Source organism: Noviherbaspirillum sp. (genome assembly GCF_036563305.1).
Classification (GTDB): Bacteria; Pseudomonadota; Gammaproteobacteria; order Burkholderiales; family Burkholderiaceae_D; genus Noviherbaspirillum.
Map to the genome: position 1 here is coordinate 1 of NZ_DATCMQ010000010.1, position 110,191 is coordinate 110,191.

General features: G+C 63.6%; 121 protein-coding genes, 2 tRNA genes and 3 pseudogenes (1 of these 126 cut by a window edge). 96 read left to right on the forward strand and 30 right to left on the reverse strand.

From position 1 onward, the window contains the following. From VIM12_RS07245 to VIM12_RS07415, 35 genes and pseudogenes are all read left to right on the forward strand, one after another. Positions 1-268, forward strand: a pseudogene (locus VIM12_RS07245) (elongation factor Tu); the annotation flags it as partial. A gap of 84 nt (positions 269-352) precedes the next feature. After that, positions 353-664 carry a 30S ribosomal protein S10 gene (gene rpsJ, locus VIM12_RS07250; RefSeq protein WP_220809802.1) on the forward strand — a complete coding sequence of 104 codons (312 nt, stop codon included), beginning with the start codon at positions 353-355 and terminating at the stop codon, positions 662-664. Between the two features lie 172 nt (positions 665-836). After that, positions 837-1,493 carry a 50S ribosomal protein L3 gene (gene rplC, locus VIM12_RS07255; RefSeq protein WP_331940947.1) on the forward strand — a complete coding sequence of 219 codons (657 nt, stop codon included), beginning with the start codon at positions 837-839 and terminating at the stop codon, positions 1,491-1,493. 3 nt (positions 1,494-1,496) lie between these two features. After that, positions 1,497-2,117: a 50S ribosomal protein L4 gene (gene rplD, locus VIM12_RS07260; RefSeq protein ID WP_331940948.1), complete on the forward strand. Its 621-nt coding sequence runs from the start codon at positions 1,497-1,499 to the stop codon at positions 2,115-2,117. Further along, positions 2,114-2,431 (forward strand): 50S ribosomal protein L23, encoded by a 318-nt coding sequence (rplW, locus tag VIM12_RS07265; protein ID WP_331940949.1) that lies wholly within the window; start codon positions 2,114-2,116, stop codon positions 2,429-2,431. Before rplD ends, rplW begins: the two co-directional genes overlap by 4 nt. Beyond that, a complete protein-coding gene (gene rplB, locus VIM12_RS07270; RefSeq protein WP_331940950.1) occupies positions 2,431-3,258 on the forward strand; it encodes a 50S ribosomal protein L2 in 828 nt (275 codons plus the stop codon). The genes rplW and rplB overlap by 1 nt, the downstream gene beginning before the upstream one ends. 10 nt (positions 3,259-3,268) lie before the next feature. Beyond that, positions 3,269-3,544 (forward strand): 30S ribosomal protein S19, encoded by a 276-nt coding sequence (rpsS, locus tag VIM12_RS07275; protein WP_331940951.1) that lies wholly within the window; start codon positions 3,269-3,271, stop codon positions 3,542-3,544. Positions 3,545-3,552: 8 nt separating this feature from the next. After that, the gene (gene rplV / locus VIM12_RS07280; RefSeq protein WP_331940952.1) at positions 3,553-3,882 is read left to right on the forward strand and encodes a 50S ribosomal protein L22; all 330 of its coding nucleotides are present in this window, start codon (positions 3,553-3,555) and stop codon (positions 3,880-3,882) included. Positions 3,883-3,891: 9 nt separating this feature from the next. Beyond that, positions 3,892-4,713 (forward strand): 30S ribosomal protein S3, encoded by an 822-nt coding sequence (gene rpsC, locus VIM12_RS07285; RefSeq protein ID WP_331940953.1) that lies wholly within the window; start codon positions 3,892-3,894, stop codon positions 4,711-4,713. Positions 4,714-4,715: 2 nt separating this feature from the next. Beyond that, complete coding sequence (gene rplP / locus VIM12_RS07290) at positions 4,716-5,135, forward strand: 50S ribosomal protein L16 (protein ID WP_331940954.1); 420 nt, start codon at positions 4,716-4,718, stop codon at positions 5,133-5,135. A 12-nt stretch (positions 5,136-5,147) separates the two neighbouring features. Beyond that, positions 5,148-5,339, forward strand: coding sequence for a 50S ribosomal protein L29 (rpmC, locus tag VIM12_RS07295; protein WP_331940955.1), 192 nt, complete (start codon positions 5,148-5,150; stop codon positions 5,337-5,339). Further along, positions 5,339-5,611 carry a 30S ribosomal protein S17 gene (rpsQ, locus tag VIM12_RS07300; RefSeq protein WP_331940956.1) on the forward strand — a complete coding sequence of 91 codons (273 nt, stop codon included), beginning with the start codon at positions 5,339-5,341 and terminating at the stop codon, positions 5,609-5,611. Before rpmC ends, rpsQ begins: the two co-directional genes overlap by 1 nt. Positions 5,612-5,863: 252 nt before the next feature. Then, positions 5,864-6,232 (forward strand): 50S ribosomal protein L14, encoded by a 369-nt coding sequence (gene rplN / locus VIM12_RS07305; RefSeq protein ID WP_220809813.1) that lies wholly within the window; start codon positions 5,864-5,866, stop codon positions 6,230-6,232. A 9-nt stretch (positions 6,233-6,241) separates the two neighbouring features. Continuing rightward, a complete protein-coding gene (gene rplX / locus VIM12_RS07310; protein WP_331940957.1) occupies positions 6,242-6,556 on the forward strand; it encodes a 50S ribosomal protein L24 in 315 nt (104 codons plus the stop codon). 5 nt (positions 6,557-6,561) lie between these two features. Continuing rightward, entirely contained in the window at positions 6,562-7,101 is a 540-nt protein-coding gene (rplE, locus tag VIM12_RS07315) for a 50S ribosomal protein L5 (RefSeq protein ID WP_331940958.1), read from the forward strand. 7 nt (positions 7,102-7,108) lie between these two features. Further along, entirely contained in the window at positions 7,109-7,414 is a 306-nt protein-coding gene (rpsN, locus tag VIM12_RS07320) for a 30S ribosomal protein S14 (protein ID WP_194724363.1), read from the forward strand. A gap of 14 nt (positions 7,415-7,428) precedes the next feature. Further along, positions 7,429-7,824: a 30S ribosomal protein S8 gene (gene rpsH, locus VIM12_RS07325; RefSeq protein ID WP_331940959.1), complete on the forward strand. Its 396-nt coding sequence runs from the start codon at positions 7,429-7,431 to the stop codon at positions 7,822-7,824. 10 nt (positions 7,825-7,834) lie between these two features. After that, positions 7,835-8,368: a 50S ribosomal protein L6 gene (gene rplF, locus VIM12_RS07330; RefSeq protein WP_331940960.1), complete on the forward strand. Its 534-nt coding sequence runs from the start codon at positions 7,835-7,837 to the stop codon at positions 8,366-8,368. A gap of 11 nt (positions 8,369-8,379) precedes the next feature. Then, a complete protein-coding gene (gene rplR, locus VIM12_RS07335) occupies positions 8,380-8,742 on the forward strand; it encodes a 50S ribosomal protein L18 (protein ID WP_331940961.1) in 363 nt (120 codons plus the stop codon). A 12-nt stretch (positions 8,743-8,754) separates the two neighbouring features. Continuing rightward, on the forward strand, positions 8,755-9,276 hold the full coding sequence (gene rpsE / locus VIM12_RS07340) for a 30S ribosomal protein S5 (protein WP_331940962.1): 522 nt from the start codon (positions 8,755-8,757) through the stop codon (positions 9,274-9,276). A gap of 10 nt (positions 9,277-9,286) precedes the next feature. Continuing rightward, a complete protein-coding gene (gene rpmD, locus VIM12_RS07345; protein ID WP_088710696.1) occupies positions 9,287-9,466 on the forward strand; it encodes a 50S ribosomal protein L30 in 180 nt (59 codons plus the stop codon). 27 nt (positions 9,467-9,493) lie between these two features. Further along, positions 9,494-9,925 carry a 50S ribosomal protein L15 gene (rplO, locus tag VIM12_RS07350; RefSeq protein WP_331940963.1) on the forward strand — a complete coding sequence of 144 codons (432 nt, stop codon included), beginning with the start codon at positions 9,494-9,496 and terminating at the stop codon, positions 9,923-9,925. Positions 9,926-9,950: 25 nt separating this feature from the next. Continuing rightward, on the forward strand, positions 9,951-11,282 hold the full coding sequence (gene secY / locus VIM12_RS07355) for a preprotein translocase subunit SecY (protein WP_331940964.1): 1,332 nt from the start codon (positions 9,951-9,953) through the stop codon (positions 11,280-11,282). Positions 11,283-11,315: 33 nt separating this feature from the next. After that, a complete protein-coding gene (infA, locus tag VIM12_RS07360) occupies positions 11,316-11,534 on the forward strand; it encodes a translation initiation factor IF-1 (protein WP_005663428.1) in 219 nt (72 codons plus the stop codon). Positions 11,535-11,566: 32 nt separating this feature from the next. Beyond that, positions 11,567-11,680 carry a 50S ribosomal protein L36 gene (gene rpmJ, locus VIM12_RS07365; protein WP_014004415.1) on the forward strand — a complete coding sequence of 38 codons (114 nt, stop codon included), beginning with the start codon at positions 11,567-11,569 and terminating at the stop codon, positions 11,678-11,680. Positions 11,681-11,707: 27 nt separating this feature from the next. Next, positions 11,708-12,073: a 30S ribosomal protein S13 gene (gene rpsM, locus VIM12_RS07370; RefSeq protein ID WP_331940965.1), complete on the forward strand. Its 366-nt coding sequence runs from the start codon at positions 11,708-11,710 to the stop codon at positions 12,071-12,073. A gap of 42 nt (positions 12,074-12,115) precedes the next feature. Continuing rightward, a complete protein-coding gene (gene rpsK / locus VIM12_RS07375) occupies positions 12,116-12,520 on the forward strand; it encodes a 30S ribosomal protein S11 (RefSeq protein ID WP_331940966.1) in 405 nt (134 codons plus the stop codon). 159 nt (positions 12,521-12,679) lie between these two features. Continuing rightward, a complete protein-coding gene (rpsD, locus tag VIM12_RS07380) occupies positions 12,680-13,303 on the forward strand; it encodes a 30S ribosomal protein S4 (protein ID WP_331940967.1) in 624 nt (207 codons plus the stop codon). Between the two features lie 102 nt (positions 13,304-13,405). Further along, complete coding sequence (locus VIM12_RS07385) at positions 13,406-14,383, forward strand: DNA-directed RNA polymerase subunit alpha (RefSeq protein WP_331940968.1); 978 nt, start codon at positions 13,406-13,408, stop codon at positions 14,381-14,383. A gap of 151 nt (positions 14,384-14,534) precedes the next feature. Further along, positions 14,535-14,930, forward strand: a complete 396-nt coding sequence (gene rplQ / locus VIM12_RS07390) for a 50S ribosomal protein L17 (protein WP_331940969.1) — start codon at positions 14,535-14,537, stop codon at positions 14,928-14,930. A 105-nt stretch (positions 14,931-15,035) separates the two neighbouring features. Then, the gene (locus tag VIM12_RS07395; protein WP_331940970.1) at positions 15,036-15,968 is read left to right on the forward strand and encodes an ATP-binding cassette domain-containing protein; all 933 of its coding nucleotides are present in this window, start codon (positions 15,036-15,038) and stop codon (positions 15,966-15,968) included. A 24-nt stretch (positions 15,969-15,992) separates the two neighbouring features. Continuing rightward, positions 15,993-16,778 carry an ABC transporter permease gene (locus VIM12_RS07400; RefSeq protein WP_331940971.1) on the forward strand — a complete coding sequence of 262 codons (786 nt, stop codon included), beginning with the start codon at positions 15,993-15,995 and terminating at the stop codon, positions 16,776-16,778. A 14-nt stretch (positions 16,779-16,792) separates the two neighbouring features. Then, on the forward strand, positions 16,793-17,125 hold the full coding sequence (gene cutA, locus VIM12_RS07405; protein WP_331940972.1) for a divalent-cation tolerance protein CutA: 333 nt from the start codon (positions 16,793-16,795) through the stop codon (positions 17,123-17,125). After that, a complete protein-coding gene (gene dsbD / locus VIM12_RS07410) occupies positions 17,118-18,863 on the forward strand; it encodes a protein-disulfide reductase DsbD (RefSeq protein ID WP_414691765.1) in 1,746 nt (581 codons plus the stop codon). The genes cutA and dsbD overlap by 8 nt, the downstream gene beginning before the upstream one ends. Positions 18,864-18,965: 102 nt before the next feature. After that, a complete protein-coding gene (locus VIM12_RS07415) occupies positions 18,966-19,604 on the forward strand; it encodes a peroxiredoxin (protein WP_331940974.1) in 639 nt (212 codons plus the stop codon). A gap of 97 nt (positions 19,605-19,701) precedes the next feature. Here VIM12_RS07415 and VIM12_RS07420 read toward each other — a convergent pair whose 3' ends face one another. The 4 genes from VIM12_RS07420 to yihA form a co-directional block, all read right to left on the reverse strand. Next, positions 19,702-20,796: a magnesium transporter CorA family protein gene (locus VIM12_RS07420; protein ID WP_331940975.1), complete on the reverse strand. Its 1,095-nt coding sequence runs from the start codon at positions 20,794-20,796 to the stop codon at positions 19,702-19,704. Next, a complete protein-coding gene (locus VIM12_RS07425; protein ID WP_414691763.1) occupies positions 20,774-22,030 on the reverse strand; it encodes a sterol desaturase family protein in 1,257 nt (418 codons plus the stop codon). Before VIM12_RS07425 ends, VIM12_RS07420 begins: the two co-directional genes overlap by 23 nt. Before the next feature lie 202 nt (positions 22,031-22,232). Beyond that, positions 22,233-23,246, reverse strand: a complete 1,014-nt coding sequence (gene hemB / locus VIM12_RS07430; protein ID WP_331940976.1) for a porphobilinogen synthase — start codon at positions 23,244-23,246, stop codon at positions 22,233-22,235. A 206-nt stretch (positions 23,247-23,452) separates the two neighbouring features. Continuing rightward, the gene (gene yihA, locus VIM12_RS07435; RefSeq protein ID WP_331940977.1) at positions 23,453-24,139 is read right to left on the reverse strand and encodes a ribosome biogenesis GTP-binding protein YihA/YsxC; all 687 of its coding nucleotides are present in this window, start codon (positions 24,137-24,139) and stop codon (positions 23,453-23,455) included. Between the two features lie 207 nt (positions 24,140-24,346). Here yihA and VIM12_RS07440 point away from each other — a divergent pair, with 207 nt between their 5' ends. The 5 genes and pseudogenes from VIM12_RS07440 to msrQ all read left to right on the forward strand — a co-directional run. Next, positions 24,347-25,006 carry a c-type cytochrome gene (locus tag VIM12_RS07440; protein ID WP_331940978.1) on the forward strand — a complete coding sequence of 220 codons (660 nt, stop codon included), beginning with the start codon at positions 24,347-24,349 and terminating at the stop codon, positions 25,004-25,006. 69 nt (positions 25,007-25,075) lie between these two features. After that, positions 25,076-27,184 carry a cytochrome c biogenesis protein ResB gene (locus tag VIM12_RS07445; protein ID WP_331940979.1) on the forward strand — a complete coding sequence of 703 codons (2,109 nt, stop codon included), beginning with the start codon at positions 25,076-25,078 and terminating at the stop codon, positions 27,182-27,184. 11 nt (positions 27,185-27,195) lie between these two features. Beyond that, positions 27,196-28,356 (forward strand): c-type cytochrome biogenesis protein CcsB, encoded by a 1,161-nt coding sequence (gene ccsB / locus VIM12_RS07450; RefSeq protein WP_331940980.1) that lies wholly within the window; start codon positions 27,196-27,198, stop codon positions 28,354-28,356. 92 nt (positions 28,357-28,448) lie between these two features. Further along, positions 28,449-29,426, forward strand: a complete 978-nt coding sequence (gene msrP, locus VIM12_RS07455) for a protein-methionine-sulfoxide reductase catalytic subunit MsrP (RefSeq protein ID WP_331940981.1) — start codon at positions 28,449-28,451, stop codon at positions 29,424-29,426. Next, a pseudogene (gene msrQ / locus VIM12_RS07460) lies at positions 29,416-30,102 on the forward strand (protein-methionine-sulfoxide reductase heme-binding subunit MsrQ); the annotation flags it as partial. The gene msrP and the pseudogene msrQ, both read left to right, overlap by 11 nt. A gap of 13 nt (positions 30,103-30,115) precedes the next feature. Here the strand turns inward: msrQ and lysA are convergent. Further along, entirely contained in the window at positions 30,116-31,399 is a 1,284-nt protein-coding gene (gene lysA / locus VIM12_RS07465; RefSeq protein ID WP_331940982.1) for a diaminopimelate decarboxylase, read from the reverse strand. A gap of 12 nt (positions 31,400-31,411) precedes the next feature. After that, positions 31,412-31,738 (reverse strand): LPS translocon maturation chaperone LptM, encoded by a 327-nt coding sequence (gene lptM, locus VIM12_RS21255; protein ID WP_349257575.1) that lies wholly within the window; start codon positions 31,736-31,738, stop codon positions 31,412-31,414. Here lptM and cyaY point away from each other — a divergent pair. After that, a complete protein-coding gene (cyaY, locus tag VIM12_RS07470) occupies positions 31,670-32,011 on the forward strand; it encodes an iron donor protein CyaY (RefSeq protein WP_331940983.1) in 342 nt (113 codons plus the stop codon). The two genes, lptM and cyaY, sit on opposite strands and share 69 nt — an antisense overlap. 40 nt (positions 32,012-32,051) lie before the next feature. On the opposite strand, the gene VIM12_RS07475 is transcribed toward cyaY, so the two are convergent. After that, on the reverse strand, positions 32,052-34,406 hold the full coding sequence (locus VIM12_RS07475) for a penicillin-binding protein 1A (protein ID WP_331940984.1): 2,355 nt from the start codon (positions 34,404-34,406) through the stop codon (positions 32,052-32,054). A gap of 312 nt (positions 34,407-34,718) precedes the next feature. On the opposite strand from VIM12_RS07475, the gene VIM12_RS07480 reads away from it, so the two are divergent. From VIM12_RS07480 to VIM12_RS07515, 8 genes and pseudogenes are all read left to right on the forward strand, one after another. Further along, positions 34,719-35,798: a pilus assembly protein PilM gene (locus tag VIM12_RS07480; protein WP_331940985.1), complete on the forward strand. Its 1,080-nt coding sequence runs from the start codon at positions 34,719-34,721 to the stop codon at positions 35,796-35,798. Then, positions 35,798-36,421 carry a PilN domain-containing protein gene (locus tag VIM12_RS07485; RefSeq protein WP_331940986.1) on the forward strand — a complete coding sequence of 208 codons (624 nt, stop codon included), beginning with the start codon at positions 35,798-35,800 and terminating at the stop codon, positions 36,419-36,421. The genes VIM12_RS07480 and VIM12_RS07485 overlap by 1 nt, the downstream gene beginning before the upstream one ends. A gap of 13 nt (positions 36,422-36,434) precedes the next feature. Continuing rightward, positions 36,435-37,106, forward strand: a complete 672-nt coding sequence (locus VIM12_RS07490; protein WP_331940987.1) for a type 4a pilus biogenesis protein PilO — start codon at positions 36,435-36,437, stop codon at positions 37,104-37,106. Continuing rightward, positions 37,103-37,645, forward strand: coding sequence for a pilus assembly protein PilP (locus VIM12_RS07495; RefSeq protein WP_331940988.1), 543 nt, complete (start codon positions 37,103-37,105; stop codon positions 37,643-37,645). The genes VIM12_RS07490 and VIM12_RS07495 overlap by 4 nt, the downstream gene beginning before the upstream one ends. Further along, a complete protein-coding gene (gene pilQ / locus VIM12_RS07500; protein ID WP_414691764.1) occupies positions 37,642-39,846 on the forward strand; it encodes a type IV pilus secretin PilQ in 2,205 nt (734 codons plus the stop codon). The genes VIM12_RS07495 and pilQ overlap by 4 nt, the downstream gene beginning before the upstream one ends. A gap of 35 nt (positions 39,847-39,881) precedes the next feature. After that, positions 39,882-40,394: pseudogene (aroK, locus tag VIM12_RS07505) on the forward strand (shikimate kinase AroK); the annotation flags it as partial. Between the two features lie 35 nt (positions 40,395-40,429). Continuing rightward, positions 40,430-41,524 carry a 3-dehydroquinate synthase gene (gene aroB, locus VIM12_RS07510; RefSeq protein WP_331940990.1) on the forward strand — a complete coding sequence of 365 codons (1,095 nt, stop codon included), beginning with the start codon at positions 40,430-40,432 and terminating at the stop codon, positions 41,522-41,524. Further along, on the forward strand, positions 41,524-42,660 hold the full coding sequence (locus tag VIM12_RS07515) for a deoxyguanosinetriphosphate triphosphohydrolase (protein ID WP_331940991.1): 1,137 nt from the start codon (positions 41,524-41,526) through the stop codon (positions 42,658-42,660). The genes aroB and VIM12_RS07515 overlap by 1 nt, the downstream gene beginning before the upstream one ends. 3 nt (positions 42,661-42,663) lie before the next feature. Here the strand turns inward: VIM12_RS07515 and VIM12_RS07520 are convergent, their stop codons facing one another. The 8 genes from VIM12_RS07520 to VIM12_RS07555 form a co-directional block, all read right to left on the reverse strand. Continuing rightward, the gene (locus VIM12_RS07520) at positions 42,664-43,755 is read right to left on the reverse strand and encodes an enoyl-CoA hydratase/isomerase family protein (RefSeq protein ID WP_331940992.1); all 1,092 of its coding nucleotides are present in this window, start codon (positions 43,753-43,755) and stop codon (positions 42,664-42,666) included. A 168-nt stretch (positions 43,756-43,923) separates the two neighbouring features. After that, complete coding sequence (gene hpf / locus VIM12_RS07525; RefSeq protein WP_331940993.1) at positions 43,924-44,271, reverse strand: ribosome hibernation-promoting factor, HPF/YfiA family; 348 nt, start codon at positions 44,269-44,271, stop codon at positions 43,924-43,926. Between the two features lie 93 nt (positions 44,272-44,364). Beyond that, positions 44,365-45,846, reverse strand: a complete 1,482-nt coding sequence (locus VIM12_RS07530) for an RNA polymerase factor sigma-54 (RefSeq protein WP_331940994.1) — start codon at positions 45,844-45,846, stop codon at positions 44,365-44,367. A gap of 17 nt (positions 45,847-45,863) precedes the next feature. Further along, positions 45,864-46,604: an LPS export ABC transporter ATP-binding protein gene (gene lptB / locus VIM12_RS07535; protein WP_331940995.1), complete on the reverse strand. Its 741-nt coding sequence runs from the start codon at positions 46,602-46,604 to the stop codon at positions 45,864-45,866. Between the two features lies 1 nt (position 46,605). Next, positions 46,606-47,154: a lipopolysaccharide transport periplasmic protein LptA gene (lptA, locus tag VIM12_RS07540; RefSeq protein ID WP_331940996.1), complete on the reverse strand. Its 549-nt coding sequence runs from the start codon at positions 47,152-47,154 to the stop codon at positions 46,606-46,608. A gap of 38 nt (positions 47,155-47,192) precedes the next feature. Further along, positions 47,193-47,783: an LPS export ABC transporter periplasmic protein LptC gene (lptC, locus tag VIM12_RS07545; protein ID WP_331940997.1), complete on the reverse strand. Its 591-nt coding sequence runs from the start codon at positions 47,781-47,783 to the stop codon at positions 47,193-47,195. Continuing rightward, a complete protein-coding gene (locus VIM12_RS07550) occupies positions 47,780-48,304 on the reverse strand; it encodes an HAD family hydrolase (RefSeq protein WP_331940998.1) in 525 nt (174 codons plus the stop codon). Before VIM12_RS07550 ends, lptC begins: the two co-directional genes overlap by 4 nt. Next, entirely contained in the window at positions 48,304-49,332 is a 1,029-nt protein-coding gene (locus VIM12_RS07555) for a KpsF/GutQ family sugar-phosphate isomerase (protein WP_331940999.1), read from the reverse strand. Before VIM12_RS07555 ends, VIM12_RS07550 begins: the two co-directional genes overlap by 1 nt. A 220-nt stretch (positions 49,333-49,552) precedes the next feature. Between VIM12_RS07555 and VIM12_RS07560 the strand changes: the two genes are divergently transcribed. Both VIM12_RS07560 and VIM12_RS07565 read left to right on the forward strand, forming a co-directional pair. Beyond that, positions 49,553-51,538, forward strand: coding sequence for a monovalent cation:proton antiporter-2 (CPA2) family protein (locus VIM12_RS07560; protein ID WP_331941000.1), 1,986 nt, complete (start codon positions 49,553-49,555; stop codon positions 51,536-51,538). 97 nt (positions 51,539-51,635) lie between these two features. Then, the gene (locus tag VIM12_RS07565; RefSeq protein WP_331941001.1) at positions 51,636-52,556 is read left to right on the forward strand and encodes an AEC family transporter; all 921 of its coding nucleotides are present in this window, start codon (positions 51,636-51,638) and stop codon (positions 52,554-52,556) included. 6 nt (positions 52,557-52,562) lie between these two features. On the opposite strand, the gene VIM12_RS07570 is transcribed toward VIM12_RS07565, so the two are convergent. Together VIM12_RS07570 and uvrA are read right to left on the reverse strand one after the other, a co-directional pair. Continuing rightward, positions 52,563-52,859: an acylphosphatase gene (locus VIM12_RS07570; protein WP_331941002.1), complete on the reverse strand. Its 297-nt coding sequence runs from the start codon at positions 52,857-52,859 to the stop codon at positions 52,563-52,565. Positions 52,860-52,875: 16 nt separating this feature from the next. Further along, positions 52,876-55,728, reverse strand: coding sequence for an excinuclease ABC subunit UvrA (uvrA, locus tag VIM12_RS07575; RefSeq protein ID WP_331941003.1), 2,853 nt, complete (start codon positions 55,726-55,728; stop codon positions 52,876-52,878). Between the two features lie 157 nt (positions 55,729-55,885). Between uvrA and VIM12_RS07580 the strand changes: the two genes are divergently transcribed. The 34 genes from VIM12_RS07580 (at position 55,886) to tatC (ending at position 87,794) form a co-directional block, all read left to right on the forward strand. Then, the gene (locus tag VIM12_RS07580; protein WP_414691766.1) at positions 55,886-57,079 is read left to right on the forward strand and encodes an MFS transporter; all 1,194 of its coding nucleotides are present in this window, start codon (positions 55,886-55,888) and stop codon (positions 57,077-57,079) included. A 53-nt stretch (positions 57,080-57,132) separates the two neighbouring features. Beyond that, positions 57,133-57,633, forward strand: a complete 501-nt coding sequence (gene ssb, locus VIM12_RS07585; RefSeq protein WP_331941005.1) for a single-stranded DNA-binding protein — start codon at positions 57,133-57,135, stop codon at positions 57,631-57,633. A gap of 273 nt (positions 57,634-57,906) precedes the next feature. Beyond that, on the forward strand, positions 57,907-59,562 hold the full coding sequence (locus tag VIM12_RS07590) for a putative bifunctional diguanylate cyclase/phosphodiesterase (RefSeq protein ID WP_414691767.1): 1,656 nt from the start codon (positions 57,907-57,909) through the stop codon (positions 59,560-59,562). Between the two features lie 11 nt (positions 59,563-59,573). Further along, the gene (locus VIM12_RS07595) at positions 59,574-61,079 is read left to right on the forward strand and encodes an HDOD domain-containing protein (RefSeq protein ID WP_331941006.1); all 1,506 of its coding nucleotides are present in this window, start codon (positions 59,574-59,576) and stop codon (positions 61,077-61,079) included. Between the two features lie 163 nt (positions 61,080-61,242). Next, positions 61,243-62,193: a diacylglycerol/lipid kinase family protein gene (locus tag VIM12_RS07600; RefSeq protein WP_331941007.1), complete on the forward strand. Its 951-nt coding sequence runs from the start codon at positions 61,243-61,245 to the stop codon at positions 62,191-62,193. Further along, the gene (locus VIM12_RS07605; RefSeq protein ID WP_331941008.1) at positions 62,190-63,002 is read left to right on the forward strand and encodes a metallophosphoesterase; all 813 of its coding nucleotides are present in this window, start codon (positions 62,190-62,192) and stop codon (positions 63,000-63,002) included. Before VIM12_RS07600 ends, VIM12_RS07605 begins: the two co-directional genes overlap by 4 nt. A gap of 128 nt (positions 63,003-63,130) precedes the next feature. Continuing rightward, complete coding sequence (locus tag VIM12_RS07610; RefSeq protein ID WP_331941009.1) at positions 63,131-63,676, forward strand: DUF2726 domain-containing protein; 546 nt, start codon at positions 63,131-63,133, stop codon at positions 63,674-63,676. A gap of 67 nt (positions 63,677-63,743) precedes the next feature. Then, entirely contained in the window at positions 63,744-64,472 is a 729-nt protein-coding gene (locus VIM12_RS07615) for a transposase (RefSeq protein WP_331941010.1), read from the forward strand. A 135-nt stretch (positions 64,473-64,607) separates the two neighbouring features. Continuing rightward, positions 64,608-69,287 carry a glutamate synthase-related protein gene (locus tag VIM12_RS07620; RefSeq protein WP_331941011.1) on the forward strand — a complete coding sequence of 1,560 codons (4,680 nt, stop codon included), beginning with the start codon at positions 64,608-64,610 and terminating at the stop codon, positions 69,285-69,287. A gap of 77 nt (positions 69,288-69,364) precedes the next feature. Next, the gene (locus VIM12_RS07625; protein ID WP_331941012.1) at positions 69,365-70,828 is read left to right on the forward strand and encodes a glutamate synthase subunit beta; all 1,464 of its coding nucleotides are present in this window, start codon (positions 69,365-69,367) and stop codon (positions 70,826-70,828) included. A gap of 163 nt (positions 70,829-70,991) precedes the next feature. Beyond that, entirely contained in the window at positions 70,992-71,795 is an 804-nt protein-coding gene (locus VIM12_RS07630) for an ABC transporter ATP-binding protein (protein WP_331941013.1), read from the forward strand. Beyond that, a complete protein-coding gene (gene mlaE / locus VIM12_RS07635; protein WP_331941014.1) occupies positions 71,792-72,571 on the forward strand; it encodes a lipid asymmetry maintenance ABC transporter permease subunit MlaE in 780 nt (259 codons plus the stop codon). Before VIM12_RS07630 ends, mlaE begins: the two co-directional genes overlap by 4 nt. 62 nt (positions 72,572-72,633) lie before the next feature. Continuing rightward, complete coding sequence (gene mlaD, locus VIM12_RS07640) at positions 72,634-73,107, forward strand: outer membrane lipid asymmetry maintenance protein MlaD (protein WP_331941015.1); 474 nt, start codon at positions 72,634-72,636, stop codon at positions 73,105-73,107. Then, positions 73,104-73,934, forward strand: coding sequence for a VacJ family lipoprotein (locus VIM12_RS07645; RefSeq protein ID WP_331941016.1), 831 nt, complete (start codon positions 73,104-73,106; stop codon positions 73,932-73,934). Before mlaD ends, VIM12_RS07645 begins: the two co-directional genes overlap by 4 nt. 44 nt (positions 73,935-73,978) lie before the next feature. Beyond that, positions 73,979-74,623: an ABC transporter substrate-binding protein gene (locus tag VIM12_RS07650; RefSeq protein WP_331941017.1), complete on the forward strand. Its 645-nt coding sequence runs from the start codon at positions 73,979-73,981 to the stop codon at positions 74,621-74,623. A gap of 4 nt (positions 74,624-74,627) precedes the next feature. Then, positions 74,628-74,936 (forward strand): STAS domain-containing protein, encoded by a 309-nt coding sequence (locus VIM12_RS07655; RefSeq protein ID WP_331941018.1) that lies wholly within the window; start codon positions 74,628-74,630, stop codon positions 74,934-74,936. A 131-nt stretch (positions 74,937-75,067) separates the two neighbouring features. Next, on the forward strand, positions 75,068-75,979 hold the full coding sequence (locus VIM12_RS07660; RefSeq protein WP_331941019.1) for an ABC transporter ATP-binding protein: 912 nt from the start codon (positions 75,068-75,070) through the stop codon (positions 75,977-75,979). Then, positions 75,976-76,731 (forward strand): ABC transporter permease, encoded by a 756-nt coding sequence (locus VIM12_RS07665; RefSeq protein ID WP_331941020.1) that lies wholly within the window; start codon positions 75,976-75,978, stop codon positions 76,729-76,731. Before VIM12_RS07660 ends, VIM12_RS07665 begins: the two co-directional genes overlap by 4 nt. Positions 76,732-76,741: 10 nt before the next feature. After that, the gene (locus VIM12_RS07670) at positions 76,742-76,981 is read left to right on the forward strand and encodes a BolA family protein (RefSeq protein WP_331941021.1); all 240 of its coding nucleotides are present in this window, start codon (positions 76,742-76,744) and stop codon (positions 76,979-76,981) included. Next, complete coding sequence (murA, locus tag VIM12_RS07675) at positions 76,981-78,234, forward strand: UDP-N-acetylglucosamine 1-carboxyvinyltransferase (RefSeq protein WP_331941022.1); 1,254 nt, start codon at positions 76,981-76,983, stop codon at positions 78,232-78,234. Before VIM12_RS07670 ends, murA begins: the two co-directional genes overlap by 1 nt. Then, positions 78,231-78,881: an ATP phosphoribosyltransferase gene (gene hisG / locus VIM12_RS07680; RefSeq protein ID WP_331941023.1), complete on the forward strand. Its 651-nt coding sequence runs from the start codon at positions 78,231-78,233 to the stop codon at positions 78,879-78,881. Before murA ends, hisG begins: the two co-directional genes overlap by 4 nt. A gap of 5 nt (positions 78,882-78,886) precedes the next feature. Further along, positions 78,887-80,200, forward strand: a complete 1,314-nt coding sequence (hisD, locus tag VIM12_RS07685) for a histidinol dehydrogenase (RefSeq protein WP_331941024.1) — start codon at positions 78,887-78,889, stop codon at positions 80,198-80,200. A 56-nt stretch (positions 80,201-80,256) separates the two neighbouring features. Continuing rightward, positions 80,257-81,027 (forward strand): site-specific DNA-methyltransferase, encoded by a 771-nt coding sequence (locus VIM12_RS07690; RefSeq protein WP_331941025.1) that lies wholly within the window; start codon positions 80,257-80,259, stop codon positions 81,025-81,027. Positions 81,028-81,034: 7 nt separating this feature from the next. After that, complete coding sequence (hisC, locus tag VIM12_RS07695) at positions 81,035-82,150, forward strand: histidinol-phosphate transaminase (RefSeq protein WP_331941026.1); 1,116 nt, start codon at positions 81,035-81,037, stop codon at positions 82,148-82,150. A gap of 2 nt (positions 82,151-82,152) precedes the next feature. Next, on the forward strand, positions 82,153-82,749 hold the full coding sequence (gene hisB, locus VIM12_RS07700) for an imidazoleglycerol-phosphate dehydratase HisB (RefSeq protein WP_331941027.1): 597 nt from the start codon (positions 82,153-82,155) through the stop codon (positions 82,747-82,749). A 34-nt stretch (positions 82,750-82,783) separates the two neighbouring features. Then, entirely contained in the window at positions 82,784-83,422 is a 639-nt protein-coding gene (gene hisH, locus VIM12_RS07705) for an imidazole glycerol phosphate synthase subunit HisH (protein ID WP_331941028.1), read from the forward strand. Positions 83,423-83,474: 52 nt separating this feature from the next. After that, a complete protein-coding gene (gene hisA / locus VIM12_RS07710; protein ID WP_331941030.1) occupies positions 83,475-84,266 on the forward strand; it encodes a 1-(5-phosphoribosyl)-5-[(5-phosphoribosylamino)methylideneamino]imidazole-4-carboxamide isomerase in 792 nt (263 codons plus the stop codon). Beyond that, positions 84,263-85,027 (forward strand): imidazole glycerol phosphate synthase subunit HisF, encoded by a 765-nt coding sequence (gene hisF, locus VIM12_RS07715; protein ID WP_331941031.1) that lies wholly within the window; start codon positions 84,263-84,265, stop codon positions 85,025-85,027. Before hisA ends, hisF begins: the two co-directional genes overlap by 4 nt. Next, positions 85,024-85,419, forward strand: coding sequence for a phosphoribosyl-AMP cyclohydrolase (gene hisI, locus VIM12_RS07720; RefSeq protein WP_331941032.1), 396 nt, complete (start codon positions 85,024-85,026; stop codon positions 85,417-85,419). Before hisF ends, hisI begins: the two co-directional genes overlap by 4 nt. A 46-nt stretch (positions 85,420-85,465) precedes the next feature. After that, positions 85,466-85,801: a phosphoribosyl-ATP diphosphatase gene (locus VIM12_RS07725; RefSeq protein ID WP_331941033.1), complete on the forward strand. Its 336-nt coding sequence runs from the start codon at positions 85,466-85,468 to the stop codon at positions 85,799-85,801. 44 nt (positions 85,802-85,845) lie between these two features. After that, positions 85,846-86,217: a histidine triad nucleotide-binding protein gene (locus VIM12_RS07730; RefSeq protein ID WP_331941034.1), complete on the forward strand. Its 372-nt coding sequence runs from the start codon at positions 85,846-85,848 to the stop codon at positions 86,215-86,217. A 62-nt stretch (positions 86,218-86,279) separates the two neighbouring features. Beyond that, on the forward strand, positions 86,280-86,483 hold the full coding sequence (tatA, locus tag VIM12_RS07735) for a Sec-independent protein translocase subunit TatA (protein WP_331941035.1): 204 nt from the start codon (positions 86,280-86,282) through the stop codon (positions 86,481-86,483). Positions 86,484-86,553: 70 nt separating this feature from the next. Then, positions 86,554-87,036 carry a Sec-independent protein translocase protein TatB gene (gene tatB, locus VIM12_RS07740; RefSeq protein ID WP_331941036.1) on the forward strand — a complete coding sequence of 161 codons (483 nt, stop codon included), beginning with the start codon at positions 86,554-86,556 and terminating at the stop codon, positions 87,034-87,036. Then, positions 87,036-87,794: a twin-arginine translocase subunit TatC gene (gene tatC / locus VIM12_RS07745; RefSeq protein WP_331941037.1), complete on the forward strand. Its 759-nt coding sequence runs from the start codon at positions 87,036-87,038 to the stop codon at positions 87,792-87,794. The genes tatB and tatC overlap by 1 nt, the downstream gene beginning before the upstream one ends. On the opposite strand, the gene VIM12_RS07750 is transcribed toward tatC, so the two are convergent. Next, the gene (locus tag VIM12_RS07750; RefSeq protein ID WP_331941038.1) at positions 87,791-88,468 is read right to left on the reverse strand and encodes a DUF2461 domain-containing protein; all 678 of its coding nucleotides are present in this window, start codon (positions 88,466-88,468) and stop codon (positions 87,791-87,793) included. The two genes, tatC and VIM12_RS07750, sit on opposite strands and share 4 nt — an antisense overlap. A 4-nt stretch (positions 88,469-88,472) precedes the next feature. Continuing rightward, a complete protein-coding gene (locus VIM12_RS07755; RefSeq protein WP_331941039.1) occupies positions 88,473-89,636 on the reverse strand; it encodes a Do family serine endopeptidase in 1,164 nt (387 codons plus the stop codon). A 25-nt stretch (positions 89,637-89,661) separates the two neighbouring features. Between VIM12_RS07755 and VIM12_RS07760 the strand changes: the two genes are divergently transcribed. Together VIM12_RS07760 and VIM12_RS07765 are read left to right on the forward strand one after the other, a co-directional pair. Then, on the forward strand, positions 89,662-90,429 hold the full coding sequence (locus tag VIM12_RS07760) for a Nif3-like dinuclear metal center hexameric protein (RefSeq protein ID WP_331941040.1): 768 nt from the start codon (positions 89,662-89,664) through the stop codon (positions 90,427-90,429). 65 nt (positions 90,430-90,494) lie between these two features. Then, positions 90,495-91,199: a response regulator transcription factor gene (locus tag VIM12_RS07765; RefSeq protein ID WP_331941041.1), complete on the forward strand. Its 705-nt coding sequence runs from the start codon at positions 90,495-90,497 to the stop codon at positions 91,197-91,199. Between the two features lie 4 nt (positions 91,200-91,203). On the opposite strand, the gene mscL is transcribed toward VIM12_RS07765, so the two are convergent. Beyond that, positions 91,204-91,626, reverse strand: coding sequence for a large conductance mechanosensitive channel protein MscL (mscL, locus tag VIM12_RS07770; protein WP_331941074.1), 423 nt, complete (start codon positions 91,624-91,626; stop codon positions 91,204-91,206). A gap of 248 nt (positions 91,627-91,874) precedes the next feature. On the opposite strand from mscL, the gene petA reads away from it, so the two are divergent. From petA to VIM12_RS07800, 6 genes are all read left to right on the forward strand, one after another. Further along, the gene (petA, locus tag VIM12_RS07775) at positions 91,875-92,483 is read left to right on the forward strand and encodes a ubiquinol-cytochrome c reductase iron-sulfur subunit (RefSeq protein ID WP_331941042.1); all 609 of its coding nucleotides are present in this window, start codon (positions 91,875-91,877) and stop codon (positions 92,481-92,483) included. Positions 92,484-92,487: 4 nt separating this feature from the next. Then, positions 92,488-93,891 (forward strand): cytochrome bc complex cytochrome b subunit, encoded by a 1,404-nt coding sequence (locus VIM12_RS07780; RefSeq protein WP_331941043.1) that lies wholly within the window; start codon positions 92,488-92,490, stop codon positions 93,889-93,891. A gap of 23 nt (positions 93,892-93,914) precedes the next feature. Further along, a complete protein-coding gene (locus VIM12_RS07785; protein WP_331941044.1) occupies positions 93,915-94,679 on the forward strand; it encodes a cytochrome c1 in 765 nt (254 codons plus the stop codon). A 90-nt stretch (positions 94,680-94,769) separates the two neighbouring features. Next, positions 94,770-95,381, forward strand: a complete 612-nt coding sequence (locus VIM12_RS07790; RefSeq protein ID WP_331941045.1) for a glutathione S-transferase N-terminal domain-containing protein — start codon at positions 94,770-94,772, stop codon at positions 95,379-95,381. A 58-nt stretch (positions 95,382-95,439) separates the two neighbouring features. Further along, entirely contained in the window at positions 95,440-95,928 is a 489-nt protein-coding gene (locus tag VIM12_RS07795; protein WP_331941046.1) for a ClpXP protease specificity-enhancing factor, read from the forward strand. Positions 95,929-95,952: 24 nt separating this feature from the next. Beyond that, positions 95,953-96,028: transfer RNA gene (locus tag VIM12_RS07800), tRNA-Thr, on the forward strand. Positions 96,029-96,118: 90 nt separating this feature from the next. On the opposite strand, the gene VIM12_RS07805 is transcribed toward VIM12_RS07800, so the two are convergent. The 10 genes from VIM12_RS07805 to VIM12_RS07850 all read right to left on the reverse strand — a co-directional run bounded on the left by VIM12_RS07805 (position 96,119) and on the right by VIM12_RS07850 (position 107,046). Beyond that, a complete protein-coding gene (locus tag VIM12_RS07805) occupies positions 96,119-96,691 on the reverse strand; it encodes a UbiX family flavin prenyltransferase (RefSeq protein ID WP_331941047.1) in 573 nt (190 codons plus the stop codon). Between the two features lie 16 nt (positions 96,692-96,707). Further along, positions 96,708-97,019, reverse strand: a complete 312-nt coding sequence (grxD, locus tag VIM12_RS07810) for a Grx4 family monothiol glutaredoxin (protein ID WP_331941048.1) — start codon at positions 97,017-97,019, stop codon at positions 96,708-96,710. Between the two features lie 149 nt (positions 97,020-97,168). Beyond that, positions 97,169-99,511, reverse strand: coding sequence for a Tex family protein (locus VIM12_RS07815; protein WP_331941049.1), 2,343 nt, complete (start codon positions 99,509-99,511; stop codon positions 97,169-97,171). 96 nt (positions 99,512-99,607) lie between these two features. Then, the gene (gene prmC / locus VIM12_RS07820; protein WP_414691768.1) at positions 99,608-100,447 is read right to left on the reverse strand and encodes a peptide chain release factor N(5)-glutamine methyltransferase; all 840 of its coding nucleotides are present in this window, start codon (positions 100,445-100,447) and stop codon (positions 99,608-99,610) included. Then, positions 100,444-100,920: a disulfide bond formation protein B gene (locus VIM12_RS07825; protein WP_331941051.1), complete on the reverse strand. Its 477-nt coding sequence runs from the start codon at positions 100,918-100,920 to the stop codon at positions 100,444-100,446. The genes prmC and VIM12_RS07825 overlap by 4 nt, the downstream gene beginning before the upstream one ends. 73 nt (positions 100,921-100,993) lie before the next feature. Continuing rightward, positions 100,994-102,076, reverse strand: a complete 1,083-nt coding sequence (prfA, locus tag VIM12_RS07830) for a peptide chain release factor 1 (RefSeq protein ID WP_331941052.1) — start codon at positions 102,074-102,076, stop codon at positions 100,994-100,996. 79 nt (positions 102,077-102,155) lie between these two features. Next, a complete protein-coding gene (hemA, locus tag VIM12_RS07835; protein ID WP_331941053.1) occupies positions 102,156-103,445 on the reverse strand; it encodes a glutamyl-tRNA reductase in 1,290 nt (429 codons plus the stop codon). 132 nt (positions 103,446-103,577) lie between these two features. Further along, positions 103,578-104,258: a response regulator transcription factor gene (locus VIM12_RS07840; RefSeq protein ID WP_331941054.1), complete on the reverse strand. Its 681-nt coding sequence runs from the start codon at positions 104,256-104,258 to the stop codon at positions 103,578-103,580. Positions 104,259-104,379: 121 nt separating this feature from the next. Beyond that, positions 104,380-106,482 (reverse strand): putative bifunctional diguanylate cyclase/phosphodiesterase, encoded by a 2,103-nt coding sequence (locus VIM12_RS07845; RefSeq protein ID WP_331941055.1) that lies wholly within the window; start codon positions 106,480-106,482, stop codon positions 104,380-104,382. A gap of 488 nt (positions 106,483-106,970) precedes the next feature. Continuing rightward, a tRNA-Phe gene (locus tag VIM12_RS07850) sits at positions 106,971-107,046 on the reverse strand. A gap of 114 nt (positions 107,047-107,160) precedes the next feature. Here VIM12_RS07850 and VIM12_RS07855 point away from each other — a divergent pair. From VIM12_RS07855 to VIM12_RS07865, 3 genes are all read left to right on the forward strand, one after another. After that, positions 107,161-108,351, forward strand: coding sequence for an FAD-dependent monooxygenase (locus VIM12_RS07855; RefSeq protein WP_331941056.1), 1,191 nt, complete (start codon positions 107,161-107,163; stop codon positions 108,349-108,351). Between the two features lie 24 nt (positions 108,352-108,375). Continuing rightward, complete coding sequence (locus VIM12_RS07860) at positions 108,376-109,098, forward strand: DsbC family protein (protein ID WP_331941057.1); 723 nt, start codon at positions 108,376-108,378, stop codon at positions 109,096-109,098. Positions 109,099-109,217: 119 nt separating this feature from the next. Continuing rightward, positions 109,218-110,191, forward strand: partial view of an MDR family oxidoreductase gene (locus VIM12_RS07865; RefSeq protein WP_331941058.1) — the 5' portion only. 16 nt of this gene lie beyond the right edge of the window; only the first 974 of its 990 coding nucleotides appear in the window; its start codon is at positions 109,218-109,220; the stop codon falls past the right edge of the window.

The window sequence follows — 110,191 nt, forward strand, 5'->3', positions numbered from 1 at the left end:
CGGCGAGATCTACGTGCTGTCGAAGGATGAAGGCGGTCGTCACACCCCGTTCTTCAACAACTACCGTCCGCAGTTCTACTTCCGTACGACGGACGTGACCGGCGCGATCGAGCTGCCGGCCGACAAGGAAATGGTGATGCCTGGCGATAACGTGTCGATCACGGTGAAGCTGATCAACCCGATCGCGATGGAAGAAGGTCTGCGCTTCGCTATCCGTGAAGGTGGCCGTACTGTCGGCGCCGGCGTTGTCGCCAAGATCATCGAGTAATTGGCTGCAGGATTTATCTCCGCTCTTTGTTGAATATCGCCGCGGGCGCCCCCGCCCGCGGCTCGCTCTTTTTAAGGACTTGCCATGCAAAACCAGAAAATCCGCATCCGCCTCAAGGCATTCGACTACCGCCTGATCGACCAGTCCGCACTGGAGATCGTCGAGACCGCGAAGCGCACCGGCGCAGTCGTCAAGGGACCAGTTCCCCTGCCGACCCGCATCCAGCGTTTCGACATCCTGCGTTCGCCGCACGTCAACAAGACTTCGCGCGACCAGTTCGAAATCCGCACCCACCAGCGCCTGATGGACATCGTCGACCCGACCGACAAGACGGTTGACGCGCTGATGAAGCTGGACCTGCCGGCCGGCGTGGACGTCGAAATCAAACTGCAATAATCCCGTCGTTGTGAACCCGCACATACCACAATTTCTGTTAGTAGTGGTTGTGGTGTGAAAAAACGCGGGTTATAATGCTCGGCTTCGGTATTGGCACGGATTCTCCGTGCCAATACGTTTTAGTTGTACAAACATCAGCCCCGCCCAATCGCAGGCGGGAATGGAGAAAACAATGACCCTCGGCCTTGTTGGTCGCAAGGTTGGCATGATGCGCATCTTCACGGATGACGGCGATTCGATCCCCGTAACCGTGCTCGACGTGTCGAACAACCGCGTGACGCAAATCAAAACTGACGAAACAGACGGCTACACTTCTGTTCAGGTCACCTACGGTCAGCGCCGTGCTTCCCGCGTCAACAAAGCGGCAGCCGGCCACCTCGCAAAAGCGGGCGTGGAAGCTGGTACCGTCCTCAAAGAATTCCGTATCGATGCAGCGAAGGCAGCCGAGCTCAAGGCTGGCGAAGTCATTGCCGTCAGCATCTTCGAGGCAGGCCAGAAGGTGGACGTGCAGGGCGTGTCCATCGGTAAGGGCTACGCCGGTACGATCAAGCGCTACAACTTCGGTTCCGGTCGCGCGACCCACGGTAACTCCCGTTCGCACAACGTGCCGGGTTCCATCGGTATGGCGCAGGATCCGGGCCGCGTATTCCCGGGTAAGCGCATGACGGGTCACATGGGTGACGTCACCACCACCGTGCAGAATCTGGAAATCGCGCGCGTCGACGCCGATCGCCAGCTGATCATGGTGAAGGGTGCGGTGCCCGGTGCGAAGAACGGTCAGGTGATCGTTCGTCCCGCAGTCAAAGTCAAAGCAAAGAAGGGAGCGTAATCGATGGACCTCCAGCTCCTGAATGACCAGGGCCAAGCAGCTTCGAACGTCACCGCGCCGGACACCATCTTCGGCCGTGACTACAACGAAGCGCTGATCCACCAGGTCGTGGTTGCCTACCAGGCAAATGCCCGCAGCGGCAACCGCAAGCAGAAAGACCGTGAAGAAGTCAGCCACACGACCAAGAAGCCGTGGCGCCAGAAAGGTACCGGCCGTGCTCGTGCAGGTATGTCCTCCTCCCCGCTGTGGCGCGGAGGCGGTCGCATCTTCCCGAACAGCCCGGACGAAAACTTCTCGCACAAGGTCAACAAGAAGATGTATCGCGCAGGCATCTGCTCGATCCTCTCCCAGTTGGCACGCGAAGGCCGTCTGTCGGTGGTCGAGAACATCTCGGTCGACGCGCCCAAGACCAAGCTGCTGGCGCAAAAGCTGAAAGGCATGGGACTCGAGTCCGTGCTGGTAATTACCGACAACCTCGACGAAAACCTGTTGCTCGCTTCGCGCAATCTGCCGAACGTGCTGATCGTCGAGCCGCGTCATGCCGATCCCGTATCCCTGGTGTTCTACAAGAAGGTCCTGATCACCAAGCCGGCATTGGCAAAGATTGAGGAGATGCTGGCATGAGCGCGACTGTGAAGCACAGCGAAGAACGTCTGATGAAAGTGCTGCTCGCTCCGGTTATCTCGGAGAAGGCCACCTTCGTCGCCGAAAAAAACGAGCAGGTTGTTTTCCGTGTCGCCCCTGACGCAACGAAGCCGGAAATCAAGGCGGCAGTGGAGTTGCTGTTCAAGGTGGAAGTGGATTCCGTGCAGGTCGTGAACCGCCAGGGCAAGCAAAAGCGTGCCGGCCGTTTCGTGGGCCGCCGTAACCACACCCGTCAGGCATATGTGTGCCTGAAGCCGGGCCAGGAAATCAACTTCACCGAGGAGGCTAAATAATGGCACTCGTGAAAATGAAACCGACGTCGGCAGGCCGCCGCGGCATGGTCAAGGTCGTCAGTCCCGACCTGTACAAGGGCCGTCCGCTCGCCTCGCTCGTCGAGAAGAAGTCCAAGACCGCAGGCCGTAACAACAACGGCCATATTACCACCCGTCATATTGGCGGCGGTCACAAGCAGCACTACCGCGTTGTCGACTTCCGTCGCAACAAGGACGGCATCCCGGCCAAGGTCGAGCGCATCGAGTACGACCCGAACCGCACCGCCCATATCGCCCTGCTGTGCTATGCCGACGGTGAGCGTCAGTACATCATTGCTCCCAAGGGCATCGCGGTCGGCGACCAGCTGATGAACGGCGCAGAAGCGACGATCAAGGCAGGCAACTGCCTGCCGATCCGCAATATCCCGGTCGGCACGACGATGCATTGCGTCGAGATGTTGCCTGGCAAGGGCGCGCAGATCGCACGTACTGCCGGCGCCGCTGTCGTGCTGATGGCTCGCGAGGGTACGTACGCTCAGGTCCGTCTGCGTTCCGGCGAAGTGCGCCGCGTGCACATCGAGTGCCGCGCCACGATCGGCGAGGTCGGCAATGGTGAACACAACCTCCGTAAGATCGGCAAGGCTGGTGCAATGCGCTGGCGTGGTGTCCGTCCGACGGTTCGCGGCGTCGTGATGAACCCGATCGACCACCCGCACGGCGGCGGCGAAGGCCGTACTGCTGCAGGTCGTCACCCGGTTTCGCCGTGGGGCCAGCAGACCAAGGGCAAGAAGACGCGTAGCAACAAGCGCACGACTTCGATGATCGTCTCGCGCCGTGGTAAGAAATAAGGGGTAACACATGACACGTTCATTGAAAAAAGGGCCGTTCTGTGACGCCCACCTGATCAAGAAGGTCGAAGCTGCGCAAGCGACTAAGGACAAAAAGCCGATCAAGACCTGGTCGCGCCGTTCCACGATCCTGCCGGACTTCATCGGATTGACGATCGCAGTGCATAACGGCAAGCAGCACGTGCCGGTCTATGTGTCCGAAAACATGGTTGGTCACAAGCTCGGCGAATTCGCGCTGACCCGGACGTTCAAGGGTCACGCCGCTGACAAGAAGGCTAAGAAATAAGGTCCGATATGGAAACTAAAGCTTCCCTGCGTGGCGCGCGCCTGTCGGCCCAAAAAGGCCGACTGGTCGCCGACCTGATCCGCGGTAAACAAGTTGATCAGGCGTTGAATATCCTGGCCTTCAGCCCGAAAAAGGGCGCGGTCATCATCAAGCAAGTTTTGGAGTCCGCAATTGCGAACGCCGAGCACAACGATGGTGCGGATATCGACGAACTGAAAGTCAAGACGATCTATGTCGAAAAGGGCACTGTCCTGAAGCGCTTCATCGCGCGTGCAAAGGGCCGTGGCGATCGCTTCTCGAAGCAAACCTGTCACATCTACGTGACTGTCGGTAACTAAGGAGTCACGATGGGACAGAAAATTCATCCGACCGGTTTCCGTCTTTCGGTGACGCGTAACTGGGGTTCGCGCTGGTATGCAGGCAATGGCAACTTTGCCTCCATGCTGAACGAGGACCTCAACGTTCGCACTTACCTGAAGAAGAAACTGAAGAACGCTTCGGTTGGCCGCATCCTCATCGAGCGTCCGGCGAAGAACGCCCGCATCACGATTTTCAGCTCCCGTCCGGGTGTTGTGATCGGCAAGAAGGGCGAGGACATCGAGATCCTGAAGTCCGAGCTGACCAAGCTGATGGGCGTGCCGGTACACGTGAACATCGAAGAAATCCGCAAGCCGGAAGTCGATGCGCAGCTGATTGCCGATTCGATCGCCCAGCAGCTCGAAAAGCGGATCATGTTCCGCCGCGCGATGAAGCGTGCGATGCAGAACGCGATGCGTCTTGGCGCCCAGGGCATCAAGATCATGTCGTCCGGCCGTCTGAACGGCATCGAAATCGCTCGCAAGGAATGGTATCGCGAAGGCCGCGTGCCTCTGCACACCCTGCGCGCTGACATCGACTACGGTTTCGGCGAAGCGGAAACGACCTACGGCATCATCGGCATCAAGGTCTGGGTTTACAAGGGCGATCGCCTCGCAAGCGGCGAAGCACCGACCATCGAGACTCCGGCAGAAGACGACAAGAAGCGTCGTGGTCCGCGTCGTGACGATGGCAAGCCTGGTGGCCGTCCTCGTCCGAGGGGTGCCGAAGGAACGTCCACTCCGGCTGCCAAGCGCGTTCGTGCCTCCGCCCCGACGAAGAGCGCTGCACCGGCTGAGAAAGCAGGAGAATAACCATGCTGCAACCAGCACGCAGAAAATATCGCAAGGAACAGAAGGGCCGCAACAAGGGCATTTCGCACGAGCGCGGCACCGCCGTCTCGTTCGGCGAGTACGGCCTGAAAGCGGTCGGTCGCGGCCGTATCACGGCACGCCAGATCGAAGCGGCTCGTCGTGCAATGACCCGTCACATCAAGCGTGGCGGCCGAATCTGGATCCGTATCTTCCCGGACAAGCCGATTTCGAACAAGCCTGCCGAAGTTCGTATGGGTAACGGCAAGGGCAATCCGGAATACTACGTGGCTGAAATCCAGCCGGGTAAGGTGCTGTACGAGATGGATGGCGTCGACGAGACGCTGGCCCGCGAGGCGTTCCGCCTGGCCGCTGCCAAGCTGCCGCTGGCGACCACCTTCGTGCTCCGCCAAGTCGGCCAATAACAGGAGTGAAACATGAAAGCATCTGAACTCCGCGGCAAGGATCAGGACGCTCTGCAAAAGGAGCTCAACGAGTTGCTGAAGGCGCAATTCGGTCTGCGCATGCAAATCGCGACGCAGCAGCTGAACAACACCGCGCAACTCAAGAAGGTACGCCGCGACATCGCGCGCGTGAAGACCGTCATGAACCAGAAGGACGCCAAATAATGACCGATCAAGCAAAACAGGCGCTCAAGCGCACCCTGGTTGGCAAGGTCGTCTCCGACAAGATGGACAAGACGGTAACCGTCCTCGTCGAGCGTCGCGTCAAGCATCCGCTGTACGGCAAGATCGTCGTCCGCTCGAACAAGTACCATGCGCACGACGAGGCAAACCAGGCGAAAGAAGGCGATACCGTCGAGATCCAGGAAGGTCGCCCGATCTCCAAGACGAAGGCATGGACTGTCACCCGCGTGGTGCAGGTCGCGCAGATCGTCTAAATCAGTAGTTGCGAGCCCGGCGTTTTGGTGACATAATGCCGGGCTTGGTTCTCGCAAAGTCGTTTTGCGAGAATCCTGTTTGCAGTACCCTGCAGTTCGAAAAATTCGCGTAGAGGCAAATCTGCGCTCCAGTAGTTTTTGTAACCGTCCACCTAATCGGCGTGGCTTAGCTCTAAGTCGGCTGACAGGACCAAGACTGACCGCGGGCCCGCATTGGGCGGATGTGCGGATTAAGTTGGGAAAGAAAATACTATGATTCAGACTGAAAGCCGGCTCGAAGTAGCCGACAACACGGGTGCGCGTGAAGTCCTGTGCATTAAGGTGCTTGGTGGTTCCAAGCGCCGTTACGCCAGCATCGGCGACATCATCAAGGTAACGGTGAAGGACGCTGCGCCGCGTGGTCGTGTCAAGAAGGGCGAGATCTACAACGCCGTGGTCGTGCGCACCGCGAAGGGTGTGCGTCGCCAGGATGGCTCGCTGGTCAAGTTCGACGGCAATGCCGCCGTGCTGCTGAATAACAAGCTTGAGCCGATCGGCACCCGTATCTTCGGGCCGGTCACTCGCGAGCTGCGTACCGAGCGTTTCATGAAGATCGTTTCGCTCGCGCCTGAAGTTCTGTAAGGAGTCGTCATGGATAAGATTCGGAAAAACGACGAAGTCATCGTCCTGACCGGTAAAGACAAGGGCAAGCGCGGTGTTGTGCAGCAGCGCGTTGATGCCGAGCACGTCGTCGTCGAAGGTATCAACGTCGCCAAGAAGGCAGTGCGTCCGAACCCGATGACCGGTGCAACTGGCGGTATCGTCGACAAGGCGATGCCTATTCACGTGTCCAACGTTGCATTGTTCAATGCGGCGACTGGCAAGGCAGATCGCGTGGGCGTGAAGCTCGTGGACGGCAAGAAGGTCCGCGTGTACAAGTCCAACGGCGAAGTCGTTAAGGTGTAAGCATCATGGCCCGTCTCCAACAATTCTACAAAGATAAAGTCGTCTCCGATCTGACCAGCAAGTTTGGTTACAAGTCGGTGATGGAAGTGCCGCGCCTGACAAAGATCACCCTGAATATGGGGCTGTCGGAAGCCGTTGCGGACAAGAAGATCATTGAACACGCTGTCGGCGACCTGACCAAGATCGCAGGTCAGAAGCCAGTCGTGACGAAGGCTCGCAAGGCAATCGCCGGCTTCAAGATTCGCGAAGGCTACCCGATCGGTTGCATGGTGACCCTGCGTGGCGCTCGCATGTACGAGTTCCTGGATCGCCTGATCACCGTCGCGCTGCCGCGCGTTCGTGACTTCCGTGGCGTGTCCGGTCGTGCGTTCGACGGTCGCGGCAACTACAACATCGGTGTGAAAGAGCAGATCATTTTCCCCGAGATCGAGTACGACAAGATCGACGCGCTGCGTGGCATGAACATCAGCATCACCACGACTGCGAAGACCGACGATGAGGCGAAAGCACTCCTCGCCGCATTTAAATTCCCGTTCAGAAACTGAGGCTGCCATGGCAAAACTGGCACTGATTAACCGTGAACAAAAGCGCGCCGACCTGGTGAAGAAATACGCAGGCAAGCGCGCCGAGTTGAAGGCAATCATCGACGACCAAACGAAATCGGAAGAAGAGCGCTACGAAGCGCGCCTGAAGCTGCAGGCGCTGCCGCGCAACGCGAACCCGACCCGTCAGCGCAACCGTTGCGCAATGACCGGACGTCCGCGCGGCACCTTCCGCAAGTTCGGTTTGGCCCGTACCAAGATCCGTGAAATCGCCATGCGCGGCGAGATCCCGGGTGTGACTAAAGCTAGCTGGTAATAGGAGAACACGGTATGAGTATGAGCGATCCTATCGCCGATATGCTGACCCGCATTCGCAACGCCCAGGGCGTGCAAAAGACGACGGTCATCATGCCGTCGTCCAAGGTCAAAGTGGCCATTGCCAACGTCCTCAAGGACGAGGGCTACATTGAAGATTACGCAGTGACGGAAGCCGAAGGCAAGGCCGAGCTCAAGATCGGTCTGAAGTACTACGCCGGCCGTCCGGTTATCGAGCGCCTTGAGCGCGTGTCCCGTCCGGGCCTGCGCATTTACAAGGGCAAGAACGATATCCCGAACGTGATGAACGGCCTTGGTGTGGCAATCGTGTCCACGCCGAAGGGTGTGATGACGGACCGCAAAGCGCGCGCAACCGGTGTCGGTGGCGAAGTGATTTGCTACGTGGCCTAAGGAGTGCAAGATGTCTCGTGTAGGTAAGATGCCAATCGCACTTCCGGCTGGTCTGGAAGTGACGATTGCCGCTGACAGGATTTCTGTCAAGGGTCCGTTGGGCACCCTGTCCATGCCGCTGAACGGCCTGGTCAAAGTCGTCAACGAAAACAACACGCTGCTGTTCACGCCTGCGGACGAGTCCCGTGAAGCTAACGCGATGTCCGGTACGCTGCGCGCGCTGGTCAACAACATGGTCGTCGGTGTCAGCAAGGGTTTCGAAAAGAAGCTGTCTCTGGTTGGCGTCGGTTTCCGTGCCCAGGCTCAGGGCGAAAGCCTTAACCTTTCGCTCGGCTACTCGCATCCCGTCGTTCACAAGATGCCTGCCGGCGTCAAGTGCGCAACGCCCAGCCAGACCGAGATCGTGATCTCCGGTGCAGACAAGCAGAAGGTCGGCCAGACCGCTGCGGAAATCCGTGCCTACCGCGAACCCGAACCCTACAAGGGCAAGGGCGTCCGTTATGCGGACGAAGTGGTGGTCATCAAAGAAACCAAGAAGAAATAAAGGGGCTGACGATGGACAAGAAACAATCCCGTCTGCGTCGTGCTACGCAAACCCGTGCGAAGATCGCGGAACTGAAGGTGAACCGCCTGGCGGTGCATCGCACGAACCTGCACATCTACGCAAACATCATCAGCCCGGACGCGAAGATTCTCGCTTCTGCCTCCACGCTGGAAGCCGAAGTGCGCCAGGAGCTGGCTGGCAAGACCGGCAAGGGTGGCAACGCTGCCGCTGCTGCGCTGGTTGGCAAGCGCGTCGCAGAGAAGGCACTGAAGGCCGGTATCTCCGAAGTCGCATTCGACCGTTCCGGCTTCCGCTATCACGGTCGCGTCAAGGCAGTCGCCGACGCTGCACGCGAAGCCGGTCTGAAGTTCTAAGGAAGAATTGTCATGGCAAAAATGCAAGGTAAGCCGCAACAAAGCGAAGAGCGCGACGACGGCATGCGCGAGAAGATGATCGCGGTCAACCGTGTGACCAAGGTGGTCAAGGGTGGCCGTATCATGGGTTTCGCAGCACTGACCGTGGTTGGTGACGGCGACGGCCGCATCGGCATGGGCAAGGGCAAGTCGAAAGAAGTGCCGGTGGCCGTGCAGAAGGCGATGGAAGAAGCACGCCGCAAGATGATCAAGGTGTCGCTCAAGAACGGCACGCTGCAGCACACCGTCACCGGCCAGCACGGCGCGTCGAAGGTGATGATCTCGCCGGCCAAGGATGGTACCGGTGTGATCGCCGGCGGCCCGATGCGCGCGATTTTCGAAGTGATGGGCGTGACGAACGTGGTGGCGAAGTCCTATGGTTCGACCAACCCGTACAACATGGTCCGTGCAACGATCGACGGCCTGTCGAAGATGAATACGCCGTCCGAGATTGCTGCCAAGCGCGGCAAGTCGGTCGAAGAAATTCTTGGTTGAGGTGATCCGAATGGCAAACACAATCAAAGTGAAGCTGGTGAAGGGCCTGATCGGCACTCGCCAGGACCATCGCGCCACCGTTCGTGGTCTCGGCCTGCGTCGTGTCAACTCGGTTTCCGAGCTCCAGGACACGCCGGCAGTCCGCGGCATGATCAACAAGGTTGCGTATCTCGTTAAGGTTGTCTCGTAAGCCGCGGCTTGCGAAACGGAGTAAATCATGGAATTGAACAATATCCATCCGGCAGAAGGCGCCAAGCACGCCAAGCGTCGCGTCGGCCGAGGTATCGGTTCCGGCCTGGGCAAGACTGCAGGCCGTGGCCACAAGGGTCAGAAGTCGCGTTCCGGTGGCTTCCACAAGGTCGGTTTCGAAGGCGGTCAGATGCCGCTGCAGCGCCGCCTGCCGAAGCGTGGCTTCAAGTCGATGGCGACCCCGTACAAGGCGGAAGTGCGTCTGGGTGACCTGGAGACGCTGCCGGTCGCAGAGATCGACATGCTCGCACTGAAGCAGGCTGGCCTGGTACATGAGCTGGCGCGCAGCGTCCGCATCATCAAGGCAGGCGACATCAGCAAGAAGGTGACGGTCAAGGGCCTGGTTGCGACCAAGGGTGCCAAGGCTGCCATCGAAGCCGCAGGTGGTTCGGTTGCTTAAGCAGCCGGTTCGTTCGGAGCGTTAATTGGCGACATCTCCGCAACTCGCTAAGAGTGCAGCAAGCGGTTTCCCGTGGGGCCGCTTGTGGTTCCTGTTGGCAGCACTGGTTGTCTATCGCATCGGTGCGCACATTCCGGTGCCGGGCATCGACCCCGACCAGCTCGCAGAGCTGTTCCGGCAGAACCAGGGCGGCATCCTGGGCATGTTCAACATGTTCTCGGGCGGCGCGCTGTCCCGCTTTACGATTTTCGCGCTGGGGATCATGCCTTACATCTCGGCGTCGATCATCATGCAGCTGATGACGGTCGTATCGCCGCAGCTGGAAGCGCTGAAGAAGGAAGGCGAAGCAGGTCGCCGCAAGATCACCCAGTACACCCGCTACGGCACGCTCGTTCTGGCGCTGTTCCAGGGCCTGGGTATCGCAGTGGCGCTGGAATCGCAGCCGGGGCTGGTGATTGATCCGGGTACGGCTTTCCGCTTCACGACAGTGGTGACGCTGGTGACGGGCACGATGTTCCTGATGTGGCTCGGCGAGCAGATTACCGAGCGTGGACTGGGTAACGGCATCTCGATCATCATTTTCGCTGGTATCGCAGCTGGCTTGCCCAGCGCGCTCGGCGGCTTGTTCGAGCTGGTCCGGACGGGTTCGATGAATGCATTGTCGGCGATCCTGATCTGCGTGATCGTGGCAGCGGTGACCTACCTCGTGGTGTTCATCGAGCGCGGTCAGCGCAAGATCCTGGTGAACTATGCGAAGCGTCAGGTCGGCAACAAGGTCTATGGCGGCCAGAGCAGCCACCTGCCCTTGAAGCTGAACATGGCAGGCGTGATCCCGCCGATCTTTGCATCGTCGATCATCCTGTTCCCGGCGACGATCACGAGCTGGTTCACCTCCGGCGACGCGACAAATGGATTCGTGCGGTTCCTGAAGGACCTCGCAGCATCACTGGCCCCCGGTGAGCCGATTCATGCTCTGCTGTATGCAATTGCCATTGTTTTCTTCTGCTTCTTCTACACCGCGCTGGTGTTCAACAGCAAGGAAACAGCGGACAACCTGAAAAAGAGCGGCGCGTTCGTTCCGGGCATCCGTCCGGGCGAACAGACGGCGCGGTACATCGACAAGATCCTGATGCGCCTGACCCTGGTCGGTGCACTCTACATCACGCTGGTGTGCCTGTTGCCGGAGTTCCTGATTGCCCGCTGGCAGGTGCCGTTTTACTTTGGCGGAACTTCGCTGCTGATCATCGTTGTCGTAACGATGGACTTCATGGCCCAGGTGCAGAACTACGTGATGTCGCAGCAGTATGAGTCGCTGCTTCGTAAGGCGAATTTCAAGGGCGGTGTGCCGATGCGCTGAGGCGGTCGGCGCCTAGAAGAACGAGCAGAACGAATGGCAAAAGACGACGTAATTCAGATGCAGGGTGAGATTCTGGAGAATCTTCCGAATGCGACATTTCGAGTCAAGCTGGAAAACGGGCATGTGGTTCTCGGACACATCTCCGGCAAGATGCGGATGAACTACATCCGCATCCTCCCTGGGGACAAGGTGACGGTGGAATTGACACCCTATGATTTGAGCCGGGCACGCATCGTGTTCCGTACCAAGTAAGAGTAACTAGAACTGGAAGAAAGAGGGCAAAAATGAAAGTGCTCGCATCAGTGAAGCGGATCTGCCGCAACTGTAAGATCATCAAGCGCAAGGGCGTAGTCCGTGTTATCTGCACGGAGCCGCGTCATAAGCAGCGCCAAGGTTAATTAACGTTATTGATCGAGGAATAACGAATGGCACGTATTGCAGGGGTCAACATCCCCAACCACCAACACACCGTTATCGGTCTGACCGCGATTTTCGGCATCGGACGCCCGCGCGCCCAGCAGATTTGCACGGACACGGGTGTGCCGACCAACAAGAAGGTCAAGGATCTCGACGATAACGAGCTGGAACGTCTGCGCGACGCGGTCGGCAAGTTCGTGGTCGAGGGTGACCTGCGTCGTGAAGTGTCGATGAACATCAAGCGCCTGATGGACCTCGGTTCGTACCGCGGCCTGCGTCATCGCAAGGGCCTGCCGGTTCGCGGCCAGCGTACCCGCACCAATGCGCGTACCCGCAAGGGACCGCGCAAGGCAGCGCAGTCGCTGAAGAAATAATCCCGCACCGTTTGATTCGCAGTCGGATTCAAGGAAAACATCATGGCAAAAGCCCCGAATAACGCCGCAGCAGCACGCGCGCGGAAGAAAGTTAAGAAGAACGTTGCGGAAGGCGTCGCGCACATCCACGCTTCGTTCAACAACACCATCATCACCATCACCGACCGTCAGGGCAATGCACTGTCCTGGGCGACGTCCGGTGGTGCAGGCTTCAAGGGTTCGCGCAAATCGACGCCGTTCGCCGCCCAGGTCGCTGCTGAAGCGGCAGGCAAGGTTGCGGTCGAGTATGGCGTGAAGAACCTGGAAGTGCGTATCAAGGGCCCGGGTCCGGGACGCGAGTCCGCCGTGCGCGCGCTCAACAACCTTGGTATCAAGATCACACTGATCCAGGACGTGACCCCGGTTCCGCACAACGGCTGCCGTCCGCCGAAGCGCCGCCGCATCTAAGCGCCGCTTGCTGTTTTTGCAGTAAAACAGCCCGCCAGCAACTTGGCGGGTTTTGTTCTTAAGACCACCGTCCGACCGTAGGTCGATCGGACTAGCGCCTGGCAGGTCAAGTATCGCAAGCGGACCTGATCGGGGCGTCATTTATAAAAGGAAATCAACGTGGCACGTTATATCGGACCCAAAGCAAAACTCTCCCGCCGTGAAGGCACCGACCTGTTCCTGAAGAGCACCCGTCGCTCGCTGGACTCCAAGTGCAAGCTCGACTCCAAGCCGGGCCAGCATGGCCGCACTTCGGGCGCCCGCACCTCGGACTACGGCAACCAGCTGCGTGAAAAGCAGAAGGTCAAGCGCATGTACGGCATCCTCGAGCGCCAGTTCCGCCGCTACTTCGCGGAAGCGGACCGCATCAAGGGCAACACCGGTGAGAACCTGCTGAAGCTGCTCGAGTCCCGCCTCGACAACGTCGCCTACCGGATGGGCTTCGGCTCGACCCGCGCAGAAGCGCGCCAGATGGTCAGCCACAAGGCGTTCACCGTGAACGGCGTGGTCGTCAACATCGCTTCCTACCAGGTCAAGGCGGGCGACGTCGTCGCCGTGCGTGAGAAGGCCAAGAAGCAGGCCCGCATCATTGAAGCGCTGTCGCTGGCAGAGCAGGGCGGCTTCCCGAGCTGGGTTGCCGTGGACAGCAAGAAGATGGAAGGCACGTTCAAGGCCATGCCGGATCGCTCCGAGATCGCCAACGACGTCAACGAGTCGCTGATCGTCGAATTGTATTCGCGTTAATCCGCCATTCCCCGCCCGCCTCGTCGTCGACGTGGCGGGTTTCTTTGTAATGCCATCAGCCTTATCGGTGTAACGAGCCGAGGGTATTGAAAAGGACATTTCATGCAAAACAGCCTGTTGAAACCCCGTATTATCGAAGTCGAGGCACTCGGCGCCGGCCACGCCAAAGTCGTGATGGAACCGTTCGAGCGTGGCTATGGCCACACGCTGGGCAACGCCCTGCGCCGCGTCCTGCTGTCGTCGATGGTTGGCTATGCGCCGACCGAAGTGACGATTGCAGGCGTCGTGCACGAGTACTCGTCGCTGGACGGCGTGCAGGAAGACGTGGTCGACATGCTGCTGAACCTCAAGGGCGTGGTGTTCAAGCTCCACAACCGCGACGAGGTGACGCTTTCCCTGAAGAAGGAAGGCGAAGGCGCCGTCCTTGCGTCCGACATCGACCTGCCGCACGACGTCGAGCTGATCAACCCGGATCACGTGATCGCTCACCTGACCGCCGGTGGCAAGCTGGACATGCAGATCAAGGTGGAAAAGGGCCGCGGCTATGTGCCGGGCAATGTGCGCCGGCTGTCGGAAGACGCAAACAAGACCATCGGCCGCATCATCCTTGATGCATCGTTCTCGCCGGTTCGCCGCGTTTCCTATGCAGTGGAATCCGCGCGCGTCGAGCAGCGTACCGACCTCGACAAGCTGGTGATGAACATCGAGACCAACGGCGTGATTTCGCCGGAAGAGGCGATCCGCCAGTCGGCCCGCGTGCTGGTCGACCAGCTCAATGTGTTCGCCGCTCTGGAAGGCACCGAGGCTGCTGCTGAAGCGCCGTCCCGCGCACCGGCAGTGGACCCGATCCTGCTGCGTCCGGTCGACGATCTCGAACTCACCGTGCGTTCCGCGAACTGCCTGAAAGCCGAGAACATCTACTATATCGGCGATCTGATCCAGCGCAGCGAGAACGAACTGCTGAAGACGCCGAACCTCGGCCGCAAGTCCCTGAACGAGATCAAGGAAGTGCTGGCCTCCCGAGGCCTCACCCTGGGCATGAAGCTCGAAAACTGGCCGCCGGCCGGCCTGGAGAAGTAATACCGGCGGGAGCGGTTATAATGCCGCTCCCGTCGTGCTGAGCACGACCGCTCTTGTTGCACCATCGTTACCGTATGTCACCGGCCCGCGGCAGGCGAATGCCCGCCGATAGAAGAGCTGGACTGAAAACTCAAAACTGAAAGGAAATACCATGCGTCACCGTCACGGCCTCCGCAAACTGAACCGCACCTCGTCGCACCGCCTCGCCATGCTGCGCAACATGACCGTTTCCCTGCTGCGCCACGAAGCGATCAAGACCACCCTGCCGAAGGCCAAGGAACTGCGCCGCGTCGTCGAGCCTATCCTCACCCTGGGCAAGACCGACAACCTGTCGAACAAGCGCCTCGCTTTCTCCCGCCTGCGCGACCGCGAAATCGTCGGCAAGCTGTTCTCCGAACTCGGTCCGCGCTATGCCAACCGCAACGGCGGTTACCTGCGTATCCTGAAGATGGGCTTCCGCCAGGGCGACAATGCGCCGATGGCCTTCGTCGAACTCGTCGACCGTCCGGAAATCAGCGACGCGTCGGAAGTTCCGAGCGCCGAGTAATCCGGCGAGCGGCACCAGAAAGCCAGGCATTGCCTGGCTTTTTTGCTTTCTGAGCCGTGCGTCACGTTGTGGCAAGATACTGCCTTTGCAGACACCCCATCCCGCATGAGCGACCCCGCCATCCTGTTCGTGAAAGACCTGCGCAAGTGGTATGGCGACGGCGCCTCCAGAACGACGGTGGTGGACGGCCTGTCGTTCTCCTTGCAGCGTGGCGAATGCTACGGCCTGCTGGGGCCGAACGGCGCCGGCAAGACGACGACACTGCGGCTTTGTCTCGGGCTTACCGCGCCGGACCAGGGTGAAATCGCGCTCGCCGGGATGCGCGTGCCGCAGCAGGCGCGCGCCGCGCGCCTGAAGGTGGGCGTAGTGCCGCAGGCGGACAACCTCGATCCCGACTTCACCGTGGCCGAGAACCTGATGGTGTTCGGGCGCTATTTCGGCTTGCGCGACGAGTGGATTGCGCGGCGCATCCCCGACCTGCTGGAGTTCGCCAGTCTCGCCGGGAAGAAGGATGCCCACATCGGCGAACTGTCGGGCGGCATGAAGCGGCGGCTGACGCTGGCGCGTGCGCTCGTCAACGATCCCGACCTGATCTTCATGGATGAACCGACGACGGGCCTGGACCCGCAGGCGCGCCACCTGATCTGGGAACGTCTCAAGCGCCTGACCGCACAGGGGAAGACAATCCTGCTGACGACCCATTTCATGGACGAGGCCGAGCGGCTGTGCGACCGCCTGGCGGTCATCGACCACGGGCGGATGATTGCCGAGGGCGCACCACGCGACCTCATCGGGCAACATATCGAGGCGGAGGTGGTCGAAGTGTACGGAGAGAATGCCGACGCCTGGGCTGCCAAGGAAGGACGGGGCCGCTCCGCCAGGCTGGAGATGAGCGGGGAAACCGTGTTTTGCTACACCAATGACGCGCGTCCGCTGCTGGCCAGCCTGCACCAGGCCGCTGGCGTGCGCTACCTGCATCGGCCGGCCAATCTGGAAGACCTGTTCCTGAAGCTGACCGGACGCGAGATGCGCGACTGAACGGGACCGGAAAGGGGAGTCGAGATGCGCGCCGCCGTCTATGCGATGCCGGAATTTTCATTGCGCTTCCTGCCGATATGGAAGCGGAACTTCCTGGTCTGGAGGAAGCTGGCCGCCGCCAGCGTCCTAGGCAACATCGCCGAGCCGCTGATCACGCTCGTCGCGTTCGGATACGGCCTCGGCAGCCTGCTGCAGACCGTGAACGGCATTCCCTACATTCAATTCCTCGCCTCGGGATCGATCTGCATGTCGGTGATGATGGCGGCGTCCTTCGAAACCCTGTACTCGGCGTTCTCCCGGATGCACGTCCAGAAGACCTGGGATGCGCTGCTGAATGCACCGCTGTCGCTGGACGACGTGGTCCTGGCGGAGATGCTGTGGGCGGCGACCAAGTCGATGTTCTCGGGGATCGCCATCCTGCTGGTGATCCTCGTGCTGGGTATCGGCTGGCATCCGCACACCCTGCTGGTCCTGCCGCTGTTGTTCCTGATCGGCGCCACGTTCGCTTCGCTCGGCCTGATCGTGAACGCACTCGCGCGCGGCTATGATTTCTTCACCTACTATTTCACGCTGGCCGTGACGCCGATGATCTTCGTCGCGGGCGTCTACTATCCCACCGCGCAATTGCCGCCGTGGCTGCAGGCTATCAGTGCAAAGCTGCCGTTGACCGCGGCAGTGGATCTGATCCGGCCGCTGCTGCTTGGCGGCTGGCCTGACGCTCCTGTGGCGAACGTCGCCGTGCTGGTGGCCTACTGCGCCGCCGGCTTCTATGTCGCCAGCGTCCTGACCCGGCGGCGACTCCTCAAATGAAGGAAGGACAAGCGATGGAACAGGCACTGCTGGTGATCTCCAACCTGCCCGACAAGCAGGAAGCCGAAAGGGTGGCGCGCGCACTGGTGGAACAGCGCGTGGCCGCATGCGTGAACATCCTGCCTGCGGTACGATCCGTCTACCGCTGGCAGGGTGCGATCGAGGACGCGGACGAAGTAACCATCTTCATCAAGACCGACGCCGCGCGCTACGCGGAACTGGAAGCCGCCCTCGCGCAGGTGCACCCCTATGCGGTGCCGGAAGTAATCGCCGTGCCGGTCGCCGCCGGCTTGCCCGCCTATCTTCACTGGATAGCGGATGAAACCAAAAAGGACCTGGATGTATAAGCTGTACTTCCCGGGCGGCAGGCTGGCCTTTGCCCTTTGCCTGTCGCTGTTCGCACTCCTGGCTGCGTCCCTCGCCACGGCGGACGACTTTCTTCCGCCGGAGAAGGCGTTCCGCTTTTCCGCGCGCATGGTCGATCCCGGACACGCCGAACTCACCTGGCGTATCGCCGACGGGTACTACATGTACCGCGAGCGCTTTGCCTTCTCGGCGGAGGGCGCGACATTGGGAGAGCCGGCGATCCCGGCCGGCAAGGTGAAATACGATGACACCTTCCAGAAGGATGTCGAAACCCATCGCGGCACGCTCGCCGTCGTCGTCCCGGTGAAGGCGGACGGCCCCTTTACCCTGGTCGCCACCAGCCAGGGTTGCGCGGACGAGGGCTTGTGCTATCCGCCGCAGCGATCCCGCGTCAGCCTGTCGCCCGCAGGGGACGGCCAGGCGGCAATGGGCGCCGGAGGTTTTGCGGCGGACGCCGAGATGGGCCGCATCGAGGCCTCGCTGCAAAGCGGGCGTCTGCTGGCGATCCTGCCGCTGTTCCTCCTGCTCGGCATCGGCCTTTCATTCACACCCTGCGTATTGCCCATGGTGCCTATCCTGTCGTCGATCATCATCGGCGACGGCCCGCAGGCCGGCCGCATGCGCGGCCTGCTGCTGTCCGTGTCCTACTCCATGGGCATGGCGCTGGTCTACACCGCGCTCGGCGTTGCCGCCGGCCTGGTCGGCGAAGGACTGGCGGCGGCCCTGCAAAGCCCTCCGCTGCTGGCGGCCTTCGCCCTCCTGATGGCGCTGCTGTCCCTGTCCATGTTCGGCGTGTACGAGTTGCAGGTGCCGGCGGCGATCCAGTCGCGCCTGGCCCAGGCATCCGGCAAGCGCTCGGCCGGCAAGCTGGCCGGCGTATTTGGCATGGGCGCGATATCAGCCCTGATCGTCGGACCCTGCGTCGCCGCACCGCTGGCCGGCGCGCTGCTCTACATCAGCCAGACCCGCGACGTTCTGGTCGGGGGAAGTGCACTGTTCGCAATGGCCGTCGGCATGAGCGTGCCGCTGATCCTGGTCGGCGTCTCCGCCGGCACCTTGCTGCCCAGGGCCGGCGCCTGGATGGAATCGGTGAAGGTCTTCTTTGGCGTGCTGATGCTTGCGCTGGCCCTGTGGATCGTCAGCCCGGTCGTGCCGCCCTGGGCGGTGATGCTGGGCTGGGGCATGCTGGGGGCCGGTTATGGCATCCGCCTGCTCGCCGTCCGACCGGCAGGGCTGCCCGCGCGGATCGCCGGCCTGCTGTTCGCCGCCGTCGGCGCGATGCAGCTTGCCGGCGCCGGCACCGGCGGCCAGGACCCGCTTGCGCCGCTCGCCCACTTGCGCGAAGGCGGCGCCCATGCAACCGCGTTCCAGCGCGTTGCGTCGGTTGCGGAACTGGATGCAGCAATCCTGAAGGCCGCCGGCAAGCCGGTCATGCTCGATTTTTACGCCGACTGGTGCGTCTCCTGCAAGGAAATGGAGAAGTTCACGTTTTCCGACCCAAGGGTTAGTGCCCACTTCAGCGATATGGTACTGCTTCAGGCGGACGTCACGGACAACAATGAAGACGACAAGGCGCTGCTCAAGCGCTTCCGCCTGTTCGGTCCGCCGGGCATCATCTTCTACGACCGTCAGGGTCGTGAGATTCCCGGCGGCAGGGTGATTGGCTACCAGGACGCCGAGAAATTCTCGCAGGTGCTCGAACTGGTCAGGCAGTTCTAGGTTTTATAACGCAGGCGGTATAACCAACTGACAACTCTGTCTTTGGCGCTGCCGTCGGCGAGCGCTATATTGGATGTTCGAAAACTTTATCGGGAGACGGACATGACCCTACGCCTGGGAGACACTGCACCAGACTTCGAACAGGATTCCTCGATCGGACGCCTGCGGTTCCATGAATGGGCAGGTGATTCGTGGGTGGTCCTGTTCTCCCATCCCGCCGATTTCACGCCGGTGTGCACGACCGAGCTGGGACTGACCGCCAAGCTCAAGCCCGAGTTCGACAAGCGCAACGTCAAGGCCATCGCCCTGTCGGTCGACCCGGCAGACAAGCATCTCGGCTGGATCAAGGACATCGAAGAGACGCAGAAGACCGTGGTCGGCTTCCCCATCGTCGCCGACGCGGACAGGACCGTCGCACAGCTGTACGACATGATCCATCCGAACCAGTCGGAGACCATGACAGTGCGCTCGCTATTCGTCATCGACCCGAAGAAGAAGGTCCGCCTCATCATCACCTACCCGATGAGCACCGGGCGCAACTTCGATGAAGTGCTGCGGGTCATCGACGCATTGCAGCTGACCGACGGCCATACCGTCGCCACACCGGGTAACTGGCGCGACGGCGACGACGTGATCATCCCGCTCAGCGTGCAGGACGAGGAAGTGATCCGGCAAAAATATCCGAAGGGCTACACCGCCCCGCGCCCCTACCTGCGCATCACCCCGCAGCCGAACAAGTAGGCGCCCGACCGGGCGATCCGTTGGCCAGCGCCCGCCCTCGCGGGCGTTTTTCTTGGGCAGCCCGCCGGGAGACGGGGCCGAGCGGCATGCGCAGGGCTCAGCGCCCGCGCCCGCGATCTTCCAGGTAGCGCTTGCGCCGGAACAGGAACAGCAATACCACGACCACCACGCCCATGATTCCCATCGTGATCCAGAATCCCGACCGGTCCTGCAACAACGGCATCTGGGCGAAGTTCATGCCGAAGATCCCGGTGATCAGGGTCAGCGGCATGAACAGCGCGGTGATCACCGTCAGCGTGCGCATGATCTCGCTGGTCCGGTGCGCCATCGCCGAAAAATGGATCTGCACCGCCGATTCGATCGTCCCCTCGAGCCGCTGCGCATGGTTCAGCACCCGGGTGATGTGTTCCATCACGTCGTTCACACGCACCAGCATCAGGTCGGTGCCGCGGTTGTTCTCATCCTGCGTATCGACGATGTAGTCGCGCAGCTCCTGCATGGCGTCCCGCTGGCCTTCGCACAGGTGGTCAAGCTTGCGCAGTTCGATGCGCGCGTCCAGCAATGCGACCCAATCGCTGAACGGCGAGCGCGGATCGAGCAGCGCCCGCTGCCAGCGGTCGATCTGGCTGGTCAGGGGCTGGCGCAGGTCCAGGTACTGGTCAACCATTGCATTGAGCATGCGCAGCATCAGTTCGGTCGGGCTGGACGGCGGCCTGCCCGCATGGCCGTTCCCCTCGCGACGGCGGTACTCCAGCAGGCGCTGCCGGGTGATGTCGATGGTGCGGCTGTTGGGTGCGTGGACGGTCACCAGTGCATTCTCCATCAGCATGAACGTGACCGGCTTGGTCACGAGCTTCGACAGGGCGGGCGGGACCTTGCGCCTGTCGTCGCGCGATTCCGCGGGCTCGGTGTTTCCGTTCGCGGGATCCAGCGCGAGCTTGCGGAACACCACCATCGCATAGTCCTGCGTGGAGTCGAAGTACGATGGATGGGCCGGATTGATCGCGTCCGTCAGGTGCGGATCGTAGATCTGGACGCCGGTGATGCGTGCGACCGCATCGCGCCAGGCGCCAAGATCGGCGCCGACTTCCTCCTGGGTGACGTCGAGCCAGAGAAATCCGTGCTCGGCCGGAATGGCGGCCGGATCGAGGAGTTGGGTGACCTGCGTGCTATTGATGTGAAAGATGTCCATGCACTGCCGAAAGGGGTTTGAAGACGATCCGGAGCGCCAGCAGTGAGGCGCCCGCAAACACGGCAATCGCCGCCTGCACCGCCGCGGGCAGGGGCGCAGGCCCGAACCAGGCGCCGCTTGCCAGCACCAGGCCCGCGGTGCCTGCCAGGCGCAGTGCCTCGCCCGCCACGTAGGCGCGCCGGCCTTCCATCATGCCGCCGACCAGGAACAGCGTCAGGCCGAGCCAGCCGGCGTATGCCGCCAGCTGCGCCGGCGGCATGGCATTGTACGCAGCGAGGAAGTGCGTGGTCACCAGCAGCACGACCGCGAACTGTACCAGGCAGTAGCCCTGCGCAGGCAGGCCGAGCGGCGGGTCGTACAGCGGCCGGCCGATGTCGAAGGGCTGGCCCGGGAAACGTGCGGCGACATCCGCCGGCTTCCACCCGGGCGGGGCCACCCAGATCCGCAGCTTGTCAATCAGCCGGCCCGCGCGCCAGGCATCCGTCAAGATCGCCCGGTACACCTCCAGGTTCGCCCACAGCGGATTCCAGCTGCGCAGCGGGCTGCGGGTGCCATATACGATGCGTTCGTTGTCGCGTTCCTCGATGTAGGTGCCGAACAGCCGGTCCCAGATGATCAGGATGCCGCCATAGTTCTTGTCGAGGTAGATGTCGTTCACCGCATGGTGGACGCGGTGATTGGAAGGCGAGACGAAGACCCGGTCGAACCAGCCCAGCCTGCCGACCCACTCGGTATGCACCCAGAACTGGTACAGCAGGTCGATCAGCCCAACCACGACGAAGACTTCGACCGGATAGCCGAGCAGGGCCATCGGCAGGTAGAAGATCCAGCCGAGCAGGGCGCCGCTGCTGGTCTGGCGCAGCGCAGTCGAGAGGTTGTATTGCTCGCTCTGATGATGGACCACGTGGGCCGCCCAGAGGATGTTGACCTCATGGCCCATCCGGTGCAGCCAGTAGTAGCAGAAGTCGTAGAGCAGCAGGCCGGAGATCCATACCCAGGCGCTGTCGGCAGGCAGCCGGAAAAGTGCGACGTGCTCCACCAGCCATGCGTAGATGCCGATGCGCAGCAACTGCATGAAGACGCCGCTGACCTGGCTGAGGATGCCGAGGCTGAGACTGTTGATGCTGTCGTTGATCCTGTAGGTGTTGCGGCCGCGCCGGATCCCGATCACGAGTTCGACAAAGATCAACACGAAGAAAACCGGCGTAACCAGCGTGATCACTTTTTCTTGCATTGCAGTCTCCATGCATGCAGGGCCGGCGCGCGCCGCGCGGGATGCGCGGGCGAACCTGGGATGTTCCGGCAATGGTAGCCGAAGCCAGGTCGGATGGCGCTTGCGCTTTTAGATGCTTTGATCGAATTTTCGCCCGCCAAAGCAAAAGGACGGGTCCGCGAACCCGTCCTTCCCGACTTCCGGCGCCGCCAGAAGGCGCCGGTCAGGCCTGCTTCAGGAGACGGGCGACGTCGCGGGCGAAGTAGGTCAGGACACCGTCGGCGCCGGCCCGCTTGAACGCCAGCATCGCCTCCATCATGGCCTTGTCGTGGTCGAGCCAGCCGTTCTGCGCGGCGGCCTTGATCATCGCGTACTCGCCGCTGACCTGGTAGGCAAAGGTAGGCACCCGGAATTCATCTTTCACGCGCCGCACGATGTCCAGGTAGGGCATGCCCGGCTTGACCATCACCATGTCCGCGCCTTCCGCCAGGTCGTGCGCAACCTCGCGCAGTGCCTCGTTGCTGTTGGCCGGATCCATCTGGTAGGTGGCCTTGCTGCCCTTGCCGAGGTTGGCGGCGGAGCCGACCGCATCGCGGAAGGGGCCGTAGAATGCCGACGCGTACTTGGCCGAATAAGCCATGATGCGGGTATGAATGTGTCCCTGTTCCTCCAGTGCGTTCCGAATCGCGCCGATGCGGCCGTCCATCATGTCGGACGGGGCAACGATGTCGACTCCGGCAGCGGACTGCACCAGCGCCTGCCTGACGAGAATGGCAGTGGTTTCATCGTTGAGCACATAGCCCGCCTCGTTGAGCACGCCGTCCTGGCCGTGGCTCGTGTAGGGATCGAGTGCCACGTCGGTCAGGATGCCGAGCTCGGGAAAGTGCTTTTTCAGTTCGCGCACCGCGCGCGGCACCAGCCCCTCGGCGTTGATCGCTTCGATGCCGTCCGGCGTCTTCAGTGCAGGGTCGATCACGGGGAACAGCGCCAGCACCGGAATGCCGAGCGCAACGCAATCCTCCGCCACTGGCAGCAGCTGGTCGACCGACAGCCGCTCCACGCCGGGCATCGACGCTACCTGCTGCCGCTGGTTCTTACCGTCGAGAATGAAGATCGGGTAGATCAGGTCGGCGCTGGTAAGCACATGCTCGCGCATCATGGCGCGCGAAAAAGCGTCCTTGCGCATGCGCCGCATGCGGACTGCGGGAAACTGCTGGGCTGTGAGGGAGGTGGGCATGATGGTGTCTGCGTCAAAAGGGAATGAACAAGTTTTGTACGAAACAGTGAAACTTTTCGGGGGCAGTTTTATCTTACCGGCAGGTGATTTATCACCTCCCGCTTCTCCTCCCTGAGCGGGGCCTATCGTGGCATTAGCGATAAGGCGTTACTACCCTGGAGATTTTCCCCTTTCTCCAGGGTTTTTTTTTGTCCGTAGGTTTCGCGTCATTGCGCGCTCGCGACCTCGTCCGCAGCCAGTCCAAGCAGGTCGAGGATCTTTCTGTCCGCTTCGTCGATGCCGATTCTTTTCAACGCGGAAAACAGCTGGACGGTGAACGGAAACCGTTCTCCCTGGCCGTCGACGTAGCTTGACAGGACGGTGTGGGCCTGGCGCAGCGCATTCGTCGACTCATTGCGGTTGAGTTTGTCGGCTTTGGTCAACAGGCAGTGCACCGGTTTACCGGTTGGCGCAAACCATTCCAGCATCTGCACGTCCAGGTCGGTAAAGGAACGCCGCGCATCCATGATCATCACCAGACCCGCAAGCTGCTCCCGCGACTGGATGTAGGTGCCGAGCAGCTGGTTCCAGTGGGACTTGGCTTCGCCCGGCACTTCCGCATAGCCATAGCCAGGGAGGTCGACCAGGAGCGCCCGGATTTCGTCGACCCTGGTCGGGTCCTTGCGGTGCTGCGCGACGTGGGCGCCGCCGAGCGAGAAATAGTTGATGTGCTGGGTGCGTCCGGGCGTCTTGGAAGCGAACGCCAGTCGTTTCTGGTTGCAGAGGATATTGATGGCGGTGGACTTGCCGGCGTTCGAGCGGCCGGCGAAAGCGATCTCGGGCACTTGCAGCTTTGGCAAATCGCGGAGGTGGTTCACGGTAGTGAAGAAACGGGCTTGCCAAAGTAGGGACATAGGGGGCGGACGGGAGAGAAATTGCTGCGGAGGAGGGGAAAACGACAAGAACCTATTGTACAATAAGAGGTTATGTATATTCGTGCCGCGCGCGCGGCGCGACCGGCAGTCGGGCGCAGAGAAGAATGCGAAATGCGCGGAGCGCGGGGAGCATGCGCCGGCCGCCGCCAAGGCCAGAATTTTAATATCAAGTCCCAGGGTGTTTGAATGAACCGTGTGTTTTCCCCGTTTGTGAAATCCTTGTTTGTCGCACTGCTGGCGGTCTCCTCCGTGGCGACCGCGGCAGAAGAGAAAAAAGCGCCGGCGGCCGATCCCGCCAAGGGAGAGGCGCTGTACACGAGCGGGGACGCCTCGCGCAACATCATGGCTTGCGTCGGCTGCCACGGCGCGGCGGGCAATTCCACCATCGCCCAGAACCCGAAGCTCTCCGCCCAGCATGCGGAGTACATCGCCAAGCAGCTGCATGACTTCAAGACCCCGCAGCGCAACAACCCGATCATGAGCCCGATCGCCAAGGCGATGACTGACGAGGACATCAAGAACGTCGCCGTCTACCTCGACCGGCAGGCAGCCAAGCCGGGCGCCGCCAAGAACAAGGACATCGTCGAACTCGGCAAGAAGATCTACCGCGGCGGCATCGCCGAGAAGAACGTTCCGGCCTGCGCCGCCTGCCATGGCGCCAGCGGCGGCGGCATGCCGGCCCAATTTGCGCGTCTCGCCGGCCAGCATCAGGATTACACGGTTGTCCAGCTGACCAGTTTCCGCGCAGGTGCCCGTAAGAACAGCGCGCAGATGACCACGATCGCCAAGCGCATGTCGGACGAGGAAATCCAGGCTGTGGCAGACTACGTCGCCGGCTTGAAGTAATCAGTAGCAGCAATACAAGAATATGGAGGGGGTGGCGCGTGCCACCCCTTTCTCTTTTGAAGAACAGAGATGAGTACTAGCACTTCGGGATTGCATTTGCACACGCGGCGACGCTGGCTGGCGGACATCGTCGAGCTGGTGTCGTCCATGCGTTTCGCGATCAGCCTGCTGACGCTGATTTCGATTGCGTCCGTGATCGGCACGGTGCTCAAGCAGAACGAGCCGATGCCCAACTACGTGAACCAGTTCGGCCCGTTCTGGTTCGCGGTGTTCGACAAGCTGAGTCTCTATGCGGTGTACTCCGCCTGGTGGTTCCTGCTGATCATGGCGTTCCTGGTCGCGTCGACCAGCCTGTGCATCGTTCGCAATACGCCGAAGATGTTGCGGGACATGCGAAGCTGGCGCGAGAACGTGCGCGAGCAGTCGCTGCGCAATTTCCCGCACAAGGCGGAGTGGAGCAGCAGCCTTCCGTTGCGGACCTTTGCCCAGGACCTGGCGCAACGGGTCGCCGGCAGCGGCTTCAAGCTGAAGGTGCTGGAGAAGGATGGGGGCGTGCTCATCACCGCCAAGCGCGGGGCCGCCAACAAGTGGGGCTACATCTTCGCCCACAGCGCCATCGTGATCATCTGCGTCGGCGGCCTGCTCGATTCAGACCTGCCGATCCGCTTCCAGCAATGGTTCGGCAACAAGGCGCCGTTCAGCGGCGCGGGCATGATCGCCGACATTCCGGAACGTCATCGCCTCGGCCTCGGCAATCCGACCTTCCGTGCCAACGCCTTCATTCCCGAAGGCGCTACCGTAAGCACCGCCGTGATTCCGCAGCAGGGCGGCGTCTACATCCAGGAGCTGCCGTTCTCGATCGAGCTCAAACGCTTCATCGTCGACTTCTACTCGACCGGGATGCCGAAGCTGTTCGCAAGCGAAGTCGTCATTCACGACCGCGAGGCGGGCAAGACCTTCCCCGCCACCATCAAGGTCAACGAGCCGCTGCTGTACAAGGGCGTCGCGGTCTACCAGTCCAGTTTCGACGATGGCGGCAGCAAGCTGAAGCTGGCCGCCTACCCGATGACCGGCGCGCGCACCGAGTCCTTCGAGATCAGCGGCGAAGTCGGCGGCACCACGCAGCTCGGCAGTACGGCGGGCAACGAATACACGATCGAATGGTCGGGTTTCAAGGTCTTCAACGTCGAGAACATGGCGCAGTCGGGCCAGGACGTGCGCGCGGTCAATCCGGCCCTGAGCTTCAATGAAAAGGTCGCCGCCGGCATCGGCAAGCAGCTCGGTTCCGCGGCGAAGGATCCGAACAACAAGGAGCTGAAGAACGTCGGCCCGAGCGTGCAGTACAAGCTGCGCGACAAGACGGGCCAGGCGCGGGAATACCATAACTACATGCAGCCGGTCGAGCTCGACGGCGCATGGGTCTTCCTCACGGGGATGCGGGAAACGCCCGCGGAGCAGTTCCGCTACCTGCGCATTCCTGCCGACGAAAACGACACCGTGGAAGAGTGGATGCGTCTGCGCGCGGCGGTCGCCGATCCTGCCCTGCGCGAGGACGCGTCCAGGCGCTATGCGCAGCAGGCAGTGCCCGACGGCCGGGACAATGTGGAGGTGTTGCGCGACCAGCTTCGGCGTTCCTCCGCGCGCGGCCTGGAGATTTTCGCGGGCGACGGCACCCAGGCGGGCTACCTCGCGGTATCGCGCTTCCTGGAACGGGTACCGGCGACCGACCAGGAAAAAGCCGCGGAAATCTTCATGAAAATCCTGAATGGCAGCATGTGGGAGCTGTGGCAAGCTGCGCGGCAAAAGGCGGGACTGCCGCCGGCCGCGCAGGACGAGAAGAACATGCGTTTCCTGCAACTGGCCACCAATGCATTGTCCGACGCCGCCTTCTACGGCGCCCCGGTGTTCCTGCAACTGCGGGGATTCGAGGAAGTCAAAGCATCCGTGCTGCAAGTGACGCGCTCCCCCGGGAAGAACGTGGTCTACCTCGGCTGCCTGTTCCTCACCCTGGGCGTGTTCGCCATGTTCTATATCCGTGAACGGCGCCTGTGGATCTGGATGAAAGAGGATGCAGACGGCCGCGCACGCGCGCTCATGGCACTGAGCACGCAACGCCGGACGCTGGATTTCGAGAAGGAATTTGAGGCACTGAAAGTACAGCTGGCGCAGCCGGCCTGAAGGAGCAATTGATGGAAATGACCCAAACCCCGCAGACGCCGATCTATACCGCACCGCCGGGCTACTTCCGGCGGCTTGGCGCCCTCGACTGGTTGTATGCGGCCGCGCTGCTCGGCGGCGCCCTGTTCGCGCTGCAGCGCTACGGCGCCTACATGGACATCTATGAAAAGGCGATCCTGCTGCTGTCGGCGCCTACCTTCGCCTGGCTGGGCTGGCACTGGAAGCAGGTACGCTGGCTGATGGTCGTGCTGGCGGTGCTCGCATTGAGCGCCATCGCGCAATACGATGGTTCGCTGCCCGCTGCAGACACCAGGTTCTTCCTGAAATACGCGTTGTCCAGCCAGTCCGCCATCCTGTGGATGAGCACCCTGTTCTTCCTGTCCACGCTGTTCTACTGGGGCGGACTTGTCACCCGTTCCGACACCGGCGGGGTGATCGGCAGCAAGCTGTGCTGGGCGGCCGTGGTGCTCGGCTTCACCGGCATGCTGGTACGCTGGTACGAATCCTACCTGGTGGGCGCCGACGTCGGCCACATCCCGATCTCGAACCTGTATGAAGTCTTCATCCTTTTCAGCCTGATCACCGCGCTTTTCTATCTGTACTACGAAGAGCAGTACGAGACCCTGCAGCTTGGTCCGTTCGTGATGCTGGTGATATCCGCGGCGGTCGGCTTTCTGCTGTGGTACACGGTCAGCCGCGAAGCCGCGGAGATCCAGCCGCTGGTCCCGGCGCTGCAAAGCTGGTGGATGAAGATCCATGTGCCTGCCAATTTCATCGGCTACGGCACGTTCGCCCTGGCCGCCATGGTTGCCATCGCCTACCTGCTCAAGTCCCGCGGGCTGCTCGTGGATCGCCTGCCTGCGCTGGAAGTGCTTGACGACGTCATGTACAAGGCCATCGCCGTCGGCTTCGCCTTCTTCACCATCGCCACCATCCTCGGCGCGCTGTGGGCCGCGGAAGCCTGGGGCGGTTACTGGTCCTGGGATCCGAAGGAGACCTGGGCGCTGATCGTATGGCTCAACTATGCCGCCTGGTTGCACATGCGCCTGATGAAGGGACTGCGCGGGCAGGTCGCGGCATGGTGGGCGCTGGTCGGCTTGCTGGTGACCACGTTCGCATTCCTTGGCGTCAACATGTTCCTGTCCGGGCTGCACTCCTACGGCGCGCTCTGACCCGCTGCCCGCTACCCGGCGTGTGACGAATCTGTTGTAAGGTTGAGCTTGCCTGTCTGACCAACACGTATTCGTCCAACGCCGGGAGCGCCATGTTAATCAAGCGAAATCCAAACGGAATCGATATTCCGTTCAGCTCTGAAATCACGCCGCGCGCGGTATTCGCCTCGCGCCGTCAATTCATCCGGCAGATCGCCCTCGGGTCGATCGCCGGTCCGGTGTTGGCAGAAATGGCGCTGCGCGAGGCTTTTGCCCAGTCTCCGGCCGCCCAAAAGCTTCCGGCCCGGCAGAACCCCGCCTTCTCGGCGACGGACAAGCCGACCGCGTACAAGGACGCGACCGGCTACAACAACTTCTATGAATTCGGCACCGACAAGGCTGATCCGGCGCGCAACGCCGGGTCGCTGCGCACGCGTCCGTGGACGGTGGCGATTGAGGGCGAGGTGAAGAAGCCGCTCACGCTCGACATCGACGCATTGCTGAAGATGGCGCCGCTGGAGGAGCGCATCTACCGCCTGCGCTGCGTCGAGGGCTGGTCGATGGTCATCCCGTGGGTCGGCTATTCGCTGTCGGAGCTGATCCGGAAGGTCGAACCCAACGGCAATGCCAAGTACGTGGAATTCGTCACGCTCGCCGACCGCAAGCAGATGCCGGGTCTGCGCAGTCCGGTGCTCGAGTGGCCCTATGTCGAAGGCTTGCGGATGGACGAAGCGAATCACCCGCTGACCCTGCTGACCCTCGGCATGTACGGCGAAGTGCTGCCGAACCAGAACGGGGCTCCGGTGCGCATCGTCGTGCCATGGAAATACGGGTTCAAGTCGCCGAAATCCATCGTGAAGATCCGCTTCGTGCGCGACCAGCCCAGGACCGCCTGGAACATCTCCGCGCCGCAGGAGTACGGTTTCTACTCGAACGTCAATCCGGAGGTCGACCACCCGCGCTGGTCACAGGCGACCGAACGCCGCATCGGCGAAGACGGTTTCTTCACCCGCAAGCGAAAGACCTTGATGTTCAATGGTTACGATGTCGGTTCGCTGTACGCCGGCATGGACCTGAAGAAGCTGTACTGAGCATGCGGCCAAGGGGAGGGCAAGGGCAATGATGCTGAAAAATCCGGCTTCCGGACAGCTGGCGGCAATCAAGTCGCTGCTTTTCATGGCGGCGCTGGTACCGTTCGCGCGCCTGGCGCTGCTCACGTTCACCGGCGGACTGGGCGCGAATCCGATCGAGTTCATTACCCGCAGTACCGGCGACTGGGCCCTGTACTTCCTGTGCATGACCTTGGCCGTGACGCCCCTGCGGCGGCTGAGCAAATGGAACTGGCTGGTCCGGCTGCGCCGCATGCTCGGGCTGTTCGCCTTCTTCTATGCGACGTTGCACTTCACTACCTTCCTCTGGTTCGACCATTTCTTCGACCTGGGGGAGATGTTCAAGGATGTGGTGAAGCGTCCCTTCATCACCGTCGGGTTCGCCGCTTTCGTCCTGTTGATTCCGCTCGCGGCCACCAGCACCAATGCGATGACCCGCCGCCTCGGCGGCAAGCGCTGGCAATGGCTGCACCGGCTGGTGTACCTGATCGCGCCGCTCGGTATCCTGCATTTCTGGTGGATGAAGGCCGGCAAGAACGATTTCGCGCAGCCCGTACTGTTCGGCCTTGTCGTTGCGCTGCTGCTCGGCATGCGTCTTTACTGGAACGTGCTGCAGCCCAGAATGCAAAAGCGCCGGACGGCGCCGGCGCAAGGGTGAGACGGGAGAAGCGTCAGGGAAGCATGGATTCCAGCGCGAAAAGGCTTGCCGGTTCTTCCCGCTTGCGGATCAGGTGCAGCTTGTCGCCATCCACCATCACCTCGGCGGCGCGCCCGCGGGTATTGTAGTTGGACGACATCGTCATGCCGTAGGCGCCGGCCGACATGATCGCCAGCAGATCTCCCTGTTCCAGCGCCAGGCGGCGTTCCCGCGCCAGCCAGTCGCCCGATTCGCATACCGGACCGACGATGTCGTAGACCAGCGTTGCGCCCTCGCGCTGCCGTACCGGCTGCACGCCATGCCAGGCCTCGTACATTGCCGGGCGCATCAGGTCGTTCATGGCCGCATCCACGATCGCGAAGTTCTTCGCCTCGCCGTGCTTCAGGTACTCGACCTCGGTCAGCAGCACGCCGGCATTGCCGACGATGGAACGGCCAGGTTCGAACATCACGTGGATCGCCGCCCCCTGGTAGCGCTCGCGGCGCCACGCGTCGATACGGGTGAACAGGCGGGACAGGTAGTCGCTCACCGCCACCGGCTTGTCCTTGTCATAGGTGATCCCGATACCGCCGCCGATGTCGAGGTGGCGGATGGCGATGCCCTCGGATTCCAGTCTGTCGATCAGCTCGATCAGGCGTTCCAGCGCTTCCAGCAGCGGCGCGTCGTCGAGCAGTTGCGAACCGATATGGCAGTCGATGCCCGCTACATGAATATTGGGTAGCCTGGCGGCGGTACGGTACGCGTCGAGCGCCTCGTCGTATGCGATGCCGAACTTGTTTTCCTTCAGGCCGGTGGAGATGTACGGATGGGTCCTGGCGTCGACGTTCGGATTCACGCGCAGCGATACCGGCGCCTTCTTCCCCATCTCGCCCGCGACCTGGTCGAGGCGCTGCAGTTCGGCGGTGGATTCGACATTGAAGCATAGGATGTCGTGCGACAGCGCCAGGCGCATTTCCTCGTGCGATTTCCCGACGCCGGAGAAGATCACCTTGCGCGGGTCGCCGCCCGCCGCGATCACGCGCAACAGCTCTCCGCCGGAGACGATGTCGAAGCCCGAGCCCATGCCACTGAGCAGGTTCAGCACCGCCAGGTTCGAATTGGACTTGACCGAGTAGCAGACGAGCGCGCCGTTGCCGTCGCGTCCGTTGCTGCGGCACGCATTCGCGTAGGCGGAAAAATTCTCGACCAGGGCGGCTTTCGAATAGACATAGGTCGGACTGCCGAACTGGCGGGCGACTTCGGAAAGCGGAACGTTCTCGACGTGCAGCACGCCGTTCTGATAGCTGAAATGCGACATGGGGATGACTGGCTAGCGGGAAGCAGGGAGCGGCTGGGTGGCGGTGGAAGGCGCGGACCCCTGGCCGGCCGCGGACTCTTCGGAAGCAGCCGGCTGCGCCGCTTGCGGCGCCGTCGCTGCCGCAGGTTTTGCGGCGGGCTTGGTCGGCAGGTAGAGCGGCCCTTTTTGTCCGCATCCGGCCAACAGGCAGGCAAGCACGGCCAGAAGCGGAAGGTGGAGAGCGGACTTCACGATTAGAATCACGGTTTCGAGTGTTGACGGGAGTGTAGCATGACTGAATCCGAATTCCTGGTGCTGGCGGAGCAGACGCTGGCCGCCATCGAAGCCGCGCTGGAGCACGCCGCCGAGGCGTCCGACATCGACGTCGAATGCAGCCGCAGCGGGAATGTGCTGGAGATCGAACTGGTGGACAACGGCTCCAAGATCATCATCAACAGCCAGGCGCCGATGCAGGAGATGTGGATCGCGGCGCGGTCCGGTGGATTCCACTACCGGCAGCAAGGCGGCCGCTGGATCAACACCCGCGACGGATCCGAGCTGTATGCGGCGCTGTCGCGCATGGTGAGCGAACAGGGCGGGGTGGCGGTGACACTGGCGCCGAAGCCGCAATGAAAAAAAGGCCGGGAAATCGCCCGGCCTTTCGCCTTGCGGGTCAGAACAGTTCGTTCTTGACCTCGTCCTTCGCCGCCTCTTCCTCCTGCGGCGGCTGCTCGCCCAGGCCGAGGCTGCGCACGCCGGTGCCCGGCGGGTTCTCCGCATAGTAGTAGTCACCCGCGACCTGGATCACGCCCGGCGGAATCGGGCGTTCTTCCACCGGCACGTCCTTCAGTGCCTTCTGCATGTAGCTGATCCAGATCGGCAGGGCCAGTCCGCCACCGGTTTCCTTGTTGCCGAGGTTCCTGGGTTGGTCGAAGCCCATCCAGGCCACGCCGACCAGCTTCGGGCTGTAGCCTGCGAACCAGGCGTCGAAGGAGTCATTGGTGGTGCCGGTCTTGCCCGCGATGTCGGTGCGCTTGAGCACCAGCGCCCGGGTGGCCGTGCCGTGCCTGACGACGTCCTTGAGCATGCTGTCCATCAGGAAGGCATTGCGCTCGTCGATCACCCGGTTCGCTTCTTCTCCCGCCCTCGCCGGCGCCACCTCGGACAGCACGCGGCCGGTGGAATCGGTGATCCTGGAGATGATGTAGGGGCTGACCCTGTAGCCGCCATTGGCAAAGACGGAATAGGCGCCCGCCACCTGCAGCGGCGTGACCGCGCCGGCGCCGAGCGCCAGGGTCAGATAGGGCGGATTCTTGTCCGCCTCGAAGCCGAAACGGGTCGAGAACTCCTGGCCGTACTTGGCGCCGATCTTGTGCAGGATGCGGATCGAGATCATGTTCTTCGACTTGGTCAGGCCCTTGCGCATCGTCATCGGGCCTTCGTACTTGCCGTCGTAGTTTTTCGGTTCCCAAGGCTGGCCGCCGGTCTGGCCGGCGTCGAAGCTGATCGGCGCGTCGGCGATCAGCGTGGCCGGCGACAGGCCTTTCTCCAGGGACGCGGAGTAGATGAACGGCTTGAACGAGGAGCCGGGCTGCCGCCATGCCTGGGTCACGTGGTTGAACTTGTTGCGGTTGAAGTCGAAGCCCCCGACCAGCGCCCGGATCGCGCCGTCCTCCGTGCTTGCGGAGACGAATGCCGACTGCACCTCCGGCATCTGCGTGATGGTCCAGGCCTTGTTGTCGAGCGTGACCCGGATCACCGCGCCGCGCCGCACCTTCTTGCCAGGCGGCGCCTTGTCGCTCAGCAGGTTGGTCGCGAAGCCGAGGCCGGCGCCGGTGATCTCGATCTCCTCGCCGGAGGAGAGGACGGCGCGCACCAGCTTCGGCGACGCCTCCAGCACTACCGCGGCGATGAGATCGTCGCTGTCGGGGTGTTCCGCCAGCTCCACCTCGATCGCCGTATCCGCTTCTTCCTTGGACTCCGGAATCTCCATGAAGCCTTCCGGTCCGCGGTAGCCGTGCCGCTTTTCGTAGTCCATCACGCCGCGGCGCAGCGCCAGGTAGGCCGCGTCCTGGTCGGCCTTGGTGATCGTCGTGTAAACGTTGAGGCCGCGGGTGTAGGTCTCTTCCTTGAACTGTTCATAGACGAGCTGCCGGGTCATCTCGGCGACATACTCGGCGTGGATGCCGAACTCGCTGCTGTCGGTCTTGACCTTGAGCACCTGGTTCCTAGCCTGTTCGTATTCGTCCTGCGAGATGTAGCCGAGGTTGGCCATGCGCTCCAGGATGTACTGCTGCCGCGCCCGCGCCCGCTTCGGGTTGGCCACCGGGTTGTAGGCGGACGGCGCCTTGGGCAGGCCGGCCAGCATCGCCGCTTCCGCGGTCGTCACGTCGGCCAGCTTCTTGCCGAAGTAGATCTGTGCGGCAGACGCAAAACCGTAGGCACGCTGGCCCAGGTAGATCTGGTTCATGTAGACCTCGAGGATCTGGTCCTTCGAGAGGTTCTGTTCGATTTTCCAGGCCAGCAGGATCTCGTAGATCTTGCGCTTGAAAGTCTGTTCGCTGGACAGGAAGAAGTTGCGGGCGACCTGCTGCGTGATTGTCGACGCGCCCTGCTTGGAGCTGCTGGTCAGGTTGTGGAGGGCCGCACGCGCGATGCCGAAGTAGTCGACGCCGCTGTGGTCGTAGAAGCGGTCATCCTCGATGGCCAGGACCGCCTTCTTCATCACTTCCGGCACGTCCCCGATACGCACCAGGTTGCGGCGCTCTTCGCCGAATTCCCCGATCAGCACGTTATCCGCCGAGAAGATGCGCAGCGGGATCTTCGGCCGGTAATCGGTCAGCGAATCGAGCGCGGGAAGATTGGGATAGGCCATTGCCAGGGCGAAGCCGATCACGAGGACACCGGCGAGCGCCAGGCCGAACAGGCCGGCGACGGCGCCCAGCGTCAGACGCAGGATCAGGGGAGCGCGGCGAGGGCGCGCATTGCGGGTGTCGGGAGTGTCGCCAGCGGCGTTTGGACGGGGCATGCGAGGGACGGGGAACGGGAGTGACGGGTCGCTGAATTATAGCGGCGCCCGGGAATGGTTGATATTAGTTAAACGGCAACGGTCGCCCGGCGGCGCGTGGGCAAATGGCAACGGAAAGAGATATTACTCCTCGGAAATTGCTTTACACCTGCGGAAACTTATTGCTAGGATTTAATGTAATGTTGGATGTTTTTTACCTAAATGCTTGGTTTTTAAATGAATTTTTTGCAGCAACCGGTGGTTGGCGGAAGATTCGACATATAAAAAAGTGGTGCGTTCACGCAATACGCCACATTTTTCAGGGAGAAACCCTTGGCCATAGATCTCGGACTGTTGCTGGGCAAGAAGAACTCGCCGCTGATCGGGCTGGATATCAGCACCTCCGGCGTCAAGCTGGTGGAGCTGACCGACATCGGCAAGAACGAGTTCAGGCTGGAACGTTTCGCCAGCGAGGCGCTGCCGCGCGGCGCCGTGGTGGACGGCAACATAGAGAACATCGAGCAGGTGTCCGAAGCGGTCCGCCGCGTCTGCAAGAAGAGCGGCACGCGTGCGCGCCATGTCGCGCTCGGCATGCCGCCGGCTTCCGTGATCACGAAGAAGATCGTGCTGCCGGCCGGCCTGTCCGAGGATGAGCTCGAAGTCCAGGTCGAAAGCGAGGCCAACCAGTACATTCCTTTCGCGCTGGATGAAGTCAGTCTCGACTTCGATGTGATCGGCCCGGCGCAGAACGCGCCCGATGACATCGAGGTGCTGCTCGCCGCGACCCGCAAGGAGAAGGTGGAAGACCGGGTCGCCGTGGCGGAAGCCGCAGGCCTGAAGCCGCTGGTGATGGACATCGAATCCTACGCGGCGCGCGCGGCCATCGACCGCATCACCGCCCAGTTGCCGAAGGGCGGGCAGGGCCAGATCGTCGCCCTGTTCCAGATCGGCTCCCAGGCCACGCATGTTTCCGTGCTGCTCGACGGGCAGACCGTGTACGAGCGGGAACAGCCCTTCGGCGGCAACCAGCTGACCCAGGACATTCTGCGGGCCTACGGCATGTCGTTCGAGGAAGCGGAATCGAAGAAGCGGGCCGGCGATCTGCCGGAGGGCTACGAGCAGGAGCTGCTCGCGCCCTTCCTCGACAATGCGGCGCTGGAAGTCACGCGGGCGATCCAGTTCTTCTTCACGTCGACCCCGTTCACCCATATCGACCAGATTTTCCTCGCGGGCGGTTGTGCAAACATAGCCGGCCTCGTGGAGATGGTGGCGGACCGGACCAAGATCTCCACCTCGGTCGTCAGCCCGTTCAAGGGCATGCAGCTGAGTCCCAACCTGCGTGAAAAACAATTGCGTGCCGAGGCGCCCGCCTTCCTGGTGGCTTGCGGACTCGCCATGCGGAGGTTCGACTGATGATCCGCATTAACCTGCTCCCGCACCGCGAGGAGAAACGCAAGCGGCGCAAGGAAGCCTTCCTGCGCCTGCTCGCCCTGGCCGGCGCCGGCGGCGTCGCCATCGTGGTGGGCGTCGGCGGCATCATCGCCGCGCACATCGCGAACCAGAACATGCGCAACGACTATATCCGCGCGGAGAATGCAAAACTCGACACGCAGATCAAGGAAATCTCGACGCTGAAGGAAGAGATCGAAGCGCTGAAGGCCCGGCAGCAGGCGGTCGAGGACTTGCAAAGCGACCGCAACCAGCCGGTCTACCTGATGGACGAGCTCGTCAAGCAGACGCCGGAAGGCATCTACCTGCGTTCCTTCAAGCAGGACGGCCAGCGGGTGGCCCTGACCGGTATCGCACAGTCGAACGAGCGGGTGTCCGAACTGCTGCGCAACCTCGGCAACAACTCGCCGTGGCTCGAGCGTCCCGACCTGGTTGAAATCCGCGCCGCCACCGTCGGGCAGGCCAAGGACCAGAAGAAGGTTTTCGCTTTCACCGTGAACGTCGGCATCAAGCGGCCGCGCGAAAAGGAGGCGGCAGTGGATGGCAAGCAGCAGGCCGCCGCCAGCGCCGCTTCACAACCGCAGTGAGGATGGACGCAACATGGCAGATCTGAAAAATATCGGTGAAGTGGTCGCGTCGCAGTTCCGCGGCCTGAACGGAAGGCACCCGGGACAGTGGCCGCTCATCCCGCGCATGCTGTGCGCGCTGGGCATGCTCGCGGGCGTCGTTGCGGTCGGCTGGTTCGTCTACCTCAGCGGACAGCTCGATGAGCTGACTGCAGGCGAGCAGCAGGAAGTGCAGTTGCGCGACGAATACAAGGTCAAGGTTCAGCAGGCGGTCAACCTGCAGGCGCTGCGCAAGCAGAAGGAAGAAGTCGGCGAATATGTGTCGACCCTGGAGAAGCAGCTGCCGAGCAAGGCCGAGATGGATGCGCTCCTTTCCGACATCAACCAGGCCGGACTGGGCCGCGGCTTGCAGTTCGAGCTGTTCAAGCCGGGCCAGGTCGTGGTCAAGGACTACTATGCCGAGCTCCCGATCGATATCAAGGTCACCGGCAACTATCACGACGTCGGCGCCTTCGCCAGCGACATCGCCAACCTGCCTCGCATCGTCACCCTCAACAGCATGAGCCTGGCGGCCGGCAAGGACGGCGGCAGCCTGACCCTGGATGCCGTGGCGAAGACCTTCCGCTACCTCGACAAGGATGAAGTCGACGCGCAGAAGGCGGCGGCCAAGAAGAACAAGGCCGGCAAGAAGGGAGCGAACAAATGAGCGGTATTCGCGGTTTTGCCCGGTCCCTCCCGCTGGTCTTCCTCGGCGCGCTGCAGGGATGCGGCGACGGCGGGGTGCAGGAGGTCCGGCAGTGGATGGACGAAGTGCGCCAGCAAACGCCGGTGAGAGTGCAGAAAGTGTCGCCGCCGAAGACCTTCACGCCCTTCACCTATGAAGCCAAGAACGAGCCTGATCCCTACAGCCCGGCCAAGCTTGCAGTAGCGCTGGCCAAGTCGCAGGGCACATCAAGCAGCCCGATCAAGCCCGACCTCGATCGCAGGCGGGAGGTGCTGGAGAGCTTCCCCCTGGACACGATCTCGATGGTAGGCACGCTGCAGAAGCCCGGCCTCAGCTATGCGCTGCTGCAGGTGGACAAGGCGGTCTACCAGGTGAAGGTAGGAAATTACGTCGGACAGAACTTCGGCATCGTCACCCGGATTACCGACACCGAGGTCGAGCTGAAGGAAGTGGTACGCGATGCCGCCGGCGAATGGACCGAACGCAAGGCCAAGTTAGAGTTGCAGGAGACCAAGCAATGAATGCAGTGACCAAAACCCACGATGCACCGCGCGCGCGCAAACTGTCCGTGCCGCGCTCCGTCCTCCTGTGCCTGCTCGCGCTCAGCGGATACGCCATGGCGCAGGAAAATGCGATTGAATCGATCCAGGCCAACCAGCAGGGATCGAACGTGATCGTCAAGGTCACGCTCAAGGAAAAACTCGCCAAGCCACCCATCGGCTTCTCGGTCACCAGTCCCGCCCGCATCGCGCTTGACTTCGGTGCCACCGCCAACGCGACGGGCAAGTCGGCCGTCGACATCGGCATGGGCGATGTTCGCAATGTGAACGTGGTGCAGGCCGGCGACCGCTCGCGCCTGGTGTTCAACCTGCTGAAACCCCTGAATTATGCGACCGCCATCGACGGCAACGTGGTGGTGGTCACCATCGACGGTTCGGGTGGCCTGGCTACCGCAGTCAATGCCGCCGGCCTGCCGGCCATGCTGAAGACGGCAAGCCCGGCCGGCAATGCCTCCGTCACGGGTGCCGCGCCGGTCGCCGCCCCCGCCGCCCGGCCGGCGCTGCGCGACATCGATTTCCGCCGCGGCAGCAATGGCGAAGGGCGCATCGTGATCGACCTGCCCAGCAAGGATGTGGCGGTCGACGTGCGCCAGCAGGGCCGGAACATCGTCGTCGACTTCCAGAAGGCCAGTCTGCCCGAGATCCTGCGTCGTCGCCTCGATGTCACCGATTTCGGCACCCCGGTGCAGAGTATCACCACCGCGCCGAGCGGCGACAATGTGCGCATGGTGATTGCGCCGACCGGCCTGTGGGAGCACAGCGCCTACCAGAGCGACACGCAGCTGGTGGTCGAGGTCAAGCCGATCAAGGAAGACCCGAACAAGCTGGTGCAGGGCACCCAGGGCTACCGCGGCGAGCGGCTGTCGCTGAATTTCCAGAACGTCGAAGTGCGGGCGGTCCTGCAGGTGATCGCCGACTTCACCGGCCTCAACATCATCACCAGCGACACGGTGAGCGGCAACCTGACGCTTCGGCTGAAAGACGTGCCGTGGGACCAGGCGCTGGACATCGTGATGCAGGCCAAGGGCCTCGACATGCGCAAGAACGGTTCGGTGCTGTGGATTGCGCCGAAGGATGAGCTGCTGACCAAGGAAAAGCTGGAGCTCGAGCAGCGCGCCCAGATTTCGGAACTGGAGCCGCTGAAGACCGAGACCTTCCAGTTGAACTACCAGAAGGCGGAGTCGTTCAAGCAGATCTTCGGCATCGAGGGCGGAACGGCCGGCGGCGGCGGACGCAGCATTCTCACCAAGCGCGGCAGCGCGGTTGTCGATCCGCGCACCAATCAGCTGTTCGTCACCGACATTCCGTCCAAGCTGGAGGAGATCCGTTCGCTGGTGCAGAAAACCGACATCGCCAGCCGTCAGGTCCTGATCGAGGCACGCATCGTGGAGGCGGACGACAAGTTCAGCCGCAACCTCGGCGCGAAACTGGCTTTCGGCTTCCGCGGTACCCCGAGCGGCGGCATTTTCGAGACCAGCGGCCAGCAGACCGGCACCGTCGCAGCGGCAGGGGGCACGTCCTCCGCCATCGGCCTGAATTCGCCTTCACTCGCAACGGTCAACGGCAACGCGGTGGATCTGCCGGCCGCGGGCATCAACGGCAACACGCCGGGTTCGCTGGCGCTGACGCTGTTCAACGCCGCCGCCACGAAGTTCATCGGCCTGGAGCTGTCCGCACTCGAAGCGGACGGCAAGGGCAAGATCATTTCCAGCCCGCGTGTCGTCACCGCCGACCAGCTCAAGGCACTGATCGAACAGGGCACCGAACTGCCCTACCAGCAGGCAACGAGCAGCGGCGCGACGAGCGTCGCATTCCGCAAGGCAAACCTGAAGCTGGAAGTCACGCCGCAGATCACGCCTGACGGCAACGTCATCCTCGACGTCGATGTCAGCAAGGACAGTGTCGGCGTTGAAACGCGTGCCGGCTATGCGATCGACACCAAGCATGTGAAGACCCAGGTCCTGATCGATAATGGCGGTACGGTCGTCATCGGCGGCATCTTCCAGCAGACCGAGCGCGATTCGGTCACCAAGGTGCCGCTGTTCGGCGACATCCCGGTCGTCGGCAACCTGTTCAAGACAACCGGCGTCACGAACGACAAGACCGAGCTGCTGATCTTCCTGACGCCGAAGGTCGTGGACGACAAGGTGACGATCCGCTAGCCCGACAGGCGTGGCGGGGGAAAGGATCCGATGACGTGGTAGACAACATCTTCTTGGTCGGCCTGATGGGGGCGGGGAAGACCACGATCGGCCGCGCCCTCGCCAAGCGCCTGAACAAGACCTTCATCGATTCGGACCATGAAATCGAGGCGCGGACCGGCGCCTCGATCCCCTTGATTTTCGAGATCGAGGGCGAAGCCAGTTTCCGCCATCGCGAGTCCGAAGTGATCCGCGACCTCACCGCGCAGACCAATATCGTGCTCGCCACCGGCGGCGGCGCCATCCTGAAGCCGGAAAATCGCGCTCTGCTGAAGTCCAGGGGCAGGGTCGTCTACCTGCGCACCAGCATCAACAGCATCCTCCAGCGCACTGGCCACGACCGCAACCGGCCGCTGCTGCAGACCGCGGATCCCCGCGCCAAGCTGGAGCAGCTGTCCCGCGAGCGCGAGCCTCTTTACATGGAAGTGGCCGACTTCGTGGTCGAAACCGGCCGTCCTAACGTACAATTGCTGGTCAATACCATCATCGCCCAGCTGGAAGCGCCCCCTGACGCCAGGCCGGGCGGCTAGCCACCCAATCTCAGATGACGCCGCAACCATCCCCGATCACATTGCAAGTCGACCTCGGGGAGCGCAGCTATCCGATCACCATCGGCCAGTCGCTCCTTTCCGATCCCGGCCTGATCGCCCGCCATGTCGGGCAGCGCGCCGCCATCGTCACCAATACCACCGTCGCCCCGCTCTATCTCGACACGCTCACGCGGGTGCTCGCCGGGGCCGGCAAACAGGTGACCAGCATCGTGCTGCCGGACGGCGAGGAGGAAAAAAACTGGGCGTCCCTGATGCGCGTCTTCGACGTGCTGCTGGCCGAAAAATGCGACCGCAAGACCACGCTGGTGGCGTTGGGCGGCGGGGTCATCGGCGACCTGACCGGTTTTGCTGCCGCCACCTACATGCGCGGCGTGCCTTTCGTGCAGGTGCCGACGACGCTGCTGGCGCAGGTCGATTCGTCGGTCGGCGGAAAGACCGGCATCAATCATCCGCTCGGCAAGAACATGATCGGGGCGTTCTATCAACCGCAGGCAGTGATTGCCGACACGGCGACGCTCGACACGCTGCCGCCGCGCGAGCTGTCCGCCGGACTGGCGGAAGTGATCAAGCATGGCGCCATCATCGATGCCGCCTTCTTCAACTGGATCGAAGAGAACATGGGACGCCTGGTGGCGCGCGATGCCGATGCATTGGCCTATGCAATACGCCGCTCGTGTGAAATCAAGGCCGATGTCGTGCGGCAGGACGAACGCGAAGGCGGGCTGCGCGCGATTCTCAACTTCGGACATACCTTCGGCCACGCCATCGAGGCCGGCCTCGGATACGGCCAGTGGCTGCACGGCGAAGCCGTGGGATGCGGCATGGTCATGGCCGCGGACCTGTCCGAGCGCCTCGGCTTCATCGATGCCGCCGCAACAAGGCGGATCCGGGCAGTGGTCGAGGCGGCCGGACTGCCGGTGACGGCGCCCGACCTCGGCGCCGAGCGCTGGCTGGAGCTGATGGAGGTCGACAAGAAAAACGAAGGCGGCCAGATCAAGTTCATCCTGCTCAGGCCGCTCGGTTCGCCGGTGATCATGCCCGTTCCTGCGGATGCACTGCGCGCCACCCTCCGGGCCTGCGTCGGCTGATGGACCTCGAAGCCCAGCTCGCACCCTTCGCCGCACGGTCGGCGGCTTCGCGCGGCAGGCGCTTCGATGAACCGGCGCCGCCCACCCGCACCGAATTTCAGCGCGACCGCGACCGCATCATCCATTCCACCGCCTTCCGCCGGCTCGAATACAAGACGCAGGTGTTCGTCAACCACGAGGGCGACCTGTTTCGCACCCGCCTCACCCACAGCATCGAGGTGGCGCAGATCGCGCGTTCCATCGCCCGCAATCTCCGCCTCAACGAAGACCTGGTCGAAGCGATCTCGCTCGCCCATGACCTCGGCCACACACCTTTCGGCCACGCCGGTCAGGAAGCCCTGAACGACTGCATGAAGGACTTCGGGGGCTTCGAGCACAATCTGCAGAGCCTGCGGGTGGTCGACGAGCTCGAGGAACACTACGGCGCATTCGATGGCCTCAACCTGACGTTCGAGACACGCGAAGGCATCCTCAAGCATTGCTCATTGCCCAACGCGCGGCGGCTGGGCGACGTCGGTCGACGCTTCATCGAAAAGAAACAGCCGTCGCTGGAAGCGCAGTTGGCAAACCTGGCCGACGAGATCGCCTACAACAACCACGACATCGACGACGGCCTGCGCTCGGGACTGATCACGACCGCCCAACTCGACGAGGTCGGGTTCTACGCGCGCCACCGGCATGAGGTCGGGCAGGCTTTCCCCGGCATCAATGGGCGGCGCGCAATCCACGAAACCATACGACGCATGATCAATGCGCTGGCCATGGATCTGATCCAGGCCTCGATGGAGCGCATCGGCAGCCACGCGCCCCAGAACGTGGACGAGGTGCGCGATGCGCCGCCGCTCATCGCCTTCTCCGAACAGATGAGTCACGATGCCCTGCAGCTGAAGCGCTTCCTGCGCGCCAACCTCTACCAGCACTACCAGGTCAACCGCATGACCAGCAAGGCACGGCGCATCGTCCGCGAACTGTTCTCGGCCTTCATGGCGGAGCCCCGGCTGCTGCCGCCCGATTACCAGGTCACGGAAGGCGCGCCGCAGCGCCAGGCGCGCAAGGTGTCCGATTACATCGCCGGCATGACAGACCGGTACGCGATGCGGGAGCACCGCCGGCTGTTCATGGTCGGCGAGAACTAGTCCTTACTCCAGGTACCGCAGCGGATGGGCGTGCGCGGGCCACGCAGGCGCGAAGAACGCGTCCACCTGGGACTTGTCGACGTCGTCCAGCCTGGCCGGCTGCCATCGGGGCGCGTTGTCCTTGTCGATCACGACCGCCCGTATGCCTTCCAGCACCTCGCCGTTCTCGAAACTGCGCCGCACCATCGTGCGTTCCATGCGCAGGCAATCTGCGACGTCCATGTCCGCCCCGCGGCGCAGCTGCGCAAGCGTGACGCACATCATCAGCGGCGAGCGCTTTGCCATCACCTCCGCCGTCTTGCGCGCAAATGCCGAATCTTCCTGGCCGAGCGCGCGCAGGATGGCAGGTACCTCGTCGTGACCGAAGCAACGGTCGATCGCGGGACGCAGGGCCGACAGCGCGCTGCCTTCCGGGTCCGCCTGGCTGCTGAAAGGCGCGGCGAAGCTGCGTACGGCCTCGCGCAGGTCGGGACCGTCGTGTTCGGCGAGCATGGTGACCAGCGCTTCCAGCTCCGTGCCCGGGACAAACACGTCCGCGAGATCGGCATAGCGTGCGTCGGCGGCGCCGATGATCTCACCGGTCACGCCGAGATAGGTGCCGAGTTCTCCCGGCGCGCGCGAGAGGAAATGGCTGCCGCCGACGTCCGGAAACAGCCCGATGTTCACCTCCGGCATGGCCATCTTCGTGCGTTCGGTCACGACCCGCATGCGGTTGTCGGGGCCTGCCTGCGCCACGCCCATGCCGCCACCCATCACGATGCCGTCCATCAGGGCGATGTACGGTTTCGGATAGAAGTGGATGAGATGGTTGAGCGCGTATTCCTCGGTGAAGAAATCCTCCAGCAGCGCGCTGCCGTTCACCGGCGTCGCCCGTCCGGCTTCATGGAAGAAGCGGATGTCGCCGCCGGCGCAGAATGCGCGCTCGCTGGAGCTGCGTACCAGCACCGCCCGGACCGCCGCGTCGTCGCGCCAGGCGAGGAGCTGCGAGGTCATCGCACGCACCATGTCGAGCGAGAGCGAGTTGAGGGCCTTGGGGCGGTCAAGGGTAAGGATGCCGAGATGGCCGCGTACTTCCGCAAGCAGATAAGGGGTCATGGCACGAAGCGTGGTTGGAGACGAGGTATTGTAGCCACACCGGATGGGATCCGCTTCGCAGCCGATCGGCAGTTTCGCGAGGGCCCGGCAAGCGCAGGCCGTCACTGACCGGGCAAACAGAAAGGGCGCTGCCGCGCCCTTGTCTTATCGAGGTTCCGAGCCGGACGGTCAGGCCGTTCCGGCGGCATCCGGCATGCGCTTGATCGCCTCATGCTGGTAGTCCTGCAGCCTGGTCTTGTACTTGAGGACCTGCCGGTCCAGCTTGTCGATCAGGCCGTCGATTGCCGCGTAAAGGTCTTCCGCGAAGCTTTCGACATGAATTACATTTCCCCTTAGCCGAAGGTTCACTTCGGCCCGTTGTCTCTTGTCCTTCTCTGCAGGCTTTTCCAGCCCAAGGATGACTGCGATATCAATGACATGGTCGAAATGACGGGTGACGCGTTCCAGCTTCGTTCGCACGTACTCGCGGATGGCCGGTGTCAGTTCGAGATGATGTCCACTGATCATGAGATTCATACAGCGCTCCTATCTATGGCGTCGCTGGCGGTTCGCGACGTGCCCGCGTAACCCGGAGCTACGGCGGAACACAGCAACACAACACTAACGGACCTACAGGGATTTGCGCAGATTTACCGGCGGGATTTTCAGGGCTTCGCGGTACTTCGCGACAGTGCGCCGCGCCACGACCATTCCTTGTTCCCCCAGCATATCGGCGATTTTGCTGTCAGAGAATGGATTCTTCGGGTCTTCGGCTCCTATCAATTGTTTGATCAGCGCGCGAATCGCGGTGGAGGATGCTTCACCCCCGGCCTCCGTCGCAACATGGCTGCCGAAAAAGTACTTCAGCTCGAACATGCCGTGGGGGGTAAGCATGTACTTCTGCGTTGTCACACGAGAAATGGTGCTCTCGTGTAAACCCAGTGTATCAGCAATTTCACGCAAGACAAGGGGACGCATCGCGACCGCGCCGTGCGAGAAGAAATTGCGCTGGCGGTCGACGATCGCCTGCGCCACGCGCAGGATGGTATCGAAGCGCTGGCGCATGTTCTTGATCAGCCATTTCGCCTCCTGCAGCTGCGAACCGAGCGAACCGTCGCCCTTGCTCTGCTTGAGAATGTTCGCGTACATCGCATTCACCCGCAGACGCGGCATGACGTCGTGGTTGAGCGTCACCTGCCAGCCGTTCTTGGCCTTCTTGACGATCACGTCGGGCACAACGTAGTCGGACGAGCCGGAGGCGTACAGGGCGCCGGGATGCGGATTGCAGCGACGGATCACGTACTGCGCCTCGCGCAGGTCCTCGTCGTCGCAGTCCAGCGCCTTCTTCAGCTTGTTGAAATCGCGCTGTGCAAACAGCGTGAGGTGGTTCTCGACGATCTGCAGCGCGCGCCGGCGCGTGACCAGCGGAACCTTCGGCATGCGCCGGATCTGCAGGGCCAGGCATTCCGACGCATGGCGGGCACCGACACCTGAGGGTTCGAAGCTCTGCACCAGCTTCAACGCCACGTTCAGCTCGTCCAGCTCGATGCCGAGTTCCTCCGGCAGCCGCGCATGGATCTCTTCCAGCGGCTCTTCCAGGTAGCCGTTCTCGTCCAGGGCGTCGACGATCAGTTCCACCAGCGCGCGGTCGCGCGCTTCGCGCACGGTCAGGCGCATCTGTTCGAGAAGGTGCTCGCGCAGCGTGACTTCATGCGCCTCGAGCTGCGGCCGCGCGTCGTCGTCCTCGGGCGCCTTGGCGGTGCGCGCCACGTCGTCGAAGCTCCATTCGCTGTCGTTGCCGCCGCTATCGGGCGTTTCGCCGTTCTCGAGGCTGCCTTCGGGCTCGCTGCCGGCAGGTGCCGCTGCTTCCGGACCGCTGCTGTCGCCGGGCGCCGGGGTAGGGGCCGGGGCACTGACCGCGCCGTCCGCAAGCAGGCGCACCGAGTGGTCGAGCGGATCGTCCACCCGTTCCAGCATCGGATTCTCCGACAGGATCTGTTCCAGCTCCTGATGCAGCTCCAGCGTCGACAACTGCAGCAAGCGGATCGACTGCTGCAGCTGCGGCGTCAGCGCAAGGTGTTGCGATATGCGAAGTTGGAGAGTCTGTTTCATATGCGTGGTTCTCTTCCCTACATCCGGAAGTGTTCGCCCAGATAGACGCGACGCACCGACTCGTTGGCAATGATGTCGTCCGGTCGCCCGCTGGCAAGCACGGAACCCTGGTTGATGATGTATGCCCGATCGCAGATGCCGAGCGTCTCGCGCACGTTGTGATCCGTGATCAGCACGCCGATGCCGCGTTCTTTCAGGAAGCGGACGATGCGCTGGATTTCGATCACGGCAATCGGATCGACACCGGCGAAGGGTTCGTCCAGCAGCACGAATCGGGGATTGGTGGCGAGCGCGCGGGCAATCTCCACGCGCCGGCGTTCACCGCCGGACAGCGACATTGCCTGGTTCTCTCGCAGGCGTTCGATCTGCAGCTCCGACAGCAAACGGTCGAGGCGCTTGTCGATCTCTGCCTTCGGCAGGGGCTTGTCGTTGACCCGTTGCAGCTCGAGCACCGCGCGGATGTTCTCTTCCACGGTCAGCTTGCGGAAGACCGAGGCTTCCTGCGGAAGATACGACAGGCCCATGACCGCGCGGCGATGGATCGGCAGCCGCGATATCGCCGAGCCGTCGAGATCGATCTCGCCGGCGTCCGACGGCACCAGGCCGACGATCATGTAGAAGGAGGTGGTCTTGCCGGCGCCATTCGGGCCGAGCAGGCCGACCACTTCGCCGCTCTTGACGTCGAGCGAGACGTCGCGCACCACCTGCCTGGCGCCGTAGCTCTTCTGCAAACCCCGCACGACGAGAGTGCTCGTCATTTCACTGGCCCTTTGCCTGGTTGTTGCGCGGCTGGATCACCGCCTTGATCCGTCCGCCGCCCGGCTTGCTTTCACCGGTATTCGTATTGTGCACGGTGAAGAACTCGGCGCGGCTGTCATACGAGATGAATTCGCCCTCGACCTCGTCGGTCACCTTCGGACCTTCCAGCCGGCGCATCTTGGCACGCGTAAACAGCTTTACGATCTCGATCTTGCCGTCGTACTCGATGCGTTCGGCTTCGCCCTCGATCCACTGGTCGTTGCCGGCGTCGCGCTTCTGGCGGAACGTGGCCACGCCCTTCGCGCCACCAAGCAGCGTCGCGTACTGGTAGCCCTGCGGATCCTGGGTCACGATCAGCTTGTTGGCGCGCATCAGCAGGGTGCCGCGCGTCAGCACCACGTTGCCGGTGAAGGTATTCACCTGCTTGACGTCGTCATACGCCATCTGGTCCGCCTCGATGTTGGTCGGCTTGGTGCTGTCGGCCTTTTCCGCCCGAACCGGCATACAGAAGGTGCCGAAGACCAGGAGCAACAGGAAGAGTCGTGTCATGAAAGATCTCGAAAGTGGTGTCAACAAGGTAGCCCGACTCAGGGCGAAGGCGCTTGATACGTGCCATGAACGTTGCTCGACAGGCGAAGCTCGCGGGTCGCATTGTTCGCCCACATGCCGGTGCCATTCAGCGTCGATTCCCCGACCGTGATTTCGACCGGCACGTCGGTGCGCACGACATCCTCGTCCGGCAGGATCAGCAGGTGGGAGGAGCGCAGCTTCATCGGCCGGCTGTCCGGGCCCGCCGCACGATCCATGCGCACATTGTCGTACAGATTCACCTGGCTGTAGTCGCTGTTGACGATCCCGCGGTCCCCGCGCAATGTGGTGGGCGGCTTGCCCTCGCTCTTGTTGGTGATGACCGGGGCGGTGATGAAATACGAGTCGTCTTTCGGGTTGTGCACCATCTTTGCGCCGGAAAAATGATAGGCCGTCTTGCCGGTCGCCTTCGAGATTTTGACGTAGCTGAAATTCTCGAGATAGAAATCCGGTTCCGTGCGTTCCGGCTGCGGGATCAGGTCGTCTCCGCCGCGCCGGATCACCTCGAACAGCCAGAAGCTTCCCAGCGCCAGCGCCGCGAGCAGCGCGAGGATGGTGATGCTCCGCAAGCGCCAGCCGTTGTCTTTCATGCGAGGTAGGGTGCGAGCACGGCGTCGTAGCTGCCTTGGGCCCGCAGGATGTAGTCGCACAACTCGCGCGCGGCGCCGCGCCCGCCCGCGGCCTCGGTCACGTAGTGCACCCGCTTGCGCACTTCCGGATGGCCGTTCGGCACGCTGGCGGCGAAGCCCACCCGTGTCAGGATGGGAAGGTCGATCACGTCGTCGCCGATGAACCCGCAGGCGTCCGCGGCGATCCCGGTCTCGGCAAGCAATTGCTCGAAGGCGGCGCGCTTGTCGTGCACGCCCTGGTGCAGATGACGGATGCCAAGGTCGGCGGCACGCCTTGCCACCAGGCCCGACGTGCGGGCGCTGATGATGGCGGCGGCAACACCCGCCTGCTGCAGCAGCTTGATGCCGTGTCCGTCGAGCACATTGAAGGTCTTGATCAGCTCGCCCTGTTCGCCGTAATGCAGGCTGCCGTCGGTAAGCACGCCGTCGACATCGAAGATCATCAGCCGCACGCGGGCGGCGCGGGAAGCGGTGTCCTGCATCAGATCACCTTGGCGCGTGTGAGGTCATGGATGTGCAGCGCGCCGACCAGCCTGCCGTCCGCATCCGCGACCAGCAGCTGGTTGATGCGGAAGGCCTCCATCAGCTCGACCGCCTCGACCGCCAGCTGGTCGGGGCCGATGGTGCGGGGATTGCAGTGCATGACATCCGCCATTTTCAGCTTGCCCAAGTCGTGACCGCCCTCGATCAGCCGGCGCAGGTCGCCGTCGGTAAAAACGCCGGTCGTGCGAAAGTTCTCGTCCACCACGGCGGTCATCGCCATGCCTTTGCGCGTGATCTCGAGCAGTGCCGTGGTCAACGGAACATCCGGCCCCACTGCGGGAATCGCGTCGCCGCTGCGCATGACGTCGCGGACATGGGTCAAAAGCCGACGCCCCAGCGCGCCGCCGGGATGGGACAGGGCAAAGTCCTCTTCCCGAAAGCCCCGCAGGTCGAGCAGGGCCACCGCCAGCGCGTCGCCAAGGGCCAGCGCGGCGGTCGTGCTGGCCGTGGGCGCCAGGTTCAGCGGGCAGGCTTCCTTGTCGACCCTGGCGTGCAGGTGGATGTCGGCCAGCTTGGCCAGGCGCGAGTTCTCGTTGCCCGTGATGGCAATCAGCGGCGCGCCCATGCGCTTGATGAACGGAATGATGGAGATGAACTCGTTGGCTTCGCCGGAGTACGAGATGGCGATCAGCGCGTCATGCGAGGTGATCATGCCAAGGTCGCCGTGCAAGGCTTCGGCGGCATGCACGAACATGGCCGGCGTGCCGGTGGACGCCAGCGTGGCCGCGATTTTGCGGGCGATGTGACCGGACTTGCCGATCCCGGAGACGACGACCCTTCCGGTGCACCCGAGCAAGACCTCGAGGGCGCGGGCAAAGCCATCGCCGGCGGGGCCGTCGAGCCGGTCCTTCAGCGCAAGGATCGCGTCCGCTTCGATCTGCAGGGTGGAGCGTGCCAGGGCGAGGCCGCGCTCGGCAGTTTTTGTGTTGAAAGCTTTCGGCAAGCTTTTTGCATCGGTTACACTCATGCCCGGAGTATAAACGAATTGTGAAAGCAAAAAATCTGCCAGTAACAAGAAAAAATGGGCGATTGACGCTCATCAAGCGGGTGCGGGATAGCTAAGTCTTTCATTCTGAAGGGAAATTTTCATCCTGGCGAGCCGGGTCACCCCCGGTTCCGGCGTGACCCGCCACTCCTCGCCACCGGATGACCGTCACCCGCACCGTTCCGCCAACGATTGGAAGACCATGTTTTCAGCCCTGGAACTGACGCTCATGCTGCTCGGGTCCGCCGTGCTCGGCGTGGTCGCGTTTCGCATGCTGCACCTGCCCCCGATGCTCGGCTACCTCGCCGTCGGCATTGTCATCGGCCCGCACGGCCTCGGGCTGGCAAGCGAGAACCAGACGACCCATACCCTGGCGGAGTTCGGCGTCGTCTTCCTGATGTTTTCGATCGGCCTCGAGTTTTCGCTACCCAAGCTGTCTTCGATGCGCCGCACCGTCTTCGGCCTCGGCATGGCGCAGGTGCTGCTGACGATCCTTGCCACCATGCTGCTCGGCTGGCTTGCGGCGCGCCTGCTGCCGCAGCTGATCGACATCTCGTGGCGGGCGGCGTTCGCGCTCGGCAGCGCGCTGGCCATGTCGTCGACGGCGATCGTCTCCAAGATGCTGACCGAGCGCCTCGAACTCGACAGCGAGCACGGCCGCCAGATATTCGGCATCCTGCTGTTCCAGGATCTCGCCTTCGTGCCGCTGCTTATCCTGGTGCCGGCGCTGGCGAACAACACCGGCGACCTGATGGCGACGCTGGCGCTGGCGGCAATGAAGGCCGGCATCGTGCTGGTCCTGCTGCTGGTCATCGGCCAGCGGCTGATGCGCGGCTGGTTCCACATCGTGGTCAGGCGGCGCTCGCAGGAGCTGTTCATGCTGAACCTCCTGCTGATCACCCTCGGCGCGGCCTGGATCACCGAGCGTGCCGGCCTGTCGCTGGCCCTCGGCGCCTTCGTCGCCGGCATGCTGATCTCGGAGACCGAGTACCGGCACCAGGTTGAGGAAGACATCAAGCCCTTCCGCGACGTCCTGCTGGGGCTGTTCTTCGTCACCGTCGGCATGCTGCTCAATGTGCGGCTGGTGATCGAGCACTGGTGGCTGGTGCTGCTGCTGCTGACCGGCCCGGTGCTGGTGAAGTTTGCCCTGATTGCGCTGCTGGCACGCCTGACCGGCGCGCCTGCCGGCGTGGCCCTGCGAACCGGCCTGGCGCTGGCCCAGGCCGGCGAGTTCGGTTTCGTGCTCCTCAATCAAGCCGGCGGCCTGCAGCTGATGGATCCCTTGATCATCCAGCTGATCCTGGCGTCGATGGTGCTGTCGATGCTGCTGGCGCCCTTCATCATCGCCAAGTCGGACCAGATCGTGATGAAGCTCGCCTCGAACGAGTGGATGATGCAGTCGCTCGCCCTGACCCAGATCGCGGCCCGTACCATGACTACCCAAAAGCATGTGCTGATCGCCGGTTTCGGGCGCAGCGGCCAGAGCCTCGCCAAGCTGCTGGAAGAGGAGGGCATTCCGTATCATGCGCTGGATCTCGACCCCGATCGGGTGCGCGAGGCGCAGGCTGCGGGCGCGAGCGTTTCCTACGGCGATGCGGCGCGGCGCGAAAGCCTGGTGGCGGCGGGCATCCATCGTGCCGCCGTGCTCGTGATCACCTATGCAAGCACGCCCTCGGCGCTGAAGGTGCTGCACTTCGCCCATGAACTGGCGCCCGAACTGCCGGTGATCGTGCGCAGCCACGACGACTCGGATCTCGACCGGCTGCGGGAGGAGGGGGCGGCGGAAGTGGTGCCGGAAGCGATCGAAGGCAGTCTGATGCTGGCCTCGCATGCACTGATCATGCTGGGCGTGCCGCTGCGCCGGGTGGTGCACCGGGTGCAGGCCGCGCGCGACGAGCGCTACGCTTCGCTGCGCGGCTATTTCCATGGCGCCAGCGATGCGCCCGAGGATGCGGAACACCTGCAGATCCGCCTGCATTCGGTCTCCCTGCACGAAGGCGCCAACGCCGTCGGCAAGGCCGTGTCCGCCCTGCGGCTGGGGGAGATCGGCGCTGAGGTCACCATCGTCCGGCGCGGCAAGAGCCGCATCGAGGTGAAGTCCGGCACGGTACTGCAGGCGGGTGACATCGTTGTGCTGCGTGGCGCCGCCGAGGGCGTCGCCCGCGCCGAGGAACGGCTGCTGAAGTAAGTTGGAATGCCGGCCGGCGCCGATTTTCCGTGCGAAAACGCGGGCCGCCCGTTCCCGCTAGAATGCCGTGACGCTTCGCCCCTCGGAAGAATTTCCCATGCAAGTCTTTGAACGCATCCTCGGCATCATCCTGCCGGTTTTCATCATCATCGCGGTCGGCTACGGATATGCGAGGGTACGGGGCGAGCGGGTGCGGGAGGACATGGGCTCGGTCAACCGCGTGAGCATGGACGTACTGTGCCCGCTGCTGGTCTTCAGCGCGCTTGCGGCCAAGGACTTCGACCTGGTCCATAACAGCACGCTGATCCTGGCGGGCGTCCTGATCTCGCTTGGCTCCGGGCTGGTCGCCTGGCCGGTCGCGCGCCTCTTCGGCTATGACGCGCGCACCTTCATCCCGCCCATGATGTACAACAATTGCGGCAACATGGGCCTGCCCCTGGCCGCGCTGGCGTTCGGCCCGGCCGGCCTGTCGTCGGCCGTCGCGCTGTTCATGGCCTGCAACCTCATCTATTTCTCGGTCGGCATCAAGATCATCGAGAGTGGCCGCGACCGCCATACCCCGTTCTGGAAATTCCTGATGAGCCCGATGATGCTGGCGATGGCGGTCGGCATGCTGTTTGCGATCTTCCGCATCTACCTGCCGACGCCGCTGATGCAGGCATTGAAGATGCTCGGCGATGCCTGCATACCGATCATGCTGTTCGCGCTCGGCGTGCGGATGCTGGACGTGAACCTGAAGAGCTGGCACATCGGCCTGGTCGGCGCGGCGGTGTGTCCGCTCGGCGGCCTGCTGGTTGCCTGGCTGCTCGACCAGCTTCCCGCCGGCCTGCTGCCGCTGACCGGCATGCAGCGCGGCCAGATGTACCTGTTTGCCGCGCTGCCGCCGGCGGTGTTTTGCTTCATGGTGGCGGAACAGTACAAGCAGGAGCCGGACAAGGTCGCCTCCATCGTCCTGCTCGGCAACCTGGCGGCGCTGGCCTTCGTGCCGCTCGGCTTGTGGATGGGATTGCCGGACTGAGGGACGTCAGGCGGTCGGCAGGACGGTGAAGCCCTCGCGGTCGCCGGGCGCAGGCGTGCTGTCCGCCCCGGGTGTCCTCTCGGATTCTTCCACCGCCTCCACACGCGCCGCCGGCGGCCCGCGACGGGCCCATTCCACGATCTGCGCCAGCGCCTGGACGTCTCCGTCCACCAGCGCCTCGACCGAACCGTCGCGCCGGTTGCGCACCCAGCCAGACAGGCCGAGCGCCTTCGCCTGCGCTTCGAAGGAGGCGCGGTAGCCGACCCCCTGCACCCGTCCGGTGATTCGCAGATGCTTCGCCATCCGTCCTCCGTTGCGCTTACTTCTTCTTCAGCATCGGCGCCAGGTACTTGCCGGTGAAGCTGGCCGGGTTCTTCGCCACGTCCTCCGGCGTGCCGGTTGCGATGATCTGGCCACCGCCGGCGCCACCCTCGGGTCCGAGGTCGACGATCCAGTCCGCCGTCTTGATGACGTCCAGGTTGTGCTCGATGATCACCACCGTGTTGCCCTGGTCGCGCAGCCGGTGTATCACCTTCAGCAGCAGGTCGATGTCGTGGAAGTGCAGGCCGGTGGTCGGCTCGTCCAGGATGTACAGGGTGCGGCCGGTGTCGCGCTTCGACAGTTCCAGCGACAGCTTGACACGCTGCGCCTCGCCGCCGGACAGCGTGGTCGCGCTCTGGCCCAGGCGGATGTAGCCGAGGCCGACGTCGAGCAGGGTCTGCAGCTTGCGGGCGACGACCGGGACCGGCTTGAAGAACTCGTGCGCTTCCTCGACCGTCATCTCCAGCACTTCGTGGATGTTCTTGCCCTTGTACTGCACTTCCAGCGTTTCGCGGTTGTAGCGCTTGCCGTGGCAGACGTCGCAGGGCACGTACACGTCCGGCAGGAAGTGCATCTCGACCTTGGTGACGCCGTCGCCCTGGCAGGCTTCGCATCGGCCGCCCTTGACGTTGAACGAGAATCGCCCCGCGGAGTAGCCGCGCTCCTTGGCGGACGGCACCGTGGAGAACAGGTCGCGGATCGGGGTGAAGACCCCGGTGTAGGTCGCCGGGTTGGATCGCGGGGTGCGGCCGATGGGGGCCTGGTCGACCGAGATCACCTTGTCGAAATGCTCGAGCCCGCTGATCGATTCGTACGCCGCCGGCTCCGTCTGCGAGCCGTACAAATGGCGCGAGGCCGCATGGTACAGCGTGTCGTTGACCAGCGTCGACTTGCCCGAGCCGGACACACCGGTCACGCAGGTCAGCAGGCCGACCGGCAGTTCCAGGGTCACGTTGCGCAAATTGTTGCCGGAGGCGCCGGCGATCGTCAGCTGGCGCTCGGGATCGGGCGCGGTGCGCTTCTTCGGCACGTGGATGGCGAGCGACCCGTTCAGGTATTTCGCTGTCAGCGATTTCTTGTTCTTCAGGATGTCCGCCAGCGGTCCGCGCGCGATCACCTCGCCGCCATGCACGCCGGCGCCTACGCCCATGTCGACGATGTAGTCGGCGCAGCGGATTGCATCCTCGTCATGCTCGACGACCAGCACGCTGTTGCCGATGTCGCGCAGGTGCTTGAGGGTCGCGATCAGGCGGTCGTTGTCGCGCTGGTGGAGGCCGATCGACGGCTCGTCGAGCACATACATGACACCCGTCAGCCCCGAGCCGATCTGCGACGCCAGGCGGATGCGCTGCGCCTCGCCGCCGGACAGGGTGTCGGCGCTGCGCTCCAGCGACAGGTAGTCGAGGCCGACATTGTTCAGGAACTTGAGACGGGAAACGATCTCCTTGATGATGCGATCGGCGATCTCCTTCTTGGCGCCGGTCAGCTTCAGGGTCTCGAAGAATGCCAGCGTCTCCCGCAGCGGCGTCGCCGCCACTTCGTAGATCGCGCGCTGCTGCTTGCCGCTGCCGACCTTCACATGACAGGCCTCGACGCGCAGACGCGCGCCCTTGCAGGTCGGGCATTCCTTCTGGTTGATGAACTTCGCCAGCTCTTCCTTCACCGCCATCGAGTCGGTTTCCCGGTAGCGGCGCTGCAGGTTGTTGACCACGCCTTCGAAGGTATGCTCGCGCACCACCGCGCGGCCGCGCTCGTTGATATAGGTGAATGGCACCGTCTGGCGGCCGGACCCGTACAGCACCACCTGCTTTGCCGGTTCGGCCAGCTTGTCGAACGGCGTATCGATGTCAAAGCCGAAATGCTCCGCCAGGTTCGACAGCATCTGGAAGTAGAACTGGTTGCGCCGGTCCCAGCCCTTCACCGCGCCGCTGGCGAGCGAGAGGTTGGGGAAGGCGACGATGCGCTTCGGGTCGAAGAACTCGATATGACCGAGGCCGTCGCATTCCGGGCAGGCGCCCATCGGATTGTTGAACGAGAACAGGCGCGGTTCCAGTTCCTGCAGCGAGTAGCCGCAGACCGCGCAGGCGAACTTGTTGGAGAACACCTGTTCCTTGCCGCTGTCCATCTCGAGCGCGATCGCGCGGCCATCCGCAAGTCGCAAGGCGGTCTCGAAGCTCTCGGCGAGGCGCTGCTTGGTGTCCGCCCTGACCTTGAGCCGGTCGATCACGACATCGATCGTGTGCTTCTCGGTCTTCTTCAGTTTCGGCAGGTCGTCGACCTCGTAGATCTTGGCCGCATGGGTGCCGCTCTGGATCCGGAAGCGGACGAAGCCCTGCGCCTGCATCTGCTCGAACAGGTCGACATGCTCGCCCTTCCGGTTGGCCACGACCGGCGCCAGGATCATCAGCTTGGTGTCCTCCGGCATCGCCAGCACCGCGTCGACCATCTGCGATACCGACTGCGCGGCCAGCGGATGGTCGTCGTGGTCGGGGCAGTAAGGCGTGCCGACCCGCGCGTAGAGCAGGCGCAGGTAGTCGTGGATTTCGGTCACCGTGCCCACCGTCGAGCGCGGGTTGTGCGACGTCGCCTTCTGCTCGATCGAGATCGCCGGCGACAGGCCTTCGATCAGGTCGACGTCCGGTTTCTCCATCAGTTGCAGGAACTGGCGCGCGTAGGCCGACAGCGACTCGACGTAGCGCCGCTGGCCCTCCGCATACAGGGTGTCGAAAGCCAGCGAGGACTTGCCGGAGCCGGACAGGCCGGTGATCACGATCAGCTGGTTGCGCGGGAGCTCGAGATTGACGTTCTTCAGGTTGTGGGTGCGGGCACCGCGAATTCTGATTTCTTCCATGAACAGCCTTTAACTTGTGACAACTGGGCCGCCGGATGCAAGCCGGACAGGGCCGCTTGTTGCGGGTCAACCTGTTACTATAACGGGTTTTGAAGCCCGTCGTATCCAGCAGTTTCTCCCCATGTCTTCTACTTCCGCCGTCGAACCCGGCTCCCGCATGACGTCCATGGAAATCCGCGCCAGCGTGTCGCTGGCGTCGATTTTCGCGCTGCGGATGCTTGGCATGTTCCTGATCCTGCCGGTGTTTTCCGTGCATGCACGCTCGATGCCGGGCGGCGAAAGCGCCACCCTGGTCGGCCTGGCGCTCGGCATCTACGGGCTGACGCAGTCGTTCGGGCAGATCCCGTTCGGCGTCGCCTCCGACAAGTACGGCCGCAAGCCGGTCATCATCATCGGCCTGCTGCTGTTCGCGCTCGGTTCCATGATCGCCGCCGTCGCGGAATCGCTCCCGTGGGTGATCGTCGGCCGCGCGATCCAGGGCGCCGGTGCGATTTCCGCCGCCGTCACCGCCTTCATCGCCGATACCACCCGGGAAGAGCACCGGACCAAGGCCATGGCGATGGTGGGCGGCTCGATCGGGCTGACCTTCGCGTTTTCCCTGATCGCGGCGCCGGTGATGTATACCGCCATCGGCATGGGCGGCATCTTTGCGCTGACCGGCATCCTGTCCATCCTGGCCATCCTGGTGGTCATCTACGTGGTGCCGGCCGCACCGCCTCCCGTCCGGACCCGCCGCGTGCCCTTCACCGAGGTGCTGCGCAACGCGGAGCTGATGCGCCTGAACTACGGTGTCTTCGCGTTGCATGTGACGCAGATGGCCATGTTCGTCGTCGTCCCGACCGCGCTGGTGCAGTACGCCGGTTTGCCGGTCGCCGATCACTGGAAGGTTTACCTGCCGGTGGTGCTGGCCTCGTTCGCACTGATGCTGCCGCCGGTCTTTGCGGGCGAGCGGCACGGGCGGATGAAGCAGGTGTTCGTCGGCGCGATCGCGCTGCTGCTGATGGTGCAGGCCGGCCTGTGGGCCTTCCTCGGCGTGCAGGGAATGCACTGGTCGCTGCTGGTGGGACTGCTGCTGGCATTCTTTGTCGCATTCAACATCCTCGAAGCCTGCCAGCCGTCGCTGGTGTCCCGCCTCGCGCCGCCCGCCGCCAAAGGCACCGCGCTGGGTATTTACAACACCCTGCAGGCACTCGGCCTGTTCTGCGGTGGCGCGCTCGGCGGCTGGCTGCAACAGCACGCCGGACCCCAATTCGTGTTCGCGTTGGGCACGGCGCTGACTATTGCCTGGCTTATAATTGCCGCACGCATGAAGGCGCTGCCGCGCCGCGGCGCAATGGCCGCCGCAGCGTGAGTACACGGTATTCGGCATGCACGATCACATTGAGTCCGCTTTAGGAGAAATTTATGGCATCGGTTAACAAAGTCATCATCGTCGGCAACCTCGGACGGGATCCGGAAACGCGGTACATGCCGAACGGTGACGCCGTGACCAACGTCGCGGTCGCGACCACCGAGAGCTGGAAGGACAAGAACACCGGCGAGAAGAAAGAGCTCACCGAGTGGCACCGGATCACCTTCTACCGCAAGCTGGCCGAGATCGCGGGCCAGTACCTGAAGAAGGGATCGCAGGTCTATGTCGAAGGCCGGCTTCAGACCCGCAAGTGGACGGACAAGGACGGCGTCGAACGCTACACGACCGAAATCATCGCCGACACCATGCAGATGCTGGGCAGCCGGCAGGGCATGGGCGGCGGCGCCGGCGCCGGGGCGCCGATGGACGACGACTATGGCAGCGCCGCGCCGGCGCCGCGCCAGGGCGGGGGCGGTGGGGGAAGCGGCGGCGCCCGCAGCGCGCCGCGTCCTGCGCCGAATTTCAGCGACATGGACGACGACATCCCGTTCTGATCGCGGCTGCAGCGCGTTGCAAAAGCCCCGCCTGTCGCGGGGTTTTTCTTTTTAAATCAGTGGCATGTTACTTTTTCTGCATTTTGTGCATTAAGATTCCCCTTTGATATGTTTCTTGACTACAATTTGTCAGGAGCATGAACAGTTTTCGCCTGCCGGTGCCGTACCGGACGGCAAGGGCCGCCTCCGGGGCCTCCTGATACGTACCCAATGATGTTTTCGATTCGCCGAGACCGCCAGCAATCCCTGGGTTCCAGCCAGGTAGACAGCCTCATGGAAGCGGCCGGGGATGCTGTATTCCGTCTGGACGCCGAGGGACGCATTTTGTTTGCGAGCAGGAGGGCGTGCGAACTGACCGGGACCGACACGGCCATGCCCGGCCGCCACCTGGGCGAGCTGGTGGCGCGCGACGACCAGATCGGGCTGCGCACGGCGATGCAGCAGGCGCTCGACGGCGACCGGCCGAGCAAGGCCAACGTCCGCCTCAACACCCGGGTTGCCGCGCTCTGGATGGAGCTCCAGCTCAGCGCCTATCACAATGCCGCGGGGCAGCGCGAACTGCTCGCGGTCGGCCGCGACATCTCGGGCCAGCAGGCTACCGAGGAGCGCCTGCGGCACATGGCGACACACGACGCCCTGACCGGGCTGCCCAATCGTTCGCTGCTGTCGGAACGCATCAAAATGGGCATCGCCCATGCACGCCGCACCAGACGCGGCTTTGCGATCCTCGCACTCGATCTCGACGGCTTCAAGAAAGTCAACGACGCGCTCGGCCATCCGGTGGGCGACGCGCTGCTGCGTGTTGCCGCCGCGCGCCTGTCCGAGACGCTGCGCCACGTCGATACGCTGGCGCGCGTCGGCGGCGACGAGTTCGTTGCCGTGCTGCCAGGCGCAACGACCGAGGCCGAGATTCAGATGATCGGCCGCCGCATGATCTCGACCATGCAGCTCCCGTTCGAAATCGAAGGGCATACGCTGTACGTCGGTTGCTCGATCGGCGCCGCCGTTTTTCCCGATCACGGCGACAGCGAGGTCAAGCTGCTGGCGCACGCCGATACGGCGATGTATCGCGCGAAGGAAACCGGCAAGGCCCGCTGCGTGGTCTACAACCATGCCAAGTTCACCCAGCCCGAGCACGACGTGTCGATGGAGGCCGCGATGTTCCAGGCGGTGCGCGACGGCGAGTTCCTGCTGCATTACCAGCCGATCGTGGATGCGCGCAGCCGCCAGATCATGGGCTTCGAGGCACTGATGCGATGGAACCGCCCGGGCCTCGGCATGGTATCGCCGGCGCAGTTCATCCCCATGGCCGAGAGCAACGGACTCATCAACCTGCTCGGCGCCTGGGTGCTGAAGGCCGCGTGCGTGCAGATCAAGCAGTTCGAGGAGATCGCCGGGCGACCGCTGTACGTCTCCGTCAACGTCAGTCCCCGGCAGTTCCGCAACGACCAGTTCCTCGACATTGTGGACGAGGCGATCGCATTGTCCGGCGTCGACGGGCAACAGCTGCTGCTGGAGATCACCGAAGGCATCCTGATGTCGGACCCGGAACATGCCGAGTCGCTGCTGACCGCGATGGCCGCGCGCCGCGTGCGCATTGCGATCGACGATTTCGGCACCGGCTATTCATCGCTTGCCTACCTGAAGCGCTTCCCAATCGCCACCCTCAAGATCGACCGGGCGTTCATCAAGGACCTGCCATCCTCGGTCAAGGACGTCGCCATCTGCAACGTGATGCTCAGCCTGGCGAGCCATCTCAACCTGAGCACCGTGGCGGAAGGCGTGGAGAAGGAAGAGCAGCTCGAATTTCTGGCCGCCCATGGCTGCGCGATGATCCAGGGCTTCCTGACCGGGCGTCCGCTGGTGCCCTCCGATGCCGTTGCCCTGCTTCGGGCAGAGGCCGAGACGGCTCAGGGTGTCGCCGCTTGATCCCGCCGCATATGGATACCGCCACGCAGACCCGTTCGGGAGCAGCCCAGCAGACCATGGAGCTGCTGTGGCTGCGCGTGCGCCAGCGCGGAGACCTGCCCGGCTTCTCGAAGGTGGTGAGCGCCATCATCGGCGCCATGCGCGGCGACGACGATCGTGAATTCAGCATGACCAAGACCGTGCTGCAGGATCCGGCGCTGACGCAGAAGGTCCTGCGCCTGGCCAACAGCGCGATGTACTCGGTATTCGGGCAGGGCATCAATACCGTGTCGAAGGCGGTGATCGTGCTCGGCACGGAAGCCATCGGGCACCTGGCGCTCGGGCTGAAGCTGGTCGACGGACTATCGGCCGCCTCCGCCGCATCGGTCCATGCGCGCGCCGAGATGGAAAAGGCGGTGCTGGCCGGCCATATCGCCCGCCAGCTCACGTGCGCGGCGGCCACGCGCGATGCGGAAGAGGCGGTGGTCTGCTCGATGCTGCACTCGCTCGGCCGCATGATGACGACGTTCTACCTGCCGGACAAATGGCAGGAAGTGCTGGCGCACAGCGCCGCCTGCGGTTGCGACGAGAACGAGTCGTCGTTCACGCTGCTTGGCCTCGGACTCGACGACATCGGCCGCGAGGCGGCGCGCCAATGGGGCCTGCCGACACCACTGGTGCAGAGCATGTCCGACATGCCGCCCAATGCGCAGGCCGAGGCGCTCGACCACCAGGACTGGCTGGCCGCCGTGTCCACCTTGTCGTCGCGCTGCGCGGAGGCGCTCAACCATGAGGAAGGCAACCCGGAGGCTGACCTCGCACGCCTGGTTGAAGGTTATGCGGAGATGCTCGGCATGGATGCGTCGCAGGTCCTCCAGGCCGTCGATGCAGCCCGCCGGACCGCCGCCACGGAGGACGCAGTCGTACCGCGTTCGCAACGGCGGGAAGACGTGCAGCCCGAGGCGCCCGCGGTTCCCGGCAAGCCGAAGGACAGTGTCTCGATCCTTGCCCGCGGCGTGGTTGACGTGCGCAGCGCGCTCAGCACGGCAAGCAGCGGCCAGCTGATGTCGATGGCGCTCGAGACGATCTATCAGGGTTTCGGATTCAGCCGCAGCATCGCCTTCCTGCGCGATCGCGACCGCCGCCAGTACATTGCCACCATGTCGCTGGGGGAGGGTGTACAGGAGAAAGTGCCGCGTCTCGTGTTCGGCGACGGCTACGAACCCAACATCTTTCATGCAGCGCTTGCCAACGACAAGATGATCTTCGTCGAGAATGCGCGCGACCCGAGGTTCAACAACAAGCTGCCGCGCTGGTGGAAGGAGGCGCTGCCTGATGTACGCAGCTTCCTGTTGCTGCCGCTGACGGTCAACCGCCAGCCGGTCGGTTTCCTCTACGGCGACTGGGACCAGTGCAAGCCGCTCGCGCGCGTCGATCAGCGCGAAGTGGCCCCTCTCACCGCCCTGCGGGTGCTGGTGGTGCGCATGCTGGAGCAACGCCGCCGCGCCGAACCGTCCTGGCTGCGCAGGCTTCCCTGAGCTTCCCTGATCCTTTGTGAGTTCGATCAAGGCACGGTTTCGCCGTGCCCGGCAATCTGCTGGAGATCGCGCAGCCCGCTGATGTCGCGCCTGCGGATTCGGTCCTGCGGCCGCCTGGCCGCGCGGAACCGTCGACCATCCCCACAGAGGCCATTGTCCCGGAATGACTGAACCACTCGCCCAGCCAACGGAAGCGCAGGTCCGCGTGCGCGACATCACCGTCATCCTCAACGTCGGTGCGGGTTCCGAAAGCAAGCGGCTGCTGCACGAGCAGATCGAACAGGCGCTGGCCGACGGCGGCGGTCCGTACCGCATCATCGACGTCGCGCCGGGAGAGGACATTGCAAAGACCGGCGAGGCAGCCGTCCTTGCCGCCAAGCGTGTCGGCGGCATGGTCGCGGCGGCGGGCGGCGACGGCACGATAGGCACGATCGCCGCGCTCTGCTGCGAGCACGGTGTCCCGCTCGGCATCATTCCCGCAGGAACATTCAATTACTTCGCGCGCGAACTGCGCATTCCAGGAGAGGGGCCGGAGGCGGCCAGGCTGCTGGTGCGCGGTACCCCGCGGCCCGTTTCGGTCGGCTATGTGAATCAGCACATGTTCCTGATCAATGCCAGCTTCGGCCTGTACAGCAAGGTGATCCGCGCGCGCGAGCAGGACAAGTCGCGCTTCGGCCGGTCGCGCATCGTCGCCGTGCTGTCGGCCGTCGTCGCGCTGATGCGCGGCCAGCAGCGCTTCGCCGTCAAGATCACCGCCAACGGCGTCGAGCAGGTGCGGCGCACGGCCATGGTCTTCGTCGGCAACAGCAGCCTGCAACTGGAAAAACTGGATCTCGAGATCGCGCGCTGCGTGCAGGAAGACCGGCTGGCCGTCCTGGTGCTGCGCCCGGTCACCCGTCTCGGCATGCTGCGGCTGCTGGTGCGCACCGCGCTCAAGGCGCTGGACGGGGACGAGCTGCTGGAAGCCTTCTGCGCCGACCAGTTCGAGATGGAGACCCGCCGGCCGTATGTGGACGTGGTCGCCGATGGCGAGATCGTGCGCTGTCGCACGCCGCTGCAGTTTCGCGTGGCGCGCGCGGCGCTGCAGGTGATCGTTCCCGCGGAGGAGGAGTGACGCTGATCGCCCACCTGTCCGACACGCACTTCGGGACGGAGGTGGTGCCGGTGGTGGAGGCCCTCGTCGACATTCTCGCCGCACTGCGGCCGGACGTCGTCGTGGTCAGCGGCGATATCACCCAGCGCGCGCGCGCGCATGAATTTGCTGCGGCAAAAGCGTTTTTCCAACGCCTGCCGGCGCCGGTCCTGGTCATGCCCGGCAATCACGATATCCCGCTGTTCGACATCTTCTCCCGCGCCTTCAACCCCTACGGCAATTTCCGCAAAAGCTTCGGCGCGCGTACGGGCGCCTGGCATGGCGTCGATGCGTCGGTCTATGCGCTCGACACCACCGACCGGCTCCGGCACACCCGGGGGCGAGTCGATCTCGGCCAGCTTGCGCGACTGGCGCCGCCGCCCGGTCCCCGGCGAATCCGGGTGGCAGCCGTTCACCAGCCCTTGCACGCGGCCTGGGCGCAGGATCGCGATGAGGTGCTGCTCAATGCGCGGCAGGCCGCGCAAGCGTTCTCCGACAGCGGCATCGACGTGGTCCTGAGCGGCCATGTCCATGTCCCCGTCATCACCACCACCCGCGAGTTGTTTCCCGGACTGCAAAGGCACTTCATCCTCGCCGGCGCCGGCACCGCGGTGTCGCACCGTACCCGCCCGGGCGCGCCGAACGCGTTCAACCTCATTGGGGGCGGCCTGCTGGAGGCGGGCCCGGAATTGCGCGTGCAGCCCTTTCACTACGAGGCGGAGAAGGCGTCGTTTCACGAAAAAGCGGGATACCGGTTCCGCATCGCCGAGGGAGGCTGGACGCCGGCGTAGTTCCTGGAAGCAGAAGGTGTTTGCTTGATTTGCAACAGAAGATCGGCGTTTTCTCGCCAGAAGCATGGCCAAAATAGTAACTAACTGTTAGATTGGTTGCAGTTTGGATAATGCATTGGGGGTGTGAGATGACCGACGCTGTCCTCTTTTTCACAATTGTCGCCGCTGGATTGCTGGGCTGGTTCCTCTTCAACCGGGAACAGGCGCCCCGTTTCCGCCGCAAGCCGGTACTTACCGGGAGCGGCGCGGAGCTGTTCCAGCGCCTGCGCGCTGCGCTGCCGGAATGCGTGATCGCGCCCAACGTCGCCATGTCCGCATTGATCGAACCGGCCGGCGGCATTGCTGCCCGCCGCCACGGCTGGCGGCGGCTCGAGAACCAGCGCGTCGACTTTGCCGTGTTCGACGACGAGATGCAGCTGCTGGCGGTCGTCGAACTGGGCCTCCGCAGCCGTCCGACCCGCAGCGAGGTAGTCCGGGCTCGCTACTTCGCCGGAGCGGGCATTCGTGCCCTCCGTTTCCGCGCCGGTCGGCTGCCGTCCGACGTGCGCATCCGTAGCGCCGTCTTCGGCACCGGGCCGGAGGCAGATCGGCGTGTGCGCCCCGCAGTCGCGGAAACCCTTGACTATGTGCCGATGCGTACGCCCTGGCGCAACACGGCCAACGTGCATATCTGACGCGGAGGGCAGGCCCAGTAAAATGCGGTTTTCATCGTAGCGGCCGATCGCCTGCGGCCTCCCGTACATGGCCCGACTTCCCAGACTCGTCGTTCCCCACCAGCCTCACCACATCATCCAGTCCGGCATCGATGGCTTGACGGTGTTCCGCGACCCGGAAGACCACCAGGCTTTCCTGCGCTGGTTGCGCGAGGCGGCGCGTCACTTCGGCGTCGCCGTACACGCCTACGTGCTGATGCCCGACCACCTGCACCTGCTTGCAACCCCGCAGGATGAAGCCGGTCTGGGCAAGATGATGCAGTGGATCGGCAGGAAGTACGTGCCGTACTTCAATGCCCGGTATGGCCGCTCCGGTACGCTCTGGAAGAGCCGCTACAAGGCGACCGTGATCGAATCGGATCGCTACTTCCTGCTTTGCTCCCGCTACATCGAATCCAAGCCGGTCATGGACGGCCTCGTTGCCGCTCCCCAGGACTATGCCTGGTCGAGCTTCGTCCACCATGCCGGGGGCCGGCCGGATCCGGTGATCACCGATCATGCGCTGTTCTGGGCGCTTGGCAACACACCGTTCGACCGGGAGGCCGCATACCGCCATCTGATGGAACAGCTTCCCGGGCAGGACGATGTCCGCATGTTGAACGAGGCGACACGGAAAGGCTGGGCACTGGGTTCTTCCTCATTCAAGGCATTGCTGAACAAGCAACTCGGCCGTCGCGTCGATCCGGCTCCTCGTGGGAGGCCGCGTGGCGATCCCGGGTCCAGCCCACCGCCGGCAGCACCGAAGTACGCCGAGTGACTCTGTCCCTATTTATTTTGGGGCGAAATTCTGGCAATCACTAAATCTACTCTGACCCTTTTTAATTTCTATTGAACTTGCTGTTGCGCTGCACTATCCTTCAACTTCAAATTAACCGGAGTTGCGGAGAAATTTATGCACGCGCAAGGTCTGTACGATCCTTCCAACGAACACGATGCCTGCGGCGTCGGTTTCATCGCCCACATCAAGGGCAAAAAAAGCCACTCCATCGTTGAGCAGGGTCTGCTGATCCTCAAGAATCTCGATCACCGCGGCGCGGTCGGCGCCGACAAGCTGATGGGCGACGGCGCGGGCATCCTGATCCAGATCCCTGACCAGTATTACCGCGAAGAGATGGCGAAGCAGGGCGTTGCCCTGCCGCCGCCCGGCGAGTACGGCGTGGGCATGGTCTTCCTGCCCAAGGAGAATGCTTCCCGCATCGCCTGCGAACAGGAGATCGAGCGCGCGGTCCTGGCCGAGGGCCAGGTCGTCCTCGGCTGGCGCGACGTGCCGGTCGACTTCGACATGCCGATGTCGCCGACCGTGCGCGCCAAGGAACCGGTGATCCGACAGATCTTCATCGGCCGCGGCCCGGACATCATGGTGACTGATGCCCTGGAACGCAAGCTGTACGTGATCCGCAAATCCTCCGGCCACGCGATCCAGGCGCTGAACCTCCTGCATGGCAAGGAATTCTTCGTGCCGTCCATGTCGGCGCGCACCGTTGTATACAAAGGCCTGCTGCTGGCCGACCAGGTCGGCGTCTATTACAAGGACCTGCAGGATGCGCGCTGCGTCTCCGCGCTGGCCCTGGTGCACCAGCGCTTCTCGACCAACACCTTCCCCGAGTGGCCGCTGGCGCACCCGTACCGCCTGATCGCCCACAACGGCGAGATCAACACCGTCAAGGGCAACTTCAACTGGATGCGCGCACGCGAAGGCGTGATGAAATCGGCGGTCCTCGGCGACGACCTGAAGAAGCTGTTCCCGCTCATCTATGAAGGCCAGTCCGACACCGCCTGCTTCGACAACGCCCTCGAGCTGCTGCTGATGGCGGGCTACCCGCTGGCGCAGGCGATGATGATGATGATCCCGGAAGCCTGGGAAAACCACACGCTGATGGACGATAACCGCCGCGCATTCTACGAGTACCATGCCGCGATGATGGAGCCGTGGGACGGCCCGGCCGCGATGGCATTCACCGACGGCCGCCATATCGGCGGCACGCTGGACCGCAACGGCCTGCGTCCGGCGCGCTACATCGTCACCGACGACGACCTGGTCGTGATGGCGTCGGAATCCGGCGTGCTGCCGATCCCGGAATCCAAGATCATCAAGAAGTGGCGCCTGCAACCGGGCAAGATGTTCCTGATCGACCTGGAGGCCGGCCGCATCATCGACGACAAGGAACTGAAGGACACCTACGCCAACGCCAAGCCGTACAAGCAGTGGATCGATTCCGTCCGCATCAAGCTCGACGAGCTGGAGAAGGAGCCGGAAGAGGCGAAGTCGACCATCCCGCTGCTGGACCGCCAGCAGGTGTTCGGCTACACCCAGGAAGACCTGAAGTTCCTGATGGCGCCGATGGCGTCGGCAGGCGAGGAAGCCGTGGGCTCCATGGGCAACGATTCGCCGCTGGCGGTCATGTCCAACAAGAACAAGACGCTGTACCACTATTTCAAGCAGCTGTTCGCGCAGGTCACCAACCCGCCGATCGACCCCATCCGCGAGGCGATGGTGATGTCGCTGGTGTCCTTCATCGGCCCGCGTCCGAACCTGCTCGACACCAACAACATCAATCCGCCGATGCGCCTCGAGGTTGCACAGCCCATCCTCGACTACGCCGACATGGCGAAGCTGCGCAACATCAGCAAGCACACCGGCGGCAAGTTCAAGTCGCATGAGCTGAACATCTGCTACCCGGTCGCCTGGGGCAAGGAAGGCATCGAGGCCCGCCTGGCATCGCTGTGCGCGAAGGCGGTCGACGCGGTCAAGTCAGGCCACAACATCCTGATCGTCTCCGACCGCCAGTTCGGCGCCGACCAGGTCGCGATTCCGGCGCTGCTTGCCACCTCGGCCATCCACCTGCACCTGGTGAGCAAGGGCCTGCGTACCTCCACCGGCCTGGTGGTGGAAACCGGCTCGGCTCGCGAAACCCATCATTTCGCGCTGCTCGCCGGCTACGGCGCGGAAGCCATTCATCCGTACCTCGCGATGGACACGCTGTGCGAAATGGCCAAGGGCCTGCCCGGCGAGCTGTCGGCCGAAAAGGCGATCTACAACTTCCAGAAGGCGGTCGGCAAGGGCCTGATGAAGGTGATGTCCAAGATGGGCATTTCCACCTACATGTCCTACTGCGGCGCGCAGATCTTCGAAGCGATCGGCCTCAACAAGGCGCTGGTGGACAAGTACTTCAAGGGCACCGCGTCCAACGTCGAAGGCATCGGCGTGTTCGAAGTCGCCGAAGAGGCGCTGCGCCTGCACAAGCTGGCGTTCTCCAACGACCCGGTGCTGGCCAATGCCCTGGACGCCGGCGGCGAGTATGCATTCCGCGTGCGTGGCGAAGAGCACATGTGGACTCCGGACGCGATCGCCAAGCTGCAGCATTCGACCCGCGCCAACAACTTCAACACCTACAAGGAATACGCGCAGATCATCAACGACCAGTCCAGGCGGCACATGACGCTGCGCGGGCTGTTCGAGTTCCGCATCGACCCGGCCAAGGCAATCCCGCTCGACGAGGTCGAACCGGCCAAGGAGATCGTGAAGCGCTTTGCCACCGGCGCCATGTCGCTCGGCTCGATCTCGACCGAGGCGCATGCCACGCTGGCGATCGCGATGAACCGCATCGGCGGCAAGTCCAACACCGGTGAAGGCGGCGAGGACGAGAACCGCTACCGCCAGGAGCTCAAGGGCATCCCGATCAAGAAGGGCGAAACCCTGGCGTCGGTGATCGGCAAGGACCGCATCGAAGTCGACCTGCCGCTGATGGCCGGCGACTCCCTGCGCTCGAAGATCAAGCAGGTCGCCTCGGGCCGTTTCGGCGTCACCGCCGAGTACCTCACATCGGCCGACCAGATCCAGATCAAGATGGCGCAGGGCGCCAAGCCGGGCGAAGGCGGCCAGCTGCCGGGCCACAAGGTGTCCGAGTACATCGCCAAGCTGCGTTTTTCGGTCCCCGGCGTGGGCCTGATCTCGCCGCCGCCGCACCACGACATCTATTCGATCGAGGACCTGGCGCAGCTGATCCACGACCTGAAGAACGTGAATCCGAAGGCATCCATCTCGGTCAAGCTTGTGTCGGAGGTCGGCGTCGGCACGATCGCCGCGGGCGTGGCCAAGGCCAAGGCCGACCACGTCGTGATCGCCGGCCATGACGGCGGCACCGGCGCGTCTCCGCTGTCCTCGATCAAGCATGCCGGCAGCCCGTGGGAGCTCGGCCTCGCCGAGACCCAGCAGACCCTGGTGCTGAACCGCCTGCGCAGCCGCATCCGGGTGCAGACCGACGGCCAGATCAAGACCGGCCGCGACGTCGTCATCGGTGCGCTGCTCGGCGCGGACGAGTTCGGCTTCGCCACCGCGCCGCTGGTGGTCGAGGGCTGCATCATGATGCGCAAGTGCCACCTCAACACCTGCCCGGTCGGCGTCGCCACCCAGGATCCGGTGCTGCGCGCGAAGTTCCAGGGCAAGCCGGAGCATGTCGTCAACTACTTCTTCTTCGTCGCCGAAGAAGTGCGCCAGATCATGGCCCAGCTTGGTATCCGCAACTTCAACGACCTGATCGGACGCGCCGACCTGCTCGACAAGTCGAAGGCGATTGCGCACTGGAAGGCCAGGGGCCTCGACTTCGGCCGCATCTTCTACCAGCCGGAGATGCCGGCGTCGGAGCCGCGCTACCAGGTGGAAGAGCAGGACCACGGACTGGAGAAGGCGCTCGACCACAAGCTGATCGCGCAGGCGAGGGCAGCGCTCGACAAGGGCGAGAAGGTGTCGTTCATCTCGCCGGTCAAGAACCTGAACCGCACCGTCGGCGCCATGCTGTCCGGCGAAGTGGCCAAGAAGTACGGCCACGAGGGCCTGCCCGACGACACCATCCACATCCAGATGCACGGCACGGCCGGCCAGTCCGCGGGTGCGTTCCTCGCCCACGGCATCACGATCGACCTGGTCGGCGAAGGCAACGACTACGTCGGCAAGGGGCTGTCGGGCGGACGCATCATCGTGCGTCCGAACACCGAGTTCCGCGGCTGGGCGGTGGACAACATCATTGTCGGCAACACGGTGCTGTATGGTGCGATCGCGGGCGAGGCGTTCATCAACGGCGTCGCGGGCGAGCGCTTCGCGGTGCGCAATTCCGGCGCCGTCACCGTGGTGGAAGGCACCGGCGACCATGGCTGCGAATACATGACCGGCGGGACGGTGGTCGTGCTCGGCGCCACCGGCCGGAATTTTGCGGCCGGCATGTCGGGCGGCATCGCCTATGTGTACGACCCGGACGGCGAGTTCGAGAAGAAGTGCAACATGGCGATGGTCGCCCTGGATCCGGTGCTTTCCGCCGCCGACCAGGAAGCGAAGATCGACCGTGCAATCTGGCACGCCCCCGTCCGGGGTGGTGAAGGCCAGGCCGACGAGCTGATCCTCAAGGGCCTGATCGAGCGTCACTTCAAGTACACCGGCAGCACGCGCGCCCGCAATCTGCTCGACGACTGGGCCAACGCCCGCGCCAAGTTCGTGAAGGTCTTCCCGACCGAATACAAGCGTGCGCTGGGCGAACTGCATGCCGCAGCCCAGGGAAAAGAAAAGATCGCAGCGTAGGTTGCGTCGAACTTCACCGATAAACAAAGCCAGACCGGGGTCCCCGTCGACCCCGGCGCCAACGATGTGAGTAAAAAATGGGAAAAGTAACCGGCTTTCTGGAATACCAGCGCCTGCAAGAGGCGAGCGAAGAACCGCAGCTGCGCAAGAAGCATTACAAGGAATTCACCGTCCACCTGAGCGACGGCGACGCCAAGATCCAGAGCGCGCGCTGCATGGACTGCGGCATCCCGTTCTGCAACAACGGCTGCCCGGTCAATAACATCATCCCGGACTGGAACGACCTGGTCTATCACGGCAACTACAAGGAGGCGCTGGACAACCTGCACTCCACCAACAACTTCCCCGAGTTCACCGGCCGCATCTGCCCGGCGCCCTGCGAGTCGGCCTGCACGCTCGGCATCAACAACGACCCGGTGGGCATCAAGTCGATCGAGCACTTCATCATCGACAAGGGCTGGGAGAACGGCTGGGTGCTGCCCCAGGTGCCCGCCGCGAAGACCGGGCGCAAGGTCGCGGTCGTCGGGTCCGGTCCGGCCGGTCTGGCGGCGGCGCAGCAGCTTGCGCGCGCCGGCCATGACGTCACGGTGTTCGAGAAGAATGACCGGATCGGCGGCCTGCTCCGCTACGGCATCCCCGACTTCAAGATGGAGAAATCGCTGATCGACCGCCGCGTCGAGCAGATGAAGGCCGAAGGCGTCACCTTCCGCACCGGCGTTTTCGTCGGCAAGGATTTCACGCCAAACGTCTACAACTGGGCCAAGGAAACCGTCTCGCCGGACCAGCTGAAGAAGGATTTCGACGCCGTCGTCATCGCCGGCGGCGCTGAGCTGCCGCGCGACCTGCCAGTGCCGGGGCGCGAGCTCAAGGGCGTGCATTTCGCAATGGAGTTCCTGCCGCTGCAGAACAAGGTCAACGCCGGCGACAAGCTCAAGGACCAGATCATGGCCACCGGCAAGCACGTCGTCGTCATCGGCGGCGGCGATACCGGTTCCGACTGCGTCGGCACCTCCAACCGGCACGGTGCCGCGTCGGTCGTCCAGTTCGAGCTGCTGCCGCAGCCGCCGGAGCAGGAGAACAAGCCGCTGGTCTGGCCTTACTGGCCGACCAAGCTGCGCACCTCGTCGTCCCACGAAGAGGGCTGCGAGCGCGACTGGGCAGTGGCGACCAAGCGGCTGGAAGGCAAGAACGGCAAGGTCGAGAAGCTGATCGCCGCGCGCGTCGAGTTCAAGGACGGGAAGATGGTCGAGGTGCCGGACTCCGAATTCGAGATGAAAGCCGACCTGGTGCTGCTGGCGATGGGCTTCGTATCGCCTGTGCAGACCGTGCTCGACGCCTTCGGTGTCGACAAGGATGCGCGCGGCAACGCCAGGGCGACCACCGATGGCGATGGCTGCTACAAGACATCGGTCGACAAGGTGTTCGCCGCGGGCGATATGCGGCGCGGCCAGTCGCTCGTCGTCTGGGCGATCCGCGAAGGGCGGCAATGCGCGCGCGCGGTGGACGAATTCCTGATGGGCAGCTCGGTCCTGCCCCGCTAAGCCTTGCGACCCGGGCCGCCACGGCCCACCTGTTGTTAAAAAGCCTGCATGACCAGCTGGTTATGCGGGTTTTTTTTATTTCTCCACGGAATTAGCCATCCGGCCGCCGGTGAGTCCGCCTTTTCTGAACTACAATCTCACTTTTGCGAAAAGAACCAGTGTTGTGCCGAATCTCGTTGAAATCCGCGATCTCCACTTTGCCTATGGCGCGCGAGCGATCCTCTCGGGACTCGAGATGGACTTCCCGCGCGGCAAAGTGGTGGCCGTCATGGGCGGCTCCGGCTCCGGCAAGACCACCATCCTTCGCCTGATCGGCGGCCAGATTCGCGCTCAGCGCGGCACCGTCGTCGTCGACGGCGAGCAGGTAGATGCGGGCAACAGCAAGGCAATGTACGGCTTGCGGCGCAAGATGGGCATGCTGTTCCAGCATGGCGCCCTTTTTACCGACCTGACGGTATTCGAGAACGTGGCCTTTCCCTTGCGCGAACATACGGACCTGCCGGAGGCCCTGATCCGTGACCTTGTGTTGCTGAAACTGCATGCCGTCGGCCTGCGCAACGCGGCCCAGCTGAAGCCCGCCGAGATCTCCGGCGGCATGGCGCGCCGGGTCGCGCTGGCGCGTGCCGTCGCGCTTGACCCGCAGCTGATCATGTACGACGAGCCCTTTGCCGGCCTCGATCCGATTTCGATGGGGGTGGCGGCCAACCTGATCCGCCGCCTGAACGATGCGCTCGGTTCGACTTCGATCGTGGTCTCGCATGATGTGCACGAGACCTTCCTGATCGCGGACTACGTGTATTTCCTGTCGCAGGGGCGGATCGTGGCGCACGGCACACCGCAACAGATGCGGGAATCGGACGACCCGTATGTGAAGCAGTTCGTGCACGCGGAGGCCGATGGCCCGGTCCCGTTCCATTATCCCGGCCGCTCGCTTGCCGACGACCTGCTGCAGGAGCGGCGGCAATGATGCGAAGCCTGCTGGAGGCGACCGGACGCATCGTCCGCGAGTCGCTGGAAAACCTCGGCTATGGTGCGCGTTCATTCGTTGCGGTATTGCTCGCTTCGGCCGGCCTGCTGCGGCGGCCCCGCCTGGTGACGGACCAGATCCATTTCATCGGGAATTATTCGCTGGTCATCATCGCGGTGTCGGGCCTTTTCGTCGGCTTCGTGCTGGGGCTGCAGGGCTATTACACCCTGAACCGCTACGGTTCCGAACAGGCACTCGGCTTGCTTGTCGCCTTGTCGCTGGTGCGCGAGCTCGGGCCGGTGGTTACGGCGCTGCTGTTCGCCGGTCGGGCCGGCACCTCCCTGACCGCCGAGATCGGATTGATGAAAGCCGGCGAGCAGCTGTCGGCGATGGAGATGATGGCGGTCGATCCGATGCAGCGGGTGATCGCGCCGCGCTTCTGGGCGGGCGTGATCGCGATGCCGATCCTCGCGACCATTTTCAGCGCGGTCGGCGTGTTTGGCGGGTACGTGGTCGGCGTGCTGATGATCGGCGTCGATGAAGGCGCGTTCTGGTCGCAGATGCAGGCAGGTGTCGATGTCTGGAAGGACATCGCCAACGGCGTGCTGAAAAGCATCGTGTTCGGTTTTGCGGTCACCTTCATCGCCCTGTTCCAGGGTTACGAGGCCCAACCGACACCGGAGGGCGTGGCGCGCGCGACGACGCGCACCGTGGTGATCGCGTCGCTCACCGTGCTGTGGCTGGATTTCCTGCTGACGGCGCTGATGTTCGACTGAGCCGGCGTTTGATTTGAATTAGCGGGGCCAGCGGCTCCGCATCCTAAGATGAGTATTTGGTCATGCAACGAAAATCGCTAGACATATGGGTGGGCCTGTTCGTGCTCCTGGGCGCCGCGGCATTGTTCTTCCTTGCCATGAAGGCGGGCAACATGAGCACGCTGTCCTTCGGCAGCACCTATTCGGTAACCACCAAGTTCGACAATATCGGCGGTCTGAAGCCGCGCGCCCCGGTGAAGAGTGCCGGCGTTGTTGTCGGCCGCGTCGCCGACATCAGTTTTGACGACAAGACCTACCAGGCAGTGGTGACGCTCAACCTGGAGACCAATTACAAGTTTCCGAAGGATACGTCCGCAAAGATCCTCACATCGGGCCTGTTGGGCGAGCAGTACATCGGTCTCGAAGCCGGTGGCGATACCAACAACCTGGCAGCGGGAGACCGGATCCGCATGACCCAGTCCGCCGTCGTGCTCGAGAACCTGATCAGTCAGTTCTTGTACAGCAAGGCGGCAGAGGGAAAGGAAGGTGACCAATGAAAACAAGCTACGCCACAGGCGCCGTCCTGCTGCTCGCCCTCGCCGCCAGCGGCTGCGCGACCAACAATCCGCGCGACCCGTTCGAAACCTACAACCGCGCGGTGTTTTCCTTCAACGATACCCTCGACCGGGCCGCGGTGAAGCCGGCCGCGGAGGCTTACAAGGCGACACTGCCGCAGTTCGTGCAGACCGGCGTCAGCAACTTCTTTGGCAACCTCGGCGACGTCTGGACCGCGGCCAACAGCTTCCTGCAAGGCAAATTCACCAATGGCGTGACCGACGTGATGCGCGTGACGGTCAACTCGACGATGGGCCTGTTCGGCGTGCTCGACATCGCGACCGAGGCGGGGCTTCCCAAGCACAGCGAGGACTTCGGCCAGACCCTTGGCAGGTGGGGCGTCAACGCCGGACCCTATGTGGTGCTGCCGATCCTGGGGCCATCGACCGTTCGCGACACCGCGGCGACACCGCTCGACCTGGCGGCCGACCCCTGGGCCTACGTTTCCACTACGCCGTGGACCGCGGCGGGCTCCGTGGTGCGGGTGGTCGACCTGCGCGCACGCGTGCTCGATGCATCCAATCTCCTTGAAGAAGCGGCGCTCGATCGCTATGTATTCGTCAGGGACGCCTATCTGCAACGCCGCGAAAGCAGGGTGTGGGATGGCGAGGTGCCGACGGCCAAGTATGAATACGATATCGGCCCCACGCTTGACACCGCGGAGGTGAGGGCGGCGGCAGCGCCGTCGGAACCGTCGGCGGCACCTGTTGTCAAAGTGGAAAAAGATGGCGCGCATGCGGCGCAGCCATCCGCCGAAGGCAGGCAGTGACGCCTCGCGCCCGAATCCCTACCCACTCTCCATCATCAACTACCATGAACCTGTTCAAGAAATTCTTTGCTCTGCTGAGTCTTGCCGGTGCGGTGGCGTTCGCTCCCGCCGCCGTCGCTCAGGACGCGCCCGACGAGTTCGTCAAGCGCATTACCCAGGAAGTGATTGAAGCAGCGAAAACCGACAAGGATATCCAGGCCGGCAACCACAAGCGAGTGCTGGACCTGGTCGAGAGCAAGATCCTGCCCCACGTCGATTTTCAGCGCATGACCGCGCTGGCCGCCGGTCGCTTCTGGCGCGAGGCATCGCCGGAGCAGCAGAAGCAACTCACCACGGAGTTCCGGTCCTTGCTCGTCTATACCTACTCCGGCGCGATCTCCCAGATCCGCGACCAGAAGGTGGAATTCAAGCCCCTGCGCGCAGAGGCGGCCGATACCGACGTCGAAGTGCGCTCGCAAGTGGTGCAACCGCGCGGCGGCGACCCGATCCAGATCAGCTACCGCCTCGCCAAGCAGGGCCAGGCCTGGAAGATCTATGACGTGAATGTCCTCGGCGCCTGGCTGGTCGAGACGTACAAGGGCAATTTCGCCTCGGAGATCAACAAGGGCGGCATCGATGGCCTGATCAAGACCCTGGCCGACCGCAACAAGCGGCTGGCGGCAAGCGCCGCCAAGGGCGGAAAGTCCTGATCCGATGTTCCGTCCCGCATTCAGCCTGACCGTCGGCAATGCCCGGGCCGTGCTCGTCGCCGGCCTGGATGCCATCGCGCGCGGTCAGACCGACATCGACCTGTCCGGCCTGGCGACGGTGGACTCCGCCGCCGTCGCCACGATGGTGAGCTGGCAGCGGGCCGCCCGCAGCGCCGGCAAGACGCTCACCTTCACCGGCGTCGCGCCCAATCTCCACAGCCTGATCGAACTCTACGGCGCGGCCGACCTGCTGCAGGTCGACGCCCATCATGGACACCACCGGGCGGAACTCGCCGGGCATCCGCAGCACTAGCCCGATTCGACGCGGCGCCCGCGTTCCAGACCTTCCCCGTCCCGGTTATCCATCGGGAAATCCAATATAATCAAGGGTTCCGCCGCTTTCGCAGCATGCAAGCCGGCCTTCCCTAAAGTGAACGAGCCATCATGGCTGCCCTCCAAATCGTCAACGTCGAGAAACGCTACAAGTCGCTGCAAGCGCTTGGGGGCGTGACGCTCACCGTCGAACCGGGCGAATTCTTCGGCCTCCTCGGGCCGAACGGCGCCGGCAAGACCACCCTGATCTCCATCATTGCCGGCCTCAGCCGTGCCGATGCCGGCAGCGTGTCCATTTATGGGCACGACGTCGTGCGCGACTACCGCGCGGCGCGCCAGAAGCTCGGCGTCGTGCCGCAGGAACTGGTGTTCGATCCCTTCTTCACGGTGCGCGAAACCCTGCGCATGCAGTCCGGCTATTTCGGCCTGCGCAACAACGACCGCTGGATCGACGAGGTGATGGAAAACCTCGACCTGAGCAACAAGGCCGACACCAACATGCGTGCGCTGTCCGGCGGAATGAAACGGCGCGTGCTGGTGGCGCAGGCGCTGGTCCACAAGCCGCCCGTCATCGTGCTCGACGAGCCGACCGCAGGCGTCGATGTCGAGCTGCGGCAGACGTTGTGGAAGTTCATCGCGCGCCTGAACCGCGAGGGCCATACCATCGTCCTGACAACGCACTACCTGGAAGAGGCGCAGGCCTTGTGCAACCGCGTCGCCATGCTCAAGGCGGGCAAGGTTGTCGCGCTGGACAGCACCTCGGCATTGATCCGCCGCATCTCCGGTTCGCAGCTGGTGGTCCGGCTGGCCCGCGGCGCGCTGCCGGAAGCGCTCAGGCCGCTGGTATCGCATCCCGAGGAACTGGTGAGCGGCAGCAAGTACACGCTGCGCGTGAATGAATACACGGAGGTGGAGCCAATTCTCGCCGGGCTGCGTGCGGCCGGCGCGGTCATCGAGGACATGCAGCTGCAGCAGGCCGACCTCGAGGATGTGTTCATCCAGATCATGGAGGGCGAGAAATGACCGGCTTCCGCACGCTGTTCTACAAGGAAGTGCTGCGCTTCTGGAAGGTCGCGACCCAGACCATCTCCGCGCCCATCCTGACCGCGATGCTGTATCTGCTGATCTTCGGCCACGTGCTCGAAGAACATGTGCAGGTCTACCCCGGCGTTGCCTACACCGCCTTCCTGATCCCCGGGCTGGTGATGATGAGCGTGCTGCAGAATGCGTTCGCCAACAGCTCGTCGTCGCTGATCCAGTCCAAGATCACCGGCAACCTGGTGTTCGTGCTGCTGCCGCCGCTGTCCCATTGGGAACTGTTCGGCGCCTACGTGCTGGCGTCGGCCGTGCGCGGCCTCGCGGTCGGAACCGGTGTCTTCCTGATCACCGCATGGTTTGCCGACCTGTCGTTCGCCGCGCCGTGGTGGATCGGCCTGTTCGCGCTGCTCGGCGCCGCCATCCTTGGCACGATGGGCCTGATCGCCGGTATCTGGGCGGAGAAGTTCGACCAGCTGGCAGCGTTCCAGAATTTCCTGATCATGCCGGCGACCTTCCTGTCGGGGGTGTTCTATTCGATCCACTCCCTGCCGCCGTTTTGGCAGACGGTGTCGCACTTCAACCCGTTTTTTTATATGATTGACGGCTTCCGTTACGGCTTCTTCGGCCAGTCCGACGTCAGTCCCCTGTTCAGTTTTTCCATCGTCAGCGTGTTCTTCGTGCTGCTGGCGAGTTTCGCAGTCCGCATGCTCAAGAGCGGCTACAAGCTGCGCCACTAAAGGAAATGCCATGCTACCCACACCCGATCTCGTGAAAAGCTATATTGCCGCCGGCCTCGAATGCACCCACCTCGAGGTGGAAGGCGACGGCCAGCACTTCAACGCGGTCATCGTCTCGGCCGCCTTTGCCGGCAAGCGTCCGATCCAGCGCCACCAGCTCGTGTACGCCGCACTCGGCGACCGCATGCGCCAGGAAATCCACGCGCTGTCGATGAAGACACTCACCCCTGAAGAATTCCAGCAACAATAATGGACAAACTGCTCATCACCGGCGGCAACCGCCTGTCCGGCGAAATCCCCATCTCCGGCGCGAAGAATGCCGCGCTGCCGATCCTGTGCGCCGGCCTGCTGACCGCCGACACCGTGCAGCTGTCCAACGTGCCGCATCTGCAGGACGTCAACACCATGCTCAAGCTGCTGCGGCAGATGGGCCTGCGTATCGAGCAGGACGGCGAACGCATCGCGCTCAACGGCGCCACCATCGACAAGTGCGAGGCGCCGTACGAGATGGTGAAGACCATGCGTGCATCGATTCTCGTTCTGGGGCCGCTGCTGACGCGCTTCGGCGAAGCCAGGGTGTCGCTGCCCGGCGGTTGCGCAATCGGTTCGCGCCCGGTCGACCAGCACATCAAGGGCCTGCAGCTGATGGGCGCCGAGATCAGCATCGAGGCCGGCTACATCCACGCGCGCGCCAAGCGCCTGCGCGGTGCCCGCATCGTGACCGACATGATCACCGTGACCGGGACCGAGAACCTGCTGATGGCGGCGGTGCTGGCCGACGGCGAGACCGTGCTCGAGAACGCCGCGCGCGAGCCGGAGGTGACGGACCTCGCCAACCTGCTGGTGGCCATGGGCGCGAAGATCGACGGTATCGGCACCGATCGCCTCGTGGTGCACGGCGTCGAGCGCCTGCATGGCGCCTCGCACACCGTGATCGCCGACCGCATCGAGACCGGCACCTTCCTGTGCGCCACCGCGGCCGCAGGCGGCGACGTCACGCTGACAGGGGCGCGCAGCGACACCCTCGACGTGGCCCTCGACAAGCTGCGCGAGGCCGGCGCCATCGTCACGACCGGCCAGGACTGGATCCGCCTGCAGATGGCCGCCCGCCCGAAGGCGGTCAGCTTCCGCACCACCGAATACCCCGGCTTCCCGACCGACATGCAGGCCCAGTTCATGGCGCTCGACAGCATTGCAGACGGCAGCAGCCGGATCACCGAGACCATCTTCGAAAACCGTTTCATGCACGTGCAGGAGCTGAACCGGCTCGGCGCCGCCATCGAGATCGATGGCCATACCGCCATCGTGCAGGGCGTCGAGCGCCTGATCGGCGCGCCGGTGATGGCGACCGACCTGCGGGCATCCGCCTCGCTGGTGATCGCCGCGCTGGCCGCACAGGGCGAGACCCTGATCGACCGCATCTACCATCTCGACCGCGGCTACGACCAGATGGAAGTGAAGCTGTCCGCCGTCGGCGCCGACATCCGGCGGGTGAAGGAATGAGCCGGCAGCTGACCCTCGCCCTGTCCAAGGGACGCATCTTCGAAGAGACGCTGCCGTTGCTGCAGGCAGCCGGCATCACCGTCACCGAGGACCCGGAGAAGTCGCGCAAGCTTATCCTGCCGACCAGCGATGCGGACATCCGCGTGATCATCGTGCGCGCGTCCGACGTGCCGACCTACGTGCAGTACGGCGCCGCCGACTTCGGCGTGGCCGGCAAGGACGTGTTGCTGGAGCATGGGGGCGAAGGCCTGTACCAGCCGATTGACCTGAACATCGCCAAGTGCCGGCTTTCGGTCGCGGTCCCGGCCGGCTTCGACTACAGCAGCGCAGTGCGCCAGGGCGCCCGGTTGCGCGTGGTGACCAAGTACGTCAAGTGCGCGCGCGAGCATTTCGCCGCAAAAGGCGTGCACGTCGACCTGATCAAGCTGTACGGCTCCATGGAGCTCGGACCGCTGGTGGGACTGTCGGATGCGATCGTCGACCTGGTCAGCACCGGCAGCACGCTGCGCGCCAACAACCTGGTCGAGGTCGAGCACATCCTCGACATTTCCTCGCGGCTGGTGGTGAACCAGGCCGCGCTCAAGCTGAAGCGCGAGCGCCTGCAGCCGATCCTGGACGCATTCGAAAAAGCATCGCAAAACCGCTAGGCACCATGGCCATCCAGATCCGCAAACTCGATTCCACCGCGCCCGGCTTCCGGGACCAGCTGTCCGCCGTCCTTGCCTTCGAGGCAGGCGAGGATGAAGCCATCGATCGCGCCGCCGCGCAGATCCTTGCCGACGTGAAGGCACGGGGCGATGCCGCAGTGCTCGACTACACCAACCGCTTCGACAAGCTGGACGCCGTCTCGGTGGCCGCGCTGGAAATCGGACAGGACGCGCTGCGTGCCGCGCTCGCGTCGCTGGCGCCGCAACGCCGCGCCGCGCTGCAGGTCGCGGCGGATCGCGTGCGCGACTATCACCAGCGGCAGAAGGCGGAAACCGGCAGCGACGGCTTCACCTACACCGAGGCCGACGGCACCGTGCTCGGCCAGAAGGTCACGCCCCTCGACCGGGTCGGCATCTATGTCCCCGGCGGCAAGGCCGCATACCCGTCCTCGGTGCTGATGAACGCGATTCCCGCCAAGGTGGCCGGCGTGCAGGAAGTGATCATGGTGGTGCCGACGCCGGCCGGCGTACAGAACCCGCTCGTGCTGGCCGCTGCCGCCATCGCCGGCGTCGATCGCGTTTTCACCGTCGGCGGTGCGCAGGCGGTCGGTGCGCTGGCCTACGGCACCGCCACCATTCCCCAGGTCGACAAGATCGTCGGCCCCGGCAATGCCTATGTGGCGGCGGCGAAGCGCCGGGTATTCGGCATCGTCGGCATCGACATGATCGCCGGGCCGTCCGAGATCCTTGTCCTGTGCGACGGCAGCACCGACCCCGACTGGATCGCCATGGACCTGTTTTCGCAGGCGGAGCATGACGAGCTGGCGCAGTCGATCCTGGTCTGCCCCGACGCCGGCTACATCGCGCGGGTGGAGGAAAGCATCAACCGTCAGATCGACGCGATGCCGCGGAAGGAGGTGATCCGCACCTCGCTCACCAACCGCGGGGCGCTGGTCAAGGTGCGCGACATGGAGGAGGCCTGCGAGATCGCCGACCTGATCGCCGCCGAACACCTCGAAATCTCGGCCGAGAACCCGCAGCATTGGGCCGACCGGATACGTCATGCGGGCGCCATGTTCCTCGGCCGCTTCTCGTCCGAATCGCTGGGCGACTACTGCGCCGGCCCCAACCATGTGTTGCCGACATCGCGCACCGCGCGCTTCTCGTCGCCGCTTGGCGTCTATGATTTTCAGAAGCGGTCCAGCATCATCCAGGTCAGCGAGGCGGGCGCCCGCACGCTGGGCAAGGTGGCGGCCGAACTCGCCTACGGCGAAGGGCTGCAGGCCCATGCCGGCTCCGCCGAGTACCGGCTGAAATGAGCGCCGTGCCTGCTGCGCCCGGCAAGGCCATCGCGCCGCAGGGCGGGCGACGCTGAATGGGCGCCTGGCTCAACCGCGTCTTCTGCGAGGATGCCCTGCAAGGACTTGCGCGCATCCCGGACGCCAGCATCGACCTGCTGATTGCCGATCCGCCGTACGGGCTCGGCAAGGATTACGGCAACGATTCCGACAAGCTGGATGCGCAAGCCTATCTGGCGTGGACCGCGCACTGGGTGGACGCCGCGCTGCCGAAGTTGAAGGCCAACGGCAGCTTGTACATCTTCCTGACCTGGCGCTATTCGCCGGAAATCTTCGTGATGCTGAAGCAGCGCATGACGATGATCAACGAGATCATCTGGGATCGCAGGGTGCCGTCGATGGGCGGCAGCACCCGTCGCTTCTCGTCGGTGCACGACACCATCGGCTTCTTTGCCAGGGCGAAGGACTATTATTTCGACCTCGACGCGGTGCGCATTCCCTATGATGCGGAGACCAAGAAGGCCAGGTCGCGCTCGATCTTCGTCGGCGCCAAGTGGCTCGAAGTCGGCTACAACCCGAAGGATGTCTGGAGCGTGTCGCGACTGCACCGCGAACACCGCGAGCGCGCCGACCATCCGACGCAAAAGCCGCTGGAAGTGGTCGAGCGCATGGTGAAGGCATCCTGCCCGCCCGGCGGCATCGTGCTCGATCCCTTCATGGGCAGCGGCACCACGGCGGTTGCGGCGCGCCGCTGCGACCGGAATTTCGTGGGATTCGAGCTGAATCCCGACTATTGTGAACTGATAGAGAACCGCCTCGCCGGGCTGGAAAAGCCGGAAGCTGCCTGAGGATCCCATGCCATTGATCGACAATATCATCCGCCCCGAAATCCGCGCGCTGGCGGCCTACCATGTGCCGGACTCCGAAGGCTACGTCAAGCTGGATGCCATGGAAAACCCGTACCAGCTGCCGCCGGCGCTGCGGGAAGAACTCGGCCGCCGGCTGGCCGACGTTGCGATGAACCGCTACCCGGTGCCGTCCTACGCCAGGCTGAAGGCCGGGCTGCAGGCCGGCTTCGGCGTCCCGGCCGGCTACGGCCTCACGCTCGGCAACGGCTCCGATGAACTGATCAGCATGGTCTCGGTTGCCTGCGCAAAGCCCGGCGCGAGGGTGCTGGCGCCGTTGCCCGGTTTTGTCATGTATGCAATGTCGGCGAAGTTCGCCGGCCTGGAATTTGTCGGCGTGCCGCTGAAGCCGGACTTCAGCCTGGACAAGCAGGCGATGCTGGCGGCGATCGCCGAGCACCGCCCGGCCATCACCTACCTCGCCTATCCGAACAACCCGACCGGCAACCTGTTCGACAGTGCGGACATGGACGACATCATCCGCGCGGTGGGCGACAGCGGCATCGTGGTGGTCGACGAAGCCTACCAGCCGTTTGCGCAGGCCAGCTACATGCCTCGCCTGGCGGAATTCCCGAACCTGGTCGTGATGCGCACGGTGTCCAAGCTTGGCCTAGCCGGGATCCGGCTGGGCTACATGTCGGCGTCCGATGCGCTGCTGACCGAGTTCGAGAAGGTACGCCCGCCCTACAATGTGAATGTGCTGTCGCAGGCCGCGGCCGAGTTCGTGCTCGACCATGTCGCCGTCCTCGACGCCCAGGCCGCGCAGCTCCGCGAGCAGCGCGGCCTGCTGGCGCAATCGCTGGCAGTCCTGCCGGGCGTGACGGTGTTTCCTTCCGCCGCCAATTTCCTGCTGGTACGTATCGGCGTGGCCGAAGCGCCTGCCGCGCGTAGTGATGCGGTATTTGCCGGACTTCTTGCCCACAAGGTTTTGGTGAAAAATGTCGGTAAAATGCACCCATTGCTCCACAACTGCCTGCGGGTGACCGTCAGCACCCCGGAAGAGAACACGATTTTCCTCGATGCCTTCAAGGCGTCGCTCGCTTCAACATCAACCGCACCCGCTTAACCATGTCCACGCCACGCGTTGCAGAGGTCACCCGCAATACCAACGAGACGCAAATCCGCGTCTTGATCAACCTCGACGGCACCGGTCAGCAGAAGCTGAACACCGGGGTCCCGTTCCTCGACCACATGCTCGACCAGATCGCCCGCCACGGGCTGATCGACCTCGACATCGAGGCCAAGGGTGACCTGCACATCGACGCCCACCACACGGTGGAGGACGTCGGCATCACGCTCGGCCAGGCCTTCGCCAAGGCGCTCGGCGACAAGAAGGGCGTGCGCCGCTACGGCCATGCCTACGTGCCGCTCGACGAGGCCCTGTCGCGCGTCGTCGTCGACTTCTCCGGACGCCCGGGCCTGCAGTACCACATCCCGTTCACCCGCGCGATGATCGGCGGATTCGATGTCGACCTCGCCCGCGAGTTCTTCCAGGGGTTCGTCAACCATGCGCAGCTGACGCTGCACGTGGACAACCTGCGGGGCGACAACGCGCACCACCAGTGCGAGACCGTGTTCAAGGCCTTCGGCCGGGCACTGCGCATGGCGGCGGAATTCGATCCGCGTGCCGCAGGGACGATCCCGTCGACGAAGGGCAGCCTGTAGTACGGCGTACTGCGCCGGTTTTGCAAAATCAGACATGAACAAGATCGTTGTAGTGGATTACGGCATGGGCAACCTGCGCTCGGTGGCGCAGGCGCTGCGGCATGTCGCGCCCGAGGCGGACGTGCGCATTTCGGGCGAGCTGGAAGACATCAGGAGCGCCGACCGGCTGGTGCTGCCGGGGCAGGGGGCGATGCCCGACTGCATGCGCAGCCTGCGCGAGTCGGGCCTGCAGGAGGCGGTCGTCGCGTCCAGCCGCACCAAGCCGCTGCTGGGCGTGTGCGTGGGTGAGCAGTTACTGTTCGACTGGAGCGAGGAGGGCGACACGCCCGGGATCGGGCTCATCCCCGGCAAGGTGGTGCGCTTCCGGCTCGACGGCCGGCTGCAGGAGGACGGCTCCCGCTTCAAGGTGCCGCAGATGGGCTGGAACACCGTGCGCCAGACGCAGGACCACCCGATGTGGCGAGGCATCCCGGATGACAGTTTTTTCTATTTCGTGCACAGTTATTACGCAGTGCCCGCCGCACCGGATTTCACGGCCGGCGAAACCAGCTACGGTGCACCCTTCACGTGCGCGGTTGCCAAGGACAATATCTTCGCTACCCAGTTTCACCCGGAGAAAAGCGCAACTGCAGGCCTGCAGTTGTACAAGAATTTCGTACACTGGAATCCGTAGTCGCAAGCGATTGAACAACCATTAACCCAACCAACCCGATCGAACCGTAGCCATGCTGCTGATACCTGCCATCGACCTCAAGGACGGTCATTGCGTACGCCTGAAACAGGGCGACATGGACCAAGCGACCGTATTCTCCGACGACCCCGGCCAGATGGCGCGGCACTGGCTGGCGCAAGGCGCCCGCCGCCTGCACCTGGTCGACCTCAACGGCGCGTTCGCCGGCAAGCCGAAGAACGAGCCCGCAGTGAAGGCCATCATCAAGGCCGTGCGCGATTTTGCCGCGGAGGCCGGCGTCGACGAGATCCCGATCCAGCTCGGCGGCGGCATCCGTGATCTCGACACCATCGAGCGCTTCCTCGACGACGGCCTGTCCTACATCATCATCGGCACCGCCGCGGTGAAGAACCCGGGCTTCCTGCACGACGCCTGCAGCGCCTTCCCCGGCCAGATCATCGTCGGCCTCGACGCCAGGGACGGCAAGGTCGCGACCGACGGCTGGAGCAAGCTGTCCGGGCACGAGGTGATCGACCTGGCGAAGAAATTCGAGGACTACGGCTGCGAAGCCATCGTCTACACCGACATCGGCCGCGACGGCATGATGGGCGGCGTCAATATCGAAGCCACCGTGAAGCTCGCGCAGAGCATGACGATCCCGGTCATTGCCTCCGGCGGCGTCCACAACATCAAGGACGTCGAGGCATTGTGCGCGGTGCAGGACGAAGGCATCGAAGGCGTGATCTGCGGCCGCTCCATCTATGAAGGCACCCTGGACCTGCGGGAAGCGCAGAAGCGGGCCGACGCGCTGACCGGCCAGGAACAGGCCGAAGAAGACCAAGCATGACCCTGGCAAAACGCATCATCCCTTGCCTCGACGTGACCGCCGGCCGCGTCGTCAAGGGCGTCAATTTCGTCGAATTGCGCGACGCCGGCGACCCGGTGGAGATCGCGCGCCGCTACGATGAGCAGGGCGCCGACGAACTGACCTTCCTCGACATCACCGCCACCTCTGACGGCCGCGACCTGATCCTGCACATCATCGAGGACGTCGCCTCGCAGGTATTCATTCCGCTCACCGTCGGCGGCGGCGTGCGCACGGTGGACGACGTGCGCCGCCTGCTCAACGCGGGCGCCGACAAGATCAGCATCAACAGCACCGCCATCGCCAACCCGCAGATGGTGCAGGACGCGGCGCAGAAGTTCGGTTCGCAGTGCATCGTGGTGGCGATCGACGCCAAGCGCGGCGCCGAGGGCCGCTGGGAGGTCTTCACCCACGGCGGGCGCAAGGCAACCGGCCTGGACGTCGTCGAATGGGCGCGCAAGATGGAGAGCATCGGGGTCGGCGAACTCCTCCTGACCAGCATGGACCGCGACGGCACCCGCAGCGGCTTCGATCTCGACCTGACCCGCGCCGTGTCGGATGCGGTGTCGATTCCGGTCATCGCCTCCGGCGGAGTCGGCGGCCTGCAGGACCTGGCCGACGGCATCAGGATCGGCAAGGCCGACGCGGTGCTGGCCGCCAGCATCTTCCACTACGGGCAGCATACCGTGCAGGAAGCAAAGGACTACATGGCCGGGCAGGGCATCCCCGTGAGGCAAGCATGAGCAGCGCCCTGCCGGAGTGGCTCGGTAAAGTGCGCTGGGATGAGAACGGTCTGGTGCCGGTGATCGCCCAGGAGCTCGGATCGAACGATGTGCTGATGTTTGCCTGGATGAATCGCGAGGCCCTGGCGCGCACCGTCGAACTCGGCGAGGCCGTGTACTGGAGCCGTTCCCGCAAGAAGCTCTGGCACAAGGGCGAGGAATCCGGCCATACCCAGAAAGTGCACGAGATCCGGCTCGACTGCGATGAGGACGTGGTGCTGCTGAAGGTCGAGCAGGCCGGCGCCATCGCCTGCCACACCGGACGCCATTCCTGTTTCTTCCAGCAGTTCGACGGCAATGGCTGGCATGCCGTCGAGCCGGTGCTGAAGGATCCTGAGCGCATCTACAAATAGCCCGGGCACCACCGTACCGCAGTCCCGCCGCGAGGCCGAAACCACCATGAGCGATACCCTGAAACGACTGTCCGAAATCATCGAATCCCGCAAGCTGGCGAACGGCGGCGACCCGGACAAATCCTACGTCGCCCGCCTGTTCGCCAAGGGCGACGATGCCATCCTCAAGAAGATCGGCGAGGAAGCCACCGAGACCGTGCTTGCCGCCAAGGACGTGCGCGCCGGCGCCGACAGCGCCAAGCTGCTGTACGAATGCGCAGACCTCTGGTTCCACTCGATGGTGATGCTCGCGCACTTCAACCTCAAGCCTCAGGATGTGCTGGACGAGCTCGCGCGGCGCGAGGGCATCTCGGGGATCGAGGAAAAAGCGAGCCGCGGCTGAGCCCGGCGACCGGCGGACATCCTTCACACCTAATCGGAGACGACATGACGGACTGCATATTCTGCAAGATCGCGACCAAGCAAATCCCCTCGAAGACGGTGTACGAGGACGAGGATCTGATTGCCTTTCATGACATCAATCCCGCTGCGCCCGTGCATCTTTTAATCGTTCCGAAACAACATGTCGCTACACTGGCCGACTGCGGGCAGAGCCATGCGGCATTGTTGGGTAAAATGATGTTGCTGGCGCCAAAGCTGGCGCAGGAACATGGATGCGGCTATGTCGCGAACGGTGACGGTATCGGCAGCGGGGGGTTCAAGACGCTTTTCAATACCGGACCGGACGGTGGCCAGGAGGTGTACCATCTGCATCTGCACGTTATCGGCGGCCCGCGGCCGTGGCGCGGTCAGCGGTAGATCCACCGCGGTTGCGCAGCAGTTGATTTACGGGACGACAAGGTCCCTTCCAGGAGAAAGCAATGGGTTCATTTAGCATCTGGCACTGGTTGATCGTGCTGGTCGTCGTCATGCTGATCTTCGGCACCAAGAAGCTCGGCAACATGGGTTCCGACCTCGGCAAGGCCGTCAAGGGCTTCAAGGACGGCGTCAAGGGCGAGGATGAGAAATCCGCGCAGAATGAAAAGGCGACGATCGACGTCGACGCCAACGAAAAGAAGAGCTGACGAGGTCGTCGCGGGGAGCATGTGGCCGGGCGTCCGGTAGCGCCTGCCCGTCCCGCCTGACCCACACGCCATGATTGATCTCGGTCTTTCCAAACTTGCCCTAATCGGTGTCGTCGCGCTGGTCGTTGTCGGCCCCGAACGCCTGCCCAAGGTCGCCCGCATGGCGGGCACCCTGTTCGGACGCGCGCAGCGCTACATCAACGACGTGAAATCCGAGGTCAGCCGGGAGATCGAGCTCGAAGAACTGCGCAAGATGCACAAGGACGTGCAGGAAGCCGCCAGCGACGTCGAGCAGACGATCGCAAAGGACCTTGCCGGCCTTGAAGGCGAGGTCCACAGCGCCTTGTCCAATCCTCTGCTGGAGCCGGAAACGCCCGAGCAGATCGCTGCCAAGGCCAAGGACTTTCGCAAGAAGCGGCTGGCCCGCACATCCGCCATTCCTGCGTGGTACAAGAAACAGAACGGCCGGCGCACCCGGGTGATTTCCGGCGCCGCGCGGGTAGCCCGATTCCGTCCCTCCGGCGTACGCAAAACCACCGCCTCCTTCCACTGATGACAGAAGACCAAAATACGCCGGGCGAGGGAGACACTTTCATCTCGCACCTGGTCGAGTTGCGCAGCCGCGTCATGCGGGCCTCGATCGCGATCATCGTCGTCTTCCTCTGCCTGATGCCCTGGGCCGGCCCGATCTACGACCTGCTGGCGGCGCCCATGATGCTGGCGCTGCCCGAGGGGAGCCAGATGATCGCCACCGGCGTCATCACGCCGTTCCTGATCCCGGTGAAGGTGACGCTGCTGGTCGCCTTCATCATCGCCCTGCCGGTGGTGCTCTACCAGGCCTGGGCCTTCATTGCGCCGGGCCTCTACACGCATGAAAAGAAGCTGGTGATGCCGCTCGTGATCTCGTCCTCGCTGCTGTTCCTGGCGGGGATCGCGTTCTGCTATTTCTTCGTCTTCGGCGTCATCTTCAAGTTCATCAACGAGTTCGCGCCGAAATCCATCTCGGTGGCGCCGGACATCGAAAGCTATTTCAGCTTCGTGATGACGCTGTTCATTGCATTCGGGCTGACCTTCGAAGTGCCGATCGTCGTCATCGTGCTGGTACGGATGGGCCTGGTCACGGTGGAGAAGCTGAAGGAAATCCGGCCGTACGTGATCGTCGGCGCGTTCGTGATCGCCGCCGTGATTACGCCGCCCGACGTCATGAGCCAGCTGCTGCTGGCGGTGCCGCTGTGCCTGCTGTACGAGTTCGGCATCATCGTCGCGCCGATGTTCGCCAGGGCCACGCAGGCGCCCGAAGAAACGGCTTAGACCGGTATCGTCTCGCGCAGCCACGCCACCAGCGGGTAGGCGTCCTTGAACCCGGCGGCAATCTCCTTGGCGAGGTCCTGCGGGATGCGTCCGGCCAGACTGACCTCCTTCCATACGATGAAGCTTTTCAGCTTCAGGTACTCGACGTGCGGCGCATCGGCGTCGAAGCCTTTCGGCGGCCGTGCCAGCTTTCCCTCCTGCTGCAGGTCGCCGTAGCTTTCCTTCAGTTTCCTGTTCTTCAGCAGTTTCGAGAAACCCGCAGCGTCGTCGACCACATGCTGCCGAATCGCCTTCAGGCGGTCAGCCGGCGGCATGTACTCGCCGCCGGCCACCAGCAGCATGCCGTTGGCGTCGATATGGAAGTAGTAGGCGGGGCCGCCGCCCTGGCTTGGCTTCTTGAGGCCGCTGGCGGTGATGGCGGCGGAGAAGGTCGTCTTGTAGGGGCTCTTGTCCCGTGAGAAGCGCATGTCGCGATTGATCCGGAACAGCGCCTTCTTCGGATTGCAGTCCGCCACCGACGGATCGAATTTGCTGACCTGGGCAATCAGTCCGGCGACCAGTTCCAGGAATTCGGCGCGCAGGATGTCGTAGCGCGGCTTGTTCATCACGAACCAGGCCCGGTTGTTGTTCTCGGCCAGCTCGGACAGGAACTGGATCAGGTCCCGCGTATGCATCGCCTTACTCCTGCTCTTCGCGTCGTGGCTTCGGCCGCTTCCCGACGGTGACGTCGATGGTCGACTCCTGGTTCTTGCGCACCACGGTCAGCCTCGCCTTGCTGCCCGGTGTGAGCTGCGCGATCAGGTTCAGCATCGCCGTCGTGTCGGATACCGGTTTGGCGTCCACCGCGACAAGGATGTCGCCGGGGCGGATGCCCGCCTTGTCGGCGGGGCCGTTCTTCAGCACGCCCGCGATGATGGCCCCCGACTTGCGCGACAGGCCGAAGCTTTCCGCCAGTTCCGGCGTGATGTTCTGCGGCTCCACGCCGATCCAGCCGCGTACCTTCTGACCTGTCGCGATGATCGACTCCATCACGTCCTTGACGGTCGAGACGGGGATCGCGAAACCGATGCCGAGCGAACCGCCGCTGCGCGAATAGATGGCGGTATTGATTCCCAACAGGTTGCCTTGCACGTCGATCAGCGCGCCGCCGGAATTGCCCGGATTGATCGCGGCGTCCGTCTGGATGAAGTTTTCGAAGGTGTTGATGCCGAGATGGTTGCGACCGAGTGCGGAAACGATGCCCATGGTGACCGTCTGCCCGACGCCAAAGGGGTTGCCGATGGCCAGCACCACGTCGCCGACCTTGGCCTGCTCCGCATTGCCGAGCGTGATTGCCGGCAGGTTGTCAATGCTGATCTTGATGACCGCGAGGTCCGTCTCGGGGTCCGTACCGACCACTTTGGCATCCGCCTTGCGGCCGTCCGCCAGCGCGACCTCGATCTCGTCCGCGGTCTCGATCACGTGGTTGTTGGTCAGGACATAGCCCTGGGGGCTGACCACCACTCCCGATCCGAGGCTGAACTGCCGGTCTTCCTGCGGATCGCCGAAGAAGCGCCGGAACAGCGGATCGTCCATGAACGGGGATTTCGGCTGGCGCGCCCCCTTGGTGGTGAAGATATTGACGACCGCCGGCATCGCCCGCTGCGCCGCCTCCCGATAGGACGACTGCGGCCCGCCCTGGACCGGCGCCTGCAGCACGGGCACGGACGTCGTGGCGACCTGGCTCTGCTGGCGCTCGCGCAGCAGTGTGCCGGCCCACTCGGGCTTGAGGCTCGCTACAATGAACCAGAACGCCAGACCGACGGTTACGGTCTGGGCGAACAAGAGCCAAAGACGTCGCATAGATGCTTGAAGAAGAGGAACGAAAATGAACCGAGGACCGGTAGCCAGGACCGAATTTGCAAAATATCTCGAGCAAACGCTCGATATTAACCGTTTTCGCGACTATTGCCCAAACGGCTTGCAGGTTGAAGGACGGTCCGAGATCCGCTCCCTCGTCACGGGCGTGACCGCCAGTCTCGCCTTGCTGGAGGCGGCCGCCGAGGCGGGCGCCGACGCGATCCTGGTGCACCACGGTTACTTCTGGCGGGGGGAGGATGCGCGCGTGGTCGGCCCGAAGCAGAAGCGCCTGCGCCTGCTCCTGAACCGCGACATCAACCTGTTCGCCTATCACCTGCCGCTCGACATGCATCCGGTGTTCGGCAACAACGCCCAGCTCGCCGCGCGGCTCGGCCTGCGGGCCGACGGCCGCTTCGGCGACGACGGCATCGGCTGGCTCGGGGCGGTGGAGCCGGGCGGACCGGCCACCGCCGGCGAGCTCGCCCGGCTGGTCGAGCATCGGCTCGGACGCACGCCGCTGCTGGTGGGCGATCCTGCCCGGCAGGTGCGCAGGATAGGATGGTGCACCGGCGCTGCCCACAGCATGCTGGACGCCGCCATCGCGGGCGGCGCCGACATCTACCTGAGCGGCGAGATCTCGGAACCGACCGTGCACCTGGCGCGCGAGTCCGGCGTGGCATACCTCGCCTGCGGCCATCACGCGAGCGAGCGCTATGGCGTTCAGGCGCTAGGCGAGCACCTCACGCAGCATTTCGGGATTGCCCACCGCTTCATCGATATCCCCAATCCTGTATAGGGATTTGAACCAACGGTCGATGAATTCCCGATATGATGGTAAGGATAATAAACAAGGGAAACATCATGCAGGATCAGGGATTGCGGCAGCCCATCGGGGTGCTGATTGTGGAGGACGACCCGGTGACGCGCAAAACGCTCTGCCTTGCAGTCGGCTCGGCGCCGCAACTCACGCTGCTGGACGCGCTCGATAGCGTGAAAGCCGCACTCGACTGGCTCGAGCGCAGCTCCGCCGACGTGCTGATGGTCGATCTTGGCCTGCCGGACGGTTCGGGACTCGAGGTGATCCGCGCCTGCGCCGACCGCCGGCCCGAAACCGACATCATGGTGGTCTCCATGTCCAGCGACGAGGCGAACGTCGTCGCCTGCATCGAGGCCGGTGCCGCCGGCTACGTGCTGAAGAACGCCGGCAGCACGGATATCGTGCGGGCCATCCTCGATCTGCGCAATGGCGGCTCTCCCATGAGCCCGACCATTGCCCGCATGGTGCTGGCAAGGCTGCGGGCCCGGCAGGTGGCGGAATTGCCCCCGGCGGTCAGCCAGGAAGACGCCGCAGTGACCCGGCTGACGAAGCGGGAGACGGTCATCCTCGACCTCATCGCCAAGGGCGACAGTTACAGTGAAGTCGCCAGACTGCTGTCCGTATCCGTCGGCACCGTTCAGACCCACATCAAGAACATCTACGGCAAACTGTCGGTGCACTCCCGCGGCGAGGCGGTATTCGAGGCGCACCGGCGCGGCTTGCTCCGTTTCGAGCGCACCCCGCGGTAGTCGCCTATTTCTTCAGCGCGTCGCGGATCTCGCGCAGCAGCAGGATATCCTCCGGTACCGGAGCCGGGGGCGGGGCTTCCGGTGCCGGGGTCGCCCGCCGTGCCTTGTTGATCGCGCGGACCATCTGGAAAATGATGAATGCCAGGATCAGGAAGTTCAGCAGGATAGTGATGAAGCTGCCATACGCAAGCACGGCTCCGGCCTTCTTCGCTTCCGCCAGGCTCAGCATGGTGCCCTGGCCGTTCAAGGGAATGTAGTAACTGCTGAAGTCGAGGCCGCCCACCACCTTGCCCACCACAGGCATGATCACATCCTGCACCAGCGAGTCGACGATCTTGGCGAAGGCCGCTCCGATGATGACGCCGACCGCCAGGTCGATCACGTTTCCCTTGATTGCGAATGCCTTGAACTCCGACAGCATGCCCATCGCGTACCTTTCAGATAAAAATAAAAAAATGGCAACAAGAGGAGGGAACGCCTCCGCCTTGTTCGCCATTGTCGATGAAAACATCCTTTCCGGCACCGGCTGGCAGCGAAGCGGCACTTGATGCGCCACCAGGAAGTTCCCTTCGTTTTGATTCTCCGAAGGAAACCCGCTTTAATTCGGAAACGCCGTCAGTTATAATCTAAGGTTGCTAGAAGTTTTGTACAGCTTTTTCATAGATTGGGGTTGGTATGAGTAACGAAAAGCAGGTCGATTCCGGTCGACGCGGCTTGCTCGTCGCCACTGCAGCGGCGGGCGGGGTGGCTGGACTGGCCACCGCGGGGGCCTTTGTGTCCACCTTCCAGCCGTCAGAGCGGGCGAAGGCAGCCGGCGCTCCGGTGGAAGTGGATATCGCGGGCCTCGCCCCCGGCGAGATGCGCACGGTCGAATGGCGCGGCAAGCCGGTCTGGATTCTGAAGCGCTCGCCTGAAATGGTCGAGTCGCTGAAGAAGACCGAAGGGCAGCTTGCGGATCCCAATTCCGAGCGCAATCCCGCAGAACTGACCCCCGAGTACGCACGCAACCAGCACCGTTCGCGCAAGCCCGACATCCTGGTTGCCGTCGGCATCTGCTCCCACCTCGGCTGCTCGCCGACCACCAAGCTGCAACCCGGCGCACAGCCGTCGCTGCCGGATGACTGGGTCGGCGGCTTCCTGTGCCCCTGCCACGGCTCCACCTTCGACCTTGCCGGCCGCGTCTTCAAGAACGTGCCGGCACCAGACAACCTCCAGGTCCCGCCGTACATGTTCGAAGGCGACACCAAGCTGGTCATTGGCAAAGACGAGAAAGGCGAGGCGTAATTAAATGGCGACACAACACAAACCGCAGGGAACGCCGGTTCCGCTCTCGGGCCGCGCGCTGCAGTGGGTCGACGAGCGGTTTCCGCTGTCGTCCACCTGGAAGGCACATGTATCCGAATACTATGCGCCGAAGAACTTCAATTTCTGGTACATCTTCGGGTCGCTCGCACTGCTGGTGCTGGTAATCCAGATCGTCACCGGCATCTTCCTGGTGATGCACTACAAGCCGGATGCAAACCTTGCATTCGCTTCGGTCGAATACATCATGCGCGACGTGCCCTGGGGCTGGCTCGTCCGCTACATGCACTCGACCGGCGCATCGGCATTCTTCATCGTGGTCTACCTGCACATGACGAAGGCGCTGCTCTACGGTTCGTACCGCAAGCCGCGTGAACTGCTGTGGCTGTTCGGCGTGGGCATCTTCCTGGCGCTGATGGCAGAGGCCTTCTTCGGCTACCTGCTACCCTGGGGCCAGATGTCGTTCTGGGGCGCACAGGTGATCGTCAACCTGTTCGGCGCGATTCCCTTCATCGGTCCGGACCTGTCGCTGTGGATCCGCGGTGACTACGTGGTGTCGGATGCCACGCTGAACCGCTTCTTCTCGTTCCACGTGATCGCCATTCCGCTGATCCTGATCGGCCTGGTGCTGGCGCACCTGGTGGCACTGCACGAAGTGGGTTCCAACAACCCGGACGGCATCGAGATCAAGAAGCAGAAGGACGCCAACGGCGTGCCGCTCGACGGCATCCCGTTCCACCCGTACTACACGGTGCATGACATCTTCGGCGTCTCGATCTTCCTGATCGTGTTCAGCGCGGTGGTGTTCTTTGCGCCGGAAATGGGCGGCTACTTCCTGGAGTACAACAACTTCATCCCGGCCGACCCGCTGAAGACGCCGCCGCACATTGCGCCGGTCTGGTACTTCACGCCGTTCTACTCGATCCTGCGCGCGACCACGTCGCAGTTCATGTACGCGCTCGAGATCGGCGTCGTCGCCTATGTCGCCCTGCTGCTGGTGAAGACCCGCCTGTCCAGCATGGTGAAGATCGCGATCGTCGTGGCTGCAGCCGTCCTGCTGGTCGCCATGTTCATCTTCGACGCCAAGTTCTGGGGCGTCGTCCTGATGGGCGTGTCGGTGATAATCCTGGCCGCGCTGCCCTGGCTGGATCATTCGCCGGCAAAGTCGATCCGCTACCGTCCGGTCTGGCACGGCTACATCTACCTGGTGTTCGGCATTGCCTTCCTGGTGCTCGGCTACCTCGGCATTTTGCCGCCGACCGCCGGCCGTACCATCGTCGCGCAGATCTGCACGTTCATCTACTTCGGCTTCTTCCTGCTGATGCCGTGGTGGAGCACTGCGGGCACCTTCAAGACCGTGCCCGACCGTGTGACGTTCCAGCCGCACTAAGCCGCAAAAGGAATATAAGAACCATGAAATTGTTGAAAAAACTGTTTGCGGTCCTGGCCCTGGTGCCTGCGGTGGTCCTGGCATCGGAAGCCACTTTCCCGCTCGACCAGGCACCCGATCGCACCCGCGAGTTGCCAGCGCTGCAGAACGGCGCCCGCCTGTTCGTGAACTACTGCCTGAACTGCCACTCGGCGTCGGCGATGCGTTACAACCGGCTGAAGGACATCGGCCTGACCGATGACCAGATCCGCGACAACCTGCTGTTCACGTCCGAGAAGGTCGGCGACCTGATGAAGGTGTCGATGTCCGCGAAGGATGCAAAGGACTGGTTCGGCGCGGTGCCGCCGGACCTGTCGGTCATCGCCCGGGCAAAGGCATCGGGCGAAGGCTCCGGTGCGGACTGGCTGTACACCTACCTGCGCACCTTCTACAAGGACGACACCCGTCCGACAGGCTGGAACAACCTGGTCTTCCCCAACGTCGGCATGCCGCACGTGCTGTGGGAGCTCCAGGGTGTGCGCAGTGCCAAGTTCGCCGAAGAGAAAGACCCGCATGATGCCGCCAAGACCGTGCACAAGTTTGTCGGTTTCGAGCAGCTGAAGCCGGGTCAGCTGTCCAGCCTGGACTACGACAACGCGACTGCCGACCTGGTGGCCTACCTGCAGTGGATGGGCGAGCCGGCACAGAATGCCCGCAAGCGCCTCGGCGTGTGGGTGCTGCTGTTCCTCGGCATGTTTGCAACACTGGCATGGCTGCTGAACGGGTCATACTGGAAAGACGTCAAGTAATGCTTCTGCCCCGCCGGCGTCATGCCGGCGGGCTTTGTTTCGGGGTGAGCCGGTTGACGTCTCACCCCTTTGTTTCTAAGGAACTGCGCCATGATGGTTCTCTACTCGGGCACGACCTGCCCCTTCTCCCAGCGTTGCCGCCTGGTCCTGTTCGAAAAGGGCATGGACTTCGAAATCCGCGACGTCGACCTGTTCAACAAGCCGGAAGACATTTCGGTCATGAATCCCTACGGCCAGGTGCCGATCCTGGTTGAGCGCGACCTGATCCTGTACGAATCCAACATCATCAACGAGTACATCGACGAGCGCTTCCCGCACCCGCAGCTGATGCCGGCTGATCCGCTGATGCGCGCACGGGCGCGGCTGATGCTGTTCAATTTCGAAAAGGAATTGTTCGTCCACGTGCATGCGCTCGAGAATGACAAGAGCAAGGGCGCCGAGAAGATCCATGAAAAGGCGCGTGCGGAGATACGCGACCGCCTGACGACGCTCGCACCGTTGTTTCTGAAGAACAAGTACATGCTCGGCGACGAATTTTCGATGCTTGACGTCGCCGTCGCGCCGCTGCTCTGGCGCCTCGATCACTATGGCATCGAACTATCGAAGACCGCCGCGCCTCTGATGAAGTATGCGGAGCGCATCTTTTCGCGTCCGGCCTACATCGAAGCGCTGACGCCGTCAGAAAAGGTCATGCGCCGCTGACGGGCAATGCAGTAACCGCCGCGGCTTCGGCCGCGGCGCCACTCCTGGGCAGGCCAACATGTCGGAAATCTCAACCAAGCCTTACCTGCTGCGCGCCATTTACGAATGGTGTACCGACAACGGTTACACTCCGTACATTGCCGCCGCCGTTGACGCCCATACGCGGGTTCCGCGCGAATTCGTGAAGAACGGCGAGATCGTGCTCAACATCAGTTTCACTGCGACGAGCGGCCTGAAACTCGGCAACGACTACATCGACTTCAATGCCAGGTTTGGAGGCGTATCCCGCGATATCTCGATTCCTGTCTCCAATGTCGTCGCCATCTATGCGCGCGAGAACGGGCAGGGCATGGCCTTTGAAGCGACATCCACGCCTCCCGTGGAGGACCTGGAAGTCCAGCCGGCTGAAGCACCGGCCAAGGGCCCGGCACTGGCCGCAGTGCCAAACGGAGAAGCCGACGACGAGGAAAAGACGGACGGAAGCCCTGACGACGGCAGTGACCCGCCGAAGAAGGGCGGTCGTCCTACACTTACCCGTATCAAATAAAGTACAATACCGAGTTCCAGTTTCGCCGGCTTAGCTCATCAGGTAGAGCAGTTGATTTGTAATCATCAGGTGGCGGGTTCGAGTCCTGCAGCCGGCACCAGAAAAAAACCCACGATCAGCAATGAGCGTGGGTTTTTTGTTGGCCGCAGCGGTGTGCGGCGACGCCGATTCCAAGCATCGGCGAGAGGCCTCAGCTTCCTTCCTTCATCCCGTTCCACCGCGGGGTGAGCTGATGCGGCACGCTGTAGAGGTCGAGTACGCGGCCAACGGTGTGATCTACCATTTCAGTGATGCTCTGCGGCCGGTGGTAGAAGCCTGGAAGGGGCGGGAAGATGATGCCGCCCATCTCGGTGACGGACGTCATGTTGCGCAGGTGTGCGAGGTTGAACGGTGTTTCACGCACCATCAGCACCAGCCGGCGCCGCTCCTTCAGGACCACGTCGGCGGCTCTGGTAATCAGGTTGTCGGAGAGGCCGTGGGCGACCCCGGCCAGGGTCCGCATGGAACAGGGGGCGACGATCATGCCGTCCGACTGGAAGGAGCCGCTGGCGATGGATGCGCCGATATCGCGAACGTTATGGACGACCGTCGCCAGCAACTCCACTTCCTTGCGACCCATGTCCAGTTCCTGGTGCAGGTTCAGCACCCCGGCGTCGGACACCAGCAGATGGGTTTCGACATCTGGCGCGTCGCGCAGCGCCTGGAGCAGGCGCACGCCGTAGACGGCGCCGGTGGCACCCGTGATGGCAATGATCAGGCGCATCGGCGCGCGAATGCGGTCAGGACTTCAGCAGGGTCTGCAGCTCGCCGGATTCGTACATCTCGGACATGATGTCCGAACCGCCCACGAATTCACCCTTCACATACAGCTGCGGAATGGTAGGCCAGTTGGAAAATTCCTTGATTCCCTGGCGCACGTCGGCATCCTCCAGCACATTGACGGTGACGATGTTCTCAACGCCGCAGGCTTTGAGGATCTGGATGGCGCGGCCGGAAAAACCGCATTGCGGAAACTGGGAAGTGCCCTTCATGAACAGCACGACAGGGTGCTGGGAAACGGTCTCTTTGATCCAGGTATGTACGTCGCTCATGGCATTGCCTCTGCAGGTTTGGTGTAAACCAGCATTATAGGGAAAAGGCGAGGAGATCGCCGGCAATGCCGGTTCGCGCGGGCGTCGCTGCCAGGCGCGCGCAGGATGGCAAGGGATGCCGGCGCGGCGCCCCTTGCCCGTACTGCAGGTCAACCTTTCAGCTTTGCAAACGCCGCCGCCATCGCATTGTTGACCGGCTGCGGGACCCGCTGCTGGTGCTGGGACAGCCGTTTTGCATCGTTGCGGTCGCCGCGCTGCTCAGGGCGGGCGCCGGCCGGCTGCGGGCTGTCGGACAGGCGCATGGTCAGCGCGATGCGCTTGCGCTTCTCGTCCACTTCCAGCACCTTGACCTTGACCACCTGGCCGGCCTTGACCACGGTATGGGGGTCGCGCACGAAGGTATTCGACAGCGCTGAAATATGTACCAGGCCGTCCTGGTGAACGCCAATGTCGACGAACGCACCGAAGGCGGCAACGTTGGTCACCACGCCTTCGAGGATCATGTCGGGGCGCAGGTCCCGGATCTCTTCCACGCCTTCCTTGAACGTTGCCGTCTTGAATTCCGGCCGCGGATCGCGTCCGGGCTTTTCCAACTCTTTCAGGATGTCGGTGATCGTCGGCACGCCGAACTTGTCATCGGCATAACGTGCCGGCGACACGGTCTTGAGCAGCTTGCCGTCGCCGATGACTTCCTTCACGTCCTTGCGGATGTCGGCCAGGATCTTTTCAACCAGCGGGTACGACTCCGGGTGCACCGCGGAGGCGTCAAGCGGGTTGGCGCCATTCATGATGCGCAGGAAGCCCGCCGCCTGCTCGAAGGTCTTGTCGCCGAGCCGCGGCACGGCACGCAGGTCGGCGCGGGAAGCGAACATGCCTTTCATGTCGCGGTAGTTGACGATGCTCTGTGCGACGCTGGCGTTCAGGCCGGACACCCGGGCCAGCAGCGGCACGGACGCGGTATTCACATCGACGCCGACCGCGTTGACGCAGTCCTCCACCACCGCGTCGAGGGAGCGCGCGAGCTGGCTCTGGCCCACGTCATGCTGGTACTGGCCGACGCCGATCGATTTCGGGTCGATCTTGACCAGCTCCGCCAGCGGGTCCTGCAGCCGGCGTGCAATGGAGACGGCCCCGCGCAGCGAAACGTCGAGCTCCGGCAGTTCGCGCGAGGCGAATTCGGAGGCGGAGTACACCGAGGCACCGGCTTCCGACACCACGATCTTCGTGAGCATGAGCTCCGGATGCTGCTTGATCAGGTCCTGGGCCAGCTTGTCGGTTTCGCGCGAAGCGGTGCCGTTGCCGATCGAGACCAGCGCGACATTGTGCTTGCGGCAGAGCTGCGCCAGGGTGTGCAGGGAGCCATGCCAGTCGTTGCGCGGCTGGTGCGGGAAGATGGTGGTGGTGTCGACCACTTTTCCGGTGGCGTCGACCACCGCCACCTTGACGCCGGTGCGCAGGCCCGGATCGAGGCCCAAGGTCGCGCGCGGGCCCGCCGGCGCCGCGAGCAGCAGGTCCTTCAGGTTGCGCGCAAAGACGTTGATCGCCTCGACTTCCGCCCGTTCGCGCAGGCTGGTCATCAGCTCGGTCTCGAGGTGCATGAACACCTTCACCCGCCATGCCCAGCGCACCGTGTCGGCCAGCCACTTGTCCGCAGGACGGCCCTGGTTGCTGACACCGAACCGGGCGGCGATACGGCCCTCGCATGGATTGTGCGGCGCGTCCCACTTGGGCTTTTCCTCCTCGCTGTCGAGACGCAGGCTGACATTCAGGATTTCTTCCCGGCGTCCGCGAAAGAGCGCCAGCGCGCGGTGCGAAGGGATGGTCGAAATGGTTTCCGAATAGTCGAAATAGTCGGCGAACTTCGCGCCTTCGTCCTGCTTGCCTTCGACCACCTTGGACTCGACCACGCCGTGTTCGGTCAGGTACTCGCGCAGGTTCTGCAGCAGGGTGGCATCTTCGGCGAAACGCTCCATCAGGATCTGGCGTGCACCGTCGAGGGCAGCCTTGGTATCCGGCACGCCGGGATTGTCGCCGTTGGCCGTGCTGAATGCCGGCTGCAGGTATTTTGCTGCTTCTACTTCTGGGTTCAGGGACGGGTCTGCAAGCAGGGCGTCGGCCAGCGCCGTGAGACCGGCTTCCGCCGCGATCTGCGCCTTGGTCCGGCGCTTCGGCTTGTACGGCAGGTACAGGTCTTCGAGCCGGGTCTTGTCCTCGGCGTGGACGATCGCCTCCAGCAGTTCCGGCGTCATCTTCCCCTGCTCCTCGATCGACGCGATGATCGCCGAGCGGCGGTCTTCCAGGTCCCGCAGGTAACGCAGGCGCTCTTCGAGCAGGCGCAGCTGGATGTCGTCCAGGCCCCCGGTGGCTTCCTTGCGGTAGCGCGCAATGAAGGGCACGGTTGCGCCTTCGTCCAGCAGGGCGATGGCAGCGGCAACCTGGGCCGGCTTGGCGGCAAGCTCGACGGCGAGGCGTTGTTCGATCGATGGCAGCATGAATATGAAGAATGAAGAAAAACAAGCGGGTGATGATACGCAATTTCTTCGGACGCGCCAGTCTTGACAGCCCGAAAATACCGCACCGCTGCAACGCTACCCGCGCTGGTCGAAAACGCCGCCCGTGACCCGCTCGATGCCCGCCAGGTCGCGCCAGCTCTGCACGCGGGAAAAACCGTCGGCCGCCAGCATTGCGCGCACCGCGGCCGCCTGGTCGTAGCCGTGCTCCATCAGCAGCCACCCGCGCGGCAGCAGGCGCGCAGGGGCGCCCGCCACGATCCGCCGCAACGCACCGAGCCCGTCGCCGTGGTCGGTAAGGGCGTCGATCGGCTCATGACGCAGATCGCCCTGCGAAAGGTGCGGGTCGCCGGAGACGATATAGGGGGGATTGGACACGATCACGTCGAAAGCGACGTCCGGCACCGCGGCGTACCAGTCGCTTTCGATGAAATGCACGGTTACGGCGTGGCGCTCTGCATTGCGTGCGGCGACGCGCAGTGCGGCCACGCTTGTGTCCGCTGCGGTCACCTGCGCGTCCGGACGCTCGTGCGCGATGGCCACTGCGATCGCTCCCGAGCCGGTTCCCAGGTCGAGCAACCGGCCGCCTTGCGGCAGATATTGCAGTGCCAGCTCGACCAGCAGTTCGGTCTCCGGGCGCGGGATCAGCACCTCGGGCGTGGTGTGCAGCATCAGTCCGAAGAACTCCCGTTCACCGACCAGGTAGGCGATCGGCTCGCCGTCGATGCGTCGCTGGAAGAGCGCCGCCACACGCCGCGCGTCTTCCTCCCCGAGCGGCTGCTCGGCGCGGGTAATCAGCTGCACCCGGCTCAACCGCAAGGCATGGGAAAGGAGGACGCGGGCTTCCAGCGGATCGAGCGGCGGCTTGTGCAGCAGCGCGCCGATGCTGGTGCCCGGGGCAATGTGCAACACGTTCAGCGGCTTTGGCGGAATGCGGCCCAGAACAGGACCAGCAGCAGCAGGATGAACCAGGCGAACGACCACTGCGGCACCGACAGCCCCAGCACCGGCGCGTACTCGGCCGAGCAAAGGCCTTCGGCCTTGAACAGGAAGGGCATCAGCTCGGCAGTCGGAATCCGGTTGAGCGAGGTTTCGAGCGGGTCGATCCCGCAGGAGACCGATGGATGGGCCTTCACCCACAGGTGCCATCCGGCGATGCCCGCGCCGGTGACCGCGCCGAGGGCGCCGAGCAGGGCGCCGGCCTTGGTTGCGCCGCGCGGCAGCAGTGCAAACACCAGGCAGATCAGTCCGACGGCGATGAAGGCGTAGCGCTGCAACACGCATAATGGGCAGGGCAGCATGTCCTTCACATGCTGCAGGTACAGTGCAAATCCCACCAGGGAAAATGCGATGATGGCAACGGAGAAGAGGACGGGTCTGGAAGTCTTCATGGTGTTACTTGTCGTTAAGTTATGCCGTTTGAACAAGCAACCGGCGATAAGTTCCTGCGGTCAACTTTCCTGATTATGCCTCTTCCGCGAGCGCGGCAAGCTGCTCGGCCTGGTGCTCCGCCAGCAGGGCATTGGTCAGTTCGTCGAGGTCGCCGTCCATGATGAAGTCGAGCTTGTACAGCGTCAGGTTGATGCGGTGGTCCGTCATCCGGCCCTGCGGGAAATTGTAGGTGCGGATGCGCTCGCTGCGATCGCCCGAGCCGACCAGCGACTTGCGCGTCGCCGCCTCCTTCGCCTGCTGCTCGCGCAGTTGCACGTCCTTGATGCGCGCGGCGAGGACCTTCAGCGCCGATGCCTTGTTCTTGTGCTGGCTGCGGTCGTCCTGGCATTCGACCACGATCCCCGTCGGCAAATGGGTGATGCGCACTGCGGAATCGGTCTTGTTGATGTGCTGGCCGCCGGCGCCGGAAGCGCGGAAGGTATCGATGCGGATCTCGGACGGGTTGATGTTGACGTCCTCCACCTCGTCGGCCTCCGGCATCACCGCGACGGTACAGGCGGAGGTGTGGATGCGGCCCTGGGTCTCGGTGGCGGGCACGCGCTGCACCCGATGGCCGCCGGACTCGAACTTGAGACGGGAATACGCGCCAAAGCCGATCACGCGGACGATCACCTCCTTGTAGCCGCCGATTTCCGATGGCGACTCCGACACCATCTCGACCTGCCAGCGGTTGCGCTCGGCATAACGGGTGTACATCCGCAGCAGGTCGCCGGCGAACAGCGCCGCCTCGTCGCCGCCGGTGCCCGCGCGGATCTCGAGGTAGATGTTGCGCTCGTCGTTGGGGTCCTTCGGCAGCAGCATCTTCTGCAGGTCGCCCTGCAGCTGCTCGATGCGCGCCTTCGCCGAGGCGATCTCTTCCTGCGCAAGCTCCTTCATGTCCGGATCGGCCAGCATTTCCTGCGCTGTCTCGATGTCCCTGCCGGCCTGCACATAGTCGCGGTACAGCGACACCAGCGGCCCGAGTTCGGCATGCTCGCGGGTCAGCTTGCGATACTGCTCCATGTCGGCGGTCACGCCTTCCTGCATCAGCAGGTTGTTCACCTCTTCCAGCCTTTCGGTGAGCTGGTCGAGCTTGGCGAGCATTGAAGGTTTCATCAGTTTTTTTCCGTTTGAGATGCGGGAGGCGCCGCCCGGGCGCAGCGGCGCGCCGGCAGCACCGGCAGGGGGAGGGGCGCTAGCGCTTGGTGCGGAACAACTGCGGCAGCAGGGCGGCGAGACGGGCGCGGTCGTCGCCCTGGGCGTTGTGCAGCGCCTGCTGCGGGCCGTGCAGGAACTTGGCGGTGATGCCTTTTGACAGCGCATCCAGCACGGTCTCGATGTCCTCGCCCCGTGCCAGCAGCTTGCGCGCGCGGTCCACTTCCGCCAGCCGCATGGCTTCGCTGCTGTCGTGCAGCTCGCGGATGACCGGCACCACGGCACGGCTGTCCATCCAGTGCATGAAGGACTGCACCCGCGTTTCGATGATGGCTTCGGCCTGTGCGACTGCAGCCTGGCGGCTTTCGACACCGGTCTGCACCGCGCTGCCGAGATCATCGACGGTGTACAGGAAGACGTCGTCGAGGCGTGCGACCTCGGACTCGATGTCACGCGGCACCGCGAGGTCGACCATGAACATTGGCTTGTGCCGGCGGGCCTTGATCGCGCGTTCCACCATGCCAAGTCCGATGATCGGCAGCGAGGAGGCGGTGCTCGACACCACGATGTCGAATTGCGCCAGCGTGTCGGGCAGGTCGGCCAGGCGTATCGCCCTGCCGTTGAAGCGGTGGGCCAACGTCTCGCCGCGCTCCAGCGTGCGGTTGGCGATGGTCAGCGATTTCGGATTCTGCGCGGCGAAGTGGGTGGCGCACAACTCGATCATTTCGCCGGCGCCGATGAACAACACGTTCTGCTCTGCGATCTTGTCGAAGATGCGTTCCGACAGGCGTACCGCGGCGGCGGCCATCGACACGCTGTGGGCGCCGATCTCGGTGGTGGTGCGTACTTCCTTGGCGACCGCGAAGGTGCGCTGGAACATCTGGTGCAGGTAGGTGCCGAGTCCGCCGGCCGCTTCGGCCCGCCGCACGGCTTCCTTCATCTGGCCGAGGATCTGCGCCTCGCCCAGCACCATCGAATCGAGGCCGGAAGCGACCCGAAAAGCATGGCGGACCGCATTATCCTGCGGCAGCGTATACAGGTAGGGACGCAGCTCGCCGTAGGGCAGCTTGTGATATTGCGCGAGGAAGCGGGCCGTCGTGTCGATCGCGGCCTCCACGCCGCCGGGCACGCGGCTGGCCGCGTAGAGCTCGGTGCGGTTGCAGGTAGACAGGATCGCCGCTTCGTCGGAGGCGCCGGACGCCACTGCGTTGCCGAACCACGCACGCGCCGCCGCCACCGCCTGACCGATCTGGTCAGCCGGGAAGGCCACCTTCTCGCGCAGGGAAACCGGCGCGGTCGTGTGGTTGAGGCCTACGGCGAGGAGCTGCATTGCAGGTGGATGGGCATTTTTTTTGGGGCCTCTATTTTATCCCTTGTTGCGGACGGGCACAAAGCGAGGCGCCGTGTTGGCAAATCGGAAGCAGTCGGACGCCGGCGCATGGCAAGCCGTTCCGGCACCCGTTCAGGCTGCCAGCTGCTCGAGCCGGTAGCCGTAACTGTAGACAGGCAAAAGCCGCAATCCGTTCTCGGGGCGCAAGCCGAGCTTGGTGCGCACACGGGAGACGTGGGTATCGATGCTGCGGCCGTCCATTTCCTGTTGGCCAGGCCAGACCGCCTCCTGAATGAAGGCCCGCGACAATGGCCTGCCGAGATGGCGGAAAAACAGCAGCGCGAGGTCGAATTCCTTCTGCGTCAGGTCGATTGCCGCCCCGTTCTTCGTCGCCTGGCGTGATGTCGGATCGAAGGCATAGGCGCCGAAGGATTGCAGGTGTTCGCGATCCGGCGCGGGATGGAAGCGCCTCAGGAGCAGTTTGACGCGGATTGCCAGTTCTCTCCGCCGCACGGGTTCGAACAGGTAGTCATCGGCCCCCGAGGCAAGGGCCGCGAACAGCGCGTCCTCGTCGGCGCGTGTGCCCACGACCAGCAGCGGCAGCGGCCGCCCTTCGTGGCGGCGCCGTTGCAGGGCATCGATGAGCTTGCCGGAGAGTGGCAGGCCGGCAACCAGCAGGTCGCAGGCATCGGCATCGAGCGCTGCCGGGATGCCGGCTTCATCGTGGACTTCGCAGGCATGGCCGGCGGCGCGCAGCACGTCGCCGATCAGTCCGGCATCGCTGCTGTCCCTGGTCAGGATGGCAATTCGCATGAGGGTCGCGGTCGAGGCTGTCAGTAGGCGGCGAGGCTCCGGCGTTGCTCCGGGATGGACGGGCGTTCCCGCCGGAGGCTCTCCGGCCGCGATCATGCCACGATTCCCGCCGCTGGTCCGGTCAGGCCGTCACCGGACGGCCGTCCTCCCCGGCGATGTCTTCGTCGTGCTGCAATCCCGGGTTCAGCAGGCGGCTGAGATCCTCCCCCATCATCGGTCGCGCCAGCAGGAAACCCTGCGTCTGGTCGCATTGCAGTTCCTGCAACAGCTTCAGCTGCTCGGTGGTCTCGACGCCTTCAGCCACTACTTCCATCTCCAGCGCGTGCGCGAGGCGGATGATGGCCGACACGATCGAACGCGACTGCTTGTTGCCTTCGGCCAGGGTGCGGATGAAGGCGCGGTCCACCTTCATCTGGTGTACGCCGAATTCCTGCAGATGACTCAGGCTCGAGTAGCCGGTGCCGAAATCGTCGATCGCCAGGTCGAAGCCTGCCGCCTTCAGCTTGTCCACCGTCTTGCGTGTCTCTTCCGCATTCTCCATCGCCGCCGACTCCGTGATCTCGAACATCAGCAGCGACGGCGCCACGCCGAACCTGCCGGTGATGCCCAGAATATCGTCCACCAGGTTCGGCGAGCGCAGCTGGATCTGGGACAGGTTGACAGCGATCCGCGTGACTACGCGCCCGCGGTCCTGCCAGTCGCGAAGCTGCCGGCACACCTGCTCCAGCACCCAGTTGCCGACGGCGACGATCTGTCCCGATTTCTCGGCTACCGGGATGAACTCCGCCGGCGACACCATGCCAAGGTCGCCGTGTCGCCAGCGCAGCAGCGCTTCCGCACCGACGATCCGGCTGCCGGTGCGATCAAACTTGGGTTGGTAATGCAGGAAGAACTGCTCCTCGCGCATCGCCGTACGCAAGCCCTGCTGCAGCGTGATCGTGCGCAGGGTTGCTTCATTCATCGCGGTTTCGAAGAAGCGGAAGTTGTTGCGGCCGTTGCCCTTGACGACGTACATCGCCGCGTCCGCATGGCTGAGCAGCACATCGACGTTGTCGCCGTCGTCCGGGAAGATGCTGATGCCGATGCTGGGCGAAATCGCCATCGTGGCGCCGGGCAGCTCGAAATGGGACTTGAATGCATCGAGCAGCTTCTCAGCGATCTGCGCGGCGACCTCGACGCCAGGGATGCGGTCGACGAAGACCACGAACTCGTCGCCGCCGAAACGGGCTACCAGGTCCTCCTTGCGCACGGCATTCTGCAGCCGCTGGGCCAGTTCCTTCAGCACGGCGTCACCGACATTGTGCCCAAGCGAGTCGTTGATGGCCTTGAAGCCGTCCAGGTCGATGAAATAGACGGCGAACCGGTTGCCGCTCTCCCGCGATGCCGCGATCGCCGCCTTGATGCGATCGGAAAGATGGGTGCGGTTGGGCAGGCCGGTCAGCGCATCGTGGCTGGCCTGGTGCTTCAGTCGTTCCACCAGCAGGTCGGTGCTGCTTTCATGGCGCGAGTCGAGCACTGCCAGCACCACCGTGATCGCCAGGATGCTGAGCGTCGCACCGCCGACGGAAATCGCCAGCCAGCTGGTGTTGACGCCGGTCGCGGCGCGACAAACGGAATCGATCGGAAACTGCGCGGCGGCCATGCCCGTGTAATGCATGCCGGTGATGGCGATCCCCATCAGCACCGCCGCGCCCAACCGGCGCAGCCAGAGCAGCCCGGGCCTGGCCGTACGCAAGGCGTGCGCCATCCACAGTGCGGCGATGGAGGCGACGATCGCGATGACAATGGAAGCAACAAGGATGGTCAGCGTGTATTCGATCTCGGGCTGCATGCGCAGCGCCTCCATGCCCGTATAGTGCATCGCGGCGATGCCGAGTCCCATCAGGATGCCGCTGCTGCACAGGCGCAGGAACGACAACTCGCCCCGGGTGACGAGGTCGAGCGCAAAGTAGGCGACCAGCGTGGCGATCAGCAGTGAATAAAAGGTGATCGCCGTGTCGTAGCCGAGCGGGATCGGCAGCGAAAAGGACAACATGCCCACGAAGTGCATCGACCAGACGCCAAGTCCCATGGCGATCGCCCCGCCCACCAGCCAGTAGAAGCGGCGTGCGCTGTTGCGCAAGGTGGCGATGCGGCCCACCAGGTCCAGCGTGGTGTAGGAAGCGGTGGTCGCGATGAACAGCGATGCGAACACCAGTGGATAGCTATAAGTCCCTTGCAGCATGATTCATTTTCCGCCAGCGCGGCGATGATGACAGTATTGCAACCGTGCCGTGCGGGAGCACGCGAAATGCCGCCAGGCTCGTTGGCGGGCGGCGCGGGTATGCTGCTCCGGCGGTTGCTGATCTTTTAACGAAAGGGCTGTGCCCAGATTGGATCGGGCGTGGGATCCGAACAAAGCGCTGCGTAGCGACCTCAGGCCGGCGACGATGAGGGCGGCCCGAGGATAATGAAATGTTTCCGTAACGCAGGTATTAGGGTATGCGAAGTCCCGCTTCGCGTCCATCGCTTTCCTGATTTAAGTTTGCAATCGGAGCGATTGGCGTTTGATGCCGGCCATCGCGAGCGGGACCGCGCGGGAAAGAATCGCATGAGGAAAGCGAGCCCGGTCGATCGGCGCGTCCAACACGTGCAACTTCGAAAATGGAGCGAATGAGATCGGATGACGCAAAAACGAAAAAGGGCTCAGCCTAAGCTGAGCCCTTTTAATCTTGGTGGCCCGGGGCGGAATCGAACCACCGACACAAGGATTTTCAATCCTCTGCTCTACCGACTGAGCTACCAGGCCAAGGCGCGCAAGTATAGCAAAGCTATCGAATTATGCAAGGCCTTTGAAAGTGGAGCCCGCTGTCACCCGCTATAATGGGCCGCACTTCTGCTTCTTTTCTCCGGCTCCAGGACTATGCAATCACAAGCCACGGTGTGTGTCATCGGCAACGGCGCGGTCGGCAAGGCCGCGGCGCTTGCCTTCGCGCAGGCTGGTCTCGATGTCGCGCTGCTGCAGCCGCCGGTGCACGCCGCTGCTGCTGCCGGCGGCGCGGACTGGGACCTGCGCGTCTATGCGTTGAACCAGGTGGCGCGCTCGCTGCTTTCGTCGCTGCGGGTCTGGCAGGCCCTTGATGCGTCTCGGGTCGCGGCGGTTGACGCGATGGACGTGAAGGGCGACGGCGCGCAGCCCGGCAACCTCGTATTCGACGCCTATGGCGCGCGCACCAATGCGCTTGCCTGGATCGTGGAGGACCGCAACCTCAACCAGGCGCTGGACGCTGCGCTGCGTTTCGCGCCCAGCCTGCGCATGGTCACCGGCAGCGCTGTCGCGCTGCGGCAGCAGTCGGACCGCGCGGTGGTCACGCTTGCCGACGGCACGTCGATCGAGGCGGCGCTGGTGGTCGGGGCGGATGGCGCCGAGTCGTGGGTGCGAGGCCAGTGCGACATCGGACTCGACTACCGCTCTTATGGACAACAGGCCGTGGTGGCCAACTTTGAATGCGAGAAGCCCCATGGCGGGGTTGCGTGCCAGTGGTTCACCTCCAGTGACGGCGTCGTTGCGCTGCTGCCGCTGCCGGGGCAAAGGCTTTCGCTGGTATGGTCGGCACCGGAAGCCCTGGCGCAGTCGCTGCTGGCCGCGCCTGTTGCGCAACTCGCCGAACGCCTGACGGTCTTGTCCGGCCATCGCTTCGGTCAGCTGAAACCGCTGCAGCCGGAGGCGGCGAGAGCCTTCCCGCTGCGCCTGGTACGTCCGCATGCGATCGTCGCGCCGCGCGTCGCGCTCGTCGGCGACGCGGCCCATGTCGTGCACCCGCTCGCAGGACACGGGATGAACCTCGGGTTTGCCGATGTCGAAGCGCTCGTGCGCATCGTCGTCGGGCGCGAGGCGCATCGCGACGCCGGTGACGAGCGGGTACTGGCGCGCTTCGGACGGGCGCGCAAGGAAGACATCTTCCTGATGCAGTTCGCCACCGACGGACTCGAGCGCCTGTTCGCAGCCGATCTCGAACCGGTGCGCCTGCTGCGCAACGTTGGACTGAACCTCGTCAACAGCCTGCCAGTCTTAAAACGAGCATTGATTACCCAGGCAATGGGAAAGCGTTAGCACCTCCTCAAGGAAAACAGCAACATGATCAAACTGACCAGAATCGCCGCCGTGCTCGCCTTTGGCTTCGCCGCCGCCGGCGCCGCTGCCCAGAACTCCCCGGAAGTGGCCATCAAGAAGGCACTCGAGCCGCGTCTCGGCGAAGGCGTGAAGATCGACTCGGTGACGAAGACGCCGTACGCGGGCCTGTACGAAGTGCGCATCGCCGGCGACATTTTCTACACCGACGCCAAGGGCGACTACATGTTCCTCGGGCGCGTGGTGAACACGAAGACCTTCGAGGACTACACCCGGGCGCGCATCGACGAGATCAACAAGATCCGTTTCGCCGACCTGCCGCTCGACTCCGCGCTGAAGATGGTGAAGGGCAACGGCAAGCGTGTGATCGCGGTGTTCGAAGATCCCAACTGCGGCTACTGCAAGCGTTTCCGCCAGACGCTCAACGAGATGGACAATGTGACGGTCTACACCTTCATGTACAACATCCTGTCCGAGGACTCGGTAACGAAGTCCCGCAACATCTGGTGCTCTTCCGACCGTGCCAAGGCCTGGGACGACTGGATGATCCGGAACCGGCAGCCGGAGGCTGCTCCCGCCAACTGCAGCACGCCGCACGAAAAGGTATTCGCGCTTGGCCAGAAGCTGCGCGTCACCGGTACGCCGACCATCTTCTTCACCGACGGCACCCGCATTCCCGGCGCGGTGGACGCCAAGGCCCTCGAAGCCAAGCTCGCCTCGATCAAGTAGCGCATCCGAATCGCCAACATCGCCACACCAGGCGCGTCCCTCGGGACGCGCCTTTTTTTTGATGCGAAACAGGGTTTCTCGACGCGCACTATAATCGGTTTTCCCCTATGGAGGAGACCATGTACAACGCGATACTGCTCGACAAGAATGAAGACGGCAGCACCAACGCGCGGCTGACCCAGCTCGACGAGGCGCAACTGCCCGCCGATGGTGACGTGACCGTGCGTATCGACTATTCGACGATCAACTTCAAGGATGGCCTTGCCATCACCGGCAAGTCCCCGGTGGTGCGCAAGTGGCCGATGGTGCCGGGCATCGACGGCGCAGGCGAGGTGCTCTCATCGTCGCATCCGGACTGGAAGGCGGGCGACGCCTTCGTGCTCAATGGCTGGGGCGTGGGCGAGGTCCACATGGGCTGCCTGGCCCAGCGCGCCCGCCTGAAGGGCGACTGGCTGATCCGGCGTCCGCCCGGCATGTCGGCGCGCAGCGCCATGGCGATCGGCACCGCCGGCTATACCGCGATGCTGTGCGTGATGGCGTTGCAGGACCATGGCGTTGGCAGCGACAGCGGCGAGATCCTGGTGACCGGCGCGTCGGGTGGCGTAGGCAGCGTCGCAGTGGCGCTGCTGGCCGCCGCCGGTTACCGTGTCGTCGCCTCCAGCGGCAAGCTGGACGAGGCCGACTACCTGACATCGCTGGGCGCCGCCGAGGTCATCGACCGCTCACAGCTGTCGGCCGCCGGCAAGCCGCTGCAGAAGGAACGCTGGGCGGGCGTCGTCGATTCGGTCGGCTCGCATACGCTGGTCAACGCGCTGGCCCAGGTGCGCTACGGCGGCGCGGTTGCTGCCTGCGGCCTGGCGCAGGGGCTGGACCTGCCCGGCTCGGTTGCGCCCTTCATCCTGCGCGGCGTCAGTCTGCTGGGCATCGACAGCGTGATGGCGCCGCGCGCCAGGCGCGAAGAAGCGTGGCGTCGCCTGGCACAGGAGCTGCGGCCGGAGGCGCTCGAGCGCATCACGACCGAGATCGGCCTGGCCGAGGTGCTGCCGCATGCCGCCGACATCCTGCAGGGCAAGGTGCGCGGCCGCCTGGTAGT

Excerpts from the sequence above, each read along its gene's own strand:
- rpsJ (WP_220809802.1), top strand. The coding sequence starts at position 353 with ATGCAAAACCAGAAAATCCGCATCCGCCTCAAGGCATTCGACTACCGC.
- rplC (WP_331940947.1), top strand. The coding sequence starts at position 837 with ATGACCCTCGGCCTTGTTGGTCGCAAGGTTGGCATGATGCGCATCTTC.
- rplD (WP_331940948.1), top strand. The coding sequence starts at position 1,497 with ATGGACCTCCAGCTCCTGAATGACCAGGGCCAAGCAGCTTCGAACGTC.
- rplW (WP_331940949.1), top strand. The coding sequence starts at position 2,114 with ATGAGCGCGACTGTGAAGCACAGCGAAGAACGTCTGATGAAAGTGCTG.
- rplB (WP_331940950.1), top strand. The coding sequence starts at position 2,431 with ATGGCACTCGTGAAAATGAAACCGACGTCGGCAGGCCGCCGCGGCATG.
- rpsS (WP_331940951.1), top strand. The coding sequence starts at position 3,269 with ATGACACGTTCATTGAAAAAAGGGCCGTTCTGTGACGCCCACCTGATC.
- rplV (WP_331940952.1), top strand. The coding sequence starts at position 3,553 with ATGGAAACTAAAGCTTCCCTGCGTGGCGCGCGCCTGTCGGCCCAAAAA.
- rpsC (WP_331940953.1), top strand. The coding sequence starts at position 3,892 with ATGGGACAGAAAATTCATCCGACCGGTTTCCGTCTTTCGGTGACGCGT.
- rplP (WP_331940954.1), top strand. The coding sequence starts at position 4,716 with ATGCTGCAACCAGCACGCAGAAAATATCGCAAGGAACAGAAGGGCCGC.
- rpmC (WP_331940955.1), top strand. The coding sequence starts at position 5,148 with ATGAAAGCATCTGAACTCCGCGGCAAGGATCAGGACGCTCTGCAAAAG.
- rpsQ (WP_331940956.1), top strand. The coding sequence starts at position 5,339 with ATGACCGATCAAGCAAAACAGGCGCTCAAGCGCACCCTGGTTGGCAAG.
- rplN (WP_220809813.1), top strand. The coding sequence starts at position 5,864 with ATGATTCAGACTGAAAGCCGGCTCGAAGTAGCCGACAACACGGGTGCG.
- rplX (WP_331940957.1), top strand. The coding sequence starts at position 6,242 with ATGGATAAGATTCGGAAAAACGACGAAGTCATCGTCCTGACCGGTAAA.
- rplE (WP_331940958.1), top strand. The coding sequence starts at position 6,562 with ATGGCCCGTCTCCAACAATTCTACAAAGATAAAGTCGTCTCCGATCTG.
- rpsN (WP_194724363.1), top strand. The coding sequence starts at position 7,109 with ATGGCAAAACTGGCACTGATTAACCGTGAACAAAAGCGCGCCGACCTG.
- rpsH (WP_331940959.1), top strand. The coding sequence starts at position 7,429 with ATGAGTATGAGCGATCCTATCGCCGATATGCTGACCCGCATTCGCAAC.
- rplF (WP_331940960.1), top strand. The coding sequence starts at position 7,835 with ATGTCTCGTGTAGGTAAGATGCCAATCGCACTTCCGGCTGGTCTGGAA.
- rplR (WP_331940961.1), top strand. The coding sequence starts at position 8,380 with ATGGACAAGAAACAATCCCGTCTGCGTCGTGCTACGCAAACCCGTGCG.
- rpsE (WP_331940962.1), top strand. The coding sequence starts at position 8,755 with ATGGCAAAAATGCAAGGTAAGCCGCAACAAAGCGAAGAGCGCGACGAC.
- rpmD (WP_088710696.1), top strand. The coding sequence starts at position 9,287 with ATGGCAAACACAATCAAAGTGAAGCTGGTGAAGGGCCTGATCGGCACT.
- rplO (WP_331940963.1), top strand. The coding sequence starts at position 9,494 with ATGGAATTGAACAATATCCATCCGGCAGAAGGCGCCAAGCACGCCAAG.
- infA (WP_005663428.1), top strand. The coding sequence starts at position 11,316 with ATGGCAAAAGACGACGTAATTCAGATGCAGGGTGAGATTCTGGAGAAT.
- rpmJ (WP_014004415.1), top strand. The coding sequence starts at position 11,567 with ATGAAAGTGCTCGCATCAGTGAAGCGGATCTGCCGCAACTGTAAGATC.
- rpsM (WP_331940965.1), top strand. The coding sequence starts at position 11,708 with ATGGCACGTATTGCAGGGGTCAACATCCCCAACCACCAACACACCGTT.
- rpsK (WP_331940966.1), top strand. The coding sequence starts at position 12,116 with ATGGCAAAAGCCCCGAATAACGCCGCAGCAGCACGCGCGCGGAAGAAA.
- VIM12_RS07385 (WP_331940968.1), top strand. The coding sequence starts at position 13,406 with ATGCAAAACAGCCTGTTGAAACCCCGTATTATCGAAGTCGAGGCACTC.
- rplQ (WP_331940969.1), top strand. The coding sequence starts at position 14,535 with ATGCGTCACCGTCACGGCCTCCGCAAACTGAACCGCACCTCGTCGCAC.
- VIM12_RS07395 (WP_331940970.1), top strand. The coding sequence starts at position 15,036 with ATGAGCGACCCCGCCATCCTGTTCGTGAAAGACCTGCGCAAGTGGTAT.
- VIM12_RS07400 (WP_331940971.1), top strand. The coding sequence starts at position 15,993 with ATGCGCGCCGCCGTCTATGCGATGCCGGAATTTTCATTGCGCTTCCTG.
- cutA (WP_331940972.1), top strand. The coding sequence starts at position 16,793 with ATGGAACAGGCACTGCTGGTGATCTCCAACCTGCCCGACAAGCAGGAA.
- dsbD (WP_414691765.1), top strand. The coding sequence starts at position 17,118 with ATGTATAAGCTGTACTTCCCGGGCGGCAGGCTGGCCTTTGCCCTTTGC.
- VIM12_RS07415 (WP_331940974.1), top strand. The coding sequence starts at position 18,966 with ATGACCCTACGCCTGGGAGACACTGCACCAGACTTCGAACAGGATTCC.
- VIM12_RS07420 (WP_331940975.1), bottom strand. The coding sequence starts at position 20,796 with ATGGACATCTTTCACATCAATAGCACGCAGGTCACCCAACTCCTCGAT.
- VIM12_RS07425 (WP_414691763.1), bottom strand. The coding sequence starts at position 22,030 with ATGCAAGAAAAAGTGATCACGCTGGTTACGCCGGTTTTCTTCGTGTTG.
- hemB (WP_331940976.1), bottom strand. The coding sequence starts at position 23,246 with ATGCCCACCTCCCTCACAGCCCAGCAGTTTCCCGCAGTCCGCATGCGG.
- yihA (WP_331940977.1), bottom strand. The coding sequence starts at position 24,139 with ATGTCCCTACTTTGGCAAGCCCGTTTCTTCACTACCGTGAACCACCTC.
- VIM12_RS07440 (WP_331940978.1), top strand. The coding sequence starts at position 24,347 with ATGAACCGTGTGTTTTCCCCGTTTGTGAAATCCTTGTTTGTCGCACTG.
- VIM12_RS07445 (WP_331940979.1), top strand. The coding sequence starts at position 25,076 with ATGAGTACTAGCACTTCGGGATTGCATTTGCACACGCGGCGACGCTGG.
- ccsB (WP_331940980.1), top strand. The coding sequence starts at position 27,196 with ATGGAAATGACCCAAACCCCGCAGACGCCGATCTATACCGCACCGCCG.
- msrP (WP_331940981.1), top strand. The coding sequence starts at position 28,449 with ATGTTAATCAAGCGAAATCCAAACGGAATCGATATTCCGTTCAGCTCT.
- lysA (WP_331940982.1), bottom strand. The coding sequence starts at position 31,399 with ATGTCGCATTTCAGCTATCAGAACGGCGTGCTGCACGTCGAGAACGTT.
- cyaY (WP_331940983.1), top strand. The coding sequence starts at position 31,670 with ATGACTGAATCCGAATTCCTGGTGCTGGCGGAGCAGACGCTGGCCGCC.
- VIM12_RS07475 (WP_331940984.1), bottom strand. The coding sequence starts at position 34,406 with ATGCCCCGTCCAAACGCCGCTGGCGACACTCCCGACACCCGCAATGCG.
- VIM12_RS07485 (WP_331940986.1), top strand. The coding sequence starts at position 35,798 with ATGATCCGCATTAACCTGCTCCCGCACCGCGAGGAGAAACGCAAGCGG.
- VIM12_RS07490 (WP_331940987.1), top strand. The coding sequence starts at position 36,435 with ATGGCAGATCTGAAAAATATCGGTGAAGTGGTCGCGTCGCAGTTCCGC.
- VIM12_RS07495 (WP_331940988.1), top strand. The coding sequence starts at position 37,103 with ATGAGCGGTATTCGCGGTTTTGCCCGGTCCCTCCCGCTGGTCTTCCTC.
- pilQ (WP_414691764.1), top strand. The coding sequence starts at position 37,642 with ATGAATGCAGTGACCAAAACCCACGATGCACCGCGCGCGCGCAAACTG.
- aroB (WP_331940990.1), top strand. The coding sequence starts at position 40,430 with ATGACGCCGCAACCATCCCCGATCACATTGCAAGTCGACCTCGGGGAG.
- VIM12_RS07515 (WP_331940991.1), top strand. The coding sequence starts at position 41,524 with ATGGACCTCGAAGCCCAGCTCGCACCCTTCGCCGCACGGTCGGCGGCT.
- VIM12_RS07520 (WP_331940992.1), bottom strand. The coding sequence starts at position 43,755 with ATGACCCCTTATCTGCTTGCGGAAGTACGCGGCCATCTCGGCATCCTT.
- hpf (WP_331940993.1), bottom strand. The coding sequence starts at position 44,271 with ATGAATCTCATGATCAGTGGACATCATCTCGAACTGACACCGGCCATC.
- VIM12_RS07530 (WP_331940994.1), bottom strand. The coding sequence starts at position 45,846 with ATGAAACAGACTCTCCAACTTCGCATATCGCAACACCTTGCGCTGACG.
- lptB (WP_331940995.1), bottom strand. The coding sequence starts at position 46,604 with ATGACGAGCACTCTCGTCGTGCGGGGTTTGCAGAAGAGCTACGGCGCC.
- lptA (WP_331940996.1), bottom strand. The coding sequence starts at position 47,154 with ATGACACGACTCTTCCTGTTGCTCCTGGTCTTCGGCACCTTCTGTATG.
- lptC (WP_331940997.1), bottom strand. The coding sequence starts at position 47,783 with ATGAAAGACAACGGCTGGCGCTTGCGGAGCATCACCATCCTCGCGCTG.
- VIM12_RS07550 (WP_331940998.1), bottom strand. The coding sequence starts at position 48,304 with ATGCAGGACACCGCTTCCCGCGCCGCCCGCGTGCGGCTGATGATCTTC.
- VIM12_RS07555 (WP_331940999.1), bottom strand. The coding sequence starts at position 49,332 with ATGAGTGTAACCGATGCAAAAAGCTTGCCGAAAGCTTTCAACACAAAA.
- VIM12_RS07560 (WP_331941000.1), top strand. The coding sequence starts at position 49,553 with ATGTTTTCAGCCCTGGAACTGACGCTCATGCTGCTCGGGTCCGCCGTG.
- VIM12_RS07565 (WP_331941001.1), top strand. The coding sequence starts at position 51,636 with ATGCAAGTCTTTGAACGCATCCTCGGCATCATCCTGCCGGTTTTCATC.
- VIM12_RS07570 (WP_331941002.1), bottom strand. The coding sequence starts at position 52,859 with ATGGCGAAGCATCTGCGAATCACCGGACGGGTGCAGGGGGTCGGCTAC.
- uvrA (WP_331941003.1), bottom strand. The coding sequence starts at position 55,728 with ATGGAAGAAATCAGAATTCGCGGTGCCCGCACCCACAACCTGAAGAAC.
- VIM12_RS07580 (WP_414691766.1), top strand. The coding sequence starts at position 55,886 with ATGACGTCCATGGAAATCCGCGCCAGCGTGTCGCTGGCGTCGATTTTC.
- ssb (WP_331941005.1), top strand. The coding sequence starts at position 57,133 with ATGGCATCGGTTAACAAAGTCATCATCGTCGGCAACCTCGGACGGGAT.
- VIM12_RS07590 (WP_414691767.1), top strand. The coding sequence starts at position 57,907 with ATGGAAGCGGCCGGGGATGCTGTATTCCGTCTGGACGCCGAGGGACGC.
- VIM12_RS07595 (WP_331941006.1), top strand. The coding sequence starts at position 59,574 with ATGGATACCGCCACGCAGACCCGTTCGGGAGCAGCCCAGCAGACCATG.
- VIM12_RS07600 (WP_331941007.1), top strand. The coding sequence starts at position 61,243 with ATGACTGAACCACTCGCCCAGCCAACGGAAGCGCAGGTCCGCGTGCGC.
- VIM12_RS07610 (WP_331941009.1), top strand. The coding sequence starts at position 63,131 with ATGACCGACGCTGTCCTCTTTTTCACAATTGTCGCCGCTGGATTGCTG.
- VIM12_RS07615 (WP_331941010.1), top strand. The coding sequence starts at position 63,744 with ATGGCCCGACTTCCCAGACTCGTCGTTCCCCACCAGCCTCACCACATC.
- VIM12_RS07620 (WP_331941011.1), top strand. The coding sequence starts at position 64,608 with ATGCACGCGCAAGGTCTGTACGATCCTTCCAACGAACACGATGCCTGC.
- VIM12_RS07625 (WP_331941012.1), top strand. The coding sequence starts at position 69,365 with ATGGGAAAAGTAACCGGCTTTCTGGAATACCAGCGCCTGCAAGAGGCG.
- mlaE (WP_331941014.1), top strand. The coding sequence starts at position 71,792 with ATGATGCGAAGCCTGCTGGAGGCGACCGGACGCATCGTCCGCGAGTCG.
- mlaD (WP_331941015.1), top strand. The coding sequence starts at position 72,634 with ATGCAACGAAAATCGCTAGACATATGGGTGGGCCTGTTCGTGCTCCTG.
- VIM12_RS07645 (WP_331941016.1), top strand. The coding sequence starts at position 73,104 with ATGAAAACAAGCTACGCCACAGGCGCCGTCCTGCTGCTCGCCCTCGCC.
- VIM12_RS07650 (WP_331941017.1), top strand. The coding sequence starts at position 73,979 with ATGAACCTGTTCAAGAAATTCTTTGCTCTGCTGAGTCTTGCCGGTGCG.
- VIM12_RS07655 (WP_331941018.1), top strand. The coding sequence starts at position 74,628 with ATGTTCCGTCCCGCATTCAGCCTGACCGTCGGCAATGCCCGGGCCGTG.
- VIM12_RS07660 (WP_331941019.1), top strand. The coding sequence starts at position 75,068 with ATGGCTGCCCTCCAAATCGTCAACGTCGAGAAACGCTACAAGTCGCTG.
- VIM12_RS07665 (WP_331941020.1), top strand. The coding sequence starts at position 75,976 with ATGACCGGCTTCCGCACGCTGTTCTACAAGGAAGTGCTGCGCTTCTGG.
- VIM12_RS07670 (WP_331941021.1), top strand. The coding sequence starts at position 76,742 with ATGCTACCCACACCCGATCTCGTGAAAAGCTATATTGCCGCCGGCCTC.
- murA (WP_331941022.1), top strand. The coding sequence starts at position 76,981 with ATGGACAAACTGCTCATCACCGGCGGCAACCGCCTGTCCGGCGAAATC.
- hisG (WP_331941023.1), top strand. The coding sequence starts at position 78,231 with ATGAGCCGGCAGCTGACCCTCGCCCTGTCCAAGGGACGCATCTTCGAA.
- hisD (WP_331941024.1), top strand. The coding sequence starts at position 78,887 with ATGGCCATCCAGATCCGCAAACTCGATTCCACCGCGCCCGGCTTCCGG.
- VIM12_RS07690 (WP_331941025.1), top strand. The coding sequence starts at position 80,257 with ATGGGCGCCTGGCTCAACCGCGTCTTCTGCGAGGATGCCCTGCAAGGA.
- hisC (WP_331941026.1), top strand. The coding sequence starts at position 81,035 with ATGCCATTGATCGACAATATCATCCGCCCCGAAATCCGCGCGCTGGCG.
- hisB (WP_331941027.1), top strand. The coding sequence starts at position 82,153 with ATGTCCACGCCACGCGTTGCAGAGGTCACCCGCAATACCAACGAGACG.
- hisH (WP_331941028.1), top strand. The coding sequence starts at position 82,784 with ATGAACAAGATCGTTGTAGTGGATTACGGCATGGGCAACCTGCGCTCG.
- hisA (WP_331941030.1), top strand. The coding sequence starts at position 83,475 with ATGCTGCTGATACCTGCCATCGACCTCAAGGACGGTCATTGCGTACGC.
- hisF (WP_331941031.1), top strand. The coding sequence starts at position 84,263 with ATGACCCTGGCAAAACGCATCATCCCTTGCCTCGACGTGACCGCCGGC.
- hisI (WP_331941032.1), top strand. The coding sequence starts at position 85,024 with ATGAGCAGCGCCCTGCCGGAGTGGCTCGGTAAAGTGCGCTGGGATGAG.
- VIM12_RS07725 (WP_331941033.1), top strand. The coding sequence starts at position 85,466 with ATGAGCGATACCCTGAAACGACTGTCCGAAATCATCGAATCCCGCAAG.
- VIM12_RS07730 (WP_331941034.1), top strand. The coding sequence starts at position 85,846 with ATGACGGACTGCATATTCTGCAAGATCGCGACCAAGCAAATCCCCTCG.
- tatA (WP_331941035.1), top strand. The coding sequence starts at position 86,280 with ATGGGTTCATTTAGCATCTGGCACTGGTTGATCGTGCTGGTCGTCGTC.
- tatB (WP_331941036.1), top strand. The coding sequence starts at position 86,554 with ATGATTGATCTCGGTCTTTCCAAACTTGCCCTAATCGGTGTCGTCGCG.
- tatC (WP_331941037.1), top strand. The coding sequence starts at position 87,036 with ATGACAGAAGACCAAAATACGCCGGGCGAGGGAGACACTTTCATCTCG.
- VIM12_RS07750 (WP_331941038.1), bottom strand. The coding sequence starts at position 88,468 with ATGCATACGCGGGACCTGATCCAGTTCCTGTCCGAGCTGGCCGAGAAC.
- VIM12_RS07755 (WP_331941039.1), bottom strand. The coding sequence starts at position 89,636 with ATGCGACGTCTTTGGCTCTTGTTCGCCCAGACCGTAACCGTCGGTCTG.
- VIM12_RS07760 (WP_331941040.1), top strand. The coding sequence starts at position 89,662 with ATGAACCGAGGACCGGTAGCCAGGACCGAATTTGCAAAATATCTCGAG.
- VIM12_RS07765 (WP_331941041.1), top strand. The coding sequence starts at position 90,495 with ATGCAGGATCAGGGATTGCGGCAGCCCATCGGGGTGCTGATTGTGGAG.
- mscL (WP_331941074.1), bottom strand. The coding sequence starts at position 91,626 with ATGGGCATGCTGTCGGAGTTCAAGGCATTCGCAATCAAGGGAAACGTG.
- petA (WP_331941042.1), top strand. The coding sequence starts at position 91,875 with ATGAGTAACGAAAAGCAGGTCGATTCCGGTCGACGCGGCTTGCTCGTC.
- VIM12_RS07780 (WP_331941043.1), top strand. The coding sequence starts at position 92,488 with ATGGCGACACAACACAAACCGCAGGGAACGCCGGTTCCGCTCTCGGGC.
- VIM12_RS07785 (WP_331941044.1), top strand. The coding sequence starts at position 93,915 with ATGAAATTGTTGAAAAAACTGTTTGCGGTCCTGGCCCTGGTGCCTGCG.
- VIM12_RS07790 (WP_331941045.1), top strand. The coding sequence starts at position 94,770 with ATGATGGTTCTCTACTCGGGCACGACCTGCCCCTTCTCCCAGCGTTGC.
- VIM12_RS07795 (WP_331941046.1), top strand. The coding sequence starts at position 95,440 with ATGTCGGAAATCTCAACCAAGCCTTACCTGCTGCGCGCCATTTACGAA.
- VIM12_RS07805 (WP_331941047.1), bottom strand. The coding sequence starts at position 96,691 with ATGCGCCTGATCATTGCCATCACGGGTGCCACCGGCGCCGTCTACGGC.
- grxD (WP_331941048.1), bottom strand. The coding sequence starts at position 97,019 with ATGAGCGACGTACATACCTGGATCAAAGAGACCGTTTCCCAGCACCCT.
- VIM12_RS07815 (WP_331941049.1), bottom strand. The coding sequence starts at position 99,511 with ATGCTGCCATCGATCGAACAACGCCTCGCCGTCGAGCTTGCCGCCAAG.
- VIM12_RS07825 (WP_331941051.1), bottom strand. The coding sequence starts at position 100,920 with ATGAAGACTTCCAGACCCGTCCTCTTCTCCGTTGCCATCATCGCATTT.
- prfA (WP_331941052.1), bottom strand. The coding sequence starts at position 102,076 with ATGAAACCTTCAATGCTCGCCAAGCTCGACCAGCTCACCGAAAGGCTG.
- hemA (WP_331941053.1), bottom strand. The coding sequence starts at position 103,445 with ATGCAGCTCCTCGCCGTAGGCCTCAACCACACGACCGCGCCGGTTTCC.
- VIM12_RS07840 (WP_331941054.1), bottom strand. The coding sequence starts at position 104,258 with ATGCGAATTGCCATCCTGACCAGGGACAGCAGCGATGCCGGACTGATC.
- VIM12_RS07845 (WP_331941055.1), bottom strand. The coding sequence starts at position 106,482 with ATGCTGCAAGGGACTTATAGCTATCCACTGGTGTTCGCATCGCTGTTC.
- VIM12_RS07855 (WP_331941056.1), top strand. The coding sequence starts at position 107,161 with ATGCAATCACAAGCCACGGTGTGTGTCATCGGCAACGGCGCGGTCGGC.
- VIM12_RS07860 (WP_331941057.1), top strand. The coding sequence starts at position 108,376 with ATGATCAAACTGACCAGAATCGCCGCCGTGCTCGCCTTTGGCTTCGCC.